This window comes from Streptomyces sp. cmx-18-6, assembly GCF_046548915.1.
In the GTDB taxonomy this organism is placed as follows: domain Bacteria; phylum Actinomycetota; class Actinomycetes; order Streptomycetales; family Streptomycetaceae; genus Streptomyces.
The window spans coordinates 1-109370 of the sequence record NZ_JAEBEP010000015.1 but is presented as its reverse complement, the minus strand read 5'-3'; the positions used below and the strand labels follow the sequence as shown (position 1 = coordinate 109370).

General features: G+C 72.2%; 110 protein-coding genes, 1 tRNA gene, 2 pseudogenes and 1 riboswitch (1 of these 114 running past the window's edge). Of the genes and pseudogenes, 51 read left to right on the top strand and 62 right to left on the bottom strand.

Annotated elements, in window-relative coordinates; all coding sequences use genetic code 11:
- Positions 1–1043, top strand: the 3' portion of a protein-coding gene (locus tag ACLJPL_RS28995) for a glutamate decarboxylase (protein WP_411083902.1). The gene continues 385 nt to the left of window position 1, outside the view; the window shows 1043 of its 1428 coding nt (coding positions 386–1428); its start codon lies beyond the left edge, outside the window; its stop codon occupies positions 1041–1043.
- Positions 1044–1051: 8 nt separating this feature from the next.
- Here ACLJPL_RS28995 and ACLJPL_RS28990 read toward each other — a convergent pair whose 3' ends face one another.
- From ACLJPL_RS28990 to ACLJPL_RS28975, 4 genes are all read right to left on the bottom strand, one after another.
- Positions 1052–1897 (bottom strand): ABC transporter permease, encoded by an 846-nt coding sequence (locus ACLJPL_RS28990; RefSeq protein WP_411083901.1) that lies wholly within the window; start codon positions 1895–1897, stop codon positions 1052–1054.
- On the bottom strand, positions 1894–2862 hold the full coding sequence (locus ACLJPL_RS28985) for an ATP-binding cassette domain-containing protein (protein WP_411083900.1): 969 nt from the start codon (positions 2860–2862) through the stop codon (positions 1894–1896). The genes ACLJPL_RS28990 and ACLJPL_RS28985 overlap by 4 nt, the downstream gene beginning before the upstream one ends.
- A gap of 86 nt (positions 2863–2948) precedes the next feature.
- Entirely contained in the window at positions 2949–3590 is a 642-nt protein-coding gene (locus ACLJPL_RS28980; protein WP_411083899.1) for a PadR family transcriptional regulator, read from the bottom strand.
- 58 nt (positions 3591–3648) lie between these two features.
- Positions 3649–4935: an MFS transporter gene (locus ACLJPL_RS28975; RefSeq protein ID WP_411083898.1), complete on the bottom strand. Its 1287-nt coding sequence runs from the start codon at positions 4933–4935 to the stop codon at positions 3649–3651.
- A 43-nt stretch (positions 4936–4978) separates the two neighbouring features.
- Between ACLJPL_RS28975 and ACLJPL_RS28970 the strand changes: the two genes are divergently transcribed.
- Positions 4979–6010, top strand: a complete 1032-nt coding sequence (locus tag ACLJPL_RS28970; protein WP_411083897.1) for a GlxA family transcriptional regulator — start codon at positions 4979–4981, stop codon at positions 6008–6010.
- A gap of 86 nt (positions 6011–6096) precedes the next feature.
- On the opposite strand, the gene ACLJPL_RS28965 is transcribed toward ACLJPL_RS28970, so the two are convergent.
- Both ACLJPL_RS28965 and ACLJPL_RS28960 read right to left on the bottom strand, forming a co-directional pair.
- On the bottom strand, positions 6097–7554 hold the full coding sequence (locus ACLJPL_RS28965) for an aldehyde dehydrogenase family protein (RefSeq protein ID WP_411083896.1): 1458 nt from the start codon (positions 7552–7554) through the stop codon (positions 6097–6099).
- Positions 7555–7641: 87 nt separating this feature from the next.
- Positions 7642–8523: a helix-turn-helix domain-containing protein gene (locus ACLJPL_RS28960; RefSeq protein ID WP_411083895.1), complete on the bottom strand. Its 882-nt coding sequence runs from the start codon at positions 8521–8523 to the stop codon at positions 7642–7644.
- A 343-nt stretch (positions 8524–8866) separates the two neighbouring features.
- Here ACLJPL_RS28960 and ACLJPL_RS28955 point away from each other — a divergent pair, with 343 nt between their 5' ends.
- Positions 8867–9373 carry an ATP-binding protein gene (locus tag ACLJPL_RS28955; RefSeq protein WP_411083894.1) on the top strand — a complete coding sequence of 169 codons (507 nt, stop codon included), beginning with the start codon at positions 8867–8869 and terminating at the stop codon, positions 9371–9373.
- Between the two features lie 180 nt (positions 9374–9553).
- Here the strand turns inward: ACLJPL_RS28955 and ACLJPL_RS28950 are convergent, their stop codons facing one another.
- A complete protein-coding gene (locus tag ACLJPL_RS28950) occupies positions 9554–9796 on the bottom strand; it encodes a DUF397 domain-containing protein (protein ID WP_411083893.1) in 243 nt (80 codons plus the stop codon).
- Positions 9797–10128: 332 nt separating this feature from the next.
- Here ACLJPL_RS28950 and ACLJPL_RS28945 point away from each other — a divergent pair, with 332 nt between their 5' ends.
- Complete coding sequence (locus tag ACLJPL_RS28945; protein ID WP_411083892.1) at positions 10129–10653, top strand: hypothetical protein; 525 nt, start codon at positions 10129–10131, stop codon at positions 10651–10653.
- 168 nt (positions 10654–10821) lie between these two features.
- On the opposite strand, the gene ACLJPL_RS28940 is transcribed toward ACLJPL_RS28945, so the two are convergent.
- Together ACLJPL_RS28940 and ACLJPL_RS28935 are read right to left on the bottom strand one after the other, a co-directional pair.
- Positions 10822–12948 carry an FUSC family protein gene (locus tag ACLJPL_RS28940; RefSeq protein ID WP_411083891.1) on the bottom strand — a complete coding sequence of 709 codons (2127 nt, stop codon included), beginning with the start codon at positions 12946–12948 and terminating at the stop codon, positions 10822–10824.
- Positions 12949–13003: 55 nt separating this feature from the next.
- Positions 13004–14188, bottom strand: a complete 1185-nt coding sequence (locus ACLJPL_RS28935) for a DUF2786 domain-containing protein (protein WP_411083890.1) — start codon at positions 14186–14188, stop codon at positions 13004–13006.
- Between the two features lie 185 nt (positions 14189–14373).
- Here ACLJPL_RS28935 and ACLJPL_RS28930 point away from each other — a divergent pair, with 185 nt between their 5' ends.
- Positions 14374–16041, top strand: coding sequence for a bifunctional 3'-5' exonuclease/DNA polymerase (locus ACLJPL_RS28930; RefSeq protein ID WP_411083889.1), 1668 nt, complete (start codon positions 14374–14376; stop codon positions 16039–16041).
- 40 nt (positions 16042–16081) lie between these two features.
- Here ACLJPL_RS28930 and ACLJPL_RS28925 read toward each other — a convergent pair whose 3' ends face one another.
- From ACLJPL_RS28925 to ACLJPL_RS28910, 4 genes are all read right to left on the bottom strand, one after another.
- Complete coding sequence (locus tag ACLJPL_RS28925) at positions 16082–16981, bottom strand: hypothetical protein (RefSeq protein ID WP_411083888.1); 900 nt, start codon at positions 16979–16981, stop codon at positions 16082–16084.
- 76 nt (positions 16982–17057) lie between these two features.
- A complete protein-coding gene (locus tag ACLJPL_RS28920; protein ID WP_411083887.1) occupies positions 17058–17585 on the bottom strand; it encodes a SigE family RNA polymerase sigma factor in 528 nt (175 codons plus the stop codon).
- Between the two features lie 189 nt (positions 17586–17774).
- A complete protein-coding gene (locus ACLJPL_RS28915) occupies positions 17775–18659 on the bottom strand; it encodes a carbohydrate-binding protein (RefSeq protein WP_411083963.1) in 885 nt (294 codons plus the stop codon).
- A gap of 155 nt (positions 18660–18814) precedes the next feature.
- Positions 18815–20197, bottom strand: a complete 1383-nt coding sequence (locus ACLJPL_RS28910; RefSeq protein ID WP_411083886.1) for a carbohydrate-binding protein — start codon at positions 20195–20197, stop codon at positions 18815–18817.
- A gap of 250 nt (positions 20198–20447) precedes the next feature.
- On the opposite strand from ACLJPL_RS28910, the gene ACLJPL_RS28905 reads away from it, so the two are divergent.
- Entirely contained in the window at positions 20448–21140 is a 693-nt protein-coding gene (locus tag ACLJPL_RS28905) for a phosphotransferase (protein WP_411083885.1), read from the top strand.
- A gap of 96 nt (positions 21141–21236) precedes the next feature.
- Here ACLJPL_RS28905 and ACLJPL_RS28900 read toward each other — a convergent pair whose 3' ends face one another.
- The 3 genes from ACLJPL_RS28900 to ACLJPL_RS28890 all read right to left on the bottom strand — a co-directional run bounded on the left by ACLJPL_RS28900 (position 21237) and on the right by ACLJPL_RS28890 (position 26333).
- Positions 21237–22751: a hypothetical protein gene (locus tag ACLJPL_RS28900; protein WP_411083884.1), complete on the bottom strand. Its 1515-nt coding sequence runs from the start codon at positions 22749–22751 to the stop codon at positions 21237–21239.
- Positions 22752–22920: 169 nt separating this feature from the next.
- Positions 22921–25446, bottom strand: coding sequence for an FtsX-like permease family protein (locus tag ACLJPL_RS28895; RefSeq protein ID WP_411083883.1), 2526 nt, complete (start codon positions 25444–25446; stop codon positions 22921–22923).
- Complete coding sequence (locus tag ACLJPL_RS28890; RefSeq protein ID WP_411083882.1) at positions 25440–26333, bottom strand: ABC transporter ATP-binding protein; 894 nt, start codon at positions 26331–26333, stop codon at positions 25440–25442. Before ACLJPL_RS28890 ends, ACLJPL_RS28895 begins: the two co-directional genes overlap by 7 nt.
- 156 nt (positions 26334–26489) lie before the next feature.
- On the opposite strand from ACLJPL_RS28890, the gene ACLJPL_RS28885 reads away from it, so the two are divergent.
- The 5 genes from ACLJPL_RS28885 (at position 26490) to ACLJPL_RS28865 (ending at position 31155) form a co-directional block, all read left to right on the top strand.
- Positions 26490–27971, top strand: a complete 1482-nt coding sequence (locus ACLJPL_RS28885) for a sensor histidine kinase (RefSeq protein ID WP_411083881.1) — start codon at positions 26490–26492, stop codon at positions 27969–27971.
- The gene (locus ACLJPL_RS28880) at positions 27971–28615 is read left to right on the top strand and encodes a response regulator (RefSeq protein WP_411083880.1); all 645 of its coding nucleotides are present in this window, start codon (positions 27971–27973) and stop codon (positions 28613–28615) included. Before ACLJPL_RS28885 ends, ACLJPL_RS28880 begins: the two co-directional genes overlap by 1 nt.
- Before the next feature lie 155 nt (positions 28616–28770).
- Positions 28771–29727 (top strand): ABC transporter ATP-binding protein, encoded by a 957-nt coding sequence (locus ACLJPL_RS28875; protein ID WP_411083879.1) that lies wholly within the window; start codon positions 28771–28773, stop codon positions 29725–29727.
- Positions 29724–30704, top strand: coding sequence for an ABC transporter permease subunit (locus ACLJPL_RS28870; protein WP_411083878.1), 981 nt, complete (start codon positions 29724–29726; stop codon positions 30702–30704). The genes ACLJPL_RS28875 and ACLJPL_RS28870 overlap by 4 nt, the downstream gene beginning before the upstream one ends.
- 46 nt (positions 30705–30750) lie before the next feature.
- Positions 30751–31155, top strand: a complete 405-nt coding sequence (locus ACLJPL_RS28865) for a GntR family transcriptional regulator (RefSeq protein WP_411083877.1) — start codon at positions 30751–30753, stop codon at positions 31153–31155.
- A gap of 31 nt (positions 31156–31186) precedes the next feature.
- On the opposite strand, the gene ACLJPL_RS28860 is transcribed toward ACLJPL_RS28865, so the two are convergent.
- Positions 31187–33541, bottom strand: a complete 2355-nt coding sequence (locus ACLJPL_RS28860; RefSeq protein WP_411083876.1) for a serine/threonine-protein kinase — start codon at positions 33539–33541, stop codon at positions 31187–31189.
- Between the two features lie 116 nt (positions 33542–33657).
- Between ACLJPL_RS28860 and ACLJPL_RS28855 the strand changes: the two genes are divergently transcribed.
- Complete coding sequence (locus ACLJPL_RS28855) at positions 33658–34653, top strand: RNA-binding protein (RefSeq protein ID WP_411083875.1); 996 nt, start codon at positions 33658–33660, stop codon at positions 34651–34653.
- A gap of 133 nt (positions 34654–34786) precedes the next feature.
- Positions 34787–35116, top strand: a complete 330-nt coding sequence (locus ACLJPL_RS28850; protein ID WP_411083874.1) for a hypothetical protein — start codon at positions 34787–34789, stop codon at positions 35114–35116.
- 165 nt (positions 35117–35281) lie between these two features.
- Here the strand turns inward: ACLJPL_RS28850 and ACLJPL_RS28845 are convergent.
- Positions 35282–35355 (bottom strand) — tRNA-Thr (locus tag ACLJPL_RS28845).
- 176 nt (positions 35356–35531) lie between these two features.
- Between ACLJPL_RS28845 and ACLJPL_RS28840 the strand changes: the two genes are divergently transcribed.
- The 3 genes from ACLJPL_RS28840 to ACLJPL_RS28830 all read left to right on the top strand — a co-directional run bounded on the left by ACLJPL_RS28840 (position 35532) and on the right by ACLJPL_RS28830 (position 38098).
- Entirely contained in the window at positions 35532–36668 is a 1137-nt protein-coding gene (locus tag ACLJPL_RS28840) for an ABC transporter ATP-binding protein (RefSeq protein ID WP_411083873.1), read from the top strand.
- 233 nt (positions 36669–36901) lie between these two features.
- Positions 36902–37315, top strand: coding sequence for a hypothetical protein (locus ACLJPL_RS28835; RefSeq protein ID WP_411083872.1), 414 nt, complete (start codon positions 36902–36904; stop codon positions 37313–37315).
- A gap of 63 nt (positions 37316–37378) precedes the next feature.
- Positions 37379–38098, top strand: coding sequence for an NDP-sugar synthase (locus ACLJPL_RS28830; protein WP_411083871.1), 720 nt, complete (start codon positions 37379–37381; stop codon positions 38096–38098).
- A 76-nt stretch (positions 38099–38174) separates the two neighbouring features.
- On the opposite strand, the gene ACLJPL_RS28825 is transcribed toward ACLJPL_RS28830, so the two are convergent.
- Positions 38175–39038: an alpha/beta fold hydrolase gene (locus ACLJPL_RS28825; protein WP_411083870.1), complete on the bottom strand. Its 864-nt coding sequence runs from the start codon at positions 39036–39038 to the stop codon at positions 38175–38177.
- A 93-nt stretch (positions 39039–39131) separates the two neighbouring features.
- On the opposite strand from ACLJPL_RS28825, the gene ACLJPL_RS28820 reads away from it, so the two are divergent.
- Entirely contained in the window at positions 39132–39731 is a 600-nt protein-coding gene (locus ACLJPL_RS28820) for a TetR/AcrR family transcriptional regulator (protein ID WP_411083962.1), read from the top strand.
- A 166-nt stretch (positions 39732–39897) separates the two neighbouring features.
- On the opposite strand, the gene ACLJPL_RS28815 is transcribed toward ACLJPL_RS28820, so the two are convergent.
- The 7 genes from ACLJPL_RS28815 to ACLJPL_RS28785 all read right to left on the bottom strand — a co-directional run bounded on the left by ACLJPL_RS28815 (position 39898) and on the right by ACLJPL_RS28785 (position 47275).
- Positions 39898–41562, bottom strand: coding sequence for a DoxX family membrane protein (locus ACLJPL_RS28815; RefSeq protein ID WP_411083869.1), 1665 nt, complete (start codon positions 41560–41562; stop codon positions 39898–39900).
- Between the two features lie 243 nt (positions 41563–41805).
- Positions 41806–42762 carry a 23S rRNA (guanosine(2251)-2'-O)-methyltransferase RlmB gene (rlmB, locus tag ACLJPL_RS28810; protein WP_093692710.1) on the bottom strand — a complete coding sequence of 319 codons (957 nt, stop codon included), beginning with the start codon at positions 42760–42762 and terminating at the stop codon, positions 41806–41808.
- A 111-nt stretch (positions 42763–42873) separates the two neighbouring features.
- Positions 42874–44274: a cysteine--tRNA ligase gene (cysS, locus tag ACLJPL_RS28805; RefSeq protein ID WP_411083868.1), complete on the bottom strand. Its 1401-nt coding sequence runs from the start codon at positions 44272–44274 to the stop codon at positions 42874–42876.
- Positions 44275–44387: 113 nt separating this feature from the next.
- Positions 44388–44792, bottom strand: coding sequence for a PPOX class F420-dependent oxidoreductase (locus ACLJPL_RS28800; protein ID WP_411083867.1), 405 nt, complete (start codon positions 44790–44792; stop codon positions 44388–44390).
- Positions 44793–45011: 219 nt separating this feature from the next.
- Positions 45012–45530 (bottom strand): 2-C-methyl-D-erythritol 2,4-cyclodiphosphate synthase, encoded by a 519-nt coding sequence (gene ispF, locus ACLJPL_RS28795; protein WP_411083866.1) that lies wholly within the window; start codon positions 45528–45530, stop codon positions 45012–45014.
- Positions 45520–46287: a 2-C-methyl-D-erythritol 4-phosphate cytidylyltransferase gene (gene ispD, locus ACLJPL_RS28790; protein ID WP_411083865.1), complete on the bottom strand. Its 768-nt coding sequence runs from the start codon at positions 46285–46287 to the stop codon at positions 45520–45522. Before ispD ends, ispF begins: the two co-directional genes overlap by 11 nt.
- A 505-nt stretch (positions 46288–46792) precedes the next feature.
- Positions 46793–47275, bottom strand: coding sequence for a CarD family transcriptional regulator (locus ACLJPL_RS28785; RefSeq protein WP_003953493.1), 483 nt, complete (start codon positions 47273–47275; stop codon positions 46793–46795).
- Between the two features lie 678 nt (positions 47276–47953).
- Between ACLJPL_RS28785 and ACLJPL_RS28780 the strand changes: the two genes are divergently transcribed.
- Complete coding sequence (locus tag ACLJPL_RS28780) at positions 47954–48625, top strand: DUF461 domain-containing protein (RefSeq protein WP_411083864.1); 672 nt, start codon at positions 47954–47956, stop codon at positions 48623–48625.
- Between the two features lie 127 nt (positions 48626–48752).
- On the opposite strand, the gene ACLJPL_RS28775 is transcribed toward ACLJPL_RS28780, so the two are convergent.
- Positions 48753–49433, bottom strand: a complete 681-nt coding sequence (locus ACLJPL_RS28775; RefSeq protein WP_003968183.1) for a response regulator transcription factor — start codon at positions 49431–49433, stop codon at positions 48753–48755.
- Entirely contained in the window at positions 49430–50710 is a 1281-nt protein-coding gene (locus ACLJPL_RS28770) for a sensor histidine kinase (RefSeq protein WP_411083863.1), read from the bottom strand. Before ACLJPL_RS28770 ends, ACLJPL_RS28775 begins: the two co-directional genes overlap by 4 nt.
- Positions 50711–50907: 197 nt before the next feature.
- Here ACLJPL_RS28770 and phoU point away from each other — a divergent pair, with 197 nt between their 5' ends.
- Positions 50908–51585 carry a phosphate signaling complex protein PhoU gene (gene phoU / locus ACLJPL_RS28765; RefSeq protein WP_411083862.1) on the top strand — a complete coding sequence of 226 codons (678 nt, stop codon included), beginning with the start codon at positions 50908–50910 and terminating at the stop codon, positions 51583–51585.
- Between the two features lie 267 nt (positions 51586–51852).
- Positions 51853–52002, top strand: a complete 150-nt coding sequence (locus ACLJPL_RS28760; RefSeq protein ID WP_411083861.1) for a hypothetical protein — start codon at positions 51853–51855, stop codon at positions 52000–52002.
- 108 nt (positions 52003–52110) lie between these two features.
- Here the strand turns inward: ACLJPL_RS28760 and ACLJPL_RS28755 are convergent, their stop codons facing one another.
- Positions 52111–53433, bottom strand: a complete 1323-nt coding sequence (locus ACLJPL_RS28755) for an MDR family MFS transporter (RefSeq protein ID WP_411083860.1) — start codon at positions 53431–53433, stop codon at positions 52111–52113.
- Positions 53434–53631: 198 nt separating this feature from the next.
- Here ACLJPL_RS28755 and ACLJPL_RS28750 point away from each other — a divergent pair, with 198 nt between their 5' ends.
- Positions 53632–54393, top strand: coding sequence for a phosphoglyceromutase (locus ACLJPL_RS28750; protein ID WP_411083859.1), 762 nt, complete (start codon positions 53632–53634; stop codon positions 54391–54393).
- A 121-nt stretch (positions 54394–54514) separates the two neighbouring features.
- Complete coding sequence (locus ACLJPL_RS28745; RefSeq protein WP_411083858.1) at positions 54515–54817, top strand: hypothetical protein; 303 nt, start codon at positions 54515–54517, stop codon at positions 54815–54817.
- A gap of 182 nt (positions 54818–54999) precedes the next feature.
- Here ACLJPL_RS28745 and ACLJPL_RS28740 read toward each other — a convergent pair whose 3' ends face one another.
- Entirely contained in the window at positions 55000–55428 is a 429-nt protein-coding gene (locus tag ACLJPL_RS28740) for a hypothetical protein (protein ID WP_411083857.1), read from the bottom strand.
- Between the two features lie 514 nt (positions 55429–55942).
- Between ACLJPL_RS28740 and ACLJPL_RS28735 the strand changes: the two genes are divergently transcribed.
- Entirely contained in the window at positions 55943–56191 is a 249-nt protein-coding gene (locus ACLJPL_RS28735; protein ID WP_398820410.1) for a hypothetical protein, read from the top strand.
- Positions 56188–56430, top strand: a complete 243-nt coding sequence (locus ACLJPL_RS28730; protein WP_411083856.1) for a hypothetical protein — start codon at positions 56188–56190, stop codon at positions 56428–56430. Before ACLJPL_RS28735 ends, ACLJPL_RS28730 begins: the two co-directional genes overlap by 4 nt.
- Positions 56431–56588: 158 nt before the next feature.
- Here ACLJPL_RS28730 and ACLJPL_RS28725 read toward each other — a convergent pair whose 3' ends face one another.
- The 3 genes from ACLJPL_RS28725 to mshA form a co-directional block, all read right to left on the bottom strand.
- A complete protein-coding gene (locus ACLJPL_RS28725) occupies positions 56589–57398 on the bottom strand; it encodes a hypothetical protein (protein ID WP_411083855.1) in 810 nt (269 codons plus the stop codon).
- Between the two features lie 220 nt (positions 57399–57618).
- Entirely contained in the window at positions 57619–58131 is a 513-nt protein-coding gene (locus ACLJPL_RS28720; protein WP_411083854.1) for a YbjN domain-containing protein, read from the bottom strand.
- A gap of 102 nt (positions 58132–58233) precedes the next feature.
- The gene (mshA, locus tag ACLJPL_RS28715; RefSeq protein ID WP_411083853.1) at positions 58234–59625 is read right to left on the bottom strand and encodes a D-inositol-3-phosphate glycosyltransferase; all 1392 of its coding nucleotides are present in this window, start codon (positions 59623–59625) and stop codon (positions 58234–58236) included.
- 394 nt (positions 59626–60019) lie between these two features.
- Between mshA and ACLJPL_RS28710 the strand changes: the two genes are divergently transcribed.
- Positions 60020–60805, top strand: a complete 786-nt coding sequence (locus tag ACLJPL_RS28710; protein ID WP_411083852.1) for a class I SAM-dependent methyltransferase — start codon at positions 60020–60022, stop codon at positions 60803–60805.
- 312 nt (positions 60806–61117) lie between these two features.
- Entirely contained in the window at positions 61118–62218 is a 1101-nt protein-coding gene (locus tag ACLJPL_RS28705; RefSeq protein WP_411083851.1) for an NlpC/P60 family protein, read from the top strand.
- A 36-nt stretch (positions 62219–62254) separates the two neighbouring features.
- Here ACLJPL_RS28705 and ACLJPL_RS28700 read toward each other — a convergent pair whose 3' ends face one another.
- Complete coding sequence (locus ACLJPL_RS28700; protein WP_411083961.1) at positions 62255–63088, bottom strand: bifunctional 5,10-methylenetetrahydrofolate dehydrogenase/5,10-methenyltetrahydrofolate cyclohydrolase; 834 nt, start codon at positions 63086–63088, stop codon at positions 62255–62257.
- 121 nt (positions 63089–63209) lie between these two features.
- Positions 63210–63295, bottom strand: a riboswitch (ZMP/ZTP riboswitch).
- Positions 63296–63590: 295 nt separating this feature from the next.
- On the opposite strand from ACLJPL_RS28700, the gene ACLJPL_RS28695 reads away from it, so the two are divergent.
- Entirely contained in the window at positions 63591–65018 is a 1428-nt protein-coding gene (locus tag ACLJPL_RS28695) for a PP2C family protein-serine/threonine phosphatase (protein ID WP_411083850.1), read from the top strand.
- On the opposite strand, the gene ACLJPL_RS28690 is transcribed toward ACLJPL_RS28695, so the two are convergent.
- The 7 genes from ACLJPL_RS28690 to ACLJPL_RS28660 all read right to left on the bottom strand — a co-directional run bounded on the left by ACLJPL_RS28690 (position 64991) and on the right by ACLJPL_RS28660 (position 68859).
- Entirely contained in the window at positions 64991–65326 is a 336-nt protein-coding gene (locus ACLJPL_RS28690; protein WP_411083849.1) for a DUF2516 family protein, read from the bottom strand. The genes ACLJPL_RS28695 and ACLJPL_RS28690 overlap by 28 nt on opposite strands.
- Before the next feature lie 154 nt (positions 65327–65480).
- Positions 65481–66134, bottom strand: coding sequence for a hypothetical protein (locus ACLJPL_RS28685; RefSeq protein ID WP_411083848.1), 654 nt, complete (start codon positions 66132–66134; stop codon positions 65481–65483).
- Between the two features lie 34 nt (positions 66135–66168).
- Positions 66169–66699 carry a helix-turn-helix domain-containing protein gene (locus ACLJPL_RS28680; protein ID WP_411083847.1) on the bottom strand — a complete coding sequence of 177 codons (531 nt, stop codon included), beginning with the start codon at positions 66697–66699 and terminating at the stop codon, positions 66169–66171.
- Between the two features lie 119 nt (positions 66700–66818).
- Complete coding sequence (locus tag ACLJPL_RS28675; RefSeq protein WP_411083846.1) at positions 66819–67163, bottom strand: hypothetical protein; 345 nt, start codon at positions 67161–67163, stop codon at positions 66819–66821.
- Positions 67164–67197: 34 nt separating this feature from the next.
- Positions 67198–67791, bottom strand: coding sequence for a hypothetical protein (locus ACLJPL_RS28670; protein ID WP_411083845.1), 594 nt, complete (start codon positions 67789–67791; stop codon positions 67198–67200).
- Positions 67788–68174 carry a hypothetical protein gene (locus ACLJPL_RS28665; protein WP_411083844.1) on the bottom strand — a complete coding sequence of 129 codons (387 nt, stop codon included), beginning with the start codon at positions 68172–68174 and terminating at the stop codon, positions 67788–67790. Before ACLJPL_RS28665 ends, ACLJPL_RS28670 begins: the two co-directional genes overlap by 4 nt.
- A 58-nt stretch (positions 68175–68232) precedes the next feature.
- Positions 68233–68859 carry a DUF4240 domain-containing protein gene (locus ACLJPL_RS28660; RefSeq protein WP_411083960.1) on the bottom strand — a complete coding sequence of 209 codons (627 nt, stop codon included), beginning with the start codon at positions 68857–68859 and terminating at the stop codon, positions 68233–68235.
- A gap of 9 nt (positions 68860–68868) precedes the next feature.
- On the opposite strand from ACLJPL_RS28660, the gene ACLJPL_RS28655 reads away from it, so the two are divergent.
- Positions 68869–69138 (top strand): hypothetical protein, encoded by a 270-nt coding sequence (locus ACLJPL_RS28655; RefSeq protein ID WP_289908058.1) that lies wholly within the window; start codon positions 68869–68871, stop codon positions 69136–69138.
- Entirely contained in the window at positions 69135–69503 is a 369-nt protein-coding gene (locus tag ACLJPL_RS28650) for a hypothetical protein (RefSeq protein WP_411083843.1), read from the top strand. Before ACLJPL_RS28655 ends, ACLJPL_RS28650 begins: the two co-directional genes overlap by 4 nt.
- A 142-nt stretch (positions 69504–69645) precedes the next feature.
- Here the strand turns inward: ACLJPL_RS28650 and ACLJPL_RS28645 are convergent, their stop codons facing one another.
- Entirely contained in the window at positions 69646–70824 is a 1179-nt protein-coding gene (locus tag ACLJPL_RS28645; protein ID WP_411083842.1) for an alpha/beta fold hydrolase, read from the bottom strand.
- Between the two features lie 190 nt (positions 70825–71014).
- Positions 71015–71746: a MerR family transcriptional regulator gene (locus ACLJPL_RS28640; protein ID WP_411083841.1), complete on the bottom strand. Its 732-nt coding sequence runs from the start codon at positions 71744–71746 to the stop codon at positions 71015–71017.
- Positions 71747–71800: 54 nt separating this feature from the next.
- Here ACLJPL_RS28640 and ACLJPL_RS28635 point away from each other — a divergent pair, with 54 nt between their 5' ends.
- From ACLJPL_RS28635 to ACLJPL_RS28625, 3 genes are all read left to right on the top strand, one after another.
- A complete protein-coding gene (locus ACLJPL_RS28635; RefSeq protein WP_411083840.1) occupies positions 71801–72088 on the top strand; it encodes a hypothetical protein in 288 nt (95 codons plus the stop codon).
- 102 nt (positions 72089–72190) lie between these two features.
- The gene (locus ACLJPL_RS28630) at positions 72191–73183 is read left to right on the top strand and encodes an IS630 family transposase (protein WP_411083839.1); all 993 of its coding nucleotides are present in this window, start codon (positions 72191–72193) and stop codon (positions 73181–73183) included.
- A 9-nt stretch (positions 73184–73192) separates the two neighbouring features.
- On the top strand, positions 73193–74014 hold the full coding sequence (locus ACLJPL_RS28625; protein WP_411083838.1) for a S1 RNA-binding domain-containing protein: 822 nt from the start codon (positions 73193–73195) through the stop codon (positions 74012–74014).
- 24 nt (positions 74015–74038) lie between these two features.
- Here ACLJPL_RS28625 and ACLJPL_RS28620 read toward each other — a convergent pair.
- Both ACLJPL_RS28620 and ACLJPL_RS28615 read right to left on the bottom strand, forming a co-directional pair.
- A pseudogene (locus ACLJPL_RS28620) lies at positions 74039–74146 on the bottom strand (hypothetical protein); the annotation flags it as partial.
- Positions 74147–74247: 101 nt separating this feature from the next.
- The gene (locus tag ACLJPL_RS28615) at positions 74248–74592 is read right to left on the bottom strand and encodes a hypothetical protein (RefSeq protein ID WP_411083837.1); all 345 of its coding nucleotides are present in this window, start codon (positions 74590–74592) and stop codon (positions 74248–74250) included.
- A gap of 152 nt (positions 74593–74744) precedes the next feature.
- Here ACLJPL_RS28615 and ACLJPL_RS28610 point away from each other — a divergent pair, with 152 nt between their 5' ends.
- The 5 genes from ACLJPL_RS28610 (at position 74745) to ACLJPL_RS28590 (ending at position 81157) form a co-directional block, all read left to right on the top strand.
- Positions 74745–75362: a helix-turn-helix domain-containing protein gene (locus tag ACLJPL_RS28610; protein WP_411083836.1), complete on the top strand. Its 618-nt coding sequence runs from the start codon at positions 74745–74747 to the stop codon at positions 75360–75362.
- Entirely contained in the window at positions 75359–76657 is a 1299-nt protein-coding gene (locus ACLJPL_RS28605; RefSeq protein WP_411083835.1) for an MFS transporter, read from the top strand. The genes ACLJPL_RS28610 and ACLJPL_RS28605 overlap by 4 nt, the downstream gene beginning before the upstream one ends.
- 196 nt (positions 76658–76853) lie before the next feature.
- Positions 76854–78302: an SMI1/KNR4 family protein gene (locus ACLJPL_RS28600; RefSeq protein ID WP_411083834.1), complete on the top strand. Its 1449-nt coding sequence runs from the start codon at positions 76854–76856 to the stop codon at positions 78300–78302.
- Positions 78303–78518: 216 nt separating this feature from the next.
- A complete protein-coding gene (locus tag ACLJPL_RS28595) occupies positions 78519–80357 on the top strand; it encodes an aminotransferase class I/II-fold pyridoxal phosphate-dependent enzyme (RefSeq protein WP_411083833.1) in 1839 nt (612 codons plus the stop codon).
- On the top strand, positions 80354–81157 hold the full coding sequence (locus ACLJPL_RS28590) for a phosphatidate cytidylyltransferase (RefSeq protein ID WP_411083832.1): 804 nt from the start codon (positions 80354–80356) through the stop codon (positions 81155–81157). Before ACLJPL_RS28595 ends, ACLJPL_RS28590 begins: the two co-directional genes overlap by 4 nt.
- Positions 81158–81366: 209 nt before the next feature.
- On the opposite strand, the gene ACLJPL_RS28585 is transcribed toward ACLJPL_RS28590, so the two are convergent.
- Entirely contained in the window at positions 81367–82020 is a 654-nt protein-coding gene (locus ACLJPL_RS28585) for an SMI1/KNR4 family protein (protein ID WP_411083831.1), read from the bottom strand.
- Positions 82021–82154: 134 nt separating this feature from the next.
- Here ACLJPL_RS28585 and ACLJPL_RS28580 point away from each other — a divergent pair, with 134 nt between their 5' ends.
- On the top strand, positions 82155–83036 hold the full coding sequence (locus ACLJPL_RS28580; protein ID WP_411083830.1) for a GNAT family N-acetyltransferase: 882 nt from the start codon (positions 82155–82157) through the stop codon (positions 83034–83036).
- Positions 83037–83185: 149 nt separating this feature from the next.
- Positions 83186–84322, top strand: coding sequence for a MerR family transcriptional regulator (locus ACLJPL_RS28575; protein ID WP_411083829.1), 1137 nt, complete (start codon positions 83186–83188; stop codon positions 84320–84322).
- 192 nt (positions 84323–84514) lie between these two features.
- Here the strand turns inward: ACLJPL_RS28575 and ACLJPL_RS28570 are convergent, their stop codons facing one another.
- Positions 84515–84877, bottom strand: coding sequence for a winged helix-turn-helix transcriptional regulator (locus tag ACLJPL_RS28570; protein WP_411083828.1), 363 nt, complete (start codon positions 84875–84877; stop codon positions 84515–84517).
- A 47-nt stretch (positions 84878–84924) separates the two neighbouring features.
- On the opposite strand from ACLJPL_RS28570, the gene ACLJPL_RS28565 reads away from it, so the two are divergent.
- The 5 genes from ACLJPL_RS28565 to ACLJPL_RS28545 all read left to right on the top strand — a co-directional run bounded on the left by ACLJPL_RS28565 (position 84925) and on the right by ACLJPL_RS28545 (position 90924).
- Entirely contained in the window at positions 84925–85812 is an 888-nt protein-coding gene (locus tag ACLJPL_RS28565; protein WP_411083827.1) for an NAD(P)-dependent oxidoreductase, read from the top strand.
- A gap of 284 nt (positions 85813–86096) precedes the next feature.
- Positions 86097–87020, top strand: a complete 924-nt coding sequence (locus ACLJPL_RS28560; protein ID WP_411083826.1) for an LLM class F420-dependent oxidoreductase — start codon at positions 86097–86099, stop codon at positions 87018–87020.
- Positions 87021–87445: 425 nt separating this feature from the next.
- Positions 87446–88501, top strand: a complete 1056-nt coding sequence (locus tag ACLJPL_RS28555) for a winged helix DNA-binding domain-containing protein (protein ID WP_411083825.1) — start codon at positions 87446–87448, stop codon at positions 88499–88501.
- Between the two features lie 70 nt (positions 88502–88571).
- On the top strand, positions 88572–89060 hold the full coding sequence (locus ACLJPL_RS28550; RefSeq protein WP_411083824.1) for a MarR family winged helix-turn-helix transcriptional regulator: 489 nt from the start codon (positions 88572–88574) through the stop codon (positions 89058–89060).
- Positions 89061–89376: 316 nt separating this feature from the next.
- Entirely contained in the window at positions 89377–90924 is a 1548-nt protein-coding gene (locus tag ACLJPL_RS28545) for an MFS transporter (protein WP_411083823.1), read from the top strand.
- A gap of 10 nt (positions 90925–90934) precedes the next feature.
- On the opposite strand, the gene ACLJPL_RS28540 is transcribed toward ACLJPL_RS28545, so the two are convergent.
- A complete protein-coding gene (locus ACLJPL_RS28540; protein WP_411083822.1) occupies positions 90935–91636 on the bottom strand; it encodes a TetR/AcrR family transcriptional regulator in 702 nt (233 codons plus the stop codon).
- 60 nt (positions 91637–91696) lie between these two features.
- The gene (locus tag ACLJPL_RS28535; protein ID WP_411083821.1) at positions 91697–92470 is read right to left on the bottom strand and encodes a TetR/AcrR family transcriptional regulator C-terminal domain-containing protein; all 774 of its coding nucleotides are present in this window, start codon (positions 92468–92470) and stop codon (positions 91697–91699) included.
- Positions 92471–92583: 113 nt separating this feature from the next.
- Here ACLJPL_RS28535 and ACLJPL_RS28530 point away from each other — a divergent pair, with 113 nt between their 5' ends.
- Positions 92584–93633: an ATP-binding cassette domain-containing protein gene (locus ACLJPL_RS28530; RefSeq protein ID WP_411083820.1), complete on the top strand. Its 1050-nt coding sequence runs from the start codon at positions 92584–92586 to the stop codon at positions 93631–93633.
- Complete coding sequence (locus ACLJPL_RS28525) at positions 93626–94411, top strand: ABC transporter permease (RefSeq protein WP_411083819.1); 786 nt, start codon at positions 93626–93628, stop codon at positions 94409–94411. The genes ACLJPL_RS28530 and ACLJPL_RS28525 overlap by 8 nt, the downstream gene beginning before the upstream one ends.
- 57 nt (positions 94412–94468) lie before the next feature.
- Here ACLJPL_RS28525 and ACLJPL_RS28520 read toward each other — a convergent pair whose 3' ends face one another.
- From ACLJPL_RS28520 to ACLJPL_RS28510, 3 genes are all read right to left on the bottom strand, one after another.
- Positions 94469–95719 (bottom strand): GNAT family N-acetyltransferase, encoded by a 1251-nt coding sequence (locus ACLJPL_RS28520; protein ID WP_411083818.1) that lies wholly within the window; start codon positions 95717–95719, stop codon positions 94469–94471.
- Positions 95720–95743: 24 nt separating this feature from the next.
- Positions 95744–96718 carry an asparaginase gene (locus ACLJPL_RS28515; RefSeq protein ID WP_411083817.1) on the bottom strand — a complete coding sequence of 325 codons (975 nt, stop codon included), beginning with the start codon at positions 96716–96718 and terminating at the stop codon, positions 95744–95746.
- Positions 96719–96862: 144 nt separating this feature from the next.
- Positions 96863–97507 carry an ABC transporter substrate-binding protein gene (locus tag ACLJPL_RS28510; RefSeq protein ID WP_411083816.1) on the bottom strand — a complete coding sequence of 215 codons (645 nt, stop codon included), beginning with the start codon at positions 97505–97507 and terminating at the stop codon, positions 96863–96865.
- Positions 97508–97622: 115 nt separating this feature from the next.
- On the opposite strand from ACLJPL_RS28510, the gene dtd reads away from it, so the two are divergent.
- Positions 97623–98072, top strand: coding sequence for a D-aminoacyl-tRNA deacylase (gene dtd / locus ACLJPL_RS28505; RefSeq protein ID WP_411083815.1), 450 nt, complete (start codon positions 97623–97625; stop codon positions 98070–98072).
- Positions 98073–98157: 85 nt separating this feature from the next.
- Here the strand turns inward: dtd and ACLJPL_RS28500 are convergent, their stop codons facing one another.
- Genes ACLJPL_RS28500 through ACLJPL_RS28490 form a run of 3 tightly spaced genes read right to left on the bottom strand, consistent with a single transcriptional unit; the run spans position 98158 to position 100217 of the window.
- Positions 98158–99123, bottom strand: a complete 966-nt coding sequence (locus ACLJPL_RS28500; RefSeq protein ID WP_411083814.1) for a YgfZ/GcvT domain-containing protein — start codon at positions 99121–99123, stop codon at positions 98158–98160.
- A 10-nt stretch (positions 99124–99133) separates the two neighbouring features.
- A complete protein-coding gene (locus ACLJPL_RS28495) occupies positions 99134–99586 on the bottom strand; it encodes a Fur family transcriptional regulator (protein WP_411083813.1) in 453 nt (150 codons plus the stop codon).
- A 58-nt stretch (positions 99587–99644) separates the two neighbouring features.
- Positions 99645–100217, bottom strand: a complete 573-nt coding sequence (locus tag ACLJPL_RS28490) for an FABP family protein (protein ID WP_411083812.1) — start codon at positions 100215–100217, stop codon at positions 99645–99647.
- A 347-nt stretch (positions 100218–100564) separates the two neighbouring features.
- Between ACLJPL_RS28490 and ACLJPL_RS28485 the strand changes: the two genes are divergently transcribed.
- A complete protein-coding gene (locus tag ACLJPL_RS28485; RefSeq protein WP_411083811.1) occupies positions 100565–100927 on the top strand; it encodes a DsrE family protein in 363 nt (120 codons plus the stop codon).
- A gap of 26 nt (positions 100928–100953) precedes the next feature.
- Here ACLJPL_RS28485 and ACLJPL_RS28480 read toward each other — a convergent pair whose 3' ends face one another.
- From ACLJPL_RS28480 to ACLJPL_RS28450, 7 genes are all read right to left on the bottom strand, one after another.
- On the bottom strand, positions 100954–101247 hold the full coding sequence (locus tag ACLJPL_RS28480) for a DUF3099 domain-containing protein (protein WP_411083959.1): 294 nt from the start codon (positions 101245–101247) through the stop codon (positions 100954–100956).
- Positions 101248–101359: 112 nt separating this feature from the next.
- The gene (locus tag ACLJPL_RS28475) at positions 101360–101647 is read right to left on the bottom strand and encodes a DUF1416 domain-containing protein (protein ID WP_003968135.1); all 288 of its coding nucleotides are present in this window, start codon (positions 101645–101647) and stop codon (positions 101360–101362) included.
- Between the two features lie 42 nt (positions 101648–101689).
- Positions 101690–102529, bottom strand: coding sequence for a sulfurtransferase (locus ACLJPL_RS28470; RefSeq protein WP_411083810.1), 840 nt, complete (start codon positions 102527–102529; stop codon positions 101690–101692).
- Positions 102530–103084: 555 nt separating this feature from the next.
- Entirely contained in the window at positions 103085–103786 is a 702-nt protein-coding gene (locus tag ACLJPL_RS28465; protein ID WP_411083809.1) for a DUF2993 domain-containing protein, read from the bottom strand.
- Positions 103787–103946: 160 nt separating this feature from the next.
- Positions 103947–105434: a hypothetical protein gene (locus ACLJPL_RS28460; protein ID WP_411083808.1), complete on the bottom strand. Its 1488-nt coding sequence runs from the start codon at positions 105432–105434 to the stop codon at positions 103947–103949.
- A 10-nt stretch (positions 105435–105444) separates the two neighbouring features.
- Complete coding sequence (locus ACLJPL_RS28455) at positions 105445–105699, bottom strand: MoaD/ThiS family protein (protein ID WP_018490344.1); 255 nt, start codon at positions 105697–105699, stop codon at positions 105445–105447.
- A 58-nt stretch (positions 105700–105757) separates the two neighbouring features.
- On the bottom strand, positions 105758–106624 hold the full coding sequence (locus ACLJPL_RS28450) for an alpha/beta hydrolase (RefSeq protein ID WP_411083807.1): 867 nt from the start codon (positions 106622–106624) through the stop codon (positions 105758–105760).
- A gap of 384 nt (positions 106625–107008) precedes the next feature.
- On the opposite strand from ACLJPL_RS28450, the gene ACLJPL_RS28445 reads away from it, so the two are divergent.
- The 3 genes and pseudogenes from ACLJPL_RS28445 to ACLJPL_RS28435 form a co-directional block, all read left to right on the top strand.
- A complete protein-coding gene (locus ACLJPL_RS28445) occupies positions 107009–107815 on the top strand; it encodes a response regulator transcription factor (protein WP_411083806.1) in 807 nt (268 codons plus the stop codon).
- A gap of 24 nt (positions 107816–107839) precedes the next feature.
- Positions 107840–108880, top strand: coding sequence for a LacI family DNA-binding transcriptional regulator (locus ACLJPL_RS28440; RefSeq protein WP_411083805.1), 1041 nt, complete (start codon positions 107840–107842; stop codon positions 108878–108880).
- Positions 108881–109246: 366 nt separating this feature from the next.
- A pseudogene (locus ACLJPL_RS28435) lies at positions 109247–109370 on the top strand (QacE family quaternary ammonium compound efflux SMR transporter); the annotation flags it as partial.

The window sequence follows — 109370 nt, the reverse complement described above, 5'->3', positions numbered from 1 at the left end:
CCGTGGGGTGTTCGACCACCGGGTCGAGCGAGGCGTGCATGCTGGCCGGGCTCGCCCTGAAGCGGCGCTGGGCGAAGCGGAACGCAGACCGCTATCCGGCGAGCGCCCGGCCCAATCTGGTGATGGGCGTCAACGTGCAGGTGTGCTGGGAGAAGTTCTGCAACTTCTGGGAGGTGGAGGCCCGGCTGGTCCCGATGGACGGCGAGCGCTTCCATCTCGACCCGCAGGCCGCCGCCGAACTCTGCGACGAGAACACCATCGGGGTCGTCGGCGTCCTCGGCTCCACCTTCGACGGGTCCTACGAGCCGATCGCCGACCTCTGCGCGGCCCTGGACGCCCTCCAGGAACGCACCGGTTTTGACGTCCCCGTCCACGTCGACGGGGCCTCGGGCGCGATGGTGGCCCCCTTCCTCGACCCGGATCTGGTGTGGGACTTCCGGCTGCCGAGGGTGTCCTCGATCAACACCTCGGGCCACAAGTACGGGCTGGTCTACCCGGGAGTCGGCTGGGCGCTGTGGCGTACGGCGGACGAGCTGCCGGAGGAGCTGGTCTTCCGGGTCAACTACCTGGGCGGCGACATGCCGACCTTCGCGCTGAACTTCTCCCGGCCCGGGGCGCAGGTGGTGGCGCAGTACTACACGTTCCTGCGCCTCGGGCACGACGGCTACCGGGCGGTCCAGCAGGCATCCCGCGACGTGGCGTGCGGCCTCGCCCGGTCGGTGGAGGAGCTCGGTGACTTCCGGCTGCTCACCCGGGGCGACGAGCTGCCGGTCTTCGCCTTCACGACGAACCCGGACGTGCACGCGTACGACGTGTTCGACGTCTCCCGCCGGCTGCGGGAGCACGGCTGGCTGGTCCCGGCCTACACCTTCCCCGCCAACCGGCAGGACCTGTCGGTGCTGCGGGTGGTGTGCCGCAACGGGTTCTCCTCCGACCTCGCCGCCCTGCTGATCGAGGACCTCAAGCTGCTGCTCCCCGAACTACGGTCGCAGAAGCACCCGTTGAGCCACGACCGGGCGGTCGCCACGGCCTTCCACCACTGACGCCCGCTCTACCGGCTCAGCCGCGCGAACTTCCCCACCGCCAGCGGGAAGAACACCGCCACGATCGCCACCGGCCAGAGCACCGCGAGCAGTTGGGCGTGTTCGGCGGCCCAGGAGCCGGTCGCGCCGCCCGGGTTGCCGAACAACTCCCGTACGGCGGTGGCGGTGGCGGACATCGGGTTCCACTCCACCACCGCGCCCAGCCAGCCGGGCATCGACGCCGGAGCGGCGAAGACGTTGGAGAGGAACCCGACCGGCCAGATGAGGATCTGGACCGCCTGCACCAGCTCGGGGCGGCCCGCCACCATGGCCAGCAGGATGCCGACCCAGAGCATCGCGAAACGGAGCAGGAGCAGCAGCCCCACCGCGGCCAGTGCGGCGGACGCGCCGTTGTGCCAGCGCCAGCCGACCGCGTAGCCGACGCCGCCCATCACCGCGAGCGCCGCCGCCGACTGGAGCATGTCCGCCGCGCTGCGGCCGACCAGGACCGCGCCCGGGACCATCGGCAGGGAGCGGAACCGGTCGATGACGCCCTTGCCGAGGTCCTGGGTGACCGCGAGCATCGTGCTCTCCAGGCCGAAGGCCATGGTCAGCGCGAGCATCCCGGGGACCAGGAACTCGGTGGGGTCGCCGTCCACGCCCCGGCCGCCGCCGACCAGGTACGTGAACATCAGCAGCAGCATCACCGGGAAGACGAGGCCCACCACCACCTCGACGGGCTGCCGGGCCCAGTGGGCGAGTTCGCGGCGGGTCATCGTCCAGGAGTCGGTCAGCGCCCAGGCGATCCGGGAGGGGCCGCCACCGTGACCCGCGAGTCCGCCGCCGGGCCCTGTGACTGTGGTCGTCGCGCTCATGCCGCCGCCTCCGTCGTCTCGCGTGCCGTCTGTTCGCCGGCCTGTCGCCCGGTCAGGGAGAGGAACACCTCGTCCAGCGTCGGGCGGCGCACCGCGATGTCCTCCGCCTCGATGCCCGCCTCCTGGAGCGCCCGGACCGCTCCGGTGAGGGCCGCCATCCGGTCCGGGGCCGGGGCGCTGATCAGCCGGCGGTCCGGGTCGAGCGCCGGGTCCTCGACGCCCAGCGCCACGGCCGCCCGTGCCAGCCGGGTCGCGTCGCGCAGGACGATGTCGATCCGGTCGCCGCCGACGAGCGCCTTGAGCTCGTCGGAGGTGCCCTCGGCGGCGACCTTGCCGTCGTCGATGAGGGAGATCCGGTCGGCCAGCTGGTCCGCCTCCTCCAGATACTGCGTGGTCAGCAGGACGGTGGCGCCGCCGCCGACCAGGGACCTGACCGCGTCCCAGACCTCGGCCCGGCCGCGCGGGTCCAGGCCGGTGGTGGGCTCGTCCAGGAAGAGGACGGATGGTTCGGTGATCAGGGACGCGGCCAGGTCGAGCCGTCTGCGCATCCCGCCGCTGTACTGCTTGACCGGCTTGCGGCCGGTGTCCGCGAGCCCGAACCGCTCCAGGAGCTCGTCCGCCCGGCTGCCCGCCCGGCGTGCGCCCAGGTGGTACAGCCGCCCGAACATCTCCAGGTTCTGCCGCCCGCCGAGCTGTTCGTCCACCGCCGCGTGCTGGCCGAGCAGTCCGATCCGCCGCCGCACGTCGAACGCCCGGTCGCGGACGTCGAGGCCGGCCACCGTCACCCGGCCCGCGTCGGGGCGCAGCAGCGTCGACATGATCCGTACGGCGGTGGTCTTGCCCGCCCCGTTGGGGCCGAGCACCGCGTGGACGGCGCCGGCTCCGACCGCGAGGTCCAGCCCGTCGAGGGCGCGTTTCTCCCCGTACCTCTTGTGGACGCCGTCCAGGACGATCGCCTCGGTCACGTTCCCCGCCACCCCTCGGTCATCACGTAGTCAAACTTGACTAGGAGGTCGAAGGTAAGCCAGGTTCCGTCATTCGTCAAACTTGATTAGTCGGCGTCCCCGGGGTCGGGAACCCCGGTCGCGTACGGGTTCTCCTCACCCTCCGCGAGCACCCCGACGAACGGGTCGCCCTCGCCGTCGAAGGTGTACGCGCCGCCCTCGATCCGCTCGATCAGGCCCCGCGTCCACTCCGCGCCCGCGTCGGCCGAGTGCACCCACAGGTTCATGATCTCGCCGACGTGGCCGAGGGATTCGGGGCCGTCCTCGGGGGTGTAGTACTCGGTGACCGAGTCCCGCCACTCCTTCATGCCCGTCACCCGCTCCTTGAGCAGCGCGACCGCCTCCTCGCGCGGCAGGTCGACGATGAACCCGATCGCCGCCGAGAGGACGTCGAGGCTCTGGTCGTAGAGGCGGATGGCGTCGCGCAGCAGGGTGCGGTACTCGTCGAGGCCCGCTTCCGTGACCTCGTACTCGGTACGCGGCGGGCCGCCGGCGGTCGAGGGGGCCGTCTCGTGCGCGAGGAGCAGTCCCTGCTTCGCCATCTGCTTCAGGGCGTGGTAGATCGACCCGGGCTTGGCGTTGGACCACTCGTGCGCGCCCCAGTACTCCAGGTCGTTGCGCACCTGGTAGCCGTGCGCGCGGCCGTGCATGCGCACGGCTCCGAGGACCAGCAGCCGGATCGCGGACATGGCACCCATCCCTTTCCCCGGCGATTCGGGGGGCTTTCGCCTCCGGGCACATCCGGGCTTACTGTTCAACTTTGACTAGGGTATCCCGTACGACTACGGCCAACAGCGCCGCGACCACGCACCCGGCGGCGAGTGCGAACCACACCGGGTCGTACGTGCCGAACGCGTCCCGCGCGGTGGCTCCGAGGAAGGCCGAAGCTCCCGCGCCCAGTTGGTGGGCGGCGTTGGCCCAGCCGAAGACGATGGGGCCGTCCTCGCCGTAGACGCGGCGGCAGAGCTCGATGACCGGGGGCACGGTCGCCACGTCGACGAGCCCGTAGACGAGCACGAAGAGGAGCATCGGGGCGGTGACCGCCGAGGAGAACAGCACGGGCAGCGCGAGCAGGGTGAGCGCCCGGACCGCGAAGCAGACGGTCAGCAGGCGGCGCGGGTCGAACCGGTCGGTCAGCCAGCCGGAGAGGATCGCGCCGAGCGCGGAGAAGACGCCGATCAGGGAGAGCAGCGAGGCGGCCGCCGTGACCCGCATGCCGTGATCGTGCGCGGCGGGGGCCCAGTTGGACCACATGATGCCGTTGGTGGACGCGCCGCACAGGACGAACATCCCGGCCAGCAGCCAGAACGGGCCGGTGCGCAGGGCGGCGGCGAGCACCTTCAGCGTGCGCGCGGCGGCCCCGGAGGCCGGCGGCGGCCTGGGGACGAACTCCCGTGCCCCGTACGGCTTCGCGCCCACGTCGGCCGGGTGGTCGCGCAGCAGGAGCAGCACCAGGGCGGCGACGGCCAGCGCCACGAACGCCAGGGTCACCACCGGCGGCCGCCAGCCGAAGCGGTCGACGGACCCGGCCAGCAGCGGCAGGAAGAGCAACTGCCCCAGGTGGCTTGAGGAGCTGAGCGCCCCGGTGACCAGACCGCGTCGCCGGTCGAACCAGCGGGCGGTGACGGCGGCCGCGAAGGTCATCGTGAGGCAGCCGCTGCCGAGGCCGATCAACACGCCCCAGTACGCCGTCAGTTGCCAGGGCCGGGTCATGAACCCGGTGAGCAGGGCCCCCGCCGAGACGAGCAGCAGCGCGCCCATGACCACCCGGCGGGTCCCGATCCGGTCCATCAGCGCCGCCGCGAAGGGCGCGGTCAGGCCGAACAGCACCATGTTGACGGAGGCGGCCAGCGCGATCTGGCCCCGGTCCCAGGCGTACTCCTCGTGCAGGGGCGTCACCAGCAGCCCGGGCACGGTGGTGAACGCGCCGGCGGTGACGATGGCGGCGCCCGCGACGACGGCGATCACCCAGGCGCGGTGGAGGCGGGGCCCCGGGGTGCGGCATGTGGTGGTGGTCGGTGTCGGATGAGCCATGGGACCAGCCTGGCGAGCCTCGTCCGCCGTAACGAGTGTCCAGATGGACCACATGCGCAAGAATATGGCCATGCCCACGGTCTTCACCCACCCCGGACGCCATCGCGTCGCCGTCCTCGCCCGCCCGGTGCTGCTCCCCATCGAGCTGGGCATCGTCCACCAGCTGTTCGGCCAGGCCAGGCGGGGCGCCTCGGCGGACGGGGAGCCGCTGTACGAGGTCGCCACCTGCGCGCTGCGGCCGGGCGACGTGGCGGCGGACGGGGACTTCACGGTGGCGGTCCGGCACGGCCCCGAGGCGCTGGCCGAGGCCGACACGGTGATCGTCCTGTCGTCGTACGACGACTACGTCCAGGACACCCCGGCGCTCCCGGCCCCCCTCGCCGACGCCTTCACCCGCATCCGCCCCGGCGCGCGGGTGGCCTCGATCTGCACCGGCGCCTTCGTGCTGGCCTCCGCCGGGCTGCTCGACGGGCACACCGCGACCACCCACTGGCGGTACACGGACCTCTTCGCCCGGCTGTTCCCGCGGGTCGAGCTGGACCCGGACGTCCTCTACACGGACGGGGGGAGCGTGCTGACCTCGGCCGGGTGCGCCGCCGGCATCGATCTGTGCCTGCACCTGATCCGGCGCGACCACGGAACGGCCGTCGCGAACGACGTGGCCCGGCGGGCCGTCGTACCGCCGCACCGCGACGGCGGCCAGGTCCAGTACATCCGGCGCCCCGTGGCGGACCGCGCGGCCCCCGGCACCTCGGCCGCCCGGGAGTGGGCGCTGCGGCACATCGAGGAGCCCATCACGCTGGGGCAGTTGGCGGCCAGGGAGTCGATGAGCGTACGCCACTTCAACCGGCGCTTCCGGGAGGAGTCCGGCACGACTCCGATGAACTGGCTGAACCGACAACGCGTCGAGCTCGCCCGGGAGTTGCTGGAGGAGTCCGACCTGCCCGTCGACCAGGTGGCCGCGCGGGCGGGCCTCGGCACGGCGGCCAACCTGCGCCAGCACTTCCACGCGGCGCTGGGCGTCTCGCCGAGCGCGTACCGGACGACGTTCCGGGGGCCGGGGGCGGGCGCGTAAGGGTGCGGGCGCGGGCGCGCAGGGGCGCGCAGGCCCGGGGACGTCAGCGCGCGGGCCCGGGGACGTCAGCGCACGGGCTCCAGGGCTCAGAAGGGGAAGGCCGCGCGCCCGTGCTGGATCGACATCCACTTCAGCGTGGTGAACGCCTCCACGACCGCCTCGCCGTTCAGCCGCCCGAGCCCGGACGTCTTCTCGCCGCCGAACGCGGCCAGCGGGTCGTCCTGCACGGTGGAGTCGTTGACGTGGAACATCCCGCTGACGATGCGCTCCGCGAACCGCACCCCGCGCTCCGTGTCGCCGGTGTGCACGGCTCCGCTCAGCCCGTACGGACTGTCGTTGACGATCCGTACGGCGTCGTCCTCGCCGTCGAACGTCAGCAGCAGCGCCACCGGCCCCAGGATCTCCTGCCGCAGCAGCGGGGAATCGGGGGCGAGGCCGGTCAGGACGGACGGCTCCACGACGTTGCCGCGGGTCCGGCCCCGTACGAGCGCGGTCGCTCCGTCCGCGACCGCGCGGTCGACCAGGGCGGTCAGCGCGTCGGCCTGGAAGGCGTTGATGACCGGGCCGATCCGGGTCTCCGGGTCGCGCGGGTCCCCGGACTTGAGGGCGGCGACCTCGGCGGTGAACCGCTCGGTGAACTCCGCGGCCACCGACCGGTCCACCAGGATCCGGTTGGCCGCCATGCTGACCTGGCCCTGGTACAGGAAGCGGCTGAAGACGGCCGCCCGCACCGCGTGGTCGAGGTCGGCGTCCTCCAGCACCACCAGGGCGCTGTTGCCGCTGAGTTCGAGGATCGTCCGCTTGAAGTGCCCGGCCGCGGTGGCGGCGACATGGCGGCCGACCCGGTCGGAGCCGGTGAACGAGATCACCTTGGGCACCGGGTGCTCGATGAACGCGTCGCCTATCTCCGCGCTGTCCGTGATGAGGACGTTGAGCAGCCCGGCCGGCAGCCCGGCCTCCTCGAAGATCCGCGCGATCAGCGTGCCGCCCACGACGGGGGCGCTCTGGTGGGGTTTGACGACGACCGCGTTGCCGAGCGCCAGGGCGGGCGCGACGGACTTCATGGTCACCAGGAAGGGGAAGTTGAAGGCGCTGATCACGCCGACGACGCCCACGGGAAGGCGGTAGAGGCGGTTTTCCCGGCCGTCCGACACGGCGGGCAGCAGGCGGCCCGTGGGCCGCAGCGACTGCCGGATCGCCTCGCGCAGGACCTCGCTCGCGCCCCGCACCTCGTACGCGGCACGCACCCGGGTGCCGCCCAGCTCGTCGATGACCGCCTCGACGATCTCCTCGGTGCGCTCCCCCGTGATGCGCAGGGCCCGCTCCAGGACCGCCCGCCGCTCGTACGGGTTGGTGGCGGCCCAGGTCCGCTGCGCGCGCTCGGCGGCCCGGTAGGCGGCGTCGACCTCCAGCGCGGTGGCCACGGTGACGGCGGCGAGTTTCTCGCCGTTGTAGGGATTGAAATCGATGATGTCCCACGAGCCGCTGCCGGTGCGCCACTCGCCGTCGATGTACTGGTGGGCCAGTTCATGGAAGAAGGACATGCAATCCCTTACTGCAGGCGTTCAAACCGCAGGCGTTCTACTACAGGCGTTCACAGACCCCTGATGCCACGTCATTGTACTGACTAATCACGAGAGTTGGAGGAGTCCACGAAGGAGATCCCGGCTCTCCTCGGGCCCGGGGCTGTCCTGATGCAGGCAAACCATGGCTTTTTCGTACTGAGCGACCTCCTCGGGCTTGTCCAGATAGAGCGCGCTGGTCAGCTGCTCCAAATAGACAATGTCCGACAGATCGGATTCCGGAAAACGCAGCATGGTGAAAGAACCGCTCTCGCCCGCGTGCCCTCCGTAACTGAAGGGCATCACCTGGAGCGTGACGTTCGGCTGCTCCGACATGTCGATCAGGTGCCGCAATTGGGCGCGCATCACTTTCCGTCCGCCGTACGGCCGGCGCAACGCGGCCTCGTCCAGAACGGCGTGGAAGGTCGGGGCCCGCTCGGAGACCAGTGCCTTCTGCCGCTCCAGACGCAGCGCGACCCGGCGGTCGACCTCGGCCGCCGACGCTCCGCGCATGCCGCACTCGACGACCGCGTGCGCGTACGCCTCGGTCTGCAACAGGCCGTGCACGAACTGCACTTCATAGATGCGGATGAGGGAGGCCGCTCCCTCCAGACCGACATAGGTCTGGAACCAGCCGGGCAGCACGTCTCCGTAACTGTGCCACCAGCCCGCCACGTTGGCCTCGCGCGCCAGACCGAGGAGCGCGTCGCGCTCCGCGTCGTCCGCGACACCGTAGAGCGTGAGCAGATCCTCGACGTCCCTGGCCTTGAAGCTCACCCGTCCCAACTCCATGCGGCTGATCTTCGATTCAGAGGCCCGGATGGAGTAGCCGGCCGCCTCACGGGTGATACCGCGCGACTCCCGCAGCCTTCTGAGCTGAGAGCCCAGGAGGATGCGCCGCACCACCGATCCACTCGACTCGCCTGCCGACACTGGTCCGACCCTCCCCATCGCCTACCGGACACTCGGAGCGCCCCCTGAACCCCGAGGAGCCGGATTCTGCCACCAAAACGCTTCAGCCCGTACTCATTCGATTACGGAAATGGGAAGACGTCCGGAAAGCTCCGGAAACTGCCTCGGGGAAGAAATCCACCAGAACCACCACGGTATCGGGCAGGCCAGGCACGTGCACGTGCATCTGCCCTTGCATCTGCTCTGCGCATTGGGAAGCATGGCCACCGCGCACCTGCGTGCTCGTGTTGTGCCGCTGTACCCCCCGCAGTACCGCTGACAGGCAGTGCCGCTACAGCCGCGAATCCCGGGAGTGCCTCGTATGGGGACGAATGGATCGACGATGCTCGAGCCGTTACGGCAGGGGCTTCCCCCTACCGACCCCTCAGGGGTCGCCGGATCGGCCTCCTGCGCCCTGCCCGCCCGTTACGAAGCGGTAGGCGGCGCACGGAAGTTCACCCGGACCACCCTGGAGCGGTGGGAGCTGGGCGAACGTTTCGACGACGTCGCCCTGGTGGTGTCCGAGCTGGTCACCAACGCCCTGCGCCACGCACTGCCGGCCGACCCGCCGCGGGAGTTCCAGGACCCGCCGGTGCGACTGCATCTGATGCGCTGGAGCTCGCGGTTGGTGTGCGCGGTGCGCGACCCGAGCCGGGAGAGCCCGGTGGCGGGCGAGGCGGCGGACTCCGCCGAGTCGGGGCGCGGACTGTTCCTGGTGGAGTGCGTCAGCGACAGCTGGGGCTGGCACCCTTCACCGGCTCCGGCGGGAGAGCTCCCGTCCGGGCCGTTGTACGGCAAGGTGGTCTGGGCCCTGTTCCGGCTCCCGGAGGGCGTGAAGAGCGGGCAGTGAGAGGGGGGCGGGGCCGGATTCGGCCTCCCCCGGAGCCCTGGGAGCCGCCGCGCCCCCGGGGTTGTTCGGCTGCCCGGGCCCGTTCGCCCCTTGGCCCTGCGGTCGCCCGGGCCCGTTCGCCCTTGGCCCCTGCGGTCGCCCGAGGCCGCGCGGCGCCTCAGGACCGCCCGGCGGCCGGTGTCAGCCTCCCGCCGCCAGGTGGTCGAACTCGCCGTCCTTGACGCCGAGCAGCAGCGCCTCGATCTCGGCCGGCGTATAGACGAGAGCGGGCCCGTCCGGGTGGCGGGAGTTCCGCATCGCCACATTCCCTCCGGGCAGTCTCGCGAACTCCACGCAGGAACCCTGGGAGTTGCTGTGTCTGCTCTTCTGCCAGACGACTCCGCGAAGCTCTGTGGCCGCCATGCCGTTGTACACGTGGTGCACAGGACGCTCCCCGAGTTTCAAGGTGCAAGTGTCAACTACCTCGGATCATAGCTGTGTTCATATGCCAATGCATGAGCAGATGCACGTGCACGCGGGGTGTTCCTTTGATTACAGCCATTTCTCCGTGCCGGGCGAGCGCGCGCCACGACCGCCCCGTCGATGCCGTGCGCGCCGTACGGGCGGACCGCGCCGAACCGGTCGGTCCACCGGCGCTCTTCCGGAAGAGAGACGAACGGCACGTCTATTTCGCTCCCGCTCAACGGAGTTGATTGGCTTCCGTTGGTAACGTGGCGCGCGCTTTCCACCGGAAAATGAGCAAGGGGGAACTCCACGTGACCAGGTTCGTACGCACCGGGGCCGTCGTCGTCGCCGGTCTGGCCGCATCGCTCGCGCTGACCGCGTGCGGCGGTGACAGCGGGTCGGGCAAGGACTCCGGCCCGGATTCCGGGACCAGCCCGACGCCCGGCGGAGAAAAGGGAGCCGGCGAGTCCGCGGGGAGCGGCGGCACGGACGCCGCGGCGCTGACGGGCACCTGGGTGGGACTGACGGACGGCAAGAACGTCACCGTCTCCATCACCGCGGGCAAGGTCGCCCTCGTCGCCGACCAGGCGGTCTGTCAGGGCGATGTGAAGGACATGGGCGAGACGATGCTCGCCCTGAAGTGCAGCGGCGGCAACAACGACCGCTCGATGGGCGCGATCGAGTCCAACGACGGCAAGACCCTGGTCCTCTCGTGGGGCGGCGGGATCAAGGACACCCTCTCCAAGGCCGACCCGGGCAAGCTGCCCACGGATCTGCCGTCGCTGCCGGAGATGCCGGAGATCCCCGAGCTTCCGGAGATGCCGTCGGCGTCCTGAGGTCGTCAGATCGGCAGGCGCTCGGGGCGGCAGGCGCTCAGGTCGGCAGGCCGTTCTCAGTCCGCCGTTCTCCGTTCTCAGTCCGCCGTCCGCCGTTCTCCGTTCTCAGTCCGCCGTTCTCCGTTCTCAGTCCGCCGTTCTCAGTTCTCAGTCCGCCGTTCTCAGTTCTCAGTTCTCCGCGAGCGTGCTGCTCACCCGCGTGGAGCCGCCGCGCTCGTCCATGGCGCGGGTGAACTCCTCCAGCGCCTCCAGGAGCAGCGCCGCGCCCCGGCGCACCACCGGGTCGCCGGCCGGCGCGGTGCCGTCCTCCGTGGGCGTCGGCATGTCCCAGTGGGCCACCGCGTCCACCACCGGCTGCCAGTCGGGCAGCCGCCGCTCCCGTACCGCCTTGGCGCCCTTCTCCGTGGCCCGGCGCAACGCCTCGGCCAACTGGGCGGCGCCCGGCACGGGGTCGGCCGACCGGGCCGGCAGGTGGGCCTCCAGCACCATCGCGGACCGGCCGAGCTGGGCCAGGGCGTGCTGGGCGTCGGTGGCGGCGGCGCGGGAGATGCCCCGGTGGCGTACGGGTTCGTGCTGGGCGGTCGCCAGCGCCTCCTGCCAGGCGACCCTGGCCTCCCGGGTGGCGATCAGGGCGTCCCGCACCTCGTCCAGGTCGCGGTGGGCCGGATCCGCGTACCGGTCGACCACCGTCGCCGCGTACCGCCCGTCCGCCACCAGCCACTCGGCCAGCCGGTTGCGCAGCCGCGGGGTCTCCCAGGCCGGGAAGACGGCGTACGAGATCATCGCGAGGAGCCCGCCGACCAGCGTGAGCACGATGCGTTCGGTGACGGTCTGGGACCAGTCGTCGCCCGCCATGCCGAGCAGGAAGACGACGTACGCGGAGACGCAGACCTGGCCGACCGCGTACCCGGTCCGCATCAGCAGGTACATCAGCCCGGCGCAGACCACCGCGAGCAGCGCGGAGAGCCGGGCGTCGGGGTGGGCGGTCTGCACGACGGCGGTGGCGAGCCCGATGCCGACCAGGGTGCCGCAGAACCGGGCCACGGAACGGCCGTACGTCTGCGAGAACTCCGGGCGCATCACCATGACGGCGGTCATCGGCGCCCAGTAGCCGTGCCCGAGGGGGAGGGCCGCGCCCACGAAGTAGCCCGCCACGGCGACCACCGCGACCCGGATCGCGTGCCGCAGGATCGGCGAGCCCGGGTGCAGCTCCCGGCGCATCGCCTTCAGCACGACCGGCACCAGCCGCAGCAGCGTGGGCCGGTGCCGGGTGTCCGGGGCGAGGTCGGACGGCACCCCGCTGTCGGTGCCGGTGCCCTCCGCGATCTCCAGGACGTCGTCGAGGAGGGCGGCGAGCCGGTCGGCGGCGCGGCGGGCGGGCCCGACGAGGATCACGTCGTTGTCGGGGGTCTTCAGGACGCCCAGGTCGGTGGCGGAGAGGTGGACGGGCTCGCCGTGGCGGACGGCCCGCGCGGCGGCGTCGAGCACGGACCCGGCCGCGCCCAGCAGCTCGTTCACCCAGGCCCGTTCCAGGCCGTCGCCGGGCACGCCCATCGCCGGGTCGGCCAGTGAGGCGAGGACCGGGCGCAGCCGTTCCGCGACGCCCCGGGCCCCGTGGAGTTCGGCGGGGCGGCGGCGGGCCTGGCGCGGGGTGACGGCGGCGGCGCTGCGGGCGGTCATCAGGGGCAGCGGGTCGAAGGGGGCGACCGGGTCGTGGCGCAGTCGCCGGGCGTAGTCGGCCTCGGCCGAGAGCGCGTCGGCCAGCGCGTCGCGCTGGGCCCCCCATCTGCGGACCGGGAACAGCACGATCAGCAACGCCTGGACCACTCCGCCGACCAGGATCATCCCGGCGTGGGCGGCCGCGTCCGCGACGGAGGACGGCAGGGTGATCGTCACCAGCATGATCGCGACGTTGGACGAGGCGATGATGCCGCCCGTGGGGCCCGCCGCCCAGGCGAGACCGGCCAGGAAGGTCCAGACCCCGAGCAGGCACAGGAACAGCACGGGCTGCGAGGCGGAGACGTAGCCGAGGAACGTCGACACGGCGAGGCTGGCCCCGGAGACGAGCGCGAGCACGGGGCGCGGCCGCCAGCTGCGCTGGAAGGTGGCGATGGCCGCCTGGAAGGCCCCGAACGCCGAACTGGCCGCGATCTCGGGCCCGAACACCACGAGGCTCGTCCCGACGACGAGGGCGAGACCGGCCGCCCCGCGAAAGGCGATGAGCGGTTCGAGCCTCTGCCGCTCGATCTCCAGCCCCGAACGGGCGGTCTCTTTCAGCGCCCGGAGCCAGCTCATGGGCCGAGCCTAGCCCGGATCGGGGAGCCTGGCCCGCATTACGGACAAGGCGGCCTTACGCCATGATTTCGCCGTCGCGTCCACCGGGCGTACGGCCGCTCCCGGAACCCACCCGGGCCCGGTCGGCGGCTGCCGTCCCGTGGTTCCAGCCGTCCAGATCGGTGGCCCCGCGGACCCGGGTGGTGGTCGTCCGGGGGAACATCCGCTCGGCGGTCTCGGTGACGGCGACGTCCCGGGCGGCCAGGACGGGGAGCAGGCCGCCGGTGTCCGCGGCGGTGTCGGACGCGGCGGCCGTGGACACCCGTTCGGCGCTGTCGGCCAGTCGCGCGCCCAGCCGCTGCGCGTACGCCATCAGGAACGACTGCCGGAAGGTCTTGGTCCGCTTACGGCCGGAGGCCCGCTGTCCGGCCTCCGCCCGGGTCATCGCCGCCGTCCCCTGCACCAGCAGCGAGGTGAACAGCAGCTCGACGGCCTCCAGGTCCGGTTCGAAGCCGACGACCGTGCTGAAGCCGAGGTCGCCGTTCCACACGGCCCGGCAGCGGTTCGCGGAGGCCACGGCGTCGAGCAGGATCGCCTTCGCGCTCTCGTACGGGGGTTCCACCCCGATCCGGCACGCCCCCGGGCTCCCCGTGCTCCGCGTACGGGCGGCGAGCAGGGCCTCGTCGATGCTGTGTCGGGCCATCAGCTCCTGCGCCTTGCTCGTCAGCGCCTCGGCCTCCTCCGGGAAGCCGGTCGCCTCCGCCTTCGCCAGCAGGGCCCGGATCCGGGTGAGCATGCGGGGTTCGTCGGGGGCGGGCGGGCGGTGGAGGTGGTCGGCGGCGGCGGCGGGCGCGGGGCCGACCGGCTCGATCGCGGGGAGTCGCAGCAGCAGTCGGTAGAGCTCCAGCAGATCGGAGGCGTAACCGAAGCGGTCGGGCTTGTTGCGCGGTGCGGGGCCGGGCAGGTCGGCGAGCTGGGCGCGCCAGCGGGGCGGCAGTTCGGCGTACCGGGCGGTCTCGGCGGCGATCAGCGTGCCCGCCAGCACCGCCCGCCGCTCGTCGAGCTCCAGCCGGACGAGCCGGACCAGGTCGGCGGGGTGCCAGCCCCTCCCCCAGGCCCGGGTGACGAACTCCTCGCCGCGCCGGTGCAGCGCGTCGTCCGCGTCGGGGGCGGCGGCGAGCAGGGAGGCCCCGGTGTCCAGGGCCGCGTCGCCCTCCGCGTACAGCGCCGCCGCGCATGCCTGGTCGATCACCGGTTCCATCCGTCCAGGGTAGGCGGGCGTCGGCAGGGGCTGTTCGGGACGGCCGTACGGGGGGTCGCGGACCCGGTTCCGGGTGGTGGGTCGCGGGCCCGGTTCCGGGTGGTGGATCGCGGACCCGGTTCCGGGTGGTGGGTCGCGGGCCCGGTTCGGGGGCGCTGTCAGTGGGGGGTGCCAGACTCGCGGGCATGACCGGACGGTGGGCGGTGGCGGCGACGGACGGGGGCGGTGCACGGCTCGTGCCGCTCGCGCGGGACGGCACGCCCGCCGGGCCGGTCCTGACCGAGCCCGATCTCGTCCGGGCGGTCCGCTCCCGGCCCGAGGCGGTGCGCTGGGTGTGGCGCTCCACCGCCGAGCTCTACCCCCGGCTGCTCGCCGCCGGGGTCCGCGTCGAGCGGTGTTACGACGTCGAGTGCGCGGAGCTCCTGCTGCTCGGGCACGCGGGGCGGCTCGGTGAACCCCGCTCCGCCGCCGCGGCGCTGGCCCGGCTGGACAACGCGCCCGTGCCCCCGGACCCGCCGGCCCGGTCCGCCGAACCGGGCGCGCAGTCCTCCCTCTTCGAGCCGGCCTCCGGCCCCGGGGTCCCCTTCGAAGGGCTGCTGCGGGTCTACGCGGACCAGGTCCGCCGCCACGACGCGGCCGAGCACCCGGACCGGATGCGGCTGCTGACCGCGTCGGAGTCGGCGGGGATGCTCGTCGCGGCCGAGATGCACCGGGCGGGGCTGCCCTGGCGGGCCGATGTGCACCGGGAGGTGCTGCACGGGCTGCTGGGCGAGCGGTACGCGGGCGGCGGCGAGCCCCGCAGGCTGGCCGAGCTGGCGGACGAGGTGTCGGCGGCGTTCGGCAGACGGGTGCGGCCCGATCTGCCCGCCGATGTGGTGAAGGCGTTCGCGCAGGCGGGGATCTCGGTGAAGTCGACCCGGCGGTGGGAGCTGGAGGGGCTGGACCACCCGGCGGTCGAGCCGCTGATCGCGTACAAGAAGCTGTACCGGATCTGGACGGCCCACGGCTGGAGCTGGCTCCAGGACTGGGTGCGCGAGGGCCGCTTCCGCCCGGAGTACCAGCCGGGCGGCACGGTCAGCGGACGGTGGACGACCAACGGCGGCGGGGCCCTCCAGATCCCCAAGGTCATCCGGCAGGCCGTCGTCGCCGACGAGGGGTGGCGGCTCGTCGTCGCGGACGCCGACCAGATGGAGCCGCGGGTGCTGGCCGCGATCTCCCGCGACCGGGGCCTGATGGATGTCGCCGGTCACGACGGCGACCTCTACAAGGCGCTCTCCGACCGGGCGTTCCACGGCGACCGCGAACACGCCAAGCTGGCCCTGCTCGGCGCGGTCTACGGCCAGACGTCAGGCGACGGCCTGAAGAACCTGGCCGCCCTGCGCCGCCGCTTCCCGCTCGCCGTCGCCTATGTCGACGACGCGGCACGGGCGGGCGAGGAGGGCCGGACGGTACGGACCTGGCTGGGCCGCACCAGCCCGCCGGTCGCGCTGGCGGGCCAGGACGAGGAGGCGGGCATCCCCCAGGAGGGCGGCGAGAGCGTGTCGGACGGCGGACTGGCCCGGGCCCGGGGCCGCTTCACCCGGAACTTCGTGGTGCAGGGCAGCGCCGCCGACTGGGCGCTGCTGCTCCTGGCCGGGGTGCGCCGGGCCCTGCACGAACAGGGGCTCCGGGCGGAGCTGGTGTTCTTCCAGCACGACGAGGTGATCGTGCACTGCCCCGCCGAGGAGACCGCCGCCGTCACCGAGGCGATCCGCTCGGCCGGTGAGCTGGCCGGGCGGATCGCCTTCGGGGAGACCCCGGTGCGGTTCCCGTTCACCACGGCGGTGGTGGAGCGGTACGCGGACGCCAAGTGAGGCGCGCGGGGGCCTGGTTACGTGTGCGTGGGGCGGGTCGCTACGGCTGGACCTTCAGCCACTCGGGGCTGGTCGCCAGCGTGGTGAGCTGCTCCAGGGTGATCGCGGGCTCCGGGCGGGTGGCGGGCGTCGACTGCTCGCCGGAGTTGAAGGCCGAGACGACGACCCGCAGGCCGTCCGGGCGCATCGTGTCGGCAGTCCACACGACGACACCCGCACCGCCCTTCTCACCGGGCCCCTTCGAGGTGGCGAGCAGGGTGCCGTCCGGCAGGGTCGTCGCGTCGCCGTACAGGTGGTCGGCGACGTCCCGCATGTCGGGCTGCACATTGATCTGCACGAGGGTCCTGCCCTTGCCGTCGTCGACGACGACGGAGGCGTACTGCTCCTGGTTGTCCTTCTCCTCCACGGAGAGGCCCTTGGGCAGCAGCTTGAGGAAGGTGGGCATCACCAGCGCGTAGTCGAGCGGCGGCTCCTGGGAGCGCTTGGGCTGGCGGCGCGAGGGGTCCGGCGACCCCTCACCGGCACGCGCGGCGTCCTTATCGGTGCGCGGCGTGTTCTCCGGGCCGGGCTTGGCGTCGGGCTCGGTGCTGGACTTGGCGCTGGGCCCGGTGCTGGGCTCGGCGTCGGGTCCGGCATCGGGCTCGGCATCGGACTCGGCTTCGGCTTCGGCGGAAGGGGTCGCCGAGGAGGTCGCCGGGCCGCTGCCCGCCACCCCCGTACCGTCGCCGGGGCCGCTGCTCAGCAGTCCGGCCCCGAACGCCCCACCGCCCCCGATCAGCGCCAGGGCCAGCACGCTGCCCGCCACGGCGGCGCTCCGGCGACGGCGGAGCGAGCGGCGACCCCGGTCCAGGGCGCCGTCCACGACGGCGGCGCGGCCGGTCATCTCGAAGGTCTCCCCCGTACGGCGGAGCTCCTGGCTGAGTTCGTCCTCAAAGGGCATGGGGAACCACCACTTCTCGTTCGGGGTGCACAGCGATTGACGGTGAACAACTGAGGGGACAGGTGACGTGGATCAGTCAGTGAGCGGCGAACTCCGCGATGCTGCCGCCGCCCAGCAGGACGCGCAGCCGCCCCAGCGCCCGCACGCAACGGGTCCGTACAGCGGCCTGGCTGACCTGGAGCGCGGCGGCGGTCTCCTCGATGCTCCGGTCCTCCCAGTACCGCAGGACCACCACCGCCCGGTCCTTGGGCGTCAGTTGGGCGAGCGCCCGGAGCAGCGTCATCCGCAGCGCCGGATCGTCGGGGTCGGCCCGGGAGCTCCCGGGCCGGGGCCCCTCGGGGAGTTCGGCCAGCGGGCGTTCGCTCGCGGAGCGGCGACGCCGGTGGGTCAGAAAGGTCCGGACGAGCACGGTCTGCGCGTACGCCGCCGGGTTGTCGATACGACGGGCCCGCCCCCACAGCACGTACATCCGGCTCAGCGTCTCCTGCACCAGGTCCTCGGCGAGATGGACATCGCCACTGGTCAGCAGGCAGGCCGAGCGGTACAGATGGCTCGCCCGCCCGGCGGCGAACTCCTTGAACTCCTCGGCACGCGACGTCCTCATACCCTCCCCCGTTCGTCCGTTCCGCCCCTCCCTCCCATCGACGCGCCGGGCCCCGGCAAATGTTTCAGACGCCCCGCGAGAATCTTTTCCCCTCTCGCGGGAGTGCGCGCGAGCGCGCGAAAGCGCCCCGTTCACGCGCCGGAAGGCGTGAACGGGGCGCGGGGCGGTGGTGCGCTTCCGCTGCTGTGTCTACCCGCGTTCCCACAGCGCGGGGACGTTCGGCGGCTCCCAGCCGGTGATGGCCTGGTGTGCCTGCCGGCAGCGGTAGGCGACCCCGCCGTAGGTGACGCGGTCTCCCGCGCGGTAGGAGGTTCCTGCCGCCCAGGTGCCACCCGGCGGGTTGGTGGGCGGATTCGTGGGCGGGTCGGTGGGCGGATCGGTCGGACGGGGCGTCTGGGCGACGTCCAGGACGAAGTCGAAGCTGCCCTGTCGCCCGTTGCCGACGCTGCGGACGTTCATCAGCAGCCTCGGATCGAACAGGGCGTCGGTGTTGTTGCGCGGCTCGCCCGGGAAGTACAGCTGGGTGGTGAGGATGCGTCCCCCGGGAGCCTGCGCCTTCACATGGATGTGCCGGGTGCGGCCCGGGTAGAGGCCCGGCACGACGGTGGTGAGGCTGAACGCCCCGTCCGCCCCCGTGAACTGGTGGCCCCGGAAGGCGTATTGGGCCATGTCGTACGACCCGTTGGTGTCGGCCTGCCAGAAGTCGAGCAGCGCTCCGGAGATGGGCCGGCAGGCCCGTCCGAAGACGTAGCCGCTCACGGTGAGCGGCACGCCGGGGGTCCCGGGCGTCACCAGGCTGGTGCGGCGCGGGGAGTTGGGCTTGAAGTACGGGCCCTCCATCTGCGGCGGCGTGGGGTCGTCGCCGTCGTCGCACTGCGGGGTGGGGGCCAGCAGCGGCCCGTCCCCGCCTGCGGAGGAGGCGGCGTCCCGGGCGAGCGCGACTCCTCCCCCGGCGAGCAGAGGAGCCGCGCCCGCGACGATCGCGGCCTTGAGGAGGCCCTTGCGGCTGATCCGCCGCCGGTCGTCCGGTTCCTGGTCGGAGGCGTTCGCCTCGTGGGGGGTTCCGTTGTCCATTTGTGGGGTCATGACAGTTTCCTCGGAGTCCTCGGTGCGGGGAGGCGGAGAGGTTCAGGAGGTCGGGTGGTTCAGGAGGTTCAGGAGGTCGGGAGGTTCAGGGGGTCCGGGGGCCCGGGGGTCAGAAGGTCCGGAGGTGCGAAAGGCCGAGGCGGTCAGAGCCGCTGCCAGAGGGCCGGGACGGCCGCCGGGGTCCAGCCGGGCTGGGCCGTGTGCGCCTGGAGGCAGCGGTAGGTCGCTCCGCCGTACGTGACCGTCGCGCCGACCGCGTACGAGGTACCGACCGCCCAGGTGCCGCCGCCCGGCGGGTCGGTGGGCGGCGGGGTGGTGGGCGGCGGGTCGGTCGGGCCGCCGCCGCTGGTGACGAGGGTCAGCCCGTACGCCTGGAGGGCCGGGAGCAGCGGCTGGAAGTACGTCGTCCCGCCGGAGCGGCAGTTGCCGGAGCCGCCGGAGGTGACGCCCTGCGCCTGGCTGCCGGAGATGTAGGCCCCGCCGGAGTCGCCCGGTTCGGCGCAGACGCTCGTGCGGGTCACGCCGGAGATGGTGCCCTCCGGGTAGGTGACGCTGGTGTTGAGCTGCTGGATCGTGCCGCAGTGCCAGCCGGTGGTGGAGCCGGAGCGGCAGACCGAGGCGCCGACGACGGACGGGGTGGAGCCGGCGACGGTCACATCGCCCCGGCCGTAGCCGTTGACCAGGGGCTTCGGCACCCAGTTGGCGTTGGTGGCGACCCAGGCGTAGTCGCGGCCGGGGAAGGTCGAGCCCTGGAAGGTGCCCTGGGCCTGCTGGTTGACGCCGTTGGTGGTGGTGCCCGTCCGGCCGCAGTGGCCGGCGGTGACGAAGCCGTTCTGGGTGCCGCCGCGCGTCACGGAGAAGCCGACGGAACAGCGGCCGCCGCCGCCCATGTAGTACGCGTCGCCGCCCCGGATGTCCGCGAGGGCGCGGGGCTGCTCGGCGGAGCGGGCGACGGTGACCAGCTTGCCGCTGACCCCGGCGGCCTTCACGAACGCCTCGGCGGCCGAGGTGGTCGCTCCGTTCACGACGACCCGGTTGGCCTCGACGTCGACGTACCAGACGGGCACGTTCTTCGGGGCCTTGCCCAACGCCGCCTTGTCCAATGCGTCCTTGACCGCTTCGAGCCGGTCCAGGCTGTGGCCGACGACCTCCGCCTTCGCGCCCGCCTTCGTGATGAGGGCGGCCTCGGAGGCGTCGGTCGTGGAGACGGTGAGGTCGGCCTCGTCCCCGCTGACCCGGGCGCCGGCGTAGCTCGCGCCGAGGGACTTCTCCAGACCCGCGGCGACGGCGGCGGCACGGTACTCGCCCGCCAGCCGGCTCTTCGCGGCCTCCGCGTCGAGCCCGAGGTCGCGTTCCAGGGCGGCCAGCAGCCCGGGGGAGAGGCTGTCGGCGGAGACGGCCGGGGCGGTGGTTCCCGAAGGGTCGGCGGACGCCACTCCGTTCAGTCCGGCGAGGGCGAGCGCGCCCACGGCCACCGTGGCGGTCGCGGTGGTGAGCACGCGTCTGCGGAGCGTGGTGTTCTCCACGTAACTCTCCTTGGTTCAGGGGGTGTCCAAGTCCGGAGGGGGTTGGTCCGGACCAAGGAATTGCCGACACCGTAGCGGCGCGCGAACCCGGGGCAGGAGATCCCGTTCACCCCCTCCTCCCGCGTTATGGGGGGCCTGGAGGGGTTCAGGTACGGGGACGGGGGCTCCTCAGGGACGGCGACGGGCCTCTCCCCGCGCGAAGACGTCCGCCGCCTCCCCTTCCGTGGTACGCCCGGGTAGGTTCGCCCCCATGCACACAGGGCAACTTCTGGGCTCGGGACGTACCGCCGACGTGTACGAACTCGACGGCTCCTGGGTCCTTCGCCGCTACCGCGACCGCACCGACACCACGGGGGAGCTGGCGGTGATGTCGTACGTCCGCGCCTTCGGGTATCCGGTGCCGCGCATCGGCCCGCCCGCCGAAGGGGCCCGCCCCACGGACCTGGTGCTCCAGCGACTGACCGGCCCGACCATGGCCGAGGCCCTGATGACGGGGGCCATGGGGGCCGCCGAGGGGGGCGCGCTGCTCGCCCGGCTCCTGCGCGAACTGCACGCCATCCCGCCCCGGGTCTCGGGCGATCCGGAGGACTGCATTCTCCACCTCGACCTGCATCCGGAGAACGTGATGCTGACGGAGCGGGGTCCGGTGGTGATCGACTGGTCCACCGCCACGGAGGGGCCGCCCGGGTTCGACCGGGCGATGTCGGCGCTGACCCTGGCCCGGGTGGCGCTCGCCCCGGAGTTCCCGGTGCCGTTGACGCAGGCCCGTACGCTGCTGACGGCGCTCCTGGCGGAGTTGACCGACGACGGGGGCGCGTGCGCCGCCGACCTGGCCGTCGCCCGGGCCCGCCAGCGGGAGAACCCGTGCCTGACGGAACCCGAACGGGGCTGCCTGGGCGAGGCGGTGAAGATGGTGCTGGGCTGTGCGCCGCCCCGGAGCTGAAGCTTTGGCCGCGCACCGCCGAGCTGGATCCTCAGCCGCGCACCGACCCGCTGAAGCCGTACGGGTGAGCCGCCCCCGGGGCTTCGGGCGTGCCGGTCAGAAGACGACGAAGTCGGGTCGCAGCGCGCGGACCGGCGGCTGCCTTCCGGTGCCGTTCTCGGCGACGACGAGGTAGCGGTCGCCGTGGACGGCCAGCCCGACGGGTGCGTGCTGGTCGAGGTCGTACAGGCTGAGCACCCGCAGGTGCCGCCCGTTCTCGGGGTCGATCCGGAAGAGCTCCCGCCTGCCGAGCACCCACACCGAACCGTCGCCCGTGGTGATCCCCCGGGTCTCGTCGTCGAGGTCCGAGGTCCACCGCCGGGTCCCGTCGTCCAGGGAGATCGCGACGAGCCTGCCGTCGTAGTCGACGGAGTAGCCCTGCCTCTTGCGGAAAGTCCGCAGGTCGCCCGGCTTGACGGCGGGCGCGATGAGCAGATTCCCGACGACGACCGCGGCCGGCAGGGGGCGCGCCGCGAAGGTCTCCCCCCGGTAGACGTCGAAGCCGCCGACGAGCAGCGTGTGGTCGGCCGCCTCGGCGGGAACGGTGGTGCGCACCGAGCCCCGGTCGTCGACGGCCAGGACGGCGCGGGTGCCGCGCGCTCCCGGCTCGTCCACCCACAGGGTGAGCGGGTCGGCGGAGACCGTCGCATAGCGCGTACCGGAATCCCGGACGGGCAGAACGGTCCGCGTGGAGACGGCCCCCGTGCCCGGGTCGAGCCGCAGGGCCTCCGCACGCACGGACGCGGAGTCGGGCCCCGAGCCTTTCCCCGGGCCGGACGGGCAGTGGGCCACGGCCACCACCGTACGGCGTGAGGCGTCGACGAAGACGGGACGGCAGCCCTCACCGCCCCCGGCACGCCACCGCTCCCGGCCGTCGACGGCGGACAGGCCGCGCCAGCCCGACTCGTCCCGCACGACCGCCACGTCCCCCGCGAGGGCCAGGGACCGGGAGAACGGCCCGGCCGACGACCGGCCCGGGTCGTCGTGGTGCGCCCACCGCGTGGCGCCTTCCCGCAGGTCGAGTGCGGCCGTGGTGCGGCACGGCTCCCCTTCGGGCGCGTGGCCGATGAGGCCCAGCCCGCCGTGGGTCGCGGTGCTCATGGCGCAGACGGTGTCCCTGGCGGGCGGCTCCCACGTCCACGCGGCGCCGCCGTCGCCGGTCCGGTACGCCGTCACCAGGTCCGGTCGTACGCGCACCACCTGGTCGGCGGTGGTCCACGCCCCGACCGCCTCGGCCGCCCCGGGGTGGTCCTTCGGCACCGCCCAGACCTCCTCGGCCCGGTTGGACCGGTAGCCGACGAACAGCGAGGGGGCGACGACGATGCCGGCGAGCACCCCGCACACGGCCGCGAGCGGTCGCCCTGTCAGCGTGTCCCGCCCTGCGGCGACGATCAGGCCCCCGACCGAACCCCCGACGACCAGCATCATGATCGCGGGCACCGACGGGCCGTCCATCACCAGCAGCCCGACCGAGGCCGCCATCAGCCCGACCCCGGCCCCGCCCACCGTCCCCAGCCCCAAGGCCGCTGCCCGCGGCCACCGCACCGGCCGGCCGAAATCGTTCGCTCTCATATCCCGCCCCGCCCCCTGTCCGTGCGAAGACCGCCCCCCACCGCGCGATGGCGGTGACCTGGCCCCCTCTTTCCACGGTGCCGCGAACCTATCGGCTCCGTACCGTCCCGTCATTGCCCGGTTCCGGCAACGACCCGGCCGGCGGAGCGCGGCGAACCGGGCACCCGGACTACTCCCGCATCCCCGCCAGTTCGACCGGCCGCGTGCGCAGGGCGAACGCGGCCGGCACGACGGCGGACACCGCCGCCAGCACCGCCGCGGCCGCGCAGACCGCGCCCGTCTCCGCCCACGGCACCACGACCCCCGACCCCACGCCGAGCAGCGCCAACGCGCCCCACACTCCCAGCAGGTTCACCGCGGCGACCCCCGCGCCGATCACCGCCCCCACGGCGACCACGACGACCGCCTCCACCGCGACGAGGCGCAGGGCCTGCGGGACGGTGGCCCCGGCGAGGCGGAGCACGGCGAGGTCGCGGACCCGGTCGGAGGTGGCCGTCACCAGCGTGTTGGCCAGGGCGATCCCCGTACACAGGAGGGCCATCCCGAGGATCAGCCACAGTCCCGTGCTGGTGCTGTCGCTCGGCCCCGGGGCGGCCGCGTCGGCCCACTGGGCCCCGGTCAGCACCCGTGCCCCGCCGCCCTCGTCGGCGGCGGCCGTGCGCAGCGCGGCGGCGACCGCGTCCCGGTCGGCGGCCTCCGCGAACGCCACGTCGATGCGGTCCGGCTCCGCTCCCCCGGCGTTGCGGGCGGTGACGTAGACGCCGTTGCTGCCGGTGCCGGTGGCGAGGACGGCGGCGACGCGCAGGGACACCTTGCGGCCGTCGCCGAGCCAGACGGTGACCCGTTCGCCGACCGTCGTGGTCAGCCACTCCTCATTGACGACGATGCTGTCGTCGTCGAGGTCGGTGAGGCGTCCGGACACCACGGGCGGCGCGGAGACGGCGGCGAAGCGGGCGGGGTCGACCGCGCGGGCCTCGGAGGTGACCAGGGCGGTGCCCTCTTCGAGGACGGTGACGGCGGTGGACGACGAGACTCCGGCCGTGACGCCGTCGAGGTCCCGGACCCGCTCGACGAGGCCCGGCGGCAGCGTCCGGCCCGCCGCGCCCGGGGCGACCACGAGATCGGCGGTCGTGGCGGCGCGCACCTCGGCGGCCTTGGCCTCGGCGAGGGTGGCCACCGTGCCGAGCAGGGAGGCGGTGAGCGCGACGGTGATGATGACGGGGGCGGCGACGGCGGCCGTACGGCGCACCCCGGCGGAGGTGTTCTCCCTGGCGAGTACGCCGGTGGCGCCGGGCAGCCGGGCGGGCAGCCAGGTCATCGCCCGGGTCAACGGCCGTACCAGGACGGGCGCGAGGAGCGCGACGCCCACGATGAGCAGCAGGGGCCGGGTGACGTAGGACTTGCGCCCCAGTACGTCGCCGGGGTCCAGGACCAGCGCGGTGGCCAGCAGTCCCGCACCGGCCGGCAGGACGAGGGCGGCCAGGATCCACCGGCTCACCGGCATGGCCCGGCTGTCGACGGCCGCCTCGCGCAGCGCCTCGGTCGGGGCGGTCCGCCCGGCCCGGTGGGAGGCGACGAGCACCCCGGCCGTCGCGACGGCGACGCCGGTCCAGAAGGCGGTGTGCAGCGGCCAGGTCTGCTCCCCGATCGCGAACCACCCCGGGGCCAGGCCCGCTTCGACCAGCCGGGCGGCCAATACGGGGGCCCCGGCGGCCCCGAACCAGCAACCGGCGGCCGAGGCGAGGACCCCGACGACCACGGCCTCGGCGAAGACGGTCCGCCGGACCTGGCCGGGGGTCGCGCCCGCCGTGCGCAGCAGCCCGAACTCCCGCCGGCGCTGGGCGACGGCGAACGAGAACGTCGAGGCCACCACGGAGACCGAGACGAACAACGTGATGCCCGCCGCCGTCCCCAGCAGCGCGTTGACCGAGACGAGCGCCTGGGCGTCGCGGTCCGGGTCGGGGTCGGCGCGCCGCCGTTCGTCGCCCGTGAGGACGTCCATGCCACCGCCGGAACCGGCCACCACGTCCCGTACGGCGGTGGCGTCGGCGTGCACCACCAGGGCGTCGACCGCCGGGGAGATCCGGGCCGCCTGCTCGTCGGTGAGGAACACGGCGTCCTCGAAACCCCGGTCGGCCACGGTGCCGACCACGGTCAGGGTGTGCGTGCCCGCAGGCGTGACGGCTGTGATCCGGTCTCCCGTACGGAGGTGGCTTCCGGGCCCCGCCGTGACGACGGCCTCGTCCGGGGCGGCGGGGGCGCGCCCGGAGGTCAGCCGGTACGGGGCGGCACCGGCGACCGACCACGGGTGCCCGGTCCTCGGCTCCCGGCCCTCGCCGGAGCCCCCCGCGTCCGTCCCCTCCCCCGCGTCCGCCATGTCCACCGGGAAGCTGCGGTCCTCCACCGTCCGCCCCAGCGCGGCGAGTTCGGCGGCGAGCGCGGGCGGCACCGGGCGCGGCCCGGCGAGCGGCCGGGTCCGTACGCCGATCGAGGTCTCCACGCGGAGTTGGTCGGCGGCCCGGACGACGACGGGCGCGGCGGCGAAGCGCTCGGGCCCCCGGTCCGGGGCGTCGAAGGTCGCGGCGAGGGCCAGACCGGTGGCGGCGATCAGCCCGACGCCCAGGGCGAGGGCGACGAAGGAGCCGACGAAGGTGATCCAGCGGGCCCGTACGGCGTGCAGCGCGAGCATCAGCATGAGGTCGCCTCCGTACGGATCGCGGTGGTGAACGGGGACGCGGTCGCCACCGGGGTCGCCGTCGTATCCGCGTCCGTATCCGTTTCCGCGTCCGCGTCCGTATCCGTGTCCGTGTCCGTATCCGTGTCCGTGTCCGTCGTGAACGGCGTCGCCATCCGGGCCGCGACCTGCTCCGCCGTGGGCGCGTACAGCTCGTCCCCGACCCGCCCGTCCGCCAGGAACAGCACCCGGTCGGCGAAGGAGGCGGCGACCGGGTCGTGCGTCACCATGATCACGGTCCGGCCGTCGTCCACCATCGAGCGGAGCAGGGCCAGCACACCGCGCCCGGTGGTGGAGTCGAGGGCTCCGGTCGGCTCGTCCCCGAAGAGCACCTCCGGCCGGGTCACCAGGGCGCGGGCCAGGGCCACCCGCTGCTGCTGGCCGCCGGAGAGTTCGCCGGGCCGGTGCCGGGCCCTCTCCCGCAGCCCCACCTGTTCCAGCGCCTCCAGCACCTGGGCCCGCTTCGGCCTGCGGCCGGCCAGGCGCAGCGGCAGGGCCACGTTCTGCTCGGCGGTCAGGGAGGGCAGCAGGTTGAACGCCTGGAACACGAAGCCGATCCGCCCCCGCCGCAGCCGGGTCAGCCGTCTCTCGCTCAGCCCGGTCAGCTCGGTCTCGCCCAGGAACACCTGGCCGCCCGTGGGCCGGTCGAGGCCCGCCGTGCAGTGGAGGAGGGTCGACTTGCCGGAGCCCGAAGGCCCCATGACGGCGGTGAAAGTACCCCGGGGGATGTCCAGGCTGACGCGGTCGAGGGCCTTCACCTCGCGGCCCTCGCGACCTTCGCGGTCTTGGCGGCCCTCGCGGCCGTAGGAGCGGGTGACGGAACGGAGTCGGACGGCTGTTTGGTTCATGCCATCAGTCAATCCGCGCCGACGTGGCGGCACATCGCAGCGAGGGAGAGTCCTGAAGGTGGAGCTACCTCCACCCCCGGGCGCCGGACAGCGGCAGGTCAGCGGTGGAGTGAGGGGGGTGGTGAGCGGTCGCCGGCGTCTCGTAGCGTGCCCGGCATGCACTCATCCGGCACACGACGGCCCCCCGCGGAGCAGCACCGCGCCCAGCCCCCCGCACGCTCGTCGGCCGGTTCACCGCAGCCGCCGTACGGGCCGCCGCCCGGCCTCTGGCGACCGCTCCGGCAGCGTGGCCACCTGCGCGGCGGCCGGCCGTGGCGCGCCGCGCTCTACCTCCTCACCAGCGTGCCGCTCGGCGCGGCCACCCTGCTCACGCTGGTCCTGCTGGCCGTCGCGGGCAGCGCGCTCGCGGTGGTGCTGGTCGGGCTGCCGCTGCTCCTCCTCCTGGTCCTCTCCGGCATCCCGCTGGCCTCGCTGGAGCGGCGCAGGCTCCGGCTGATCGACAGCGCCCCGCTCCCGGACCCGCACCGCGAACCGCCCGGCACCGGGCTCGCCTCCTGGCTGCGCACGCGCCTCCAGGAGCGGGCCACCTGGCGGGAGCTGGCGTACGCGCTCCTCTTCGCGACGGTGCTGTGGCCGCTGGAGGCCCTGGCCATGGGGACGCTGCTCCTGGTCTGCGGCGGGCTGATCGCCACTCCGGCCGTGATGGCGGTGGGCGGCGACGGGGAGGCGAAGGTCCTGAAGCTGTGGATCGTCGACTCCTACCCGGAGGCGTTCGCCGTGCTGGCGGCCGGGGTGGTGCTGCTGCCGTTGCTGGCGTACCCGCTGGGCGCGCTGGCCGCCGGGCGCGCCGCGCTGACCCGACTGCTCCTCTCCGTACCGGATTCCGGGGCCGACTCCCGCATCCAGGAGCTGGACCGGTCCCGGACACGGCTGGTGGACGCGTTCGAGGCGGAGCGGCGGCGGATCGAGCGGGACCTCCACGACGGGGCGCAGCAACGGCTGGTCGCGCTCTCCATGACGCTGGGCCTGGCCCGGCTGGAGGCCCCGGGCGAGCCGCTGGGCGGGCTGCTGGCCAAGGCGCAGGGGGAGGCGGACGTCGCTCTGCGGGAGATCCGGGAGCTGATCCGGGGCATCCACCCCCAAGTCCTCACCGACCGGGGGCTCCAGGCGGCCGTCGAGGACGTGGCGGACCGCTCGCCGATCCCCGTCGACGTCCGCATCGAGGTGCCGGGGCGGCTGCTCGAAGCGGTGGAGAGCGGGGTCTACTTCGCGGTCAGCGAGGCGCTGACGAACGTGGCCAAGCACAGCGGCGCGACCCGGGCGGTCGTGACCGGGCGGGTCGCCGCCGGGCGGCTGACGGTGGAGGTCGAGGACGACGGGCACGGCGGCGCGGAGGTCGGCGCACGGCACAGGGCGACAGACGGCGGGACGGACGGCACGCCGGGCACCGCACCGGACGGCCGGACAGACACCGCACCGGTTGGCCGAGACACGGTGCCGGACGGCGGGACGGGACTCCAGGGTGTCGCCGACCGCCTCTCGGTGCTCGGCGGCTCCCTGCTACTGTCCAGTCCGCCCGGGGGGCCGACGGTGTTCCGGCTGGAGCTGCCCTGCCCGCCCGCACGATCGAGGACCTGATGCTGCGCGTCGTACTGGCCGAGGACAGCGTGCTGCTGCGCGAGGGCCTCGTAAGCCTGCTGGAACGGTTCGGCCACCAGGTGGTCGCCGGGGCGGGCACCGCGCGGGAGCTGACGGCGGCGGTCCTGGAGCACCGCCCGGACATCGTGGTGACCGACGTGCGGATGCCGCCGGACTTCTCCGACGAGGGCCTGCGGGCCGCGATCGAGCTGCGGGAACGACTGCCGGGGCTGCCGGTCCTGGTGCTCAGCCAGTACGTCCAGCGCGCCTACGCCGAGGACCTGCTCGACTCCCACGACGGTACGGGGGTGGGCTACCTGCTCAAGGAACGCATCGGCCACGTCGAGGAGTTCGTCGACGCCCTGGACCGGGTCGCGCGCGGGGACACGGTCGTGGACCCCGAGGTCGTACGCCAGTTGATCCGGCACCGCCGCGACCCGCTGTCCCGGCTGACCGCCCGCGAGCAGGAGGTGCTGGCCCTGATGGCGGAGGGCCGGTCCAACGCGGCCGTCGCGGACGCCCTGTCCGTGGGCGAGGGCACGGTCAGCAAGCACTTCGGCTCGATCCTCACCAAGCTCGACCTCTCCGTCTCCGACGACACGAACCGCCGGGTGCTGGCGGTGCTGGCCTACCTGCGCGGCTGAGGCTCACCGCCCGCCACAGTCCTCCCCGCCCTCCGCGCCCCTCCCCGTCCTCCCCCGCCCTCCCCTTTCCGCGTGCGCCTCGGCGTGCGCTTGACAGGCATCCCCTCAGAACACCATGATTCCATTAATTGACTAATGGAATTGAGGCGAGGCGCGTGGCAGACACGAGCACTCCGAACGGGACCCCGAACAAGACCGCGGGCAGCTGGGCACTGGAGGCCCGGGGCCTGGGCAAGCGCTACCTGCGCGGCTGGGCGCTGCGCGACTGCTCCTTCCGGATCCCGGCCGGACGCATCTGCGGACTGGTCGGACCGAACGGCGCGGGCAAGAGCACCCTGCTCGGGCTGGCGAGCCGCCAAGTGCAGCCCACAACAGGCGAGTTGAGCGTGTTCGGCGTATCGACGGACGATGACGCCGTCCTGCCGAGATTCGCGTTCCTCGGCCAGGACAAGCCCCTGTTCAAGCGGTTCACCGTCGCCGACACCCTGCGGATGGGCGCGGAGCTGAACCCGGGATGGGACGCGGCGGCGGCGACCCGGATCGTCCGCTCGGGCAACGTGCCGCTCGACGCGCGGGTCGGCACGCTCTCCGGCGGCCAGCGCACCCGCGTCGCCTTCGCGCTCGCGTTCGGCAAGCGCCCCGACCTGCTGCTCCTCGACGAGCCGATGGCCGACCTCGACCCCCTGGCCCGGGACGAGATGAGCACCCTGCTGATGTCGGAGGCCATCGAGCGCGGCACCACGGTGGTGATGTCCTCGCACATGCTGACCGAGCTGGAGGACATGTGCGACTACCTGCTGGTCGTCGCCGCGGGCCGCATCCGGATGGCCGGTGACGCCGACGCGCTGGTCCCGGCCCACTCGCTGGTGACGGGGGTGACCCGGGACGGCGCCCTGCCGCCCGAGCTGGACCGGCACACGGTGGTCGAAACACGCGTCCAGGGACGGCAGTTCCACGCGATGGTACGGCCGAAGGGCCCGCTGCCGGCCGACTGGGAGATCGCCGAACCCTCCCTGGAAGAGGTCCTCCTCGCCCATCTCCGCTCGCCGGACGCCCCCTCGCTCTACACACAGGACGCGCGCGTCGACGCCGAAGGGACCCGGGCAGCATGAGCAGCAGCAACACCACCGTGACCGAGGCGCCGGGCGAACTCGCCCCCCGCCGCCGCGTGTTGCACGGTCTGACCTGGCTCGTCGTGCGTCAGCACCGGGCCGCCCTGTACTGCATGCTCGGCGTCACCGCGCTCTGCTCCCTGTGGATCCTGTACGAGCGCCACGAGCTGGTCCAACTCATCGACGCGGCCGGCGGACCGGACGAGGTCACCGGGGATCCGATCGGGACGAGCCGGGGATACGACTTCATCAGCTCCATCTTCAGCCTGCTCCCGCTGGTCTTCGCCGTCCTCATCGGCGCCCCGCTGATCGCGGGCGACCAGGAGAACGGCACGGCGCAACTGGTCACCACCCAGTCCGTGACCCGCCGCCGTTGGCTGATCGCCAAACTGGCCCTGGCCTACAGCCTCGCCCTGGCCTCCGGCGCGCTGCTCTCGTTCTTCTTCACCTGGTGGTGGGAGCCGCACCGCTCCCTCTTCTCCAGCAAGTGGATGGAAAACGTGATCTTCGACAACACCGGCCCGGTGCTGCCCGCGTACCTCCTCTTCGTCACCGCCGCGGCCATCACCATCGGCGTCCTGGTCCGCAGGGTGCTGCCGGCCATGGTCGCCACGTTCCTCTTCACGATGATCGCGGGGTCCGCGTGGAACATGCTCCGCGAACACCTGGCCCCCTCGCGGATGTTCGCCTACCCGCTGCACAGCGACCTCCCGGCCCGGTTCAGCGAGATCCACGAGCTCGACCGCTGGATCGGCAGCGCGGACGGGCGGCTCTACGGCTGGGGCTCCTGCGCGGAGGAGACCGAGGCGGCACAGAACGCGTGCATCAAGGACAAGGGCATCGTCAACGACGTCATCGAGTACCTCGACTACAACCAGATGGCGGCGATGCAGTGGACCGGAGCCGGAATCCTGCTCGCCGGAACGGTCCTCCTCACGGCGGTGACCCTGTGGCGGGGCTCCCGCCGCCCGCTGTAGGAGCGGTGCGCGCCCTTTACGTAAAGTGTCGTCAATCGAGCGGAAGGTGAAGACCGTGGTCGTGTTCCGCATCGACCGGCGCAGCGGGGTGGCGACGTATCTCCAGATCGTCCGCCAAGTGGAACAGGCCCTGCGGATGGGGGCGTTGGAGGAGGGCGACCGGCTTCCGACCGCCGCACAGGTGGCCGCGACGACCAAGGTCAACCCGAACACCACGCTCAAGGCGTACCGCGAACTGGAACGGGCTGGCCTGGCCGAGGTCCGCCAGGGAGCGGGCACGTTCATCACCCGCTCCCTCGCCCAGCCCCAGTCCGGCCCCGACTCCCCGCTGCGGACGGCCCTGGCCGACTGGATGCACCAGGCCCGCGCGGAGGGCCTCACGGGCCAGGACGTCACCGCCCTGTTCCGCTCGGCCTTCGAGACCGCCTACCCGGGCGAGGCGGCGGACTGACGGCGGCCGGGCCCGACGCCGGGCTCCCCGGTCAGGCGCGGTTGTAGCGGTAGCCGTTGCCGTGGGCGGGGCCGGGGACGTGCCGGATGCCGGACCCGTCGAGGGCGAAGAACGAGGGGTCGCCGTCCCGGCACATCCCGGTGGAGCGCCCCTTGTCCACGGTGGCCGCGCCGACGTTGATCCGCTTCCCGCCGTCCGCCGTGGACGCGAACCTCGCCGTGTACTCGCAGTGGCCCGTCCCCTGTACGTCGGCGACGAGGCTCACCGCGAGCTGTCCCGGGGACACCCTCCGGATGACCACCGTGTGCGGCTGGAGGGCGTTGTACTGCGACGCGATGGTCCAGGTCCCGACGAAGGACTGCGGCACCCGGTTGTCCGGGACCGCGGGCCCGGGGCCGGCGGGCGGCTTCTGGCCACCGCCCGATCCTCCACCGCCGGAGGACTGCCCACCGGACGAACCACCCCCGCCGGACGCGGACGAGCCGGACGACCCGGACCCACTGCCGGAGGAACCGGACCCGCTCCCGCCCCCGGACGAACCACCCCCCGGAGCCACGACTCCACCACCGCCGCTACCACTACCGCTACCGCCGCCACTGCCGGAGGTCTGCTCGCCGCCGTCCTCGGCCCCGGTCTCCTCCCCGTCACCGCCGCCCTTCTGCTTCCCCTTCCCTTTCTCCTCGCCCTCCTCTTTGTCCTTGCCCTTGCCCTTGTCCTCGCCCTCCGAGCCGCCCTCGCCCTTCTTGTCCTTGCTCTTGTCCTTGTCCGCGGGCTCGTCACCGGGGCGGTCGGACGGTGACGAGGCGGGAGCGTCGCCGCCCCCGGGCGGCGCGAGGACCCCACCGCCCCGGGCATCGGCGTCGCCGCCGACACCCCGTTCAAGCAGGGCGACCGTGCCCCCGGCGGCCAGGACGGCGAGCACCGCGGCCGCCACGACCCAGGTACGACGCCGCCGGTGCGGGGCCTTCCCGGCGGGCTGCACACCGGGAACGACGACGGCCGGCGGGGCCCCGGGGGCCGCCTGCGGCGCGGGCACGGGGGCCACTGCCTGCTGGGCCTCCGCAGCGGGGGCGGGCACGGGGGCGACTTCCCGCTGAGCCTCCGCAGCGGGCGTCGGCGCGGCCACGGGAACGGACCCGGGCGCGGCCACGGGCTGGGACCCGGGCACGGCCACGGGCCCGGGCACGGCCACGGGCCCGGGCGCGGCCACGGGCGCGGGGACAGCATCCGGCGCGGGCGCGACCGGTGCCGCGTCGGACCGCAAATCCGTCGTTACGACATCGGGCCGGGGCTCCACAGCCGGACCCTCCGAAGCGGCCCCACCCACACGCCCAGCCACACCCGCACCCGCGTCGCCGCCCCCACCCGCGTCCAGGTCCACGTCGGCATCACCATCAACATCGGCATCACCATCAACGTCCACATCCGCGTCGAGCAGCAAGGCCGCCTGCTGCGCGAGACGGGCCAGCAGCTCGGGCGGCAGCCACGCCCCGCGCGAAACGCCCGAGGCCCCGGAGGCCGCGCCCAGGTCCGCCAACAGCGCGTCCACATCGGGCCGTTCAGCGGCTTTCTTGATCAGGCAGCGCCCGATCAGCTCGCGCAGGGAGGCGTCCCCCACCGCCGCGAGATCGGGCGCGGACTCCACGATCCGGTACATCACGGCGTGCTGGTTGCTCGCCCCGTTCCCGAACGGCAGCTGCCCCGTGGCCGCGTACATCAGTACGCAGCCGAGCGCGAAGACATCCGCCCCGGGCCCGGTCTCCTCGCCGAGGATCTGCTCGGGCGCCATGAACCCGGGCGACCCGATGGCCATGCCCGTACTGGTCAGCAGGGATTCGACGGAGACCTGGAGCGCCCGGGCGATGCCGAAGTCGATGACGCGGGGGCCGTCGACGGTGAGCAGCACGTTGGACGGCTTCAGGTCGCGGTGCACGATTCCGGCGGCGTGGATGCCACGCAGGGCCCGCAACAGTCCCTCGGCCAGGACGTGCACCGAGGTTCCGGGCAGCGGGCCGTGCTCCCGTACGGCCTGTTCCAAGGAGGGGCCGGGCACATAGCCGGTGGCGACCCACGGCCGCTCGGCATCGGCGTCCGCGTCCAGCACGGGGGCGGTGTACCGGCCGCCGACCCGGCGGGCGGACTCGATCTCGCGGCGGAAGCGGGCTCGGAACTCCCCGTTGCCGACGTGCTCTTCGTGCACGACCTTCACGGCGACCGTGCGACCCCCTGCGGAGCGGGCCAGATAGACGCGGCCCATGCCTCCCGCACCGAGCCGGCCGAGCAGAGGGTAGGGCCCGATCCGGGCCGGGTCACCGGCCGCGAGGGGCTGTATGACCTCCATCGCCGGATACCGCCCGCCGTTGTTCTGTTCTTTCTTCACGCTCATACTGACCCGATCCCCCGATGGCCCGTTCCCCTGCGGTCGTTCGCGCGCTCGCGCCCAGGATAGGAGCCCCGGCTGTCGAGGGGGTGTTCGGCATCCCCGTCCGGAAGAATGGCACCGTGCTGACCCACTTCTACCGCGTGACCAAGTACGACCCCGCCGACCGCGACGAACACGGGTCCTACAGGGGCCCGGAGGACACCGACAGCGATCACGGGGAGGTCGAGGCGGCCTACCTCCAGGCGGTCGCGGCATTCGCCGAGGACACCGGGATCGATCACTTGGCCGTACGCGAACCGCAGGTCCCGACACACTTCGCGGCCGGGGAGCGCGTGGACGACTTCGGGCTGGACGGGCTCTTCCCGTCCGGCTGGGCGGCCGGCTTCCACGACGGGGCCGAAGTGCCGCTGCACATCGGGCTGGAACTGGTGCGGGCCATGCTGCGCGGCACCGGCCCATGGTGCGGGTTGGAGGTCGAGGACACCTTCACGGCCCAAGTGGGGTGGGACCAGTACCTCTACATCGGCAGCAGCCGTCCCTGCGCGCAGGCCGTGGCCCGGACCCGCGAACTCGGGCTGTTCCCCGAGCCCTTGGACGCCGCCCCCTACAACTTCGAGGACGACGAAGAAGGCGTCCAGCGGCCCGGCGACGACTTCTGGGACCACCTGCGCCGGGCCGTCCGCGACGGTGTCGCCGGAACCCTGGAGGAGACCTACATCGAAGGCGCCACGCGCTGGCACCGGCTCACCGAGGACACCCTCAGCACACTCCGCGCCGAACTGGCCCCCCGGGCCCGCCTGGAGGTCTGGCCCCCCTTGTCCCCCGACATCGAAACCGTCCTGGGGGCACTCCCCGCCGAAGGCATCATCGAGGGCGTCTGGCAGGACGACACCGGCCGCCTCCTCAGCGCCCTGGCCGACGAAGAGGACTTCCCGGAACTGACCGCACGGATGTCCCGTGCCTCTGCCGCCGCACTCCTACCGATCTACACGGAGGAACGTGTGCCGCTGTTCACCGCCGTCATGCCCGACGCGGACGGAGTCCTCCGAGCCCGCTGGCGGACCGCGCCGACCCCAGCCGACCGGCAATGGGCCCTGCGCCACAGCCAAGGATGAGTGCGACAGGGAGCAGGGCCCCGGACGGGTGACGCACGGAGCGCCGAGACCACGCGTGCCACCCCCAGGCCGCCACCGCCCACCAGACTGCTGAGGCCCGCCACCCCCGCACCCCACCCCGGGAGCCTCCCCCATGTCCCAGCCCCCCACCGAACCGGACACCTACCTGACCGTCTGCGGCCACACCCACCTGTTCCCGGGCACCCGCTGCCGGATCCAGGGCCTGCCCGACCCCGTCGCGTACGCGGCGGCCCCCCACCCGATCGACGTCTACTTGCGCTTCTCGGACAGCGCGACCACGGACGCGGCCCTGCACACCACCACAGCGGGCCCGACGCTCACAGTCCCGACGTACACCACCGGCGCGGGCACCACCGTCGACGGCCGCACCTGGACCGTCAAGGAACTCACGGACGCGGGCGACGAGGTCGAGCTGAGGATCGGCACCCTCATCTCGACCTGAGAACCTGAGAACCTCAGGCACCCCGGGCACCCCGGGCACCCCGGGCACCCCGGGCACTCCGGGCACCCCGGGCACCCCGGGCACCCCGGGCGCTTCCGGCCACTCCATGGGCAGCGAGCAGACAAAAGCCCAGGTCAGAGCACATCTGACCTGGGCTTCCCACCGAGCCCCCTGTCGGATTCGAACCGACGACCTACGCATTACAAGTGCGTTGCTCTGGCCAACTGAGCTAAGGAGGCGTGCCGGAGCAGTGTAACCAACCGCGCACCCGGACCGTTCACGATTTCCTGTGCCCCGGGCTGCTGACAGATCCGAAACCAGCAGGTAGCGTCACGGCAGGTTCGCGTCTGTGGACCAGACCACTCCCTACTCGGATCGTCCGGCACGTTCCTGCCGGTGGAGGAGAAGATTCAGCATGGCCAGTGTCACGTTCGACAAGGCGTCCCGCGTCTACCCCGGCTCCACGAAGCCGGCTGTGGACCAGCTCGAGATCGACATCGCGGACGGTGAGTTCCTCGTCCTCGTCGGTCCTTCCGGTTGTGGCAAGTCGACCTCCCTGCGCATGCTCGCGGGTCTCGAGGACGTCAACGGCGGTGCGATCCGCATCGGCGACCGCGATGTCACGCACCTGCCGCCGAAGGACCGGGACATCGCCATGGTGTTCCAGAACTACGCGCTCTACCCGCACATGTCCGTCGCGGACAACATGGGCTTCGCGCTGAAGATCGCCGGTGTGAACAAGACCGACATCCGGGCGAAGGTCGAAGAGGCCGCCAAGATGCTGGACCTCACCGACTACCTGGACCGCAAGCCGAAGGCGCTCTCCGGTGGTCAGCGTCAGCGTGTGGCGATGGGCCGGGCCATCGTGCGGGAGCCGCAGGTCTTCCTCATGGACGAGCCGCTGTCGAACCTCGACGCCAAGCTCCGCGTCTCCACCCGTACGCAGATCGCCTCGCTGCAGCGCCGCCTCGGCATCACCACCGTCTACGTCACCCACGACCAGGTCGAGGCCCTCACCATGGGCGACCGGGTCGCGGTGCTGAAGGACGGGCTGCTCCAGCAGGTCGACTCGCCGCGCAACATGTACGACCGCCCGGCCAACCTCTTCGTCGCCGGCTTCATCGGCTCCCCCGCGATGAACCTGATCGAGGTCCCGATCACGGACGGCGGCGTGAAGTTCGGCAACAGCGTCGTCCCGGTCTCCCGCGAGGCGCTCACCGCCGCCGCCGACCGCGGGGACACCACCGTCACGGTCGGCATCCGCCCCGAGCACTTCGACATCGTCGAGCACGGCGGCGCCGCCGCGAAGACCCTCTCCAAGGACTCCTCGGACGAGCCGGCCGGTCTCGCCGTGTCCGTGAACGTGGTCGAGGAGCTCGGCGCGGACGGGTTCGTCTACGGCGCCGCGCAGGTCGCCGGCGAGCACAAGGACCTGGTCGTCCGCGTCGGCGGCCGTGCGGTCCCCGACAAGGGCACCGAGCTGCACGTCGTGCCGCGCCCGGAGGAGCTGCACGTCTTCGCGACCTCCACCGGCGAGCGCCTCACCAACTGACGCGCCCGCTTCCCCGAGTCGTACGTTCGGCCCCGCGCCCCGCCAAGGGGTGCGGGGCCGTTTGCGTGGCTGACAGCGGGTTCGGGTTTCGACGCCGGACCGCGTCAAATACCCCGGCACACAGGGCATTTCCCCCCGGCTCGTCAACCTGGCATTCGAAAGGACGCGTCGAACCATCCCCCGCGAGAGTGACGAAATGTCGCTGAGCCATCACTGCCCGCTACGCTCGCTGCGTGACCCACACCGCTCGGCGCATCGGCCGATCCCTCGCCCTCGTCCTGCCCGTCGTCATGGTGCTCTCCGGGACCCTTGCGGTCACCAGCGTTCCGTGGGCGTCGGCGGACAACGACTCCGCTCTGCTGGCCGCCTCCTCGGAGACCGTGTCCAAGCCCGCGAAGCCCCACGCCGCCCAGGACGTCCTGCGCGACAAGCTGCTCGTCGAGCTCCACGAGAAGGACCCGGGCACCGCGCTGACGGGCCTCCAGCGCGCCGTCGAGCAGCGTCCGTCGCTGGCCCGGCACTGCATGTCGATCGCCAAGGCGCTCGGCAAGGCCGCCGTCGAGCAGTACGGCCCGACGCGCGCCCAGCGCTTCTCCCGCCCCGTCTGCGACACGTCGTTCGCCTCGGGGGTCGCGCAGTTCAGCTGACCGAAGCCGTACGGAGCCGGCGTCGGATGCCGCCCCGCGCGGGCACCGCATATCGTCCCTGCCATGCATACGTATCCGACGCAGGCCGTGATCCTCGCCGGTGGCCAGGGGTCGCGGCTGCGGCCGTACACCGATGACCGCCCCAAGCCGATGGTCGAGATCCCCGGAACCGGGACCCCGATCATCGGCCATCAGCTCTCCTGGCTGGCCGCCGAAGGAGTCACCGACGCCGTGGTCTCCTGCGGCCATCTCGCCGAGGTGCTCCAGGAGTGGCTGGAGTCCGCCGTACTGCCGCTGCGTGTCACGACCGTGGTGGAGACGGAGCCGCTGGGCCGCGGCGGCGGTCTGAAGCACGCGGCCGAGCGGCTGCCCGATCCGGAACAGCCCTGGTACGCCACCAACGGCGACATCTGGACGCGTTTCTCGTTGCGCGAGATGGCCGCGTTCCACGCCGAGCGCGACGCCACCGCCACCCTGGCCCTCGCCAGGCCCCGGATCCCGTGGGGCGCCGTGGAGACGGACGCGTTCGGGCACATCACGGACTTCATCGAGTCGCCGCCCTCGCCGTATCTGATCAATGCGGGGGTGTACGTGTTCTCCCCCGCCTTCACGGAGCTGCTGCCGGACCGGGGCGACCACGAGCGGACCACGTTCCCCCGGCTGGCCCGGGAGCGCCGGCTGGCCGGGTACCCGCTGCCCCACGGGGCGTACTGGCGGGCCATCGACACCGCGAAGGACCTCACCGAGGCGGCACGCGAGCTGGGCGCGCGGGCGAGCGACTGAGCCCGCACACCCCACACGCCGAACGCCTTCCGACTGCCCGGCAGCCCGCACGTCGCAGACGATGAGGGCGCGGCCGTCACGCCGGTGCGCCCCGGAGGATACGCGCGACCACCAGTTCCGGATCGTCGGTCGGCAGGGCGTGGCCCGCACCGGGCACGATCTCCACCTCGGCGGCGGGGACGAGGGCTCCCACCCGGTCGGCGACCTGGCGTGCGTCGTGCAGCGTGCTCCGCTCCCCCAGCAGGAAGAGCGAGGGCGCCCGCACCCGGCGCAGCTCCTCGTCGGAGAAGACCCGGGCCGGTGGCAGGGCGCGCCGGAAGCCGATGGAGGCACGTCCCAGCTCCATCAGCTCGGTCTCCAGGATGGCGCTGTTGCCGACCCGGCGGGAGAGCCAGGGCCGCCAGGCGCGGGGCGCGAGGCCGGCCAGGCCGCCGGCGATGAGCCAGGTGTAGAAGCGGCGGCCGGGATCGGCGAATCCGGCGGGCTCCAGGAGGGTGAGGGCGGCGGTGCGGCCCGGGCGGTGGATCTGGTGGCCCAGCGCCAGCCAGCCGCCGTAGGAGCAGCCGACGAGGTGGGCGGCGGTGGCCTCCATCCCGGCGAGCACCTCCTCCAGCCAGCGGGCGCCGTCCTCCGCGCCGGTGAGGGGCGCGCTCTGGGCGCTCGCGCCCGGCTCGCCGACCGTGTCGACGGCGATCACCGTGCGACGGCGGGCGAGCGGGGCGATGTACCGGTGCCACATCAGGGAGTTGCCGTTGGCGCCCGACAGCAGGACGACCGGGTCGGGGCTGGGTGGTCCGGCGCGGTAGACGCGTGTCGTGCCGAAAGAGGTCGGCAGGTCGAAGGTCTCCCGGGGGCCCGTCCACAGCTGGTCGAGGAGACGCCCGTAGACGGCGTGGAATCGTTCGCGGGCCTTGTCGTTCTTGAACTCGCCTATGCTCATGGTACAGACGTACCATGAATTGGTACACCCGTACCACTGGCAGGAGGCCGGACCATCACCGCGCGTGTCGATCACGAGGAACGCAGGAAGCAGATCGCGGAGGCCCTGCTGCGCATCGCCGCCACCGAGGGGCTCCAGTCGGCGAGCATGCGGGCGGTCGCCGCCGAGGCGGGCGTCTCTCTGCGGCTGGTGCAGTACTACTTCACGACCAAGCAGGCCCTGCTGCTGGACGCGTTCGCCCGGCTCGGCGTCCAGCACCAGGCCCGTATGGACCGGTGGGTTCGCGCTGCCGGCTCGCCGCCGCGACCGCGCTCCACGGTCACCGCCATCCTCTCCAGCATCCTGCCGACCGACGAGGAAAGCCGCCGGATCACCCGGATCTACGCCGCCTACTACACGCTCGTCCTCGGTGACAGCTCGCTGGAGGAGCACGCCACCCCCCAGCCCGACCTGCTGGAGGGCTTCCTCACCCAGCAGCTCCGGTCGGCACAGGAGGCCGGCGCCATCGATCCGGAGAAGGACCCCGCCATGACGGCGGCCGGGCTGCTGGCCATGGTCAACGGCTTCGGCTCCAGCGTGCTGGGCGGCCAACGCACCGGCGAGGAAGCCTTGGCGATTGTGCGCCACCACCTGGACGAACTGTTCGGCCCCGCCCGAGAGGAGCGCGACGGGCCCCGGCCCGATTCCCGCTGAAGGGGTACGGGGTGACGGAATAGTGCGTCGTCGCCGTGTTGCCACGGGTTCCACGGCTCCCGTGACCCGCGAACGTCACGACGCACAGGGCTTTGTGGCCGCAGCGGGAGGGGCGGCCCCACCCGACACCGGGTGTAGCCGCCCCTCTCGTCGGTTCCGCCGCAGCTCAGCCGAGGAGGCCGCCGATCGGGTTGCGGCCGCCGCCGGACGAGCCGCCCTGCGTGGAGCCTTCGCCGCCGCCGGTGGTGGCCGCGGGCGGGGCTTCCGGCTCCGCGTTGCCGCCGGTGGAGCCGTCGCCGCCCGTGGAGCCGGAGGAGGTGGGGCCGGCGCTGGTGGCGGGCGGGGGCTGCTGCTGTTGCGGGGTCGTCTGCTGCGGGGGCTCCTGGCCGGTGCCCTGGGTCTCGCTGGGTCGGCTGCCTGCTCCGGTGCTCTGCCCGCCCCCGGAGTCGCGGGTCGCGCCGGGAGTGGCCTGGCCGCCCGTCGCGGGGGCGGTGGCGGTGCCGGAGCTGGTCGGCTGCGGGGTGCGCTCCTGCGGCGTACGGGACGCCTGGCGCTCGCCGGTGGACTCCTGGGGCAGCGGCATGCCGGGGAGGCGGTTGGTGGGGTTGTCGTTGCGGCCGGGGACGGTGACGACCTCGGTGGAACGGACCGCCCCGCCGAGGATGGAGCCGATGAGCAGGGTGAGGCCGATGGCGACGCTGGCGACGACGGTCCCGCGCCGCAGGACGCGCCGGCGCAGGTCCCAGATCTCGGAGCGCGGCCCGAGCTTGCGCCACGCCTCTCCGGCGAGCCGGCCGTCGACGGAATAGACGGGGGCCCCCGCGATGATCAGGGGGCTCCAGGCGGCCAGCAGGATGATGTCGGGGGCGTCGTACACGGCGACCGTGCGCCAGCTGACCGTCACCAGCAGAGCGGCGGAGAGCAGGGCCCCCACGGACGCGGCGACACGCTGCCAGAGGCCGAGGACGGTGAGGACGCCGACGACGACCTGGAGGAAGGCGACGGTCAGGCCCGCGCCGACCGGGTGGGAGAGGGCGAAGTCCCGGAGCGGCTCGGCGAGCGCCCAGGGGTGCAGCGAGGTCAGCCACTTGACCATGGAGCCGCGTTCGCCGCCGTCGAAGTAGACGGGGTCGCAGAGCTTGCCCATGCCGGCGTAGATGGAGATGAAGCCGAGCAGGACCCGCATGGGGAGCAGGACGACGCCCAGGTTCATCCGGTGGCCCGGGTAGTAGGCGTGCCGGACGGGGTCGTTGCCGTGGCGGCGGGCGCGGGCCTCGGAGCTCTCCTGGGAGTCCTCCTCGTACCCGTCGTCGTCGACGAGGACGGCGTGGGAGCCGGTGGGCCCGTCGTCGACGGAGTCGTACGCGCCGACCGCCTGTCGCATCGGCGGCAGCAGGGGGCCCGTGCGTCCCGGCTGCTGCGGTGCGGTCAGTACGGGGTTGGGCTGCGTCTCCTCCAGGAGCGGGATGACCTGGGTCGCGCCCGCCGCGTGGCCGTCCGCGGTTCCAGCGGTGAGCGCGGCGTCGAGGTGTCCGGCGGTGGAGTTGCGCACGGCTTGGAGGAGGCCGGTGGCGCCGGGGTCGCCCGGGGCCGATCTGCCGCTCCAGACGACCGGCGCCCGCCGGCGGCCCCCGCCGGCACCTGCGCCGCTCATGGCGGGGATACGGGCCGTGTCCGCGGGGGCACCGCGCAGCCGTGCGCGCTGGCCCGGGGCGAGCTGCACCCGGAAGCTGGCGTGGTTGACGATGACCTGCGCGGGGTCGCTGTCCACCTTGGTCATGCTCAGGGCGGGTTGCTCGTCGAACCGAGGCGTTCTGGTGTCCACACTCATCTAACCGAGTGATGGGTGTTTAGGACACTGCCTTGACGGGCCCGATGTGTCCGAGACCCGTCAAGATCCGGCCAAACTCGGGCATCTGGGAAAACGGGATCCAGAACCCCGTTCGGCGTTCGCGCGGCGACGCGCCGGGCTCACCGGCCCGGCGCGTGCCGGGCTCATGAGCCACGGGCCGCCCGAACGCCGTACCGCGACGCCCCGTTCCGCCCGAACGCCGTACCGCGACGCCCGGTTCCGCTATCCGCGGCGGCGCGCCACCTCGTACAGCACGATGCCCGCCGCGACACCGGCGTTGAGCGACTCCGCGCCGCCCGGCATGGAGATCCGGACCCGGTAGTCGCAGGTCTCGCCCACGAGGCGGCCCAGCCCCTTGCCCTCGCTGCCGATGACGATGACGACGGGCCCGGCCAGCTGCTCCAGGTCCTCCACCGTGTGCTCGCCGTCCGCGGCCAGGCCGACGACGGTCAGGCCCGCCTTCTGGTAGCCCTCCAGGGCGCGGGTCAGGTTGGTGACCCGGGAGACCGGGGTGCGGGCCGCCGTACCGGCCGAGGACTTCCACGCGCCGGCGGTCATACCGGCCGCCCGGCGCTCGGGCACGACCACGCCGTGGCCGCCGAACGCGGAGACCGAGCGGACGATCGCACCGAGGTTGCGCGGGTCGGTCACACCGTCGAGGGCGACGATGAGCGGGTCCTCGTTGTTGTCGTACGCGGCGGCGGTGAGGTCCTCCGGGTGCGCGTACTCGTACGGCGGGACCTGGAGGACGAGGCCCTGGTGGTTCAGGCCGTTCGTCATCCGGTCCAGCTCGGGGCGCGGGGCCTCCATCAGGTTGATGTTGCCGCGCTCGCCCGCGAGCTTGAGGGCGTCGCGGACGCGCTCGTCGTTGTCGATGTACTGCTGGACGTACAGGGTGGTGGCGGGGACGCCGTCGCGCAGCGCCTCGTAGACCGGGTTGCGGCCGACGACCATCTCGGAGGTGCCCTTCACCCCGCCGCGCCGGGGCGCGGGACGGCGGGCGGCCGCCTGCTTGGCCTGGGCGTTGGCGACCCGGTTCTTCTTGTGTCCCTTGCGGGCGGAGGCGGGCGGCGTGGGTCCCTTGCCTTCGAGACCACGGCGTCGCTGACCACCGCTGCCGACCTGCATGCCCTTCTTGTTGGACGTGCGGCGGTTCCTGCGCTGGCTGTTCCCGGCCATGACCTACCTGTTCCTGTAAATCTTCGATCTACATGTAGATGTGGATCGTGTACGTATAAGTGTGCCGCCCGGATGGCCGGGCGGCACCATTGCACTGCTCAAAGGACGTGCTCAGCGCGGTCCGAGCGTCCACCGGGGACCGTTGGCGCCGTCCTCGATGACCAGTCCGGACTGGTTGAGCTGGTCGCGGATGGCGTCGGCGGCGGCCCAGTCCTTGCGGGCGCGGGCCGACTGCCGCTGGTCGAGGACCAGGCGTACGAGGGTGTCGACGACGCCGTGCAGATCCTCGCCCCGGTCCCCCTCGCCCGCCCAGTGCTCGTCCAGCGGGTCGAGTCCGAGGACGCCGAGCATGGCCCGGACCTCGGCGAGGCGGGCGACGGCGGCCTCCTTGTCGTCGGCGGCGAGCGCGCTGTTGCCCTGGCGGACCGTGGTGTGGACGATCGCGAGGGCCTGCGGCACGCCCAGGTCCTCGTCCATCGCCTCGGCGAAGGCGGGCGGCACCTCGGCGGCGGGGGCGACGACCTCCCCGGCCTTCTCGGTGACGCGCTGGACGAAGCCCTCGATCCGCGCGAACGCGGACTCGGCCTCGCGCAGGGACTCCTCGCTGTACTCGATCATCGACCGGTAGTGCGGGGTGCCCAGGTAGTAGCGGAGCACGATCGGACGCCAGTGCTTGACCATCTCGCTGACGAGGACGGAGTTGCCCAGCGACTTGGACATCTTCTCGCCGGACATGGTGACCCAGGCGTTGTGCACCCAGTAGTTGGCGAACTCGTCGCCGTACGCCTTGGCCTGGGCGATCTCGTTCTCGTGGTGCGGGAAGATCAGGTCGAGGCCGCCGCCGTGGATGTCGAACGCGGAGCCCAGGTACTTGTGGGCCATCGCGGAGCACTCCAGGTGCCAGCCGGGCCGTCCGCGGCCCCACGGGGTCTCCCAGCTGGGCTCGCCCGGCTTGGCCGCCTTCCACATGGCGAAGTCCCGCTGGTCGCGCTTGCCGGTCTCGCCCTCGCCCGAGGGCTGGCGCAGCTCGTCCAGCTCCTGGTTGGAGAGCTCCAGGTAGCCGGGGAGGGACCGGACGTCGAAGTAGACGTTGCCGTCCGCCTCGTAGGCGTGGCCGCGCTCGATGAGGCCGCGCATCATCTCGATCATCTCGGTGATGTGGCCGGTGGCACGGGGCTCGTAGGTGGGCGGCAGGCAGCCCAGCGCGTCGTACCCGTCGTTGAACGCGCGCTCGTTCTCGTAACCGATCGACCACCAGGGGCGGCCCTGCTCGGCGGACTTCTTGATGATCTTGTCGTCGATGTCGGTGACGTTCCGGATGAACGTCACGTCGTAGCCGCGGTAGGTGAACCAGCGGCGCATGATGTCGAAGTTCAGCCCGGAACGGATGTGCCCGATGTGCGGTGCGGCCTGGACGGTAGCGCCACAGAGGTAGATCGAGACACAACCCGCGGTGAGCGGGACGAAGTCACGGATCTGCCGGGCGCTGGTGTCGTGCAGGCGAATAGTCACGCCTCAAGGGTAGTAGGCCGACACCAGTGCCCCGCGACCCTTGGGCGATCGCGGGGGCAACTTTCTGATACCGGCCTGGTCGGAACCCTTCCCGGCGGCTCTCTTTCTTTCCCTCAGATGTTCCCGACGACCTTGCGCGGGGTGATCCGGACCACGACCCGGGGGGCGTCCTGGCCGGAGGCCGGGTTGAACTCGGCGTACGGCTTGCCGACGTACTTGAGCGACAGCTCGTCGATCAGCTCCGGCCCGCCCTCGGTGGTCAGCGCCACCTCTCCGCGGATCTCCGCGTACGTGTACGGGGCGTCGAACGGCTGGACGACGACGGTGACGCGCGGGTCGCGGCGGAGGTTCTTCTCCTTGCGGCGGCCGACCGTGGTCGAGATCAGGAGGTCGTCGCCGTCGCGCTTCACCCAGACCGGGGACACCTGCGGGCTGCCGTCCGGCTGGATGGTGGCGATGTTGACGAAGACCGGGGTGTCGAGCAGGTTCTTGAGCTCGGTGGAGAGTGCGGCGGTCATGGCGTACGTCCTCCTGGTGGCTGGCGTGGTCCGGTGCTCCTACCCCCCAACCACCCGCGCCTTCGGTTATTCCCGCGTCGCCCGTACTTCTCGCCGCGTACCGCCGGACGGGTGAACGTACGGGCGGGGCGGGCGTGAAGGCACGGGCGAGGCGGGCGTGAAGGCACGGGCGCGGGGAACGGCCGGGCGGGGTCAGCCGGTGCGGTGGAGCCGGGCGGGTCAGCCGGTGCGGTAGACCAGGGCCGTCGCGATCCCGGCGAGGCCCTCGCCGCGCCCCGTGAAGCCGAGTCCGTCCGAGGTCGCGGCGGAGAGCGAGACCGGGGCGCCCACGGCGGCGGACAGCACCTTCTGCGCCTCTTCGCGCCGCTTGCCGACCTTCGGGCGTACGCCGACGACCTGGACGGCCACGTTCCCGATCTCGTACCCCTCGGCGCGGACGATCCGGGCGGCCTCGGTGAGCAGCGTGACGCCGGCGGCCCCGGACCACTCGGGGCGGCCGGTGCCGAAGTGCTGCCCGAGGTCGCCGAGGCCGGCGGCGGAGAAGAGGGCGTTGCAGGCGGCGTGCGCGACGACGTCGGCGTCGGAGTGGCCGGCCAGGCCGGGGCCCTCGCCCTCCCACTTCAGGCCCGCGCACCACAGCTCACGGCCCTCTTCGAAGGCGTGGATGTCGGTGCCGATCCCGACGAGCGGGATGAGGGGGGCGGGGGCCGCGGGGGCCGCGGGGGTGTCAGAAGCCATCGTTGGCCCTCCTGCGGGCGAGTACCGCTTCGGCCAGCACCAGGTCGAGCGGCCGGGTGACCTTGAACGCCTCTTCGTGTCCGGGGACGACGACGACCGGCTGCCCGAGGCGTTCGACCATGCCCGCGTCGTCCGTCGCGCCCTCGCCGTCGAGCGCGACCTCGGCGTGGGCCCGCACCAGCGTGTCGCGGTCGAAGCCCTGCGGGGTCTGCACCGCGCGCAGCCTGGCCCGTGCAGGGGTGGAGAGCACCGGTTCCGGTTCCCCGGCGGTCTCGGCGGGCTCGACCTCCTTGACGGTGTCGGTGAGCGGCAGGGCGGGAACGACGGCCACCGCCCCGTTCCGTACGGCTTCGACGACCGCGTCCACCGTGTCGACCGGCACCAGCGGCCGGGCGGCGTCGTGGACCAGGACCACGGAGACGTCCTCGGGCAGCGCGTCGAGGCCGAGGCCCACCGACTCCTGCCGGGTGCTTCCGCCGGGGACCACCAGGTAGTCGGTGTGCTCGGGCAGGGCGTGCTCGTCCAGGAGGTGCTTGACCTCGGGCGCGCTCTCCGGCGGGGCGACGACCACGACGAGGGAGACCGCGCGGGAGGCCGCCATGGCCCGGATCGCGTGGATGAGCATGGGGGTGCCGCCGAGCGCCCGGAGGGCCTTGGGCGTGCCCGGTCCCAGTCGTATGCCCCGCCCGGCCGCGGGAATCACCGCGGCGGTACGGAGAGGGCGGGGCCGGTCGGGCGGCGGGGGCGTCGATGGCATCGGTTGCACTCCGAGGGTCCGGGGTCCGAGAGGGCCGAGGGGGGCCGAAGAGGCCGAGGGGGCGGGAAGGAAAGGCCGGAAGGGCTGAGCGGGCCGGGAAGAAAGGTCTGCGGACTCGGCAGGTTTGTCTCCACGGCCGGTGTGGGTAGGGGCCCAGCGAGCCGGGCGTGACGCCCTACTCGCACCGGGCCCCTTCCGTGACACCCGGTCGAGCAGGGCCGGGCGAGGCCGGTCGGGGAAGCACAGCGGCACTGCACCACCGGGTGGGTCGGCACACCGGCCGGCCTTCGACAGGACATCGACCGGCCTCGCCGGAGGCGGGCTCGCCGGAAGCGGTGGTCGGCACTCGGCGCTCGGGAGAGAAGCCGGGTACCGGATGGCTGGATCGGACCCGGACATGCCGCAGTGCCCGACGACACACCGTGAATACGGCTGGTCAGCGGGCACCGCAGCACATTCTTACGACCGGTTTCTCACGAATTTCCTCCGCCGGGTGCGAACCGGTTCAGGACGCGAGGACCTCGTCGAGCAGGGCCTCGGCCTTGTCCTCGTTGGTGTTCTCCGCGAGGGCGAGCTCGCTCACCAGAATCTGGCGGGCCTTGGCAAGCATGCGCTTCTCTCCGGCGGAGAGACCGCGCTCGCGCTCACGACGCCACAGGTCACGCACGACTTCAGCGACCTTGATGACATCGCCGGAGGCGAGCTTCTCGAGATTTGCCTTGTAACGCCGGGACCAGTTCGTCGGCTCTTCGGCATACGGCGCCCGCAGCACCTCGAAGACCCGGTCCAGCCCGTCCTGCCCGACCACGTCGCGCACGCCTACGAACTCCGCATTGTCCGCCGGCACACGAACAGTCAAGTCGCCCTGGGCGACCTTGAGCACCAAGTAGGTCTTGTCCACGCCTTTGATCTGGCGAGTTTCGATAGCCTCGATCAGCGCGGCCCCGTGATGGGGATAGACCACGGTGTCGCCAACCTTGAACGTCATGTGACAGGTACCCCTTCCGTGGCTATCCAGAGTAACACGAGAATCGCATCTCCTGAATGGCGTTTTCGCAGGTCAGGGCATATCTCGGGGCTTGACAACAGCAACACGAACGTGCTGCGGAAGGCATCCGGAAGACGGTATTCGCAGGTCGGAGCGGCTGTACGACCGGAGCGAAACACCCACGTCGCACGGCCCGGAAGCCCCACAGAAGAGGGCGAAAGTCCCGTTATGTCGGGTTCCGAGTGGCGAACATTACCTGCTCCGTTCGGTCATCGATCACCCGTACGGATGTAAGTGTGGGTGCCCCATGAAATTGATCAAGGCCGCCACCTCGCCACGCCTTTCGCGGGAATGCGCCGCGGCCGGAGGAATTGATCACCAGGATTATGTGAACGGCACGTGACGCGGCGGCCGCCGGCGCGGCCGGGCTTCCGGTTCGCCGCGGCAGTTCGCCCCGCCGGCCGGCCCCCCGGGGGAAGAGCCGCACCGCCTTGAGGCGGGTCGGGTGCGGGGCGGGAGCGGCGGCTCGGTAGCCTAAGGCCGCTGACACACCCTTAGGGCGGCCTTACGCCACCCCTTCCCGGCCGCCCCGGGGCGTTCAGCTCACCGCCCGAGCGTTCAGCTCACCGCCCGACGTCCGAAGTCCGCAGTCCGATCGTTCAAGGAGTTGCCGCCGCCGTGAGCCGCAGCCTTCGACACGGCGCTCTCGCCGCCACTGCCATCGCTTTCTCGATCGTCTCCCTGTCCGCCTGCGCCGCGGGCAACAACGCGGAGACGTTGCAGGTCAGGCCGGACAACGCGGCCACCTCGGTGGGTGACGTCAAGGTCCAGAACGTGAACGTGATCACGCAGGCCGAGGCTGAGGCCGAGGGCCCCGCCGTGGTCGCCGCGACGCTGTTCAACGACGGCACGGAGCCCGAGGTCCTGGAGAGCGTCACGCTGCCCGGAACCGACGCGCAGGTGAAGCTCCGGGCCGCGTCGGGCAACGGCCCCGTCGAGATCCCGGCCGGCGGCCAGGTCGTCATCGGCGGCAAGGGCAACGCCTCCGCCGTGATCGAGCAGGGCCGCGAGGCCGCGCAGGACGGCAACGTCCAGCAGGTCGTCTTCAAGCTGAGCCGGACCGGCGACATCGGCCTCGGCGCGAGCGTCGTGCCGGCGACCGGCTTCTTCAAGGACTTCGGCCCCGACGCCCCGGCCGCCGCCCCGTCGCCGAGCGGCACGCCCGCCGCCAACGGCTCCGAGACCCCGGCCGCGCCGGCCGAAGGCGGCTCGGCGACCCCCCAGGCCCCGGCGACCGGTACGGACGCGCAGGGCGGCGCCGAGGGCGCCGAGGAGCCGGCGGCCCACTGACGCGACCCGCGTGCGCCCGCTCGCGTACACGCGTATCGGCTGACGCCCGCACCACGCGAAGGGGCGCTTCCCGGCCGGGAAGCGCCCCTTCGCGTAACTCCGCGCCGTCCGTCCCGGCCATCGCGGTCTACGGCTCGAACTTGTAGCCGAGGCCCCGCACCGTGACGAGGTAGCGCGGCGCGCCGGGGTCGGGCTCGATCTTGGCGCGCAGGCGCTTGACGTGGACGTCCAGGGTCTTGGTGTCGCCGACGTAGTCCGCGCCCCAGACCCGGTCGATGAGCTGCATACGGGTCAGCACGCGGCCCGCGTTGCGCAGGAGCATCTCCAGGAGGTCGAACTCCTTGAGCGGGAGGTCCACCTTGCCGCCGGAGACCGTGACGACGTGCCGGTCGACGTCCATCCGGACCGGGCCCGCCTCCAGGGCGGCCGGGGTGACCTCCTCCGGCTCCCCCCGGCGGCGCAGGACGGCGCGGATGCGGGCGACGAGCTCGCGCGAGGAGAACGGCTTGGTGACGTAGTCGTCGGCTCCTATTTCGAGACCGACGACCTTGTCGATCTCGCTGTCCTTGGCGGTGACCATGATCACCGGAACGTTGGAACGGCTGCGGAGCTGGCGGCACACCTCGGTGCCGGGCAGGCCGGGCAGCATCAGGTCGAGCAGGACCAGATCGGCGCCGTTGCGCTCGAACTCGTCCAGACCGTCGGGGCCGGTCGCCGCGATCGCGACCTCGAAACCTTCCTTGCGCAGCATGTAGGACAGGGCGTCGCTGAAGGATTCCTCATCCTCGACGACAAGCACTCGGGTCACGGAAGAGCCTCCGGGGCGGGGAAGGGGTCATAGGAGTCGGTCTCGAACGGGGGCTTGCCCTCGCCGCCGACGCCATTGACGCCGTTGACGATAAGCGGTCCGCCGGTGGTGCGCTCCCTCACGACGCCCGATTCGGGCAGCCTGAGGGTGAAGGTGGAGCCCTGTCCCTCGGAGCTCCAGACGGTGACCTCCCCGCCGTGCGAGGCGGCCACGTGTTTGACGATGGCGAGGCCGAGACCGGTGCCACCGGTGGCCCGTGAGCGGGCCGGGTCGACGCGGTAGAACCGCTCGAAGACGCGCTCGCGGTCCTTCTCCGAGATGCCGATGCCCTGGTCGGTGACGGCGATCTCGATCAGGTCCCCGCCCGGGGCGGCCGTGCGGCGGGCCGCGATGCCGACCCGGGTGCGGGGAGGGCTGTAGTTGACGGCGTTCTCGACGAGGTTGCCGAGAGCTCCGACGAGCTGGCCCCGGTTGCCCCAGACCGTGAGGTCCTCGGCGCCGCCGGAGGCCATGGTGATCTGTTTGGAGCCGGCCTGCTGGCGGCAGCGGTCGATCGCCTCGGCGACCAGCACCTCCACCCTGACCGGCTCGGCGTCCTCCAGGGGGTCGTCGTTCTGCACCCTGGAGAGGTCGATGAGCTCCTGTACGAGGTTGGTCAGCCGGGTCGCCTCGATCTGCATCCGCCCGGCGAACCGCTCCACCGCCTCCGGGTCGTCGGAGGCGTCCATGACCGCTTCGGAGAGCAGGGAGAGCGCTCCCGTGGGGGTCTTCAGCTCATGGCTCACGTTGGCGACGAAGTCGCGCCGTACCGCTTCTATCCGGCGGGCCTCGGTGAGGTCCTCGACCAGCAGCAGCACCAGTCGTGAGCCGAGCGGCGCGACCCGGGCGGAGACGGCGAGGGCGTCGCCCCGGCCGGTGCCGCGCCGGGGGAGGTCCAGCTCCACCTGGCGTATCTCACCGTCGCGCCGGGTGTCGCGGGCCATGTTGAGCATCGGCTCGACGGACAGCCGGCCGCCCCTGACCAGGCCCAGCGCATACGCGGCGGAGCTGGCCTTGACGACGCTGTCGCTCTCGTCGAGCACGACGGCGGAGGAGCTGAGCACGGACAGGACGGTGTCCACCCCGGGCGGCAGGGCGGCGTTGCCGTCCGGCCGCAGGGACGTGCGCGTGGGCCGTTTGAGGTCGCGCTCGCTCCAGCGGAACGCCAGCATGGCGATCACACCGGTGCACAACCCGGCGATCGCTGCAGCTGCGGCGACCGCCGCGTTCACGTCCATGCTTCAAGGTTATGCGGGTGCGCCGACACTCTCCCAGCCGTCCGAGTGCCATCTCGAACACTCGTCGCCCAGAGTTCACCGAGGGGATGGAGCCGGTTCACTTAGGGGGCCGGATACGGACGCGTTGCGGCCCCACCGTGTAACTGTGGGGGTCGGTCCGAGACCCCGGCCTCAGTTGGAACTGGAGAGGGACTTCCATGCGCGACGCTTACCACGAGGAACTCGACTCGATCGGAGAAGGTCTGGTCGAGATGGCCCGGCTGGTCGGATCGGCGATCGGCCGGGCGACCACGTCCATGCTCGACGCCGACCTGAAGCTCGCGGAGAGCGTGATCGCCGGCGACCAGAAGGTCGACGACCTCCAGCACGACCTGGAGGCGCGCGCGATCGCCCTCCTGGCCCGTCAGCAGCCGGTGGCCACCGATCTGCGGATCGTGGTGACCTCGCTGCGGATGAGCGCCGACCTGGAGCGCTCCGGCGACCTGGCCCAGCACGTGGCGAAGCTGGCGCGGCTGCGCTTCCCGCAGTCGGCGGTCCCGCACGACCTGCACGCCACCATCCTGGAGATGGGCCAGCTCGCCCAGCGGCTGATGGCCAAGGCCGCCGAGGTCATCATCACCAAGGACGTCGACCTGGCGCTCCAGCTGGAGCAGGACGACGACGAGATGGACCTCCTGCACCGCACGCTGTTCCAGCACCTGATGGACGACCGCTGGAAGCACGGCATCGAGACGGCCGTGGACGTGACGCTGCTGGGCCGCTACTACGAGCGTTTCGCCGACCACGCGGTGTCGGTGGCCAAGCGCGTCGTCTACCTGGTGACGGGCGAGCACGCGGACGAGATCCAGGCGGCGTCGTCGGTCGAGGGCTCGTGACCGCCGTCTCGGGGGCTCGCCCGTAGGGGCCGTCACGGGGGCTCGTCATTGTCACGGGGGTGCGCGCACGGCGCTCCGTACGCACCCGGCGCACGCGAGTCGCACATGCGTTCCTGCGCGTGTGCGCCGTTGATGCGCCCGCCGGGCTGGGCATGCAATGGGGCGGGGACGGCGCCATGGCCGTACGCGATACGTGCCGTGGCCGTACGTTCCCGGCGGCGGCGCACCGGCGTCCGCCGCCCAGCCGTACGCCCCTGAGGAGGGACCATGGCCGATTCCCCCATGACCGAACCCCAGCAGGAGACCCCGACCGAAGTGGCGCACCTGACCGTGCTCGGCGCCTGTGGCTGCGGCTCGGGCTGCGGGTGCGGCTGCCAGTCCGGTGCTCCGTGCCAGTGCGGCGGCTGCTCGGGCTGACCCGCACCCGCACCGGGCCCCTCGTACGGCACGCGGACGGCGTCCGCCCGGCCCGCCTCCGGGCGGCCGTCGTCGCCGTGTCGTCACCGTGTCGTCGGCGTACGGAGGTCAGCCCGCGCGCTCCACCGCCGTCGCCGGGTCGGGCTCGGCCTGGTCCGCCCGGGCCTGGGCGGGTACGGGAGCGGGTTCGATCGCGGGCTCCTCCGCCTCGGTCTCCGCCCGGGGCAGGTCGCGCATCAGCAGCCAGTAGCCGAGGGCGGCCACCGTGCCGATCACCGCGCAGGCGCCCCAGAGCCAGGCGGCGCCGTAACGGTCGATGACGAACCCGGACATCAGGGGTGCGACGAGCGCGGCCACCGCCCAGGACATCGTGTACATGCCCTGGTAGCGGCCCCGGCCCTGAGCCGGTGACAGCCGCACGACCAGGCTCGTCTGGGTGGGCGCGTTCACGATCTCGGCGAGGGTCCAGACGCACACCGTCAGGGCGTACACCGCGACCGACCCGGCGAAGGCCGTCAGCCCGAATCCGTACCCGGCGATCATCGAGGAGATGATCAGCAGCCGGCGCGGGTCACGGTGCTGGATGAAGCGGGTGACGGGGATCTGGAGGGCCACGATCAGCACGCCGTTGACGGCCATCGCGGTGCCGAAGTCGGAGCTGGAGAACCCGTCCGCCCCCATGGCCACCGGCAGCCCCACGTACCCCTGCATGAAGATCAGCGACACCAGGAACGACAGCCCCACGACCCCCATGAAGCGCCCGTCGCGCAGGACGGTGGTGAGCCGTACCTCGTCCTTGACCCGCTTGCCGCCGACGCGCTTCGCGGACGCCTGCGCGGGCCGCGACTCGGGCACCTTAAGGAAGACGACGACCGCGCACACGAGTGTCATCAGGGCCTCGCCGACGAACCCGGCGAGGTAGCTGTACTCGGCGATGAACCCGGCCGCCGCCGACGAGATCGCGAACCCGAGGTTGATGGCCCAGTAGTTGAGCGAGAAGGCCCGCACCCGGTCCTTCGGGGGCACGATGTCCGCCATCATCGCCTGGACGGCGGGGCGCGAGGCGTTGCTCGCCATGCCGACGAGGAACGCCACGCCCGCGATGGCGACCGGGTGCTCCATGAACCCGAGCAGCGCCACGGACGCGGCCGTCGACAGCTGCGCGACCAGCATGGTGGGCCGCCGCCCGAGCCGGTCGGTCATCACCCCCGCGCCGAGCGAGGAGATGACCCCGCCGAGTCCGTGGAGGGCCACGACGAGACCGGCGTACGAGGCCGAGTACCCCTGGTCCAGGGTCAGGTACAGCGCCATGAAGGTGGCGACGAAGCCGCCGAGCCGGTTGACCAGGGTGCTCAGCCAGAGCCACCAGAACTGCCGGGGCAGCCCGGATACGGTCTCGTGGGCGGCTTTTCTGAGACCGGCGACGGACATGCGGTTCTCCCCCCACGGGATGTACGGAACGAGGCGTCACGGGTAAGCGTCCCGATGACAGTTCGAACATTACGGAGCCCGGCTTCCCGCCCGCCACCCGATTGACGCCGACCGTCAACAGTCCTTCGCCCCGTGGCCCGCCGTCCGCCCTGTGGCCGGGCGCGCAGAGGCCGCACGGGTTCGATTACGCTCGGGCTCATGGCCGACGCACCGTACAAGCTGATCCTCCTCCGCCACGGCGAGAGCGAATGGAACGCGAAGAACCTGTTCACCGGTTGGGTGGACGTCAACCTCACCGAAAAGGGCGAGAAGGAAGCAGTCCGCGGCGGTGAGCTGCTCAAGGACGCCGGTCTGCTCCCCGACGTCCTGCACACCTCCCTCCAGCGCCGCGCGATCCGCACCGCGCAGCTGGCCCTGGAGTCCGCCGACCGCCTCTGGATCCCGGTCCGCCGCTCCTGGCGCCTGAACGAGCGCCACTACGGCGCGCTCCAGGGCAAGGACAAGGCGCAGACGCTGGCCGAGTTCGGCGAGGAGCAGTTCATGCTCTGGCGCCGCTCGTACGACACCCCGCCGCCGGCGCTGGCCCGCGACGCCGAGTACAGCCAGTTCGACGACCCGCGCTACGCGACCCTCCCGCCGGAGCTGCGCCCGGACACGGAGTGCCTGAAGGACGTCGTCGTCCGGATGCTCCCGTACTGGTTCGACAGCATCGTCCCGGACCTCCTCACCGGCCGCACGGTCCTGGTCGCCGCCCACGGCAACAGCCTCCGGGGCCTGGTGAAGCACCTGGACGGCATCTCGGACGAGGACATCTCGGGCCTCAACATCCCGACCGGCATCCCGCTCTCGTACGAGCTCGACGCCGACTTCAAGCCGCTGAAGCCGGGCGGCACGTATCTGGACCCGGACGCGGCGAAGGCGGCCATCGAGGCTGTGAAGAACCAGGGCAAGAAGAAGTAGCCCACGCGTCTACCCGAGCCCCTGCCCGCCGGTCCACCCGGAGGGCAGGGGCTCTTCGTCCTTCCCGGCGGTTCGCGGTCGACCGGGCGGCGGCCGTGATGTCCTGGCTAGGCTGGCCGGTATGACATCCACCGTCGCGCGCGCCCGCCGTCTCGTCGAGCAGGCCGAGGCCGTGTTGGGCGGTCAGGGGCTCTCGGCGCGCTTCGAGGTCGAGGAAGGGCGGGACTGCTGCCTGATCGACGTCGAGTTCGCCGACGACAAGGGGTTCCTGACGCAGGTCAGCGATGCGGTCGTCGGCCGGGTCGGCGTCCTCGACCCGTACAACGAGGACCTCACCGAGGAGCAGTGGCTGCGCCACGTCCTCGCCCGCGCCGCGCCCGGGGCGGAGCCGGGCGGCGGCGGCACCGGGGGTCGCTGCCGCTGACCGTGGGGCGGCCGGTCGGGGGGGGCGACGTCTGGCCCTCCGCTGGGGGGGGGCGGCGCCTGGCGGTTCCTTCCGGTTCCTTGCGGTGCATCGCGCCCGGTGCCTGGCGGTTCCTTCCGGTGCCTTCCGCCTCCTTTCGGTTTCTTGCGGTTTCTTGCGGTTCCTTGCGGTGCCTTCCGCTGTCAGAGCGGCCGCAGGCTCCAGGGGCCGTCCGAGCGGACCATGACGTGGCCGGGGGACGAGAGGGTGATGCGCCCGCGCAGGTCGCCCTCCCGCTCCGCCGCCACGGGCCTTCCCCGCCGGTCCGTGACCTCGATCCAGGACCAGTTCTCGGGTCCGTCCAGGGTGAAGGCGAAAGCGCGGCGCGGTCCCTCCCAGCGCAGGAGCGCGGGTCCCGCGCCCCGGGTCTCCCCGGTGAGGGCGAGGACGCCGATCCCGTCCTGCGGCAGCGTGTCCAGATACCAGCGGGCCAGGCCCGAGGAGCCCGAGCCGCGCCGCTTCACCAGGACATGGGTGAACTCGGCGGGGACGATGAACGGCAGGGCCTTCGACCCGTGGGTGGAGAGCCCGATCGCGGCGTCCTGGGAGCTGAGTTCGGGGGTGTCGATCACTCCGGTGACGCTGAACCAGCTGAACGGCCCCCCGGACCTGATCGTCAGGAAGGCCGGTCTTCCGTCCTGATGCGGGACGGGTATCAGCCGTCCCCGCCAGCCGCGTTCGGATACGACGCCGGCCGGCCCTCGGCGCTCCGGACCCATGTGCCCCCCTCTGCCACGATGTCGGGCTCACCCTAGTAGGCGCGTCTGTCCCGTCGAACCCCGTTCGACGGGACAAAGGTGACGGAAGGACAGGCCGGTCCCCGGGGCGGGGCGGTCGCGTTCGCGGAGGGTGCGGGCGAGCGGGCGGTCCGGGTCGCGCCCGAACACGTTTCGGTCCGGCACCGGTCATGCGCCCGGCGACCGAACTCGGGGCGCCACGCACTACGGTGTCCCCAAGCTGTCCGGCGAGCGGCCCCGTACAGGGAGCACCACCGGGGCGTGGCCGGGGTGTTGACTCCGGGCAGCGAACACGGGGCGGCGAACATGGGTGGCGGCACCAAGGGCAAGGAGATCGGGGAGAGCGATCATGGGCGAGTCTCTGAAGACCTTCGTCGGCGGCACCGAGGTCGAGGTGCCCAACAGCATCCCGGACATCCGCGCCGCCCTGCCCGACGAGAGACGCGAGGAGTTCGACCTCGCCATCAACGAGGCCGGGGTGCACGAGATCCAGGCCGTGATGCGGCACTGGATGCTGGAGGCCGTCCCCGATCCCGAGGCCGAACGGATCCTGGACCGGCTGGCGCAGGACGAGGCCGAGAGGCGGAGCGTCGCTTGAGCTTCCGCATCTCCTACGCGCCGCCCGCCGACGACACCCTGGCCAAGATGCGCGACGGCGAGTCCTTCCGGGACGAGATGGCCCGCACCCTGGGCGAGGAGCCGTACGGACACGCGTCCTCCGCCGTGAAGAGCGAACGGGACCGGCGCGAGGCGACCGTCTTCGGGGCCATCGTCCTCTACTACGTCTCCCGGTCCGTGCTGACCGTCACCGTCGTCCGGCTCGTCCCCCTGCCCTGACGCCGAAGCACCCTCGTCCCCCTGTCCTGAGGCGAAGCACCGGGGCAGGGGGACGCCGAAGTACCGGGCAGGACGACGCCGAAGCCCCGCGACAGAGGTGACGCCGAAGCCCCGGCGCGAGGGGACGAGCCCAGGCACCGGGGCAGGGGGCGCGTTCGTCAGCCGAGCTTCTTCGCCTGGGCCGCCACGACCTCCACCGGTGCGGCGAGTTCGGCTCCCTTGTCCATGGCCGCCGCCAGGTTGATGGAGTAGAACGTCGCGACGGTGCCCTCCTTGCGGAGCGCCACCAGCTTGAACGGCATCTTCTGGCCGTCCTGCTCCGCCGTCACCGTCCAGCCCGCCGCCTCGTCGCCCCCGGTGGCCTTGTCCTCGGCGATCGAGACGATCTTCTGCTTCTCGCCGGCGAACGTGGCGGTGAAGCCGCCCGCGCACTCGGTCGCGGACTTGCTGATGGCCGCGAACGCGTCCGGGCCCGCCGTTCCCTCGTACGTGTTGAGTGCGACGAGGGTGGCCGTCAGGTCGAAGGCGGCGGCCATCTCCTTCTCGAACTCGCCGTCCTTCATGTCCTCGATCGACTTCTTGTCGCGCGCCTTGGGCTCGGTGACCACCTTGCGCTTCGTGGTGGCCTTCGTACCGGCCTCGGGCACGCCGGCCAGGGCGTGCGCGACCGGCAGGCAGGCTTCCTTGTCGGCCTTGACGTCGCCCGCCGGGATCTCGTCGGCCGGGCCGGCCTTGGTGATCTTCTGACCGGCGACGTCGCCCTGCTTCAGCGACGCGGTCTCCAGCTCGGCGGCGCTGAGCGCCTTCGCCGAGGTCTTCGGGGCCGAGCCGCCGCCCTCCGCCGCGTTCCCGCCCTTGCCGCTCTTCCCGCCCTCGGCGTCGGACGAGCCGCCGCAGGCGGTGGCCAGCAGGGTCAGGGAGACCGCACAGGCGGCGAGGGCGGTACGGCGTACGACAGTGGTGCGCATGGTTCATCTCTCCGTCTGAAGGAGCAACCGCCTCTTGCCCCTACGGCAGTTGGGCACCGTCTGGGACGGACCGTCGCAGTGCCTCACACTTTACGATCGAACCCCTGATCGAAGACCGGTCGGACGACGCCCCGCCCATGATCGTGATTCTGCTGTGATCCATCTGTGAACGCACTGTGCGGCAACGCCTTACAACCTTTGTCGCAGCCTCGAAACGCCGTTACTTTTCGGACGATCGACGGGTCAGATGGCTGAAAGCGTCCAGGTTACGGGTGGACTCGCCGCGCGACACCCGCCACGCGTACTCCTTGCGGATCGAGTCGGCGAAACCGAGCTCCAGGAGGGTGTTGAACGCCCCGTCCGCCGCCTCCAGGACCGTGCCGAGCAGCCGGTCCAGCTCCTCTGGAGTGACCACCGACAGCGGCAGCTTGCCGACCAGGTAGACGTCTCCGAGCGAGTCGATCGCGTAACTCACGCCGAAGAGCCGGAGGTTGCGCTCCAGGAGCCAGCGGTGCACCTCGGCGTCGTTCTCGTCGGGGTGCCGGACGACGAAGGCGTTGAGGGAGAGGGAGTGCTTGCCGACGATCAGCGAACAGGTCGTCGACAGCTTGCGGGTGCCGGGCAGCGTCACCACGTAGTTGCCGGGAGCGGGGCTCTCCCAGGTGAGCTCGGCCTCGTTCAGCGTCGCCTCGATGACCTGGGCCGCTGCTGTCTCATCGGGTACGTCAGCCATGCTGCGAGCGTACGTCAGGGGTGCGGGACGCACGGGACGGGCTCGGGGGCGCAGGGCTCGGGGGCGCAGGGCTCAGCCGTACCGCGTACGGAAGTGGCCGGCTCAGCCGTGGTGTGTACGGGCCCGGCGGCGGTGGTCCGCCAGTGCGGCCGTGTACACGTCGGCCGTCGCCGAGGCCGCCGTGTCCCAGCCGAAGCACTGCGCGTGCGCCGCGGCCGCCGCCCCCATGCGCTCGACCAGCTCCGGCGCGTCCGCGAAGCGCCCGAGTGCGCGGGCGTACGCCTCCGGGTCGTGGCCGGGTATGAGGAAGCCGCTGACCTCGTCGCGTACCGCCACCGGCAGCCCGCCCACCGCCGCCGCGACCACCGGAGTGCCGGCCGCCTGGGCCTCGATCGCGACCAGGCCGAAGGACTCGCTGTACGACGGCATGACCAGCACCGACGCGGCCCGGAACCAGTCCGCCAGCCGGTCCTGCCCCACCGGCGGGTGGAACCGTACGACATCCGCGATGCCGAGGCGGGCCGCCAGCTTCTGGAGACCCTCGGGCTTCGCCAGCCCGCTGCCGCTCGGGCCGCCCACGATGGGCACGACGATCCGGGAGCGCAGGGAGGGGTCCCGGTCCAGGAGCACGGCGACCGCGCGCAGCAGCACGTCCGGGGCCTTCAGCGGCTGGATGCGGCCCGCGAAGAGGGGGATCAGCGCGTCCTGCGGGAGGCCCAGCCGGGCCCGCGCGGCGGCGCGGGCGGACGTGGCCTCCCTTGGACGGAGCTTGTCGGAGTCCTTGGGGAACGGGCGGAAGCGGTCCAGGTTGACGCCGGGGTGCACGACGGCGACGGCGGCGGGGTCGGCGTCGTAGAAGCGGACCAGCTCGTCGGCCTCCTCGGCGGTGTTGGCGATCAGCCGGTCGGAGGCGTGGACGATCTGGGTCTCGCCGATGACGCGGGCGGCCGGCTCGGGGGCGTCGCCCTCGGCGAGCGCGGCGTTCTTGACCTTGGCCATGGTGTGCATGGCGTGCACGAGCGGGACGCCCCAGCGCTGGGCGGCGAGCCAGCCGACCTGGCCGGAGAGCCAGTAGTGGGAGTGCACCAGGTCGTAGTAGCCGGGGCGCTGACCGGCCCACGCCTGCATCACCCCGTGCGTGAAGGCGCACAGCTGGGCGGGCAGCTCCTCCTTGGCGAGCCCCTCGTACGGCCCGGCGTCGACGTGCCGGACCAGGACGCCGGGGGCCAGCTCGACCACGGGGGGCAGCGAGCCGGTGGTGGCCCGGGTGAAGATCTCGACCTCGATGTTGATCGCGGCCAGGCGCTCGGCCAGCTCGACGATGTAGACGTTCATCCCGCCCGCGTCGCCCGTGCCGGGCTGGTGCAGCGGGGAGGTGTGCACGGAGAGCATGGCGATCCGGCGCGGCCTGCGGGGGGACCCGGGGAAACCACCGGGGAACCTGATGCGCGGGCCGACCCGGGTGGAACCGAGCCGGGAGACGTACTGGCTCACGTCGTCGGTCCTCCTCACTCAGGGCATGACGGGGCGGGGCGCGGGGCCCTCCGAAGGGCGAGAACAGCGGAATCCCGCCTTTCATTTCCGCTTTGCCAAATCATTACGGACGCGGGTCGCGTCGTTACGGACGTGGGCCGCATCGTCACGGTCGTGGGCCGCATCGTCACGGTCGTGGGCCGCGACGTGACGGACACGCGCCGCGCCACCACGGTCGCGGGCCACGCCATCACGGACACGCGCCGCGCCATCACGGCCTCGGGCCACGTCGCTACGGACACGAGCCGCGTCGTCACGGCCTCGGGAGCGGCCTCAGGGCTGTGCGCCGCCCGGGAGCCCTCCGGCCCCTGGCCACCCGCGTACCCGCCCCTGCCCCGTCGCATACGCTCACCGCATGCGCCAGCGCCCCATCGGCACCGCCACCCGCGGGACCACCAACCCGAACCGGCTGCGCCGCATGGACCGCTGGATCGCCGCCGCGCACGGCCCGGCCCTGCGCCGCGCGGAGACCCCCGTGGCCGTCGATCTCGGGTACGGGGCCGCCCCCTGGACCGCCGTCGAGCTGCTGGCCCGGCTGCGTACCGCCGAACCCCGCACCGCCGTGGCGGGCGTCGAGATCGCCCCGGAGCGGGTCGCGGCGGCGAAGCCGTACGAGCGCGAGGGGCTCACCTTCGTCCACGGCGGCTTCGAGATCCCGCTGGCGACCCGGCCCACGCTCATCCGGGCGGCGAACGTGCTGCGCCAGTACGACGAGGACCAGGTCGCCGGCGTCTGGGCGCGGCTGTGCTCCCGGCTCGCCCCGGACGGGCTCCTGGTGGAGGGGACCTGCGACGAGATCGGACGCCGGCACGTGTGGGTGGCCCTGGGGCCCGAGGGGCCGCGCACGGTCACCTTCGCGACCCGGCTCGGCTCGCTGGAGCGCCCCTCCGACCTCGCGGAGCGCCTGCCGAAGGCGCTGATCCACCGCAACGTTCCGGGCGAGCCGGTCCACGCCTTCCTGCGCGACTTCGACCGGGCGTGGGCGGCGGCCTCTCCGTACGCCTCGCTCGGCGCCCGGCAGCGCTGGATCGCGGCGGTGCGAGCGGTGTCGGCCGACTGGCCGGTGACGGACGGCGTACGGCGGTGGCGGCAGGGCGAGGTCACGGTGGCGTGGGACGCCCTGCGGCCCAACGACGGCTGACAGCCGCCGGCGACAACCGCTGACGGTCACCGGCGACAGCCACTGGGGGGGCGCTGGCGGCCGCTCAAACGTTCCCTGACCGGGCATTTCCTCGATCGGGCGAAAGTATGCTCTTCGGGGAACGTCGCGGGTGCGTCGTTCGTCCCTGGGGTGGGGAGAAGGCGGCCGGATACCGACTGCCTCTGTTGCTTTACGGGGCGGCATGGCACGATCGCGACGTCGACTGGACGTTACTGACGGTAAGTCAGATGCGTGTTATCCGGCTTCTGTTGCTTTTGTCTTTATTTTGTTCTGGCTCGGAGGGGGAGTTTCGTGAGCCGACGCCACTGTGCCGCTGCCGCCATCACGCTGGTCTGCGCGCTGGGCCTGCTGACCGTCCCGGCGCAGGCGATGGCCGCGCCGGTTCCGGACCCCGCGCCGCCCGCCTCCGTCTCCTCCCCCGCCGCGCGCCCCTCCCCGAGCTCCGACGCGGACCTCGAAAAGGTCCGCGAGCAGATCGAGACGCTCTACCGGAAGGCCGGGGCGGCGACCGACGCGTACAACCTCGCCGAGGAACAGACCAAGAAGCAGTCCGGCGAGATCGTGAAGCTGGCGAAGGCGATCGTCGACAACCAGGCCCGCATCGCCGAGCTGAAGGACCGGGCCGGCGCCCAGGCGCGCGAGCAGTACCGCAACGGCGGCCTGCCCCCCGGCGCCCAACTGGTCCTCAGCGACGACCCGAAGCTCTTCCTGGACGGGATCAACAAGGTCCGGCAGAGCCAGCAGGCGAACAAGACGGTCCTGGCCGACCTGAACCGCGCCCAGGAGGACCTGGAGACGTACACGAAGGACGCCAGCACCAACTGGCAGAAGCTGGAGACGAACCGGCTCAAGCAGGCCAAGGCCAAGAAGAAGATCAACGCCCGGATAGCCGAGGCGAAGAAGCTGGAATCGCGGCTGGAGAAGAAGGAGCGGGACCGGCTCCGCCAGTTGGAGCTGGAGGCCGCCAACAGGGCCCAGTCCGCCTGGCTCGCCTCCCGCCCCGTCCCGGGCGTCGCGGACGTCAGCGGTGCGACGACCGAGGCCGGGAAGGCGGCGGTGGCCTTCGCGACCGCCCAGATCGGCAAGCCGTACGTATGGGGGGCCACCGGCCCCGGCTCGTACGACTGCTCGGGGCTGACCTCGCAGGCATGGGCGGCGGCGGGCCGCCCGATACCGCGCACCTCGCAGGAGCAGTGGCGGCTGCTCCCGCGCATCGACGTCCGGGACATGCGCCCCGGCGACCTGATCATCTACCACGCCGACGCCAGCCATGTCGGGATGTACGTCGGCGACGGCGCGATCGTCCACTCCCCCCGCCCCGGCCGCAACGTCACCCTGGCGGGCGCGGGCTCGATGAAGATCCTGGGCGTGGTCCGGCCGGACATGCCCTAGCGGACGGCGCCCTCCCGTCGATCTCCCCTGCCCGCCTCACACCGTGTCGTGCCGGCGCACCGCCGCCTCGACCGTCTGGGCGAGAAGCACGGCGATGGTCATGGGACCCACGCCGCCGGGGACGGGCGTGATCAGCCCGGCCCGCTCCCGCGCCGAATCGAAGTCCACGTCACCGACGTTGCCCGGGTTGTACCCCGCGTCGACCACCACCGCCCCGGGCTTGATGTCCGCACCGGTGATGAAGCGCGGCCGGCCGACCGCCGCGACCAGGACGTCGGCCTGCCGCACGATCGCGGACAGGTCGGACGTACGGGAGTGGCAGTAGGTGACGGTGGCGTTCCGCTCCAGCAGGAGCATGCCCGCGGGCTTCCCCAGGATGGGGCTGCGGCCCACCACGACCGCGTGCTTGCCGGTGAGCTCGACGTCGTACTCCTCCAGCAGGCGCATGATCCCGCCCGGGGTGCAGGAGACGAAGCCGGGCAGGCCGAAGCCCATGGCCGCGAAGGAGTGCATGGTCACCCCGTCGACGTCCTTGTCCGGGGCGATCGCCTCGAAGGCGGCGCGTTCGTCGATGTGCGGGCCGACGGGGTGCTGAAGGAGGATGCCGTGGACGCCGGGGTCGTCCGAGAGTTCGGTGATCTTCTCGACCAGGCCGGCGGTGCTGATCGAGGCGGGCAGCGCCACCTGCCGTGACTCGATCCCGGCCTTCGCGCACCGGGCCCGCTTCATCCGGACGTACGTCACGGACGCCGGGTCCTCGCCGACGAGGACGGTCGCCAGGCACGGGACCGTGCCCGTACGCCGGTGGAGGTCCGCGGCGGTCGCGGCGGCGCCCTCGATGATGCGGCGGGCGGGACCGGTGCCGTCCATGAGCCGGGCCCTCTGCGCCTGATCCGGTGCCTCTGCTTGCTTCCGCGCCTGCGCCTCTGCCTGCTCCTGCTTCTGCGCCTCTGCCTGCTTCTCGGGCATGGGCCACTCCTGAGCCTCAACGGTGAGTTGCCCAGGCGCACGGCATCGACGGGATGTCAGGCCGCTCCCCGGTGGTACTCCACCTCAGCGCCAGTCACGACCCGCGGTCATTTTAGTGGGCGGGGCGTCTTCCCACCGCAGCGGGAGTACGTGAGCGGCGCCACGCGACGGACGCGAGCCCCGGCCGTACACGGGTGATGTATGTCATGGCCCCTCCCCCACCCCCACCGCGCCCCATCCCGCCGTATCCGTTCCGGGACGCGGCTTATGACGGCGCATATGACGGGGGCCGATCCCCGTGCGCCATTCCGTTCCCCCGCCGTGGACCGCTATCGTCCCCGACTGGCGGGTCGTCGATCGGCGTCCCGCCGCGCCCTCGGGGGAGGGAAGGAAACCCGAACCGATGCCCGTACCCGCGTCCGCACCCGTACCCGTGCCGCAGCAACGTGACGTTCCCGCTGCGGAGAACAGCCATGGCGACGACCTCACCGTCCTGGTGATCGAGGACGACCCGGCGGGCAGCATCACGGGACCCGAACTGTCGGCGGCGGCCGGAACCCGGGTCCGTATCCGTACCGCCCGCAACCTCACCGAGGCCGGGCGGCTGCTCACCGACGACGTCGACTGCATCCTGTTGGACCTCGCGCTGCCCATGCCGGCCGCCGCCTCCTCCATCGCCGCCGCACCCGGCGCGGAGCACCGCCCGCAGCCTGCTCCCGGCCGGGCCGACGAGCTGGCGGTGCTCACCCACGTACTGCGGATCGCGCCGCTCCACGCCGTCCTCGTCCTCACCGCGCAGGACGACACGGAGCTGGCGGCCGAGGCGGTACGGGTCGGGGCGCAGGACTACCTCTTCCGGGGCGAGCTGGACGCGCGGGTGCTGAGCCGAGCGATCCGGTACGCCGTCGAGCGCAAGCGCGCCGACATCGCCCAGCACCAGCTGACGGAGTCCGGGCTGCGCGCCCAGGAGAACGCCCGCCTGGAGCGCGGCCTGCTGCCCACCCCGCTCCTGGAGGGCTCCGACCTGAGCTTCGCCGCCCGCTACCGCCCCGGGCGCAGCCGCGCCCTGCTGGGCGGCGACTTCTACGACACCGTGCGCACCGCGGACGGCACGGTGCACGCGATGATCGGGGACGTGTGCGGGCACGGCCCGGACGAGGCGGCGCTCGGGGTCGAGCTGCGGATCGCCTGGCGGGCCCTGACGCTGGCCGGGCTCTGCGGCGACCGGTTGCTCGCCACCCTCCAGCAGGTGCTGGAGCACGAACGGCAGAGCGAGGAGATCTTCGCGACGGTGTGCACCGTCGACATCGCCCCGGACGGGCGCCGCGCCGGACTCTGCCTGGCCGGCCACCCCGCGCCCCTGCTCACCCGTCACGGGCAGCCGGCGCGACTGCTCCCGTACGAGGACGGCGGCCCGGCGCTCGGGCTGCTGCCGCACGCACGGTGGCCGCGCCGGCAGGTCGAGCTGGGCGGCGCGTGGAGCCTGATGATGTACACGGACGGGCTGATCGAGGGCCGCGTCGGCGCGGGCAGCAGTCAGCGGCTCGGCCAGGACGGCATGGTCGCGATGGTCAACAGCCGGCTGGAGCAGGGGCTGACGGGCGAGGACCTGCTGGAGGCCGCGGTCGCGGAGGTGCGGGAGCGACACGGCGGCGAGCTGACGGACGACGTGGCGGTGCTGCTGCTGGGGCGCGACCCGGAGCGGGTACGCGGACGGGGCCGGAGCGCCTCGCGCCCCGGCCCCGCATCGACCGCTCCTGCTTCTGCTGCTTCTCCTGCTGCCGCTCCCGCCGCCGCGAGCGTTCAGCGGCCGCCGTTGTACGGCCCGTAGGGCCCGTCGCTGCTGGAACCGCCCCGGCGGCCGCCACCGCCCGAGACCTCCTTGAGCGCGGGCCGTACGTCGACCATGAACACGATCGACGCGACCACGCCCGCGAGCTGGAGGAAGAGCAGCGGGATGAGCAGGTTCACCACGACGGCGACGCCGAGAAGGATCAGCCAGAAGGGCTTGGTCTTCTTGTCGGCGGCACGGTAAGCGTCCTCACGGGCGGTCGCCGCGAAGAAGAAGGCGACCACGGCCAGCACCAGCATCGCCGTATAGAGCAGCTGGAGGAGTGTGCCGAATCCTGAGAGCAACATGGTGTGCACCGCCTAGTAAGTGGATGAGCGCCCTGCGGCCAAGGTACCGGGACAACGAGCCGGCCACCGGTAAGGTGCCCGCCCCGCGCCCCGGTCACGCGTACGGGTCGTCAGCGCGCGCCCTGGTCGTCCGGCGCCCCTGGCGCCGCCGGGGTCACTTCTCGGTGGGCGGCGTGGCCTTCTTGGCCGCGGGCTTGCGCGGGGCAGGCGCCTTCTTGGCGGGCGCGGCCTTGGCCTCCGCCGGCTTGGCGGCGGGCGCGGCCGGGGCGGCGGGCGCGGCCGCGACGACGGTCGGCCTGCTCTTCGCGGCACTCTTCGGGGCGGTCTTCGGCTCGGCGGGGGCGGCCTTGGGCTCGGCCTCCACGACGGCGGCGATCTCGACGATCTCGTCGGCCGTCTCGCCACGCCAGACCCGTACGGTCTGCTCGCCGTGCTCGGCGACCTTCTCGTACGTCTCCCGGGCCTTGATCGCGTACTCGGCGGCGATGCCCACGCTGCGGAGCGCCAGGTCCTGAGCGCTCTCGCCCAGCTTCTTCAGGTCGGCGGAGTCGAACGAGCCGAACACCTCGGTGACCTTCGCCTGCACGGTGGCCTGGGCCTCCTTGGCCTGCGTGGTCACCTTCTCCTGCACGGCCTTGGGGTCGGTGTTGCGCACGGCCTCGAACCGCTCGGGCGCCTCGGCCCGCAGCTGCTCGATCAGCGCCGGGACCTTGCGCGCCTGCTGCACGGCCAGGTCGGCCGTACCGGCGGCGAAGTAGAGGGGGGTGCGGTCGGTGAGGGTCTTGCGCAGGTCATCGGTGATGGCCATGACTGTGGTCCTCCCGGATCATCAGAACCAGCTGCTAGCTGTGAGGGTTTTCGTCTTCTTCTTTTTCTTCTTCGACACCGGCACGCGCGGCACGCGATGCGTGCTCGGCGTTCCCAGCATGCTCGGCGTCCTCAGCGTGCTCGGCGTCTTCGGCGTCCTTGCCGACGACACCGGTACGGGCTCCGGCATCGACCACGCCGTCCGCGTCCGTCTCGGGCACGAACCCGTTCTCGCGGCGGAAGGAGTCGTAGATCTGGAGCAGGACGTTCTTCTGCCGCTCGTTGATCGACGGATCGGCCAGAATGACCGCCCGCGTCTCCAGCTCCTCCCGCTCCCGCTCGTCGAGGATTCCCGCTCGCACGTAGAGGGTCTCGGCCGAGATCCGCAGCGCCTTGGCGACCTGCTGGAGCACGTCCGCACTGGGCTTGCGCAGGCCACGCTCGATCTGGCTGAGATACGGGTTCGACACCCCGGCGGCGTCGGCGAGCTGCCGCAGCGAGAGCTGCGCGGCGCGGCGCTGCTCCCGCAGGTACTCACCGAGATTGCCGACGTTGAGTGATGCCATGACTCGATAGTGCATACCAGCGCTAACTTTTGCAAGCAGGTGCTTGCAAAAGTGTCGCGCGCCACGGTGACCGAGTGTTGAGCGTGAGCACGATGGTTGTCACTTGAGCAGGACAACTGTCACCGCCCAGCTCGGCGGACTCCCGTGCAGGCGAGGACCGCGCCGGCGTCGTCGGCGAGGAAGAGCATGAAGGCCCACGTCCGGTCCGGTGAGAAGATGCAGCCGATCCTGACCTGATCGGCTTCGAGCCGGGTGAGGATGTCGACGGTGGACGGCAGGGCGAGAGTCTCAGCACCTCGCTTCCGTGCCCGCCGGAGACGAGCCGCGTAGATGCTGGCAAGCTGCTGACTGGGAACGCGGCCGTCCCATACGACAAAGTCGCCTCCAGCAAGAAGCGCCTCCCTGGCGGCTTCGCAGGCCGTGGTCTGGTCGCCCAGCATCCCGGCGAGTTCCACCCGGTCCATCTGTCCTCCTCCCGCCTGCTGTCCCGCTGTCCGCTCAGTCGTCGAAGCGGAGGCCGGGCCGGGTCCAGAGTGTGAGGTCACTGCTGGTGGCGACCGCCAGGGTCTGGCTGGAGGGAGAGAACCCGGCTGCGCGAAGTTCCGAGTACTCAGAGTGGAAGACGTGCCACCACGTCCCTCCCGCCGGGCCTTTGTGGGACCCGCCGTCGGCGGAGAGGATGACGCGGTCGTGGGGCCACTCGGGACTTACGACATCCAGGGTCCAGCCGTCCGGCGTGGTGCTGTGCAGGCCGCCGCCGAAGAGCCCGGCAATGCGCACCGGGACGCCCGCGATCGGGCCAAGCCCAGGGCAGGTGAGGTCCGGGTGGGCGTCGGGGGTACTCGTTTCCGGATCAGGATCCCGGTCGCGGGCGATCTTCTCGCCGGTGACCCCGTCGAAGAGTCCATGGCCGTCGCTGGACACGACCATGACGAGATCGTGGCCGCTGTCGGGATGAACGGCGAATCCAACACCGAGAAGGCCCCCGATGGGAGTCCTGCGGTCCATCACCGGCTGCCACGGCTCGGGAGCCGGCATGACGGTGGCGGCGAGATAGCGCTCGCGCAACTTCTGCTGGTACTCCGTGATCAACTCGTCTCCTCGGTGCGATCCGCGTCGATGGTCTCTCGCGCAGCGGCCCACGTCGACTCGAATTCCTGGCGGGTCATCTCGGCAGCGCCGTCCGATTCTTGCCACCCGCGCAGGGCGCCTTCCGCGAGGACGCCGTACTGCCGCTCGTAGGCGGCCATGACCGCGAGGTCGCCACAGTCACGGATCTCGATGACCTCCGCCGGCGAAGCTGCGGTCACGGGCCGGCGCTGAGGTCCTTGCAGGTCGACCTGGCGCAGGGCCCATTCCTCGCCGTCGAGCGCGAAGTACGACCAGACATCGCTCTCGCCGTCGTGAGCGCGGATCCACAGCATCACGCTCACATGATCTCCCGGTGAGGAGAAGGCGCGTTCGGCGACGCCCACGGGCCGACCGCTTCCCGTTGATGCACCTGCCACGCCGTCCGGCTCGTTGAGCGAACGATCACAGAGGAAACATCACGCTCAGTCTCGGCAGCTTGCGTGCTGCCTCGTCCTCGCGTCGCACGTCCCACCGCTGACCGAGCGGGCCCGAGCTGCTCCCTTCATCGCCTTGTTCGGCCTCGACATCCTCGTAGAACGCGTCGCTGCAATCGTCATCGACACCGGTCAGGCTCCCGTACGCCTCCATCGCGACATAGTCGAGAGACTCCCACCCGGGCCAGTCGTCGTTCCACATCTCCCGCGGGCGCCCCACCAAGCACTGGACCTCCGGAACGTCGGCCAGAGAGTCCGGATCAGCCAGTGCCCTGGAGAAGGCATCACGTCCGAGCCCCACCGTCCACAGGCCGAAGCAGCAGAATCCGTCATCCGAACACCAGCCACCGAAGATCCGGTCCGCTGCCGCCCACAGATCCCCCGTGAATGCCTCGTGCGTCACCTCGTCCAAGCGCAGCTGGAACTGCACAACCTCAGCCAGCGGCCTTCGCGTCAATGCGCCACGCAGCCACGCGAGCCGCTCGTCCGGGCCCCGCGCTTGACGCCGGCACTCCTCGATGAGCTTCCAGAAGGAATCAAAGTCCGCAGCGGCACTGTGCCAGGCACCTCTGACAGTGCGGGGTCGACGAACTATGTTCGAGGAGTGGAGAATCCGGAGATCATCATCAAGCTCACCTCGGATGAGGCGCTGGTCCTGTCGGACTGGCTGGAGCAGGTGCAGATGACGGACCTCAGTCGTCTCGTCGGCGATGCGGCGGTCTGGGCACCCCTTCACCGCATTGCCGGAACGCTCGACAAGTCGCTGTCGGGGATCTTTGCGGCGGACTACGCCGAACGTCTGGAGGCGGCCCGCAGCAGGCTTCGTCCAGACCTGGGCGACAGCGCCATTGACGAGGAGGGTACGGACACATGAAGCCCCTCTCGGAGATGACTGAACGCGAGTACTTCGTCAGCATCGGCCAACGTCCCGGCATGTTCGTCGGCAAGACCTCCTTCCACATGCTGACCGCGTTCCTGACCGGTTATGACCAGAATGCTCTCCGGCACGGTGGGCCCGGGCTCACCGGCTGGCACGACTGGCTCGTCGCCCGTCGCGGACGCGACTGCAACCATGCCTGGCCGGGCCAAATCCTCCACATCGCCCTCCCGAACGGCTGGGACGACTTGTGGAATCTTCCGCCTGAGGATGAACAGCAGGCGATCAAGATCCTGTTCGAGCTCCTCGACGAGTTCGCTGCCGAGCGCGAAGCAGCGCAGGACTCACAGACCTCAGGTTGAGTGAGACGCCGCACCGAACAGCGTGTCACTCAAGATGAACCACTGCCGGTCAACGCCTCGTCATGGTTCACCTCAACTGAGACGGGACAACATGGCAGTGCCCCTCCTCGGCCGTTCGGCCAGGAGGGGCACGGGGATGTGTTCAGGGTTCGAGCAGGAGCCCGAGGGCGTGAGCGAACTCCGCCGGCTCGGCGCTTGCGCCGAGGTGATTGCCGGGCATGTCGATCAGAGGTAGTTCGAGAAGTTCAGCGAGTGCCTGGGTCGCCCGGCGCGCCATCTGGTGATGGCTCAGCGAGCCAGCGCACAGCGTCACCGAAACGCGACGGATGGCCTCGATGTCGGGGACGTAGAAGACCGTGGGGCCGGCCATCCGCCCCAGGAAGTAGCGGTTCTTGTCGAGTTCCTCGACCGGTAGCTCGGGTAGCGCCATATGGGCGGGAGGCGTCTGATCTGGTCCTGTGTGGTGGGCAGCGCCGCTGAGGTCAAAGAACTCTTGCACTGCCCGCTGAGGATCAGCCTCTGCGGCCTTGAACGCTGCTGCGGCTCGTTCAGTCAGGTCTGTGTCATCCAGGAGGGACGCAAGGGGCGGCTCATGCAAGACGGCCCGGCCGACCACGTCAGGATGCTGCTTGCCCAGCTCCAGCAGCGTCACGGCACCACCACTGGTACCGACGAACAGGGCGGGCCCTCCGGTGAACCTGTCGACAAGTGCGGCAAGGTCCTCGGCAAGGACCTCGGGCGTGGGCGCGGCCATCCCTGGGACCGCACGGCTGGCACCGATACCACGCGGATCGTGGGTGACGACGGTAAACCGGCCGGCAAGCTCATGCGCCAGCGCCGCGAAACCGGCCCGCCCAACCGGTGCCCCGACGAGGAACAGCAGTGGCCCCTCACCCTGGACGCCGAAGGCAATGGTGCAGTCCGGTCGGTCGAGAAGGTCCACCGGACTCGTGATCCGATCACTGAAGTCCGCGATCTTCCGAGTGATCACATCGAGCGCACGGTCCAGCTCCTCGCGCCTATCGCGGACGCGACGGCGATGAGCCGTCAGCAACTCCACTCGGAGCCTGGCCGGATCAGCCACCTTGTCGTCAGCGCCTGTGAACTGCGCGATATCGGCCAGCGGCATTCCCGTCTCACGGAGATGAACCAGCATGCGGATCAGCTCGACGTCGGCCGTCGTGTATTGGCGACGCCCCGCACTGTCGCGCCGTGGAGACGCTACAACCCCTTGACGTTCGAAGTACCTCAACGTGTCGGGCTCCAGACCGATCCACGCCGAGACCTCCCCGATACCAAACAGCTCATCTACCTCACTCATGCCTCAAGCCTCGCCCCTGAACCTCGGTACAGGTCAAGCGATCGTCAGCCGACTGCGGCTTCGACCAACCCAATCACCCTGTCCGGACACACCCCAGGGGTCGCGGATGAGGCAGCGTTGCCCCGTGGTTCGCGGCGTGCCCTGACTGATTTCCGCATGTCAGCCGTAACCGTGCGTCACCAACGTCGAGTCACACATCCAGGTATGCACGGATGAGTGCGTCGAGGCGCTGCCATGCCGGGGACGAGGCGTTGACCGCGCCCTGGATGAGGGCGGGGATATCGGAGGTCTCATCCAGCTCGGGCGGGTCGTCGGATCCGTAGCGAGCCCGGGTCGCCTTGGCGATCCGGCGGGCGAGGTCGTCGACGCGGGGATCGTCGGCGTCGAGGTCATGTGCGTGGTCGTAGTCAAGGAAGAGCTTCCGCAGCGCCGGGTCGGTCAGGATCTCGGACTGGTCGTGGAACAGTGCGATCGCCTGTTCCGGGTGGGTGGCGAACACGAGGATCCACAGGTCGCGTTGCAGGTCCACCCATCGAGGGGTGAACCTCCATCGGGCCAGGTTCGCCAGATGGTCGCCGACCTCGGTGGGCAGTGTTGCCAGCCGGCCGGCGGCGAGCTGGCGCACACGCTCTTGCGTTATCCGCAGGCCACGGATGCGGTCGGTGAGCTCGTCGTCGATCGCGTGCAGCGCCTGCTGGAACTCGTCGTTGGTCGCTGATCTCAAGTCCCGGATACGGGCCAGGGGAACGCCGGCGTCGGCGAGCATCCGGATCTTGATCAGGTCGATGGCGTCGTTCGCGCCATACCGCCGGTAGCCGGACGCATCGCGGCCGGGCTCGGAGAGCAGCCCTTTGTCGTGATAGACCCGAATGGTCTTGATGGACACCCCGACATACCTGGCCAACTGCCCGATGGTGATCACCCGACCATCGTCCCGCTTGACCATTCCCCTAGGGCAGGGTTGCAGGATGGTGTCATGGCGAACACGGATATCGATCGGGAAACCCTGCGCGAGCTTGCTGACGCGGGCAACGAGACCGCTTTGGACCGGCTGGCCAACCTCGCCGACGCAGCCGGCGATCTCAGGGAGCTGAGCGAGCTGTTGGACGAGGGATCCACGCGCGCTGGATTTCTGCTCACTCAACGCGCGGCCTCGACCGGCGACCTGCGCGAGCTCCAGCGAATCGCCGATGCCGGGTACGACGAGGCCGGGGACGAGCTGAACAGACTACTCAAGGCACCGGCCGACGGTCATCGGGATTGAGGACCTGGCCGGCCGCAGTGGCCGCCCGGGGTGTGCGGCCACTGACTTCGGGCCGTAGCCGGTACTCGACCGTCCTGATCCCGAGATTGACCGCTGCCCTCCTTGCCTGCTGCCATCGCCTGCCCGATCATCCTGACCGCCTCCGACCGGCACCGGCTGAAGAAGGCGGCCTACGGTCATAAGGCCGAGCACCAGGCCCGGATGCGCGCGCACATCGTGCGGCACGCGGCCCGGGGACGCTCCAACGCCCGTATCGCCGCCGAGACCCGCCTGCACGCTGACACGGTGCGGACCTGGCGGAACCGGTTCGCCGGCGGCGGGCTGCCGGCCCTGGCAGACCGCAGACGCTCGGGGCGCCCGGCCCGTTTCACCCCTGTGCAGGCCGCCGAGGCCAAGGCCCTGGCCTGCCGTCTCCCGGCCGAGACCGGGGTGCGGCTGTCGCGCCGGCCGTGCCCGGAGCCGGCCGCCGAGCTGACCGCGCGCGGGATCACCGACACCGTCTCGGCGTCCACGGTGCGCCGCTGGTTACGCCAGGACGCGCTCAAGCCCTGGCAGTACCGGTCCTGGACCTTCATCCGCGACAAGGACTTCCGCGCCCGGGCCCAACGGGTCCTTGACCTGTATGCCCGCACCTTCGAAGGCGTCGCCCTCGGCGCTGACGAGCACGTCCTGTCCAGCGACGAGAAGACCTCGATCCAGGCCCGCTGCCGCTGCCACCCGACTCTGGCCCCGGGCCAGGCCAGGGCGATGCGCGTCAACCACGAGTACGGACGCGGAGGTGCGGTGGCTTACCTGGCCGCCTACGACGTCCACCGGGCCAAGGTCCATGGCCGCGTCGAGCCGACCACGGGCATCGCGCCGTTCATGGCTCTGGTCGAACAGGTCATGACGCAGGAGCCCTACGCCGGCGCGAAACGCGTCTTCTGGATCGTCGACAACGGCTCCTCGCACTGCGGCCGCACGTCCATCGACCGCATGGCCGCACGGTTCCCGGACGCGGTCCTGATCAACACCCCTTTCCACGCCTCCTGGTTGAACCAGGTAGAGATCTTCTTCTCCGGCCTGTCCGGTCCTGATCTGCCGGACACGCCCTAGGCTCATCTCATGTCCGAGCCAGCCCCTGACCCTCACACGCAGTCCTTGCTCAACCAGCTCCGGCCGGGGGTCGTGAGAACGGTGAAGGTCACCGGGTTCGACGGAGCGGACGTCCTGGTGCAGCTCGTAGGTGCCGAAGGGGAGAGGGCCGAGATCGGTCGGATTCCGAGACATGAGGCGTCGATCGGTCGGATGGAGCATCCATCCGAGCTGTTCGAGGTCGGCCAAGAGCTCAAGGCCGAAGAGATCGGCCGTTGGCGCGAAGGTCAGCTCCACCTGTCCGCCCGGGCGTGCGAGAGTCCGGCCTTGCGATCCTTTCTCCTCGCGTTCGCACCGGGGCAGGTCGTCACTGGGACGGTCTCCGCGGTCCACAACTTCGGGGTCTTCGTTCACGTCGATGGCGAACCAGACGGCCTGTGCACCGGCTTCATCCGGGTGCCGGACCTGACGTGGGACTGGATCAACCACCCCTCCGATGTGGTCGAAGCCGGCCGGCGGATCACCGCTGAGGTGATCATTGCCGAGACGCGCTCCGGACAGATCACTCTCTCGTTGAAGGCTCTGCGGAAAGATCCGCTCATTCGGTTTGCGGATCAGGTCGGCCAGGTCCTCACCGGAGCGATCACCAGGATCGTTCCCTTCGGCGTGTTCGTGGAGCTTGCTCCTGGAGTTGTGGGGTTCCTTCACCTCTCAGAGCTGACTGACGAGCCAGTCGAGACCCCGGATCAGCTTGTCGATGAAGGCGAGTTGATCACGGTGGAGGTCACCGAGGTCGACCTCCGGAGTCACCGGGTGCGGCTGGGCGCCGCCGGCGGAGCCGACAGGACCTAGCGAAGGCGAGCCCTGCACCCAGCATCACACCAGGTGCTCGACTGTGACGCTGTCCCAACGGGCGACGGGATACTCCGCGGCCAATCGGCGGTGGCAGTGGTGCGGTTCGTCCTCGCTACAGAGGAGAGAGGAGAATCGCGTTGTCGATCAGGCCCTGTGGGACGGTGTCCTCAACGGCCCGTTGCTCCATCAGTTCCAGGAATCGGTTGCGGCCGCCGGCCGACCGCGGCCGGTCAGCCGGCTTCCAGAGCCTCGGCCCGCTTCTTGAGGTCCTCCGCGACGTGGTCCCAGTCCGGGTCGTGCATCCACAGGTTCTCGGCAGCCTCCCGCAGCAGTGCCGGTTCGTCCGGCCGTTGCAGGAGCACCAGCCGATAGGCCAGATTCCGGATCCAGACCGGCAGGCACCCGTCCACCACGTGGGGGCAGAGTTCACGAAGCATGGCGAGGATCGAATCCGCGTCGGCGAACGTCAGCTCCTCGACGAAGTAGTGCTCCCCGTGTTCGAGCCCGCACTCCGGCGTGGGCCGGTACTCGTCTCCGTAAAGGCATCTGGCGTGCTGCGTAAGGGTCCCGTGCATGGCTTGAAGCCTATGCCGCCGTGATCCGCCGTGATCCGCTGTGATCCGCCGGACAGACGCCGGCAGCGGCAGCGGCAGCGGCAGCGGCAGCGGCAGACGAAGTTCACAACATCTCTTTTGAAACAACTGTTGTACGTCTAGTCTCTGCGCCCATGACCTCTTCTTCCGCGCCGCCCGACGAGCCCGCCGCCGAACGGGACATCCAGCTCGACACGGCCAGATTGCGCGTCCTCGCCCACCCGTTGCGCTTGAACGTGCTGGTCCTGCTGCGCCAGCGTGGTCCGTCGACGGCGACGCGTATCGCTGCTGAGCTCGGTATCAACCCCGGTTCGGCGAGCTATCACCTGCGTCGCCTCGCGGCGGGCGGGCTCATCGTGGAGGCGACGGAGCGCGGCACGGGACGCGAACGATGGTGGGAGTCCGCGCACCGCCAATCGATTCACGACCCGGCCGCCGAGCCCGTGGAGCAGCGCGAAGCCGGACGCGCCTACGCGCATGCCGTCGTCCTGGCGTCCATCGACCGCCTGCGGAGGGCCGCCCAGGAGGTGCCGCTGCTTCCGGCCGAGTGGTACGAGGCCAGTGTGTACAGCGACTTCGCCCTGTGGCTGACCCCGGCGGACGTCGACCGGATGCGGGCCGAGGTCGTCGAGGTGATCTCCCGCTACCGGCACAGCGAGGCCGAAGCGCCGCACGGGGCATCCCCCGTATCGCTACAGCTTCAGGCGTTTCCCGTGCCCGGCACCGTGGATCTCGAGGCGGGTGAAGTATGACCGCGCACGGCATAGCGGTGCCCGGGCCGCCCGCGTACCGGGATGTCAACGTCCTGCGCTGGCTCGCCGCTCACACCGCCTCCGTCACCGGCGACGTGGTGTACTTCCTCGCCCTCTCCTGGGCCGCCACCCGTGCCGCGGGGCCGTCGCAGGTCGGTCTGGTGATCGCCGCCGGGGCGTTGCCCCGGGCGGTGCTCATGCTCGGCGGGGGCGTCGCGGCGGATCGGTTCGGGCCGCGCCGGGTCGCCGTCGCCGGCGACGCGACCCGCTGCGTCGTGATTCTCGCCGCCGCGGCGGCTGTGCTGCTGATCTCGCCGAACCTCTGGCTGCTCATCCCGTTGGCGCTGGTGTTCGGCGTGGTCGACGCGGTGTTCATGCCGGCCGTGGGCGCACTTCCACCGCGCATCACCACCCCCGAACAACTCGCCCGCGTCCAGGGGATGCGCGGCCTGTCGATCCGGCTGAGCAATGCCGTGGGGCCCGTCCTGGCCGGCCTCGTGCTCGCGGTGGGCGGCGCGGCGAGCGCGCTCGCCGCCGCCGGCGGGCTGTTCGCCGTCTCGCTGGCCCTCCTCCTCGGCGTGAGAGTGTCGCCCTTGCCGTTGGTACGTCGACACACCTCCGCCCGGCACGATGTGAGCGACGGACTGCGCTACATCCGCCGGCACCGGATGCTCGCACCGCTGGTCGCGGTGATCGGTCTGAGCGAGATGTGCTTCAGCGGTCCGGTCGCCGCCGGTCTGGTGCTCCTGGCGGACGAACGCGGATGGGGCGCCGCGGGCATGGGGTGGATCGCGAGCGCGTTCAGCATCGGGGCCGCGGCCGCCGCGCTGCTGCTCACGGTGCGGGCCCGCGTCCCACGCGCCGGACTGGTGATGTCGGGCGCGTTGTTCGTCACGGCCGTGGGGGCGGTCGCCCTGGGGCACGCGGGATCTCTGCCCCTCGCCGTCGCGTTCGGCGCGTTGATCGGGCTGACCAGTGGAATCACCGCGACGGTGACCGGAGCCCTGGTCCAGACGGAGACCGACCCCCGGTATCTGGGCCGGGTCACCTCGGTCACGACCCTGTGCGCCCTGGGCCTAGCCCCGGTTCTCTTCCCTCTCGTCGGCGTCACCGTGGCCGTATGGGGCGCCGCCGCGTTCTTCACCGTGTGCGGTGGAATCTGCTTGCTCGCCGGGGTGTTCGGAGTCTCCGCCCCCGTGTTGCGTCGTGCTGAGCTCCGAGGGCCCGGGCCTGAGCCCGTACCGTCGTCGGCGACGCCGCGTTCCGGGCAGGCGGGTCCAGAGCCGGGACCGTAGAGGGAAGCGGGGTCCGATGCCCGCTGCATCCGGATTCAGCCCGGCCGCGGACGTCTGTGCGTACGCCTACGTCTGTGCGTACGCCTACGTCTGCGCATGCGCATGCGTCTGCGCATGCGGTCTGCGGGCTGCGGTCTGCGGGCTGCGGGCTGCGGTCTGCGGTCTGCGGTCTGCGGTCTGCGCGTACGGTCTCCGCATGGTTGATGAGAAACCCTCCGGGGCGTCGATCCACGAATTCGCCACCTGGGAGCCCGTGTTGAGGCTCCTGTGGGCCGCAAAGGCCGAAGGGTCCCCGGGGGCTCTGCCCGCGCCCGTGCGGGTGGCGGGACGCGTTGGACGGGACAGCTGGACCCCGTCGCTGCGGCGTCGGCGGCCGTCGCCCGGCCGGGCCCTTCAAAGCCCGGACATGCAGGACGAGTTCGACGCCGTGGAGCGGGTGCGGAGCGCCCTGACGGAGGCCGGCGTCGACGACGTCTCGTACGCGGCGGAGATCGAACCGACCGGGAGGACCGTGCTGCGCGTGCTCGACCCCGGCCCGGCCGTGGAACCCGGCATCGGCATCCCGCACCCGGGTGCGCTCGTCCTGGTCGAGGGCGCGCTCCCCGAGCCCTGGCGTCGCCTCCCCGAGCCGACGCCCGGAGCGAGGCCGGCCCCTTCGGCGGACCCGGAGTCGCTGGAGCGGACGCTGCGGGAGCGGCTGCCGGACGCCATCGGCGCGACGGAGCAGGAGATCACCGCCGCCGAAGCCCGCCTGGGCGTCCCGCTGCCCGACGAGCTCAAGGCGCTCTACCGGGTGACCCGCGCCCGGTGGGCGGACTGGGCTGCCGACCACGCGGCGGCGGACCGGGTGTTCGAGGTGGTCCGGTGCGAACTCGTCGCCGTGGACCACCTCCACCTCGCCGAGGCGTCGGCCCGTCACTGCCGCTGGGAGTTCGCGGCGGAGGAGGCGGTTTTCACCGGGCCCGACGCCCCGGTGCAGGGCCTGGTCGGGTCACCCGGCTGGATCGTGTTCGGCGGGAGCGGCGGGGGAGATCAGATGGCGGTCGACCTGACGCCCGGCCCGCGCGGGCACACCGGGCAGATCATCCTGCTGGACCACGAGAAGAACATCGGCGCCGAGCTGGTCGCCGACTCGCTCACCGACCTGGTCCTGGGCGGGGAAAGGGACCGGGAGAGGGAACGGGAAAGGGACCGGGAAAGGGACCGGGCCGGGAGGGAGCGGCGCGAGGAGCCGCCGCTCGTGGCCCGGGTCAATCGCGCAAGCCTCCGGAGCGTCCAAGAAGCCGCCCACCCCGCGCTGGAGGTCCTGTCGATCGGGGTGTGGGACGGCGCGACGTTCAGCCTCGCCCCTGTCATCGGGCTGCCCCGACTGCGTACCCTCACCGCCCACGCCGGCACCCTCGCCGATCCGCTGGAGATCGCCGCGCTCACCGGCCTGGAGTTCCTCGAACTCGCCCCGCGGGACTGGCGCGTCCTCCTGGACGCCGACGCCGTGCCCCGCAACCTGTCGGCCGCCGCCATCACGGCGTACGGCGACCAGGACCTCCTGCCCGTCGTGGACCTCGCCAACGAGATCCTGGCCCTCCACGGCCGGCCCGGAATCACCCGGACCGTCCTGGAAGGGGACCTGGGGTCCCTTGTGTGAAGGCCGAGCGATTGCGCGGCGATGCCGTGCCGCGTGCGTGGGCCTCCGCATGCGAAAGCGGCGATTCCGGTAGAACGCCCGCCCGCGAAACCGGCTTTGACCTGCGCCGCCGCCCATCGCCCCGCTGCCCGGCTGAGTACGCGTACTCAGGCACCGTCTGCCGCGCTCCTTCATGCTGAGGCGCGAAACGCCGGATCGTCCCAGGGGGATATACGCATGGACCACGCCTTGCAGCTGCGCACCGCCACCCTCCAGGATCGCGACTGGATCCACGAGCTGCGCCACCGGGTGTACGCGGAGGAGCTCGGCCAGCATCCGGTGGATCCGTCGGGCAGGCTGAGCGACGGGCTCGACGGCGACAACGTCTATCTCGTGGCCGCGCGCGGCGGGACGCGGATCGGCTTCGTCAGCCTCACCCCGCCGTGGGTCGGCCGCTACTCCCTCGACAAGTACCTGACGCGCGAGGAGCTGCCGGTCCTGAGCGAGGAGGCGCCGTTCGAGATCCGCGTCCTGACCGTCGAGGAGCGCTGGAGGTCCACCGCGGCGTCGTCGCTCCTCATGTACGCGGCACTGCGCTGGGTCGCGGCACGGGGCGGCCGCCGGGTGGTGGCGATGGGACGCACGGAGCTGCTCGACATGTACCTCGCCGCCGGGCTGCGGCCGGTGGGGCGCACGGTCCGCTCCGGCGCGGTGTCGTTCGAGGTCCTCAGCGGCTCCGTGGCCGAGCTGACGAGGACGGTCGCGACCCGCCACGGCCGGACCCTGGAGCGGCTGCGGGCGGGGCTCGACTGGCAGCTCGACGTGCCCTTCGCGCCGCGTGCGGACGGCTGTGAGCACGGTGGGGCGTTCTTCTCGGCGATCGGCACCGACTTCCGGACGCTGAACCGCCGTCACGAGGTGGTCGCTGCGGATGTGCTGGACGCCTGGTTCCCGCCGTCCCCGGGGGTCCGCGCGGTCCTCTCGGAGGACCCGGGATGGGCGGCCCGGACCTCGCCGCCGACGAGCGCGGACGGCCTGCTCGCGGAGATCGCCCAGGTCCGCGGGCTGCCGGTGGAGTCGCTGGTCGTCGGGGCGGGCTCGTCCGACCTGATCTTCCGGGCGTTCGGCCGGTGGCTGACGCCGGGGAGCCGGGTGCTCCTGCTCGATCCGGGTTACGGGGAGTACGCACATGTCACCGAGCGGGTGATCGGCTGCCGGGTCGACCGGCTCCAACTGCGCCGGGAGGACGGCTGGCTGCTCGACCCGGCCCGGCTCGCCGCCGCGACCGGCGACGGGCGGTACGACCTCGTGGTGGTGGTCAACCCGAACAACCCGACCGGCCGCCACGCCCCGGCCGACGCGCTGCGCGCGGTGATCGAGGCGTCCCCCGCGCGGACCCGGTGGTGGATCGACGAGGCGTACCTCGGTTACGTCGATCCGGCGGACTCCCTCGCCGGGCTCGCCTCGGCCGACGCCCGGGTGGTGGTCTGCACCTCGCTGTCGAAGATGTACGCGCTGTCGGGGATGCGGGCCGCGTACCTGGTGGCCGGTCCGGAGACGGCCGGGGAGCTGCGCCGCTGGACGCCGCCGTGGCCCGTGAGCCTGCCGGCCCAGCTGGCTGCCGTGACGGCGCTGCGCGACCCCGCGTACTACGCGGAGCGCTGGGCCCGCACCCATGTACTGCGCCGGGAACTGGCCGACGCCCTCGCGGAGTTGGACGGGTTCTCCTCGGTCGACGAAGGGGTGGCGAACTTCCTCACGGTGACCCTGCCGCCGGACGGGCCGAGCGCGGCGCGGCTGGTGCGCGAGTGCCGGCGGCACGATGTGTTCCTGCGCGACCTGTCGCCGATGTCCCCGGCGTACGAGGGGCGGACCGTCCGGATCGCCGTTCGCGACACGACGGAGAACGCTCGGATCGTGGCGGCGTGCCGCAGCGCCCTGGACGCCCTGCGCGCGTCGGGCGCGGTGGAGCCGAGCGCGATGGTGTCGGGTGCGGTGGCGTCGGGTGCGGTGGAGCCGAGCGCGGTGGCGTCGAGCGCGATGGCGTCGGGTGCGGTGGAGCGGGCCTCCTCGTGACGACGGTCGCCGGTCTCGTCCCGTATCTCGGCGGGGCGCTGGCGGTCGGGGGCGTCGCGGTGGCGGCGACCCGACGCCGTGAGCTGATGGTCCGCTGGTGCGCGTGGGCGCTCGGAGTGCCCCTGGTGACCGCCGCGTTCTGGCTCGGCCCGCCGGGGATCGCGGTGCTCGCGGCCGTGGTCGGCGTGGTCGCGGTGGCGGAGTTCGGCGGGCTGCTCCGGCTGGGACCGGTGGACCGGGCGGTGCTGGGTGCGGCGGTCGTCGGACTCGTCCTGACCGCCTGGCTGGCCCCCGGGGAGGTGTTCCGGGCAGCGGCGGTCGGGGCGCTGGCGATCGCCGGGGCGCCGCTGCTCTCGGGCGACGCGGAGCACGGGCTGCGCCGGCTGGGGGCGGGTCTGCTGGGGCTCGTGTGGCTGGGCGTCCTGGCCGGCCTCGTACCGATCGGCGCCCTCGGCCTCGTCCTGTTCATGGCCGTGTCGATCGCGGACATCGTGGCGTACGCCGCCGGTAGCCGGTTCGGCGGCCCCCTGCTCTCCGCGCTGTCGCCCGCCAAGCGGTGGAGCGGCACGCTGGCCGGGGCCGCGGCCGGTCTCCTCACGCTGGCCGTGCTGTCCTCGCTGACGTGGCAGACGGCGGTGGCCGTGGCGGTCGGCGGCCCGCTCGGGGACCTGCTGGAGTCGATGGTCAAGCGGGGTGCGCACGCCAAGGACGCCGGCCGGTGGCTGGCCGGCTCGGGCGGCCTCCTCGACCGGATCGACTCCCTCCTCATCGCCCTGGCGGTGCTGCTGGTGTTGCAGTGAGCCGTGGGGCGGGGTGGGGTGAGGTGAGGTGAGGTGGGCTAGAGGGGGGGACGGGCCAGGGGGCGGGACAGGCCGGGGGCGGGGTAGGCCAAGGTCAGCTTTGGTCGGCGCGACGCGGTCCTCCCCGCCGGTCGTGCCGGCCGGCGCCGCGAGTGCAGGACATTACTGCTCGGTCACCCCTCCTGGGCACTCCTGGGCGGTGGGCTCTCCTAAGGCCCCAGGGCCTGTCCGATCTCCCAATCGACGCAGGTCCTGCCGGAAGAGTGCGCGAACGTGGTGGGCCGGAAGTGGGTGAACGGGGCGCCCGTCTCCAGAGCGTCCGTCACCGCACGGACGAACTCGGCCAGGCTCGTCCCCCAGAGGCTGCCCTCCAGGTCTCCGGAGCCGATGCCCATCTCGTGCACCTGCCCGTATCCGGGACCTGGCCGGTGGTCGACGAACGCGACGCCTCCGTCGTTGGGCAGCGCGAAGGGCACGCACTGGTGCAGATGGCCGGCGATGTCGTCCTCTTCCCCCAGGTCGGCCTCGGCGTTGTCCTCGCCGACCTCCACGAGTATCTCGTGCATCGACGCGATCTCGGCGGTCGAGGCGAGCCGATGGCCCAGCGGAAAGATCCCTCCGGCCGGGAACACTCCGGGCTCAGGCCCTCTGTCCCGCTCGGGTTCGACAACCCCGTTCCGCCGCTCCAACAAGCCCCGGAGATCGGGGTGCAGGGCGAAACCCAACCGCTCCTCCAGCTCAGCTATCTCGGCCGCCGTCGCCGGTGGCCGCAGCGCGGCGTGGTCCGCCGGCGACTGGGCGGCCAGCCACGACTCAAGCCGGGACCATTCCTGGTCGAACACAGCCGGTTCCTTCGATGTCATGAGCCGACCCTAAACGGCGGGTCTGACAAGAAGCCCTCCCGCCCGGGTGGCTCTCCTCCCCGGCGGCCCTCCAGCCCGGGTGGAGAGGCACGGAGCGCAGGGCGCGCACCGCCGGGCCTGAGGGACCATGGAGCATGCGAGCGGACACCTGGCACCTCACCGAAGACGTCGACGAATTCCTCACCCGGGCCGGGGACTTCCTGCGCTCGCGGCCCGGCCCGCACGTGATGCCGCTGACCTGGGCCGCCAGGCTGCGAGCGCGCGGGGTGGCCGCCCTCTGCACCGAACCCCCCGTCTTCGGCGTGCTGGAGCGGGCGGGCGAGGTCCACGCCGTGTTCTTCCGCCTCCCGCCCCGCGCCCTGGGCCTCACCCCGCTCACGCCCGAGCAGGCCGACTCCCTCGCCGCCCGTCTGGCCGCCGCCGGGCACGCCCTGCCCGCCGTCAGCGCGGACCACGGCACCGCCGCCGCCTTCGCCGAGGCATGGCAGCGGCACACCGGTACGACGCCGGAACTCCGCGACGTACGACTGTGCCTGTACGGCCTCGGCACGCTCACCCCGCCCGAGCCGTTGCCGGCGGGACGGGGCCGCGTGCTGGGCGAACAGGACCTCCAGCAGGCCGTGTTCTGGTGCGGCGAGTTCGCCAGGGCCGTGGGGGAGGACGTCTCCATCGACGCGGACACGTGGGCCGGCACCCGCTACGCCGACAAGCGCTACACGCTCTGGGAGACCCCGGACGGCACTCCCGTATCCATCGCGGGCATGAACCCGCTGTTCGGCGGCCAGATCCAGGTGGACATCGTCTACACCCCCGCCCACCTGCGCGGTCACGGTTACGCGGGTGCCGTCGTGGCGGAGGTGAGCCGGGCCGCGCTGGCCGCGGGCGCGAGGGATGTCGTGCTGTTCGCGGACCGGTCGAACCCCACCAGCAACGCCCTGTACCAGCGCCTCGGCTATCGCCTGCTCGCCGATTGGGCCGTGTACGAATTCGAGGGGCCCGCGGCGTCCTCCGGGTGATCGCGGTGCGGGGCCGGCGCAACCGGTGGCGGTGGTGTCGGCGTTGGCGTTGACCTTCACCTTGGGGGAAGCCGCAGCATCGGCAGGGCCGGGCGACGAGCCCGGCATGAGGAGAAGCGAGAAGCAGGAAGTGAGAGGGGAGGCGCGAGGTGCCGGGAGCGAGCACGGGTCTGCTGACCATCGGGGCGTTCGCGAGGGCGTCCCGCCTGTCGCCGAAGGCGTTGCGCCTCTACGACGAACTCGGCCTGCTCACCCCCGCCCGCGTCGACCCGGTCAGCGGCTACCGCCTCTATGCCCCGGAGCAGTTGGACCGGGCCCGGCTGGTCGCCTGGCTCCGGCGTCTGGGGATGCCCCTGGCCCGTATCCAGTACGTCAGCACGCTGGACGCGGACGCGGCGGCCCGGGAGGTCCGGGCGTTCTGGGCCCAGGTCGAAGCGGACACCGCCGCGCGGCGGAACCTCGCCTCCTTCCTCATCGGCCATCTGTCCTGGAAGGACCCCGCCATGAACCCGAACCCGACCGCAAGCCCCCTGGGCATCCGTTACGCCGCCCTCTCCGACACCGGCCGCGTCCGTGGGAGCAACCAGGACACCGCGTACGCCGGTTCGCGCCTGCTCGCCGTCGCGGACGGTTACGGCGGCGCGGGAGCCCCCGCGAGTGCGGCCGCCGTCGACGCGCTCAAGCACCTCGAAACGGACGGCATCCCGGCGGGCGACCTCCTCAACGTCCTCGAGGACGCCATCGGGCAGGCCGAACAGGCCGTCCGCCGCGTCACCGGACCCGGCTCGTCCGCCGAAGAGGCCGGCACCACGCTCACGGCGATGCTCTGGACCGGATCCCACCTGGCCCTCGTCCACATCGGGGACTCCCGCGTCCACCTCCTGCGCGACGGGGAGCTGTTCCAGATCACCCACGACCACACCGTGGTGCAGACGATGATCGACGAAGGACGCCTGACCCCGGAGGAGGCCGCCTCCCATCCCCAACGGTCGCTGCTGATACGCGCCCTGGGCCAGGGACCCGACAGCGGACCCGGCATGGGCCCCGGCATGAGGGCCGGCACGGGCCCCGACATCGGGTTGCACGACGCCCGGCCGGGAGACCGGTATCTGCTCTGCTCGGACGGGCTGTCCACCGTCGTGCCGGCCGACGACATCCGGCGGGTGCTCTCCGGGACCGATGAGCCCGAGCAGGCCGTCCGCGAGCTCATCGCCCTCGCCAACAGCGCCGGAGGCCCCGACAACGTGAGCTGTGTGATCGGCGACGTCGTGGAGCTCCAGGGGTGAGCGGTACCGGCTCACTCTCCCGGGACGGCTGAGAGACCGAGCGGGGCGGGCGGCCGCGTCCGGCGCCCCCGCCCTTGCTGGTACCCACTTTTTTGTGGGTACTTGGCAGTGATCCACGCCGGGCCGATCCTGGTTGAGGGCCGCCGGAGAACCGGAGGCCCGCACGGAGCGGAGAGGGGGAGCGGCGATGGTTCAGGAGGCCGACCGCTCTGCCGGCCGCGCTTCCGTGAGCTTCTCCAGGCGGCGGTGGCCCCAGTCGGACAGGGCGTCCAGCAGCTCGGAGAGTTCCCGGCCCGACGCGGTCAGGGAGTACGTCGTCTTCAGCGGAAGCACGTCGTGCACCTCCCGCCGCACCAGCCCGTCCGTCTCCATCTCGCGGAGCGCCTGAGTCAGCACCTTCTCGCTGAGTCCGGGCAGCAGCCGCCGCAGCTCGCCCGGGCGGCGCGGGCCGGACTCCAGCATCCAGATCAGCGTCGACTTCCATTTTCCGTCGATCACGGCGATCGCGGCGGTCACCCCGCAGACGTTCAGGTCCTGGGCCCGGCTGCGCGTCATTCCCGCCCCTTTCCTTAAGAAAAACCTATTTTCTACGGAGTTGAGTCATGTCGCAACAGAATGAACAGTCCAGTGTCACCGTCATCGGTCTGGGGCCGATGGGCCGTGCCCTGGCGGGCGCGTTCCTGGACGCCGGTGTGCGTACCACCGTATGGAACCGTACGCCGGGCCGGGACCGGGAGCTGGTCGAACGCGGCGCGATCAGCGTCGGGTCGCCCGAGGAAGCGGTGGCCGCGAGCGGGCTGACCGTGGTCTGCGTCGTCAACTACGACGCCGTGGACGGCATTCTGCGGCGCGACGCGGTCACCGCCGCCCTCAAGGGCCGCACGGTCGTCAACCTGACCGCCGACACCCCGCACCGCGCCCGGGAGGCCGCGCAGTGGGCGGCCGAGCACGGTGTCCGCTATCTGGACGGCGCGATCATGACGCCGACCGTGACCATCGGCACTCCGGCCGGGGTGTTCATCTACAGCGGGCCGGCGGACCTCTACGACGAGCACCGGCCCGTACTGGACGCGCTGAGCGGCACCCACACCCACCTCGGCGAGAAGATCTGCCGGGCGGCCGCCTACGACATCGCGCTGCTCGACATCTTCTGGACCGCGATGGCCGGCTACAACCACGCCCTGGCGGTGGCGCGGGCGGAGGGGATCACCGCGCGGGAGCTGGCCCCGTTCGCCCAGGGCATCGGCGCCATCCTGCCGGCGATCTTCGAAGGGGTCGCGGAAGAAGTGGACGACGAGAACTTCTCCGACGAGGGCAGCCCCCTCACCTCCACGGCGTCGACCATGGCCCACGTCATCCACACCTCCGAAGCGCACGGCATCGACGCCGGCGTCATGCGCGCGGCGGAGGGCCTCGCCCGCCAGGCCATCGGGCGCGGATACGGCGGCGAAGGGTTCCACCGGGTCGCGGAGCTCCTCGGCCGCCGCTGAGGATCGCTGCGGCGTACGGGGTGTACGCCTGGTACGGGGTGTATGCCGCGTACGGGGTGTACGCCGCCGCGTCGGACGCGATGGTCGGACGTGATGGTCGTACGTGATGGGCGCGGCCTTCGACATGGCGGTGGACGCGGCCGTGGACGCGGCGGTGGACGCGACCGTTCCACGCCACCGGCGCCTGATGCGTCAGCCGGTGGTCGCCGACTCGTTCACAGGACTGACAAGAAGCCGTCACACAGCGGCGGAATGCCCACCCGGGGCGGGCCGTTGAACGACACATGTCCATCGGAGTAGCACTCAGCGCGACCGAGGTCGACAACCAGATCGACGCCACCGTGCACCTCGCCCGGGAGGCGGCGGCCGCCGGGCTGCGGTCGGCGTGGTTCGGGCAGAGATTCGGCGTGGACTCACCCGCGCTCGCCGGAATCGTGGGGAGGGAAGTGCCCGGCCTCCAGGTGGGCACGTCCGCCATCCCCATCTTCGGCCGCCACCCCCTGCTGGTCTCCAGCCAGGCCCAGACCACCCAGGCCGCCACGCACGGCCGCTACCACCTCGGGCTGGCCCTCGGCACCAAGCACCTGACCGAGGGCGGGTTCGGGATCCCCTTCGAGCGGCCCGTCGCCCGGCTGCGTGAATTCCTCGTCGCCCTGCGGCAGTTGACCGAGACCGGCACCGCCGACTTCCACGGCGAGCTGATCACCGCGACCACCCCGCTCCCCGCACACGTCCCGGGCGCCGAGCCCGGGGTGCCCCTGCTCGTCGCCGCGATGGGACCCCGGGCGCTCCGGGTCAGCGGGGAGCTGGCGGACGGGATCCTGCCGTACCTCGCCGGGCCGCGCGTCCTGGCCGAACACATCGTCCCGGCCGTCACGGCGGCGGCCGAGGCCGCCGGCCGGCCCGCGCCCCGGATCGTCGCGCTGGTGAACGGCGTGGTGACCGACGACGTCGAAGGCGTACGCGAGAAGGTCACCGAGCAGATGGCGATCTACGAGCAGATCCCGTCCTACACCCGCGTCATCGAGCTCTCCGGCGGCCGGCGGGCCTCCGACGTGGCGGTGATCGGCGACGAGCGGACGGTCGCGGCCGAGGTCCAGCGCTACCGGGACGCGGGGGCGACGGAGGTGGTCTTCGCGGGCACGGACGTCGCCGGGGACGCCGACCGCCGCCGCACCTGGGCCCTCCTCGGAGAGCTGGCCGGCTGACCGCCGGGAGGCGGTACGGGTGGCCGCTCGGGTGGCGGGCCGGATAGCGGACATGTTCTGTCCGCCACCCCTGCCATGGTGGGCCCGTGGCAGAAAACACGGAGAACACGAACACCGAGACGGCTCCGCAGTCGGCACCCGAGGCAGCACAGCGGCCAGCACCTCGACCGGCACCCGGGGCAACACAGCGATCAGCACCTCGGCCAGCACCCGAGGCAGCACAGCGATCAGCACCTCGACCGGCACCCGAGGCAGCACAGCGGCCAGCACCTCAGCCGGCACCCGAGGCAACACAGCGGCCAGCACCTCGACCGGCACCCGGCGCAGCGCCGCAGAAGCGAAGCCGTAGGCCGGGCCCCGGTGCCAAGAGCCGGGCCCCCGTCCTCAGCCCCCGCGCGCTCAACCGGGCCACCCTCGCCCGGCAGTTGCTGCTGGAGCGGGCCGACGTACCGGCCCTCGACGCCGTCGCCCACCTCGGCGGGCTCCAGGCGCAGGAACCGCAGGAGCCGTTCACCGGGCTCTGGTCGCGGCTGCGCTCGTTCGAACCGGCGGCGCTCTGCGACCTGCTGACCGAGCGGCGCGTCGTACGCACCCATCTCATGCGCCGCACGGTCCACCTCCTCGCCGCCGAGGACGTCCTCGCCTGGCGGGCCCGCCACAACGCCATGCTGCGGCAGCGGGTGCTCGGGGTCTACCGCCGCGAGCTCGAAGGGGTCGATCTCGACGAACTCGCCGCTGCGGGGCGGGAGGTGCTGGCCGATGGCGAGCCGCGCTCGATGGCCGAGCTCGCCCGTGCGGTGGCCGACCGCTGGCCGGAGCCGGGTGCCCGGCCCCTGGGCGAGATGCTGGTCGCCGGCGTCCTGACGATGGTGCAGCTGCCGCCGCGCGGGCTGTGGCGCACGAAGGCGGGGGTGCGCAACGCCCTGGTCTCCTCCTGGCTGGGGCGCGAGATCGACCCGCTGCCCGCTGACGGCTCCGATCCGGTGGGCCAGACCCTGGTACGGCGCTACCTCGCCGCGTACGGTCCCGCCGCCACCGCCGACGTACGCGCCTGGTCCGGTCTCGCCGGGCTGCCGGCCGCGGTCTCCGCCGTGCGCGAGGAGCTGGTCTCCTTCCGCGACGAGCGCGGCCGGGAGCTGCTGGACCTGCCCGACGCGCCGCGCCCGGACGCCGACACCCCCGCCCCGGTACGGTTCCTGCCGGCGTTCGACAACGCGATCCTCGGCTACGACGACCGGACCCGGATCATCGACGACGCCCACCGCGGCCTGTCGGTCACCGGGGCGCGCGTCGTCCTGGTCGACGGCCGCGTGGCCGCGACCTGGGACGTGGACGCGGAGACGGACACCGTCACGGTCACCCTGCTGGGCCCCTTCTCCCGCGCCGACCGCACCGCCGTGGCCGAGGAGGGGCGGGAGCTGGCGGCGTTCCTCTCCGAGGGCGCGAGTCATCGCGTCCGGGTCGTCGCGTCGCCCGGTTGAGCGGCGGGGGCGGGGGCGGGTCATCCCTTTCCGGACGATCCACCACAGATCGAATGGTTACGCTGGCTGCATGACCGCCATGACGCCCGCCCGCACCGCGCCCGATCTCTCCTTCCTCCTCGATCACACCAGCCATGTCCTGCGGACCAGGATGTCCGCGGCCCTCGGGGAGATCGGCCTGACCGCCCGGATGCACTGCGTCCTGGTCCACGCCCTGGGGGAGGAGCGCACCCAGATCCAGCTCGCCGAGATCGGCGACATGGACAAGACCACGATGGTGGTGACGGTGGACGCCCTGGAGAGCGCCGGTCTGGCCGAGCGCCGCCCCTCCAGCCGGGACCGGCGGGCCCGGATCATCGCGGTCACCGACGAGGGCGCGGCGGTCGCCGCGCAGAGCCAGGCGATCGTCGACCGGGTCCATGAGGAGGCCCTGGGCTCGTTGGCCGCGAGCGACCGCGCGTCCCTGCTCCGGGCGCTGAACGCCCTGGCCGTGGACCACCTGGCCACACCCTCGGAATCCCCCCGGCAGGTCCGCCGCGCACGCCAGCCCAAGACGTGACGGCCGGGCCGGGCCGGGCCAAGAAGGGACATGCCGGGGCCTGGAAGCGCCCCCCTGCCCGAGAACTGACGCCCCGGCCCGGGAAGGGACACGCCGACCCGAGAACTGACGCCCCGGCCCGGGAAGGGGCACGCCGACCCACGAAGTGACGCCCCGATCCGGGAAGGGGCACGCCGACCTGAGAAGTGACGCCCCGGCCCCCACGCCGACCCTCCACAGGCGGCACGGCAGAGGAAAGAAGAACCCAAGAAGATAGTCCGCAACAAAACCATCTGCTACGGTCTCTCCTGTCAGCTCGACCGACAGGAGAAGTCCCATGTCCGCCACCACCCCGCGTCGCGCGCCCGCCCCGGAAGCGACCGAAGCGACCGAAGCGACCGAAGCCCCCACCGCCCCCGCCACCGAACCCCCGCCCCCGCTCACCCCCCGGGCCCGGACGGCGGCGCTCGCGGTGATCGCCACGGGGATGCTGATGATCGTTCTCGACAGCTCCATCGTGACCGTCGCGATGCCGGCCATCCAGGACGATCTGGGCTTCACGCCCGCCGGCCTCAGCTGGGTGGTCAACGCCTACCTCATCGCCTTCGGCAGCCTGCTCCTCCTCGCCGGACGGCTCGGCGACCTGATCGGCCGCAAGCCGATGTTCCTGGCCGGGACCGCCCTGTTCACCGCGGCCTCGCTGGTGGCGGGGGCCGCCGCCTCCCCCGCCGTACTGATCGCCGCCCGGTTCGCGCAGGGCGTCGGCTGCGCGATGAGCGCCGCCGTGGCCCTCGGCATCCTGGTCACCCTGTTCACCGAACCGGCCGAACGCGCCCGCGCCTTCGGCGTGTTCGCCTTCACCGGAGCCGCCGGGGCGTCCATCGGGCAGGTGCTCGGGGGCGTGCTCACCGACGCGCTGGACTGGCACTGGATCTTCTTCATCAACCTGCCGATCGGCCTGGCCGTCTTCCTGGTCGCCCTGCGCGTCCTGCCCGCCGACCGGGGCCTGGGCCTCGCGGCCGGCGCGGACGTGGCGGGGGCCCTGCTCGTCACCGCCGGCCTGATGCTCGGGATCTACACCGTCATCGAGGTGGAGACGTACGGGTGGGTCTCGGCGCACACCCTGGGCCTCGGCGCGCTCGCCCTCGTCCTGCTGGCCGGGTTCGTCGTCCGCCAGGCCACCGCCCGGACCCCGCTGATGCCCCTGCGCATCCTGCGCTCGCGCAACGTGTCCGGGGCCAACCTGGTCCAGGTCCTCATGGTGGCCGCGCTGTTCTCGTTCCAGATCATCGTCGCCCTGTACCTCCAGAAGGTCCTTGGCTACGGGGCCGCCGCCACCGGATTCGCGCTGCTTCCGGCCGCCGTCGTCATCGGGTCCGTATCGCTCGGGTTCTCGGCACGGCTCTGCGCCCGCTTCGGTGAGCGGACCGTCCTGCTGACCGGGATCGCGCTGCTGATCGTGGCCCTCGGCCTGCTCACCCGGCTGCCGGTGCGCGCGGACTACGTGAGTGATCTGCTCCCGGTGATGCTGCTGGCGTCCGGCTTCGGGCTCGCGCTCCCGGCGCTGACCTCGCTCGGGATGTCGGCCGCGGGCGACGACGACGCCGGGCTCGCCTCGGGGGTCTTCAACACCACCCAGCAGGTCGGCATGGCGATCGGCGTCGCCGTCCTGTCCACCCTGGCCGCCGGGCGGACCGAGGCCCTCAGCGCCGCGGGCCACTCCGCCGCCGAGGCCCTGACCAGCGGCTACCGGCTCGCGTTCACGGTCGGCGCGGCACTCCTCGCCGCCGCCTTCGTCGTCGCGCTCCTGATGCTGCGCCGCGAACCGGCCACCGCCGCCACCGTCACCGCCGCGCAGAAGGCCACCGGCGCGACGACCCCGTGACCCGGGGGGCTCACCCCTCCGGCTCCAGCCCTCTCCGCAGCTGTACGAACGCCTCCTCGGCCGACTGCACCGCACCCGCGTACACCTGGTCGGCGCTCTCCCCCGCGTCGATCCGCCGCCAGTTCTCCTCGGCCAGGATGCGCAGGACGGCGATGACCTGCCCGGCCGCGAGGCGCGCGGGCACCTCGCCGCCCAGGGCGCGGGCGAGCGCCGCCTCGGAGCGGCCCTGGTAGGCGTACAGGCGGGCCACCAGCGCCGGCGTCCCGTACAACAGCCGGTGGAACGCCAGGACTTCGGGGGCGTCGGACAGTCCGGTCACCGGGTCGCGCCGGTCGAGGCGGTCCAGGAAGTGGCGGCGCAGCGCGTCCAGCGGGCTGTCACCGGGCGCCCGGCCGGCGACCACGCAGGCCGCCTCGTCCTCGTGGTCGGCGAACCGGTGCAGCGCCAGGTCCTCCTTGGCGGGGAAGTACCGGAACAGCGTCGGCTTGGAGATGTCCGCCGCGGCCGCCACCTCCGCGACCGAGACCTTGTCGAAGCCCCGCTCCAGGAACATCGCGATGGCGGCGTCGGAGATCGCCCGGTACGTCAGCTGCTTCTTCCGCTCCCGCAGACTGACCCGGACCGGGGCCGGGTCCGGCGCCCCTTCCCCCACCGCCCCGGCGGCGCTTCCGTTTCCGTTCCCGCCGCCGGCCTTCTCTCCGCTCATGACCATGAAGCGTACGCCCTTGACCTCGGCCGGACTTGCCGTCGCGCGGACGACGCCGCCGCCCGGTCAGCCGTCCTCGCCCGCACTCCGGATCAGCACCTCGATCCCGTCCAGCAGGGTCGCGAGGCCGAAGGTGAACTCGTAGTCGGGGTCGTCCGGTTCGCTCATCACGCCGGAGGCCAGCAGCCGGTGGACGGCGGGGTGGCGCTCGGGGTCGACCAGCCGCCGCAGGGTGCGCTCATGGCTCGCGACCACCTCCTCGGGGGGGACGCCGCGCGCGGCGACGGCGGCGGAGAGGTCGCTCATCAACAGGGCTTCGCTGCGTACGAAGTTGGAGACCAGCAGGATCACCGAGATCTTGTCGCCCTCACCGAGCCCGCTGCCCTCCAGCGCCTGGAGCCCCTGCTCCCACCAGGCGAGCGAGTTCGGGGTGGCGGGCGGGCCGCCGATGGGGATGCGGAGGACCCAGAGGTTGGCGAGGAACTGTTCGCGCTGCCCGGTGGCCCACTCGGTGAGCGCCTCGCGCCAGCCCGCCCCGGCCTCCAGGGCGGCCAGCGGGGCCGGCGGGCCGATCGCCGCCTCCTGCATCAGGACGTACAGCTCGTCCTTGGCGGAGACGTACCGGTAGAGCGACATCGTGGAGGCGCCGACCTCCTGGGCGACCCGGCCCATCGACACGGCGGCGAGCCCCTCGGACGCCGCGACGGCCACCGCCGCCGCCACGATCCGCTCCAGGCTCAGGCCGGGCTTCGGCCCCTTCGCCGGGCGCTCCCGCAGCCCCCAGGCGGCCTCGATGGAGGCCGGCAGATCGCCGCCGCCCGCCCTGCTCTTCTCCGCCATCGCATCCCCTTGCCCACGTTCCGTGCACCCCCGTGCGCCTTGACCCCATCCTAGGGATGCGTAATGCTTACGCAGTAGCGCGTATGTCATACGCAGAAGGGGGCCGAACAACCATGATCCGCCCGGCCACGAACACCACCGCCTCGACGACGGCGACCACCGCCGCCACCACGACCACCGCTCACGGGGCGCACCCCGCCCAGCCGTCCCCGTACGCCATCGAGGCGAGCGGCCTCACCAAGTCCTACGGAAAGCCCGCCGTGCGCGTCCTCGACGGCATCGACCTCCGCGTCGAGCGCGGCAGCGTCTTCGCCCTCCTCGGCCCGAACGGCGCGGGCAAGACCACCTGCGTACGGATCCTCGCGACGCTCACCGCCGCCGACTCCGGCACCGCCCGCGTCGCGGGGTACGACGTCGTGGCCGACCGGAGCGCGGTGCGGCGGGCGATCAGCCTCACCGGGCAGTTCGCCGCCGTCGACGAGACGCAGACGGGTGAGGAGAACCTGCGGATGATGGCCCGGCTCACCGGCCTCTCCCGCGCCGCCGCCCGCCGCCGGGCCGAAGAGCTGCTGGGGCGCTTCGGCCTCACCGGCGCGGCCCGCCGGCCCGTCGTCACCTACTCCGGGGGCATGCGCCGCCGCCTGGACCTGGCCGCCGGGCTCGTCGGCTCGCCGGAGCCCGGCGTGTTCTTCCTGGACGAGCCGACGACCGGCCTCGACCCGCGCAGCCGCCAGGAACTCTGGCGGGTGGTCCGCGAACTGGCCGAGCGCGGGGCGAGCGTCCTGCTGACCACGCAGTATCTGGAGGAGGCCGACCGCCTCGCCGACCGGATCGCGCTGCTGAACAAGGGGCGCATCGCCGCCGAGGGCACCGCCGCCGACCTCAAGGGCCGGGTCGCCGGACACCGCCTCGACCTGGTCCTCACCAGCCGCGACTCCTACCTCGGGCTCGCCGGGCGCGCGGTCCACCACTCCCCCGAGACGCTGACGCTCGGGCTCCCCACGGACGGCAGCGCCGCCCACGTACGCGCCCTGCTCGACGAGATCGACCCGGCGGGCACCGAGATCGACCGCTTCACCCTGCACAGCGCGACGCTCGACGACGTGTTCCTCGCCCTCACCTCGGAGACACCGGAGACACCGGAGGCACCCGCCCATGTCTGACACCACCGCGGTCCGCCCGGGAGGGATCACCCACGCGGCCGTCCTGGCCGGCCGCAACCTGCGCATCAGCCGACGCAACACCGACGCGCTGATCATGGCCCTCGCCCTGCCGATCATGCTGATGCTGATCTTCGTCTACTTCTTCGGCGGCGCGATCGACACGGGCGCGGTCCACGACTCGTACGTCATGTACGTCGTCCCGGGCGTCATGATCCTGTGCGTCGGCTTCGGCGCGGCGACCACCGCCACGGCGGTCAGCGAGGACATGAAGGGCGGCATCATCGACCGCTTCCGCTCCCTGGACGTGGGCGGTACGCCGGTGCTCGCCGGGCATGTGGCGGCGGGCACCGTCCGCAACCTCTGCGCCACCGTCGTCGTCTTCGGCGTCGCCCTGCTGATCGGTTTCCGCCCGGCGGCCTCCTGGGACGGCTGGCTCCTCGTCGCCGCCGTCCTGGTCTCCTACATCGTGGCGCTGTCCTGGATCTCGGCGGCGGTCGGCCTGCTGGCCCGGACACCGGAGGCGGCGAGCGGCTTCACGTTCTTCATGTCCTTCCTGCCCTACCCGAGCAGCGCGTTCGTCCGGATCGAGTCGATGCCGAGCTGGCTGCACGGCTTCGCCGAGCACCAGCCGATCACCCCGGCCATCGAGTCGCTGCGCGGGCTGCTGCTGGGCGAGGCGGTGGGCAACACGCCCTGGATCGCGCTGACATGGGCCGGGGCGCTGCTCGTCGTGGCGGTCTGCGCGTCGGAGGTGCTGTTCCGCGTCCGGACCCGCTGACCACCGCATCCGGACGCCTGACCACCGCGGGCAGCGTGCCGGACACCAGCGGGCGGCTCAGAAGATGTCCGGACACCACGGCCGCCGCCCCGTACGGAAGACGGCGTCCGCCGTCCCCGCCGCCCCGGCGCGCAGCTCCTCGGCCCGTCCGAGGTCCACCAGCCGCCGCGCCGACTCGTCGCCCAGATACAGCGTGGCCAACTCCCCCACGCCCAGGGCCAGATCGGCGCTCCGGGTGGTCGTGGTGCAGCGGGCCCCGGCGGGCGAGACGTCCAGCAGGAAGCGCCCGCCGGCCGGCCCCGCGTCGTCCCGGACGTCGAGCACGAGCGACGCCTCGGTGGCGTAGGAACGGGCCTCCAGAGCGCCCGGCACGTCCAGCATCCGCAGCCACAGCCAGTCGGCGTGCGTGAGCGTCCTGGCGGCCCGGGGGTCGGGGAGCAGCAGGGGGAGCAGGTCGTCGGGGGCGCGGTAGCCGGAGCGGACGGTGGTGATCCAGTCGACCGAGCAGAGGAAGTGCCACAGCGCCCGCTCGACCGCCGGGGTGAGCGCGATCAGGTCGCGGACGGAGGCGGTGTTCAGGGGCTGCTTGGCATCGCCCCACTTGTCGTCGACCCCGTAGACCAGCAGGCCGTCGACCTCGCCGTCCGCGCCGCGGTGGACGGCGTAGAAGGGCTCGGTCCACTTCTCGTGGGCCGGGGTGTACGCCGCCCCCGTGTGCTGCTTCCACCAGCGCTCGTCGCGGCTGACGGCGCCGGGCCCGATCGCCGCGAACCGGGCGTACAGCTCGGGGCCGAGCTTGCGTACGTCGGCGGCGTCGACCATCTCGATCCGGCCGCCGTCCTCCGGCCGGCCCGACCGGCGCGGGTCGAGGCCGGTGCGCGGGACGGCGACCTCCCACTCGGTGGTCCAGGTGGCGGGGCCGAAGCCGAACCGGCCGTAGATCGGGTACTCGGCGGCGATCAGTGTGGCGACGACCTCGCCGCGCTCCTTGGCCGCCGCCAGGTCGCTCGCCATCATCCGGCTCAGCAGTCCGCGCCGGCGGTGGGTGGGCGCGACCGTCACCGCGCTGATCGCGTCGGCCGGCACGGTGGCCCCGCCCACCACGGTCAGCCGCTGGGCGAACGAACGGAACGTCGCCACGCACCGCCCGGCGTCGAACGCGCCCCGCACCCGGGAGAGGTCGGTGTGGGGCAGCCGGCTCGCCGCGTCCTCCTCGGTCGGCGTGTCCGCCACCAGGAAGCCGTTGCGCACCGCCCGCAGCCAGTCGGGGTATGCGGAGGCGGTGACCGTGCGGACGTCGAGGCTCATACCCCCACGCTACGCACGGCCCTCTCAGAATGTCGCGCGGATTTCCCCGACCTCCACCGCCCCGCCGAGCAGCGGCGAACGCCCGATCCGGGCGACCACCGGGGCGTCCACCCCGAGCAGTTCCAGGGCGCGGGCCAGGACCGGGCCGAGCGCCCGGACGGCCCCGTCGTCGATCTTGAAGGCGAGGGCCCGCCCGTCCGCCAGCGCGACCGCCTGCACGGCCTCGGCGCCCATCTTGGAGAGGGTCCCCGGGACCTCGCTCATCAGCCAGGTGTCCGGGCGGCGGGTGCCCGCCACGTACTGGGGGTGGGCGCGCATGGCGTCCGCGACCCGCCGCTCGGCGCTCCCCGGCTCCGCCAGCACGAACGACCGGAACGCGCGGGCCAGTCCGGTCAGCCCGATCGCCATCAGCGGGGCCCCGCAGCCGTCCGTGCCGAGGGCCGCGACCGGCTCACCGGCCGCCTCGGCGACGACCTGGCCGACGAGGAGCTGGAGCGGGTGGGCGGGGTCGAGGTAGCTCGTGGTGTCCCAGCCGTTGCGGACGCAGACGGCGAGCATGGCGGCGTGCTTGCCGGAGCAGTTCATGGTGATCCGCTCGCGTACGTTCCCGGCGGCGAGGTACGCCTCCGCGGCGACCGGGTCCAGCGGCAGGTCGGGCGGGGTCTGGAGGTCGTCGACGCTCAGCCCGTGCTCCGCGAGCATCCTGGCGACGAGTTCCAGGTGGAAGGGCTCCCCCGAGTGACTGGCCGCCGCCAGCGCCAGCCGCTCCCCGGACAGGTCCAGGCCCGCCCGGAGGATCGCGGCGGCCTGCATCGGCTTGTTGGAGGACCGGGGGAAGACCGGGGCGGCGGGGTCCCCGAGGGACCACTGCACGCTCCCGTCAGCGGCGAGCAGGACCAGCGAACCCCGATGGCGTCCCTCGGTGAACCCGGACCGTACGACCTCGGCCAGCACGGGCGGGGCGGGGGCTATCGCGACAGGGGCGTCGGTCGACGTCATGGTGGCCTTCCGGAGACGGTCGGTAGGGGACCCGCCGCCCGGAGGGAAGGGCCGGAGCGGTCGGGCGGATACGGGAGACCCGCCGCCCGGAAGGATCGGCCGGACGGGCGGGGTGCGGGACCCGCCGCGCCCGGAAGGGTCGCTTCAGGCGAGCAGGTCGTCCACTTGGGCTTCCCCGTCACGGTACCTGCGGGCGATCTCCGCGCTGCAATCGTCGGTGGTGCGCTGGAGCTCGTGACGGCGTCGGGAGACCTCCTGCTCGTACCGCACGAGGCGGCCCATCGCGTCGTGCAGCTCCTCGTCCGTCCGGGCGTCCAGGTCGGAGAGCTCGACCTCGGCCAGGTTCTCGGCGGCGAGCCGCCGGAACTCGTCGCCGCGCGGCGTCGTCAGCGTGACGTGCCGGGCGGAGGAGCGGTGCCGGGAGGGGGTGTCGGCCAGGATCTCCGAGAGCCGGTCCACCACCGGCGTCTCCGGCACGGGCGCGTCGGGGTCCCTCCGGCGGGCCAGCTCGGCGCGGAGGATGTCGATCCGGCCCTGGACCAGCCGGCGTACGTAACTGAGGTCGGCCTCGTCCCGCTGCGCGTCCCGGCGCAGCGTCCGCAGCTCCGGCAGCCGCAGCCCGCCGAACCCGGCCGCGCCGCCGCTCTGCTCGGGCACGGAAGCGCGCCCGGGCCGCAGGGGTCTCACGGGTGAGTGCAGGGTGGTGATACGGGCTCCGGGACCGGTACCGGTGCTGATATGCGCTCCCGGTACGGGCCCGGGAGATTGTCCGGCTCCATAGGTGCTCATGCTGTTCCGTCCCCTCGACCGGTGCGTCGGCACACCGACATCGTGCATGGTGCCACCCTGCACGGTGCCCCCGCAGACACTCTGTACCCGTTCAGCCCAAGATAGGTTGGTCTGTATGCGTGCAGTGGTACAGAGAGTGGACGGCGCGAGCGTCTCGGCAGCCGGGACGGGCCACGACCCGTCGGCGCACGGGACGGTCGGCGAGATCATCGGCGAAGGCTTGTGCGTACTGGTCGGAGTCACCCATGGGGACACCCCTGAGAAGGCGGCGCAACTGGCCCGCAAGCTCTGGTCGGTCCGCATTCTGGAGGGCGAGAAGTCCTGTTCGGATGTGAATGCCCCCCTCCTGGTGATTTCGCAGTTCACCCTCTACGGGGACGCCCGGAAGGGCCGCCGCCCCACCTGGAACGCGGCGGCGCCCGGCGAGATCGCCGAACCGCTGGTGGACGAGGTGGTGGACCGGCTGCGGGCCCTGGGCGCGGAGGTGGCGACGGGCCGGTTCGGAGCGGACATGCGGGTGACGCTCACGAACCAGGGCCCGTTCACGGTGATCATCGAGGTGTAGGGCGGGTCCGCGGACCCTGACCGGGTCCGCGACTCCCCGCGCCTCCGGTCCTGATCCGCCGGACACCCCCTGGGGCGTCGGCCTCTCAGGGCTCGACCACCGTCTCCTGGGCCGCCGCCGTGTCCCCGGCGATCAGTTCCGCGTCCACCGCCACGTTCCGCTTGATCAGCGCCAGTGCGATCGGGCCCAGCTCGTGGTGGCGGGCCGAGGTGGTGATGAAGCCGAGCTGGCGGCCCTCCTCGCCATCGGCGGCCAGCCGTACCGGCGTCCCGTGGCCCGGGAGGAGCACCTCGCTGCCGTCCAGGTGCAGGAAGACCAGCCGGCGCGGCGGCTTCCCCAGGTTGTGGACGCGGGCGACGGTCTCCTGGCCCCGGTAGCAGCCCTTCTGGAGGTGGACGGCGGTGCCGATCCAGCCCAGCTCGTGCGGGATGGTGCGGTGGTCGGTCTCGAAGCCGACGCGCGGCCGGTGCGCCTCGACGCGCAGGGCCTCGTACGCCAGGATGCCGACCGCCGGGCCGTTGGCGGCGGCGTACGCCTCCAGGTCGGCGCGCGGCAGGAACAGGTCCCGGCCCTGCGCGGTCTCCCGTACGGTCACGCCGTCCGGGGCCTCCGCGATGGAACCGGCGGGCAGGTGCACGACCGCGGTGTCCTCGGTGCGGTCGGCGACCTCGACCCGGTAGAAGAACTTCATCGACTCCAGATAGGCGATCAGATCGCCCTGGGCGCCGGGTTCCACGTGCATCCACACCGTCGTCCCGTCGTCGACGAGGTACATGGCGTGCTCGATGTGGCCGTTGGCGGAGAGGATCAGGGCCTCGGTGGCCTGGTGCGGGGCGAGGTCGCTGACGTGCTGGGTGAGCAGCAGGTGCAGCCAGCCGAGCCGGTCGTCGCCGGTGACGGCGACGACACCGCGGTGGGAGAGGTCGACGAGGCCGTTCCCATCGGCGAGGGCGCGTTGCTCGCGGAACAGGTCGCCGTAGTGCGCGGCGACTCCTTCGTCGCGGCCCTCGGCGGCGACGGCGCCGGGCAGGGACAGCAGGGGGCTCTTCATGCCGCCCAGCCTACGACCCGGGCTTCCCGTCCCTCGCGGCCGTCCTCGCGGCCGTACAGGACTTGCAGCGCCCGAAGATGGCGAAGTGCTTCATATCGGTCTCGAAGCCGAAGTCCGCGCGCAGCTTCTCGGTGAACTCGGCGACGACGGAGAGGTCCGCCTCGATGACGCCCTCGCAGTCCCGGCAGACCAGGTGGATGTGGTGGTGGCGGTCGGCCAGGTGGTACGTCGGGGCGCCGTGCCCGAGGTGGGCGTGGCTGACCAGCCCGAGCTCCTCCAGGAGCTCCAGGGTCCGGTACACCGTGGAGATGTTCACCCCGGACGCGGTCTTGCGCACCTCGCACAGGATGTCGTCCGGAGTCGCGTGCTCCAGCGCGTCCACGGCCTCCAGGACGAGCTGGCGCTGGGGCGTCAGCCGGTAGCCGCGCTGCCGAAGATCGGTCTTCCAGTCGGTGCTCACCACAGGCCCAGTGTAGGGCGGGGCGAGCACCGGGCAGGAGTACGCGTTCCGTGCGGGCCCCCTACTTGAAGAACGCGATGCCGTCGTCCGGCATGTCCTCGAGGTTCCTCGCCATCTCGGCGACCTCCTCCGGGGTGACGACCTTCTTCAGGTGCGCCGACATGTACGGGCGGAGCTCGACCTCGGGGGTCGCCTTCTCGCCGACCCACATCAGGTCGCTCTTCACGTACCCGTAGAGACGCTTGCCCCCGCTGTACGGGCCGGAGGCCGCCGTGCGGGCCACCGCGTCGGTGACCAGGTCGATCTGCGGCTTCTGGTCCGCGAGCTCGCCGTACCAGATCTCGACGACGCCCTGGTCGCGGACCATGACGACCTCGACCTTGCGGTCCTTGTCGATGCGCCAGTAGCCGGACTCCGACTCCAGCGGGCGGACCTGGTTGCCGTCCGCGTCCAGCACCCAGCTGTGGGAGACGTACTCCAGGAAGTCGCGGCCGTCGTGGCTGAAGGTGACTTCCTGGCCGAAGTTGCACTTCTCGGCGCCGGGGAAGTCGGAAACGCCCGCGCCCGCCCACTTGCCGATGAGGAAGGCCAGCGGGACGAGGTCCGGGTGGAGGTCGGACGGAATCTCGATCATGAGCGGCTCAGACGATCTGTGAGGGAGGGGCGGAACGATCGGGTGGGGCGAGGGTCAGCGCTGGCCCTGGTACAGCTTCTTCACGGCGACCACCGTGAAGGCGAGTACGCCGACGCAGACCAGGATCAGCAGGGAGGTGAAGAATGCCTCAAGCACGGGGGCTCCTCGGAACGAGCGGTATGGCGGCAGTACAGGGCCGGTGCCCAGCCTAATGGGTGGGGGCCCGGCCCACGCGTCCAGGGATGGGCCGGGCGGCCGCACCGCCGGCCCCCTCCTCCCCGCTCCACCCGCTCATCCCCGTCATCCCCACCCCTCCCCGTCCCTCCCCGGCGATTAGAGTTCCGCCCATGCCGAAGAAGCTCGTGATCAAGGTGACCGCCGGGGCCGATTCCGCCGAGCGCTGCTCGCAGGCGTTCACCGTGGCGGCCGTGGCCGTCGCCAGTGGCGTGGAGGTCTCGCTCTGGCTGACCGGTGAGTCCGCGTGGTTCGCGCTGCCGGGCCGGGCCGCCGAGTTCGAGCTCCCGCACGCCGCCCCGCTGCCGGACCTGCTCGACTCGATCCTGGCGGGCGGCCGGGTCACCCTCTGCACGCAGTGCGCGGCCCGGCGCGAGATCACCGAGAAGGACGTGCTGGAGGGCGTACGGATCGCGGGGGCGCAGGTCTTCGTGCAGGAGGCCATGGCGGAGGGGACGCAGGCGCTCGTGTACTGATCCGGCCGGGGGACGCCTTCCGTCCCTCAGTACCGCTTCTTCCCGTCCAGCTCGTCCCACCACTCGTCCGACTTCGGGTCGCCGGAGGGGTCGTCCCACCAGCGGTCCTCCGGGCCGCGCCGGTTGGCGAGCACCGCCGCGACGGGCGGGATCACCATGGCGACCAGGCACATGGCGACGGCCGCCGGCATCGACCACAGGCGCACGACGGCCCAGGCGGAGACGAAGAGGACGACGCAGCCGCCCATCATCCAGAAGTAGCCGCGCCGGCGTCGGGCGTACATATCTCCAGCGTAGGACCGTTCGCGGGCCCGGAACAGGACGGCGCGAAGGGCCGCACCCCGCGTCAGGTGGCGTCCAACCCCCTGGGGTGCGGCCCTCCGGCCGTTCTGTGCCGTGGACCGGCCATGCCGTGGATCGGACGGCGGTGGATCAGACGGCGATCGCGACCTCGGAGAGTCCGCCGGTCTGCGCGACGACCGTGCGGTCCGCGCTGCCGCCCGGGACCAGGGCGCGGAGCGTCCAGGTGCCCTCGGCCGCGTAGAAGCGGAACTGTCCGGTCGCCGAGGTCGGGACCTCGGCGGTGAACTCGCCGGTCGAGTCCAGCAGGCGTACGTAACCGGTGACGGGCTCGCCGTCGCGGGTCACGCTGCCCTGGATGGTGGTCTCACCGGGCTTGATCGTCGAAGCGTCGGGGCCGCCGGCCTGTGCTCCACACATGGTGTTCTGTCCTTCTGGTCAAAGTGGTGCTGGTCGGACGGATTACTTGTTGGCGCCGAGCTCGATCGGCACGCCGACGAGGGAGCCGTACTCGGTCCACGAACCGTCGTAGTTCTTGACGTTCTCCTGGCCGAGCAGCTCGTGCAGGACGAACCAGGTGAGCGCGGAGCGCTCACCGATGCGGCAGTACGCGATGGTGTCCTTCGCCAGGTCGACCTGCTCGTCCTCGTAGAGGGCCTTGAGCTCGTCGTCCGACTTGAAGGTGCCGTCGTCGTTGGCGTTCTTCGACCACGGGATGTTGCGGGCGCTCGGCACGTGGCCGGGGCGCTGCGACTGCTCCTGCGGGAGGTGCGCCGGGGCGAGCAGCTTGCCGCTGAACTCGTCGGGCGAACGCACGTCGACCAGGTTCTGGCTGCCGATGGCCTTCACGACGTCGTCGCGGTAGGCGCGGATGGACTCGTCCTGCGGCTTGGCCTTGTACTCGGTGGCCGGGCGCGTGGGGACGGCGTCGGTCAGGTCGCGGGAGTCCAGCTCCCACTTCTTGCGGCCGCCGTCGAGGAGCTTGACGTTCTCGTGGCCGTACAGCTTGAAGTACCAGTACGCGTACGACGCGAACCAGTTGTTGTTGCCGCCGTAGAGGACGACCAGCGTGTCGTTGCCGATGCCCTTCTCGCTGAGCAGCTTCTCGAAGCCGGCCTGGTCCACGAAGTCCCGGCGCACCGGGTCCTGGAGGTCCTTGGTCCAGTCGATCCGGATCGCGTTCTTGATGTGGTTCTTCTCGTACGCGGAGGTGTCCTCGTCGACCTCGACGATGGCGACCTCGGGGTCGTCGATGTGGGCCTCGACCCAGTCGGCGTCTACCAGGACGTCGCTGCGGCTCATGTTGTTCTCCTCCGGGGCAGTCTGCGGCGGGTGGTGCGAGATGCGGAGTGATGCTGCGGGGGTGCGGGTATACACGCGGACGGAGCGCGGCGCGTACGGGGCACGGGGGCCGGCCCTGACGGTGGTCGAAGGGCCGGGGAGGAGCGGGACGGTGCGAACGGGCCCGCTCAGGAGGTGCGACAGAGCATGGCGGCGATGCGGCACAGGTCTACTGCCCGCCGCTTCGTGAGATCCGCCTGTCGCTTCATGGGTCCGATCGTAGGGAGGTACGGGCGGAGATGTCACCGTCGTGTCGGATACTGAGACGCGATCATCCATGATGCGAGACGGGAGAAGGTGAGACGCGCCGCGGGGGCGGTTCGCGGCCGCACTTTGTCCGTGGTGCATCTACAGAACGGACGTCGGCGTCTCATCATCCGGCCGCCCGGCCGACCGGACGACCGGACGCGGCGTCCTCGGCTCGTAGCCCGTAGTCCGTGGCCCGTAGTCTGTAGTCCGTAGTCCGGCCGGTGCGGTGCGGTGCTCTCAGTCCGCAGTCCGTCCCGCGCGGCGTCCTCAGTCCATCAGCGAGACGTTCGAGCCGTTCAGGTCGATCTCCAGGCCCTTCTCGGTCACCTGGATCTTCTGGAGCTCCAGCCCCTTCGGCAGCCCGTCCACGTCGCCCTGGAAGTCCGTCCTGGTGCGGACCAGGTCCTCCACCCCGGGGATGCCCTCTCCCGGCACCTCGTCCGCGCGCACCTTGATCGTGTGGCCGTCGACCCGGGTCACGGTGGACAGGACGCTGCGGGAGATCGGGCGGCCCAGGATCTCGACCGTGCCGGTGACCTTGACCTTGCCGTCGCCCCCGTACGCGACGGTGACGCCCTTCTCGGCCGCCGCCGTCAGGTCCTCGTACGAGACGACGGCCGTGCCGGTGGCGCGGGCGGCCGTGGCGGTGGAGTAGCCCGAGCCGAGCTTCACGTCCCGCAGCTGCGCCCGCACCTCGCCGACCCGTATGGCACGGCCCGCGGCCTCGGTCCTGATGTCCGTGAGGGTGACGTCGACCCGGTCCAGCTCCGATGCGGCGAGCTGGGTCAGGAAGGGGAATCCCTTGATCGATATCTCGGCCCTGCCGGCACTGCCGCCGCCCTCGGAACCGCCGGCGACGACCCGGTCCTCGGCCTCCGACTCGGCGAAATACACCGCCGCGCGGTCGGCCGCGACGAAGACGGCGCCGAGCACCACCAGCAGGACCAGCAGTATTCGCAGTGCGCGCATGTGTGTCGTTCCCCCACCCTGAGCCGTACGGTCCCCCCGGCATCCGTGAGCCTACTGCGACAGCAGGGGACGCCCCGGGTGATCGACGATCGGCGGCGCCCGATCGGTTCCCGGAGCGTGTACCCCTGTCGCGTGCGCGTATGGCCCTGTTGAGAGGACGTCAGACCAGCGCGCGGCCGATCAGGTACACCGCCGGGGCCGCCGCCGTGAGCGGCAGCGCGACCCCCGCGGTCATGTGGACGAAGCGCGACGGGTAGTCGTAGCTCGCCACCCGCAGCCCGATCAGGGCGCAGCCGCCTGCCGCGAGGCCGAGGAGCGCCCCCCGCGTGCCGTAGTCCGTCAGGCCGCCCACCGCGATGCCCGCGCCGGCGGCCGCGAGCAGCGCCACCACGACGGAGGCGACGCCCGGGAGCGGCAGCGCACGGGCCAGGACGGCGGCCGCGACCGCGACCCCGCCGACCGCCACCGCGTCCGGGAGCGCCGCGAGGTGCCCGGCGGCCAGCACCGCGAGGGCCGCCGAGACGACCGTGGCCATCAGCCCGTGCAGCCGGTCGTCGGCGCCCGCGTTGCTGCGGAGCTGGAGGACCACGGTGAGCAGCACCCAGACGCCCAGGGTCCCCAGGAGCGCGGCGGGCCCGTGCTCCCGGCCCGCCGCGAGGAGCGCGACGTCGGCGACGAGACCCCCCGCGAAGGCGAGCGCGATGCCCTGGCGGGCCGGCCACATGCCGTTGAGCCGGAACCAGCCGGCGGCCGTCAGGGCCTGGAGGAGGACGAGCGGGACGAGCAGGGCGTACGGGCCGACCGCCGCGCCGCCCGCGAGGAGCAGGCCGAGCCCGGCGGTGATCGCGGCGGGCTGCGTCCCCGGCGCGATGATCGGGGAGCGCCCCTCGGCGCGGGCCCGCTGGGCGTCGGTGATCCGGGCGTTGCCGAGGGTGGTGGGCGCGCTGTAGCCGGCGTCGTCCAGCCCCGGCCGCGGCTGCTGCGGCGGTGCGGGCTGCGGCTGCTGTACGGCCGGGGGTACGGGCTGGGTCCCGGCTGCGGGGGCCGCCGGAACCTCGGGCGGCAGCGGGAGCGAGCCGGAGGCGCCCTGCGGGGGCGGGTAGGCGGCCTCGGCGGCGGCGGGCCGGTACGGCTGCTGTCCGAAATGGGGCTGCTGGGGCTGCTGTCCGGCGTGGGGCTGCTGGGGCGTCTGGGGGTCCTGGTACGGCTGCTGGTACTGGGGTTCCTGGTACTGGGGCTGCTGGTGCTGCGGCTCCTGGTACAGCGACTGCGACTGCTGGGGCTGCTGCGGCTGCGGGTGCTGCGGCTCCCGGTACAGCGGCTGCGGAGTCCCGTACGCGCCCGGCTGCCCGGCTCCGTACGCGTCCGGCTGCCCACTCCCGTACGCGTCCGGCTGCTGCTGCCCGTATCCCTGGACCTGCCCCTGGTACGGCTCCGGGTTCCGCGGGATCGTCGGCTGGTACTGCGTGTCCCAGGTCTGGCCCTGCCACGTCTGCGTCGCGCCCTGGTCGTAGCCGCCCGGCTCCGGGGACGCGGGCGCGGCCGACTGCCCGGCCGTCCCATCGGGCCAGTACGGCTGCTGGGGCTGAGCCGGCTGCTGCTGGGGGTCGTACGGATACGGGTACTGCTGATCGCTGGTGCTGCTCATGGCCTGCGGTTCACCCTCCTGCGAACGGCGGGAGCACCTCGACCGTGCCGCCCTCGGCAAGGCGTACGGTCTCATGCCCACGGGTACCGACGGGGTTCCCGTCGATGAGGAACGAGCACCGCTGGAGCACCCGGCTCAGCTCGCCGGGGTGTCGTTCGCGTACGGCGTCGAGCGCCTCGGCGAGGGTCGCCGCCGCGTACGGCTCCTCCGCCGTGCCCGCGGCGGCCTTGGCCGCAGCCCAGTAGCGGATCGTCCCCGCTGCCATGGCGCCACTCCTTCGGTCGGTTCGTCGGACGCCTCGTGCGTCAGCTCTCCATGATGGGTCACGCGGGCGGCACGGCCGTCGCCCAGTCGGCGATCCGGCCGAGGAGAGCGTCGTCCGCCGCGTTCTCCGCGTGCCCCATGCCCCGCTCCAGCCACAGTTCCGCCCCGCCCTCCCCCGCCGCCCCGGCCAGCATCCTCGGGTGGTCCAGCGGGAAGTAGGGGTCCCGGTCGCCGTGCACGAGCAGCAGCGGGGCCGGGGCGATGAGGGGGACCGCGGCGACCGGCGGGAGCGGCACGGGGTTCCAGTCGTCGGTGGCGATCCGGGTGCGGAAGCCGTACCGCCCGACGAGCCGTCCCGAGGGCCGCGTGACCACCCAGTGCAGGCGGCGCATCGGGGCCGTACCCCGGTAGTACCAGCGCGCGGGAGAACTGACCGAGACCACCGCATCGGCATGCGCGCCGAAGTGCGCCCCCGAACGCTCCCCTGTGCGCCGGTCGCGCACCGGTGCACGACCAGCCGCCTCCCGTGCCTCCGGACCCTCTTCGCGGTCCGTATACAGAGCGCCGTGCCGGAGCGCGACCGAGCCGCCCATCGAGAACCCGACCGTAACGACCCGGGCGTGCCCGAGCGTCCGCGCCCAGGCCACCGCCGCGGCCAGGTCCAGCACCTCGCGGTCCCCCACCGTGGAGCGCCCGCCGGACCGCCCGTGGCCCCGGAACGAGAACGTGATCACGGCCGCACGCTGGGAGAACACCCGGGCGGCCCGGCGTACGGCGGGACGGTCGGCCGAGCCGGTGAACCCGTGCGCCACGACGATCGCGGGGACGTCCGCCGGCGCGCGCGGCGGGATGCTCCCGGGGCCCGCGGAACCCGCCGTACACGGTTCGTACACCGCCTCGACCGGCACCCCGTCATCGGTCAGCAATGTGGTGAATCGTGGAACCTGCGTGAGCAAGGGAACAGAAGAACTCAGGAATCGACCCTCGGTCGCGGAACTCATGTGGGTTATTCTGCTGCGAAGAGGATCCGGGCAAAGCAGCCCCCGGGTCCTTTTGTGCTTCCCGGGCGTTGTTACGGAGACGTTTCAACAAGCTCAGCGGTCCCAGGGCGCGGGACCGCACCGTAAAACCTGTATGACGAACGCCGCAGCGTGATCGCGGGGACATCGCCGTACAGCCGTACGAAGCAGTGCCGCATACTCCCCCGGGTCCGACCCGGGAGTGCCCCTCTCGCAGGGAACGAGGAGGACCGACGTAATGGGCGAGCGAACCGTGCAACACGATCGACCGAACCAGGCAGGTGGGCGGCGATGAGTTCACTGCTGCTGTTGACGAACGCACTCCAGCCGTCGACGGAGGTGCTCCCCGCCCTCGGCCTTCTGCTCCACAGCGTGCGGGTGGCCCCCGCCGAGGGCCCGGCCCTGGTGGACACCCCGGGCGCCGACGTGATCCTCATCGACGGGCGCCGCGACCTGCCCCAGGTCCGCTCGCTCTGTCAGCTGCTGCGGTCCACCGGACCCGGCTGTCCGCTGATCCTCGTCGTCACCGAGGGCGGCCTCGCGGCCGTCACCGCCGACTGGGGGATCGACGACGTCCTGCTGGACACGGCGGGGCCCGCCGAGGTGGAGGCGCGGCTGCGGCTGGCCACCGGCCGGCAGCAGATCACGTCCGACGACTCCCCGATGGAGATCCGCAACGGCGATCTCTCCGTGGACGAGGCGACGTACAGCGCGAAACTCAAGGGCCGGGTCCTGGACCTGACCTTCAAGGAATTCGAACTGCTGAAATACCTCGCCCAGCACCCGGGCCGGGTGTTCACCCGCGCCCAGCTCCTCCAGGAGGTGTGGGGCTACGACTACTTCGGCGGTACGCGGACGGTCGACGTCCATGTCCGGCGGCTGCGCGCCAAGCTCGGCCCCGAGCACGAGTCGCTGATCGGAACGGTCCGGAACGTCGGCTACCGCTTCGTCACCCCGGAGAAGGTGGAGCGCGCGGCGGAGGAGGCGAAGGAGCGGGCGGCGGCCCAGCGTCGGTCCGATGAATCCGTAGCCCGTTCGGAGCAGTCGCCTTCGGCCACGGTGGCGGAAGAAGCCCCGGTCGAGGCTGCCAAGAGGTAGGTATATCCGCGTAGACTGCCGCGCGTGGCCAAGGTGACGCGGGACGATGTGGCGAGACTGGCGGGGACGTCGACCGCAGTGGTCAGTTACGTCATCAACAACGGGCCCCGGCCGGTCGCCCCGGCCACGCGCGAGCGGGTGCTCGCCGCGATCAAGGAGCTGGGCTACCGCCCCGACCGGGTCGCCCAGGCCATGGCGTCGCGGCGGACCGACCTCATAGGCATGATCGTGCCGGACGCCCGGCAGCCCTTCTTCGCGGAGATGGCGCACGCGGTCGAACAGGCCGCCGCCGAGCGCGGAAAAATGGTGCTCGTCGGCAACTCCGACTACCGCGACGAGCGCGAGGTCCACTATCTGCGGGCCTTCCTCGGCATGCGGGTCTCCGGGCTGATCCTGGTCAGCCAGGGTCCCAGCGAGCGGGCGGCGGCGGAGATCGAGGCGTGGGACGCCCGGGTCGTCCTGCTGCACGAGCGCCCGGAGGCGATCGACGACGTCGCGGTCGTCACGGACGACGTCGGCGGCGCGCAGCTCGCCACCCGCCACCTGCTGGAACACGGTCACGCGTACGTGGCGTGCCTCGGCGGCGTGGAGTCGACCCCGGTGGTCGGCGACCCGGTCGCCGACCACGTCGAGGGGTGGCGCCGGGCGATGCACGAGTCGGGCCGCTCGACGGAGGGCCGGCTGTTCCAGGCCCCGTACAACCGTTACGACGCCTACCGCGTCGCCCTCGACCTGCTGGCCGGCCCGGACCGACCCCCGGCGATCTTCTGCGCCACGGACGACCAGGCTTTCGGGGTGCTGCGGGCGGCGCGCGAGCTGCGCATCGACGTGCCCGGGGAGCTGGCGGTCGCGGGCTTCGACGACGTGAAGGAGGCCGGGCTCACCGATCCGCCGCTGACCACGGTCTTCTCCGACCGGCCCGCGATGGCCAGGGCCGCCGTGGACCTGGTGCTGGACGACTCGCTCCGGGTCGTCGGCTCGCGGCGGGAGCGGCTGAAGCAGTTCCCCTCGGCGCTGGTGGTCCGGCGCTCGTGCGGGTGCGGGGGGCCGAACGCTTCGGCGTAGCGGCCGGCGGCCCGGGTGTGTGCGGGCCGAAAACTCAGGTACTTGCATGAGCATGTGGCTTGATGACGGGCCCGACCCCAGGGAAGCGCACCCGTGAGACCTGCGACCCTCGCCCCCTCGCACACTTCTGACCAGGGTCGACCGACCGAACCCGCGACCGTGCGGCCGACGCCTGCGAAGGTTCCGCACAGCTTCGCTTGACAACCAGATCCATGCTCATGCAAGCTTTATTCCAACGCACCGACCTCCCCGACCGGGAGGAAAGTCGCTACAAGAACTTGCACGTACAAGCAACATCTAGTGATGGGGAACCTGCCGCCCCACCACCCGCACCACCCACCCGGCCGCACAGACCAAGGACTCCTCATGCACTGGTTGCACCTCGCCGTCGCCGTCATCTTCGAGATCGCCGTCGCCATCGCCGCCGGCAAGGCCGAAGGCTTCAAGAACCGCAAGTGGACCGCCCTAACACTGATCAGCGGCGCCATCG

What these genes read in the sequence shown, in the direction of transcription:
- ACLJPL_RS28990 (WP_411083901.1), bottom strand. Translation starts at nt 1,897, where the DNA reads ATGAGCGCGACGACCACAGTCACAGGGCCCGGCGGCGGACTCGCGGGT.
- ACLJPL_RS28980 (WP_411083899.1), bottom strand. Translation starts at nt 3,590, where the DNA reads ATGTCCGCGATCCGGCTGCTGGTCCTCGGAGCCGTGCGCATGCACGGC.
- ACLJPL_RS28975 (WP_411083898.1), bottom strand. Translation starts at nt 4,935, where the DNA reads ATGGCTCATCCGACACCGACCACCACCACATGCCGCACCCCGGGGCCC.
- ACLJPL_RS28970 (WP_411083897.1), top strand. Translation starts at nt 4,979, where the DNA reads ATGGACCACATGCGCAAGAATATGGCCATGCCCACGGTCTTCACCCAC.
- ACLJPL_RS28965 (WP_411083896.1), bottom strand. Translation starts at nt 7,554, where the DNA reads ATGTCCTTCTTCCATGAACTGGCCCACCAGTACATCGACGGCGAGTGG.
- ACLJPL_RS28960 (WP_411083895.1), bottom strand. Translation starts at nt 8,523, where the DNA reads ATGGGGAGGGTCGGACCAGTGTCGGCAGGCGAGTCGAGTGGATCGGTG.
- ACLJPL_RS28955 (WP_411083894.1), top strand. Translation starts at nt 8,867, where the DNA reads ATGCTCGAGCCGTTACGGCAGGGGCTTCCCCCTACCGACCCCTCAGGG.
- ACLJPL_RS28940 (WP_411083891.1), bottom strand. Translation starts at nt 12,948, where the DNA reads ATGAGCTGGCTCCGGGCGCTGAAAGAGACCGCCCGTTCGGGGCTGGAG.
- ACLJPL_RS28935 (WP_411083890.1), bottom strand. Translation starts at nt 14,188, where the DNA reads ATGGAACCGGTGATCGACCAGGCATGCGCGGCGGCGCTGTACGCGGAG.
- ACLJPL_RS28930 (WP_411083889.1), top strand. Translation starts at nt 14,374, where the DNA reads ATGACCGGACGGTGGGCGGTGGCGGCGACGGACGGGGGCGGTGCACGG.
- ACLJPL_RS28925 (WP_411083888.1), bottom strand. Translation starts at nt 16,981, where the DNA reads ATGCCCTTTGAGGACGAACTCAGCCAGGAGCTCCGCCGTACGGGGGAG.
- ACLJPL_RS28920 (WP_411083887.1), bottom strand. Translation starts at nt 17,585, where the DNA reads ATGAGGACGTCGCGTGCCGAGGAGTTCAAGGAGTTCGCCGCCGGGCGG.
- ACLJPL_RS28915 (WP_411083963.1), bottom strand. Translation starts at nt 18,659, where the DNA reads ATGGACAACGGAACCCCCCACGAGGCGAACGCCTCCGACCAGGAACCG.
- ACLJPL_RS28905 (WP_411083885.1), top strand. Translation starts at nt 20,448, where the DNA reads ATGCACACAGGGCAACTTCTGGGCTCGGGACGTACCGCCGACGTGTAC.
- ACLJPL_RS28900 (WP_411083884.1), bottom strand. Translation starts at nt 22,751, where the DNA reads ATGAGAGCGAACGATTTCGGCCGGCCGGTGCGGTGGCCGCGGGCAGCG.
- ACLJPL_RS28895 (WP_411083883.1), bottom strand. Translation starts at nt 25,446, where the DNA reads ATGCTGATGCTCGCGCTGCACGCCGTACGGGCCCGCTGGATCACCTTC.
- ACLJPL_RS28890 (WP_411083882.1), bottom strand. Translation starts at nt 26,333, where the DNA reads ATGAACCAAACAGCCGTCCGACTCCGTTCCGTCACCCGCTCCTACGGC.
- ACLJPL_RS28885 (WP_411083881.1), top strand. Translation starts at nt 26,490, where the DNA reads ATGCACTCATCCGGCACACGACGGCCCCCCGCGGAGCAGCACCGCGCC.
- ACLJPL_RS28880 (WP_411083880.1), top strand. Translation starts at nt 27,971, where the DNA reads ATGCTGCGCGTCGTACTGGCCGAGGACAGCGTGCTGCTGCGCGAGGGC.
- ACLJPL_RS28870 (WP_411083878.1), top strand. Translation starts at nt 29,724, where the DNA reads ATGAGCAGCAGCAACACCACCGTGACCGAGGCGCCGGGCGAACTCGCC.
- ACLJPL_RS28860 (WP_411083876.1), bottom strand. Translation starts at nt 33,541, where the DNA reads ATGAGCGTGAAGAAAGAACAGAACAACGGCGGGCGGTATCCGGCGATG.
- ACLJPL_RS28850 (WP_411083874.1), top strand. Translation starts at nt 34,787, where the DNA reads ATGTCCCAGCCCCCCACCGAACCGGACACCTACCTGACCGTCTGCGGC.
- ACLJPL_RS28840 (WP_411083873.1), top strand. Translation starts at nt 35,532, where the DNA reads ATGGCCAGTGTCACGTTCGACAAGGCGTCCCGCGTCTACCCCGGCTCC.
- ACLJPL_RS28830 (WP_411083871.1), top strand. Translation starts at nt 37,379, where the DNA reads ATGCATACGTATCCGACGCAGGCCGTGATCCTCGCCGGTGGCCAGGGG.
- ACLJPL_RS28825 (WP_411083870.1), bottom strand. Translation starts at nt 39,038, where the DNA reads ATGAGCATAGGCGAGTTCAAGAACGACAAGGCCCGCGAACGATTCCAC.
- ACLJPL_RS28815 (WP_411083869.1), bottom strand. Translation starts at nt 41,562, where the DNA reads ATGAGTGTGGACACCAGAACGCCTCGGTTCGACGAGCAACCCGCCCTG.
- rlmB (WP_093692710.1), bottom strand. Translation starts at nt 42,762, where the DNA reads ATGGCCGGGAACAGCCAGCGCAGGAACCGCCGCACGTCCAACAAGAAG.
- ACLJPL_RS28800 (WP_411083867.1), bottom strand. Translation starts at nt 44,792, where the DNA reads ATGACCGCCGCACTCTCCACCGAGCTCAAGAACCTGCTCGACACCCCG.
- ispF (WP_411083866.1), bottom strand. Translation starts at nt 45,530, where the DNA reads ATGGCTTCTGACACCCCCGCGGCCCCCGCGGCCCCCGCCCCCCTCATC.
- ispD (WP_411083865.1), bottom strand. Translation starts at nt 46,287, where the DNA reads ATGCCATCGACGCCCCCGCCGCCCGACCGGCCCCGCCCTCTCCGTACC.
- ACLJPL_RS28785 (WP_003953493.1), bottom strand. Translation starts at nt 47,275, where the DNA reads ATGACGTTCAAGGTTGGCGACACCGTGGTCTATCCCCATCACGGGGCC.
- ACLJPL_RS28770 (WP_411083863.1), bottom strand. Translation starts at nt 50,710, where the DNA reads ATGGACGTGAACGCGGCGGTCGCCGCAGCTGCAGCGATCGCCGGGTTG.
- phoU (WP_411083862.1), top strand. Translation starts at nt 50,908, where the DNA reads ATGCGCGACGCTTACCACGAGGAACTCGACTCGATCGGAGAAGGTCTG.
- ACLJPL_RS28760 (WP_411083861.1), top strand. Translation starts at nt 51,853, where the DNA reads ATGGCCGATTCCCCCATGACCGAACCCCAGCAGGAGACCCCGACCGAA.
- ACLJPL_RS28755 (WP_411083860.1), bottom strand. Translation starts at nt 53,433, where the DNA reads ATGTCCGTCGCCGGTCTCAGAAAAGCCGCCCACGAGACCGTATCCGGG.
- ACLJPL_RS28750 (WP_411083859.1), top strand. Translation starts at nt 53,632, where the DNA reads ATGGCCGACGCACCGTACAAGCTGATCCTCCTCCGCCACGGCGAGAGC.
- ACLJPL_RS28745 (WP_411083858.1), top strand. Translation starts at nt 54,515, where the DNA reads ATGACATCCACCGTCGCGCGCGCCCGCCGTCTCGTCGAGCAGGCCGAG.
- ACLJPL_RS28735 (WP_398820410.1), top strand. Translation starts at nt 55,943, where the DNA reads ATGGGCGAGTCTCTGAAGACCTTCGTCGGCGGCACCGAGGTCGAGGTG.
- ACLJPL_RS28725 (WP_411083855.1), bottom strand. Translation starts at nt 57,398, where the DNA reads ATGCGCACCACTGTCGTACGCCGTACCGCCCTCGCCGCCTGTGCGGTC.
- ACLJPL_RS28720 (WP_411083854.1), bottom strand. Translation starts at nt 58,131, where the DNA reads ATGGCTGACGTACCCGATGAGACAGCAGCGGCCCAGGTCATCGAGGCG.
- ACLJPL_RS28710 (WP_411083852.1), top strand. Translation starts at nt 60,020, where the DNA reads ATGCGCCAGCGCCCCATCGGCACCGCCACCCGCGGGACCACCAACCCG.
- ACLJPL_RS28700 (WP_411083961.1), bottom strand. Translation starts at nt 63,088, where the DNA reads ATGGACGGCACCGGTCCCGCCCGCCGCATCATCGAGGGCGCCGCCGCG.
- ACLJPL_RS28695 (WP_411083850.1), top strand. Translation starts at nt 63,591, where the DNA reads ATGCCCGTACCCGCGTCCGCACCCGTACCCGTGCCGCAGCAACGTGAC.
- ACLJPL_RS28690 (WP_411083849.1), bottom strand. Translation starts at nt 65,326, where the DNA reads ATGTTGCTCTCAGGATTCGGCACACTCCTCCAGCTGCTCTATACGGCG.
- ACLJPL_RS28685 (WP_411083848.1), bottom strand. Translation starts at nt 66,134, where the DNA reads ATGGCCATCACCGATGACCTGCGCAAGACCCTCACCGACCGCACCCCC.
- ACLJPL_RS28680 (WP_411083847.1), bottom strand. Translation starts at nt 66,699, where the DNA reads ATGGCATCACTCAACGTCGGCAATCTCGGTGAGTACCTGCGGGAGCAG.
- ACLJPL_RS28675 (WP_411083846.1), bottom strand. Translation starts at nt 67,163, where the DNA reads ATGGACCGGGTGGAACTCGCCGGGATGCTGGGCGACCAGACCACGGCC.
- ACLJPL_RS28650 (WP_411083843.1), top strand. Translation starts at nt 69,135, where the DNA reads ATGAAGCCCCTCTCGGAGATGACTGAACGCGAGTACTTCGTCAGCATC.
- ACLJPL_RS28645 (WP_411083842.1), bottom strand. Translation starts at nt 70,824, where the DNA reads ATGAGTGAGGTAGATGAGCTGTTTGGTATCGGGGAGGTCTCGGCGTGG.
- ACLJPL_RS28635 (WP_411083840.1), top strand. Translation starts at nt 71,801, where the DNA reads ATGGCGAACACGGATATCGATCGGGAAACCCTGCGCGAGCTTGCTGAC.
- ACLJPL_RS28625 (WP_411083838.1), top strand. Translation starts at nt 73,193, where the DNA reads ATGTCCGAGCCAGCCCCTGACCCTCACACGCAGTCCTTGCTCAACCAG.
- ACLJPL_RS28615 (WP_411083837.1), bottom strand. Translation starts at nt 74,592, where the DNA reads ATGCACGGGACCCTTACGCAGCACGCCAGATGCCTTTACGGAGACGAG.
- ACLJPL_RS28610 (WP_411083836.1), top strand. Translation starts at nt 74,745, where the DNA reads ATGACCTCTTCTTCCGCGCCGCCCGACGAGCCCGCCGCCGAACGGGAC.
- ACLJPL_RS28605 (WP_411083835.1), top strand. Translation starts at nt 75,359, where the DNA reads ATGACCGCGCACGGCATAGCGGTGCCCGGGCCGCCCGCGTACCGGGAT.
- ACLJPL_RS28600 (WP_411083834.1), top strand. Translation starts at nt 76,854, where the DNA reads ATGGTTGATGAGAAACCCTCCGGGGCGTCGATCCACGAATTCGCCACC.
- ACLJPL_RS28595 (WP_411083833.1), top strand. Translation starts at nt 78,519, where the DNA reads ATGGACCACGCCTTGCAGCTGCGCACCGCCACCCTCCAGGATCGCGAC.
- ACLJPL_RS28585 (WP_411083831.1), bottom strand. Translation starts at nt 82,020, where the DNA reads ATGACATCGAAGGAACCGGCTGTGTTCGACCAGGAATGGTCCCGGCTT.
- ACLJPL_RS28580 (WP_411083830.1), top strand. Translation starts at nt 82,155, where the DNA reads ATGCGAGCGGACACCTGGCACCTCACCGAAGACGTCGACGAATTCCTC.
- ACLJPL_RS28570 (WP_411083828.1), bottom strand. Translation starts at nt 84,877, where the DNA reads ATGACGCGCAGCCGGGCCCAGGACCTGAACGTCTGCGGGGTGACCGCC.
- ACLJPL_RS28565 (WP_411083827.1), top strand. Translation starts at nt 84,925, where the DNA reads ATGTCGCAACAGAATGAACAGTCCAGTGTCACCGTCATCGGTCTGGGG.
- ACLJPL_RS28560 (WP_411083826.1), top strand. Translation starts at nt 86,097, where the DNA reads ATGTCCATCGGAGTAGCACTCAGCGCGACCGAGGTCGACAACCAGATC.
- ACLJPL_RS28550 (WP_411083824.1), top strand. Translation starts at nt 88,572, where the DNA reads ATGACCGCCATGACGCCCGCCCGCACCGCGCCCGATCTCTCCTTCCTC.
- ACLJPL_RS28545 (WP_411083823.1), top strand. Translation starts at nt 89,377, where the DNA reads ATGTCCGCCACCACCCCGCGTCGCGCGCCCGCCCCGGAAGCGACCGAA.
- ACLJPL_RS28540 (WP_411083822.1), bottom strand. Translation starts at nt 91,636, where the DNA reads ATGGTCATGAGCGGAGAGAAGGCCGGCGGCGGGAACGGAAACGGAAGC.
- ACLJPL_RS28535 (WP_411083821.1), bottom strand. Translation starts at nt 92,470, where the DNA reads ATGGCGGAGAAGAGCAGGGCGGGCGGCGGCGATCTGCCGGCCTCCATC.
- ACLJPL_RS28530 (WP_411083820.1), top strand. Translation starts at nt 92,584, where the DNA reads ATGATCCGCCCGGCCACGAACACCACCGCCTCGACGACGGCGACCACC.
- ACLJPL_RS28525 (WP_411083819.1), top strand. Translation starts at nt 93,626, where the DNA reads ATGTCTGACACCACCGCGGTCCGCCCGGGAGGGATCACCCACGCGGCC.
- ACLJPL_RS28520 (WP_411083818.1), bottom strand. Translation starts at nt 95,719, where the DNA reads ATGAGCCTCGACGTCCGCACGGTCACCGCCTCCGCATACCCCGACTGG.
- ACLJPL_RS28515 (WP_411083817.1), bottom strand. Translation starts at nt 96,718, where the DNA reads ATGACGTCGACCGACGCCCCTGTCGCGATAGCCCCCGCCCCGCCCGTG.
- ACLJPL_RS28510 (WP_411083816.1), bottom strand. Translation starts at nt 97,507, where the DNA reads ATGAGCACCTATGGAGCCGGACAATCTCCCGGGCCCGTACCGGGAGCG.
- dtd (WP_411083815.1), top strand. Translation starts at nt 97,623, where the DNA reads ATGCGTGCAGTGGTACAGAGAGTGGACGGCGCGAGCGTCTCGGCAGCC.
- ACLJPL_RS28500 (WP_411083814.1), bottom strand. Translation starts at nt 99,123, where the DNA reads ATGAAGAGCCCCCTGCTGTCCCTGCCCGGCGCCGTCGCCGCCGAGGGC.
- ACLJPL_RS28490 (WP_411083812.1), bottom strand. Translation starts at nt 100,217, where the DNA reads ATGATCGAGATTCCGTCCGACCTCCACCCGGACCTCGTCCCGCTGGCC.
- ACLJPL_RS28485 (WP_411083811.1), top strand. Translation starts at nt 100,565, where the DNA reads ATGCCGAAGAAGCTCGTGATCAAGGTGACCGCCGGGGCCGATTCCGCC.
- ACLJPL_RS28475 (WP_003968135.1), bottom strand. Translation starts at nt 101,647, where the DNA reads ATGTGTGGAGCACAGGCCGGCGGCCCCGACGCTTCGACGATCAAGCCC.
- ACLJPL_RS28470 (WP_411083810.1), bottom strand. Translation starts at nt 102,529, where the DNA reads ATGAGCCGCAGCGACGTCCTGGTAGACGCCGACTGGGTCGAGGCCCAC.
- ACLJPL_RS28465 (WP_411083809.1), bottom strand. Translation starts at nt 103,786, where the DNA reads ATGCGCGCACTGCGAATACTGCTGGTCCTGCTGGTGGTGCTCGGCGCC.
- ACLJPL_RS28460 (WP_411083808.1), bottom strand. Translation starts at nt 105,434, where the DNA reads ATGAGCAGCACCAGCGATCAGCAGTACCCGTATCCGTACGACCCCCAG.
- ACLJPL_RS28455 (WP_018490344.1), bottom strand. Translation starts at nt 105,699, where the DNA reads ATGGCAGCGGGGACGATCCGCTACTGGGCTGCGGCCAAGGCCGCCGCG.
- ACLJPL_RS28445 (WP_411083806.1), top strand. Translation starts at nt 107,009, where the DNA reads ATGAGTTCACTGCTGCTGTTGACGAACGCACTCCAGCCGTCGACGGAG.